The 115,343-nt window shown below is 72.0% G+C and carries 100 protein-coding genes, 3 pseudogenes and 1 riboswitch (2 of these 104 running past the window's edge); of the genes and pseudogenes, 74 read left to right on the top strand and 29 right to left on the bottom strand.

The genetic code is table 11. The features are described from left to right. The 15 genes from rpsD to nusB all read left to right on the top strand — a co-directional run. A protein-coding gene (gene rpsD / locus K2224_RS23310; RefSeq protein WP_221908458.1) for a 30S ribosomal protein S4 crosses the window boundary here: on the top strand, nt 1–451 show its 3' portion. 161 nt of this gene lie to the left of the window's left edge; only the last 451 of its 612 coding nucleotides appear in the window; its start codon lies beyond the left edge, outside the window; it ends in the stop codon at nt 449–451. A 353-nt stretch (nt 452–804) separates the two neighbouring features. Continuing rightward, complete coding sequence (locus K2224_RS23305) at nt 805–1,224, top strand: DUF948 domain-containing protein (RefSeq protein WP_221909889.1); 420 nt, start codon at nt 805–807, stop codon at nt 1,222–1,224. A gap of 8 nt (nt 1,225–1,232) precedes the next feature. Then, a complete protein-coding gene (locus K2224_RS23300; RefSeq protein ID WP_221908457.1) occupies nt 1,233–1,577 on the top strand; it encodes a DUF6167 family protein in 345 nt (114 codons plus the stop codon). Further along, a complete protein-coding gene (alaS, locus tag K2224_RS23295) occupies nt 1,577–4,246 on the top strand; it encodes an alanine--tRNA ligase (RefSeq protein ID WP_221908456.1) in 2,670 nt (889 codons plus the stop codon). The genes K2224_RS23300 and alaS overlap by 1 nt, the downstream gene beginning before the upstream one ends. Nucleotides 4,247–4,260: 14 nt before the next feature. After that, complete coding sequence (gene ruvX / locus K2224_RS23290; RefSeq protein ID WP_221909888.1) at nt 4,261–4,725, top strand: Holliday junction resolvase RuvX; 465 nt, start codon at nt 4,261–4,263, stop codon at nt 4,723–4,725. A gap of 123 nt (nt 4,726–4,848) precedes the next feature. Then, nucleotides 4,849–6,666: an endolytic transglycosylase MltG gene (gene mltG / locus K2224_RS23285; protein ID WP_221908455.1), complete on the top strand. Its 1,818-nt coding sequence runs from the start codon at nt 4,849–4,851 to the stop codon at nt 6,664–6,666. Nucleotides 6,667–6,676: 10 nt separating this feature from the next. Beyond that, entirely contained in the window at nt 6,677–7,513 is an 837-nt protein-coding gene (locus tag K2224_RS23280; RefSeq protein WP_221908454.1) for a shikimate dehydrogenase, read from the top strand. A gap of 114 nt (nt 7,514–7,627) precedes the next feature. Further along, nucleotides 7,628–8,812, top strand: a complete 1,185-nt coding sequence (gene aroC, locus K2224_RS23275) for a chorismate synthase (RefSeq protein ID WP_221908453.1) — start codon at nt 7,628–7,630, stop codon at nt 8,810–8,812. Beyond that, nucleotides 8,809–9,363: a shikimate kinase gene (locus K2224_RS23270; RefSeq protein ID WP_221908452.1), complete on the top strand. Its 555-nt coding sequence runs from the start codon at nt 8,809–8,811 to the stop codon at nt 9,361–9,363. The genes aroC and K2224_RS23270 overlap by 4 nt, the downstream gene beginning before the upstream one ends. Then, nucleotides 9,360–10,451 carry a 3-dehydroquinate synthase gene (gene aroB / locus K2224_RS23265; RefSeq protein ID WP_221908451.1) on the top strand — a complete coding sequence of 364 codons (1,092 nt, stop codon included), beginning with the start codon at nt 9,360–9,362 and terminating at the stop codon, nt 10,449–10,451. Before K2224_RS23270 ends, aroB begins: the two co-directional genes overlap by 4 nt. Then, nucleotides 10,448–10,897 (top strand): type II 3-dehydroquinate dehydratase, encoded by a 450-nt coding sequence (aroQ, locus tag K2224_RS23260; protein ID WP_221908450.1) that lies wholly within the window; start codon nt 10,448–10,450, stop codon nt 10,895–10,897. The genes aroB and aroQ overlap by 4 nt, the downstream gene beginning before the upstream one ends. 229 nt (nt 10,898–11,126) lie before the next feature. After that, complete coding sequence (locus K2224_RS23255) at nt 11,127–11,999, top strand: Pro-rich N-terminal domain-containing protein (protein WP_221908449.1); 873 nt, start codon at nt 11,127–11,129, stop codon at nt 11,997–11,999. A 73-nt stretch (nt 12,000–12,072) separates the two neighbouring features. Continuing rightward, entirely contained in the window at nt 12,073–13,188 is a 1,116-nt protein-coding gene (locus K2224_RS23250) for an aminopeptidase P family protein (protein WP_221908448.1), read from the top strand. A gap of 66 nt (nt 13,189–13,254) precedes the next feature. Next, nucleotides 13,255–13,821 (top strand): elongation factor P, encoded by a 567-nt coding sequence (gene efp, locus K2224_RS23245; RefSeq protein WP_221908447.1) that lies wholly within the window; start codon nt 13,255–13,257, stop codon nt 13,819–13,821. Between the two features lie 2 nt (nt 13,822–13,823). Next, complete coding sequence (nusB, locus tag K2224_RS23240; RefSeq protein ID WP_221908446.1) at nt 13,824–14,261, top strand: transcription antitermination factor NusB; 438 nt, start codon at nt 13,824–13,826, stop codon at nt 14,259–14,261. Between the two features lie 210 nt (nt 14,262–14,471). Here nusB and bldD read toward each other — a convergent pair whose 3' ends face one another. After that, on the bottom strand, nt 14,472–14,972 hold the full coding sequence (gene bldD, locus K2224_RS23235) for a transcriptional regulator BldD (protein ID WP_018539834.1): 501 nt from the start codon (nt 14,970–14,972) through the stop codon (nt 14,472–14,474). A gap of 221 nt (nt 14,973–15,193) precedes the next feature. On the opposite strand from bldD, the gene pyrR reads away from it, so the two are divergent. The 14 genes from pyrR (at nt 15,194) to K2224_RS23165 (ending at nt 32,017) form a co-directional block, all read left to right on the top strand. After that, a complete protein-coding gene (pyrR, locus tag K2224_RS23230; protein ID WP_221908445.1) occupies nt 15,194–15,832 on the top strand; it encodes a bifunctional pyr operon transcriptional regulator/uracil phosphoribosyltransferase PyrR in 639 nt (212 codons plus the stop codon). Nucleotides 15,833–15,926: 94 nt separating this feature from the next. Then, complete coding sequence (locus K2224_RS23225; protein ID WP_221908444.1) at nt 15,927–16,904, top strand: aspartate carbamoyltransferase catalytic subunit; 978 nt, start codon at nt 15,927–15,929, stop codon at nt 16,902–16,904. A gap of 4 nt (nt 16,905–16,908) precedes the next feature. Then, nucleotides 16,909–18,204 (top strand): dihydroorotase, encoded by a 1,296-nt coding sequence (locus K2224_RS23220; RefSeq protein WP_221908443.1) that lies wholly within the window; start codon nt 16,909–16,911, stop codon nt 18,202–18,204. Continuing rightward, nucleotides 18,201–18,776, top strand: coding sequence for a hypothetical protein (locus K2224_RS23215; protein WP_221908442.1), 576 nt, complete (start codon nt 18,201–18,203; stop codon nt 18,774–18,776). The genes K2224_RS23220 and K2224_RS23215 overlap by 4 nt, the downstream gene beginning before the upstream one ends. Further along, entirely contained in the window at nt 18,773–19,948 is a 1,176-nt protein-coding gene (carA, locus tag K2224_RS23210; protein WP_221908441.1) for a glutamine-hydrolyzing carbamoyl-phosphate synthase small subunit, read from the top strand. The genes K2224_RS23215 and carA overlap by 4 nt, the downstream gene beginning before the upstream one ends. Continuing rightward, nucleotides 19,941–23,252 carry a carbamoyl-phosphate synthase large subunit gene (gene carB / locus K2224_RS23205; RefSeq protein ID WP_221908440.1) on the top strand — a complete coding sequence of 1,104 codons (3,312 nt, stop codon included), beginning with the start codon at nt 19,941–19,943 and terminating at the stop codon, nt 23,250–23,252. Before carA ends, carB begins: the two co-directional genes overlap by 8 nt. Nucleotides 23,253–23,342: 90 nt before the next feature. Further along, on the top strand, nt 23,343–24,452 hold the full coding sequence (locus tag K2224_RS23200) for a quinone-dependent dihydroorotate dehydrogenase (RefSeq protein WP_221908439.1): 1,110 nt from the start codon (nt 23,343–23,345) through the stop codon (nt 24,450–24,452). Beyond that, on the top strand, nt 24,449–25,342 hold the full coding sequence (pyrF, locus tag K2224_RS23195) for an orotidine-5'-phosphate decarboxylase (RefSeq protein ID WP_221908438.1): 894 nt from the start codon (nt 24,449–24,451) through the stop codon (nt 25,340–25,342). Before K2224_RS23200 ends, pyrF begins: the two co-directional genes overlap by 4 nt. Nucleotides 25,343–25,547: 205 nt before the next feature. Continuing rightward, nucleotides 25,548–25,871 carry an integration host factor gene (locus K2224_RS23190; protein WP_039638037.1) on the top strand — a complete coding sequence of 108 codons (324 nt, stop codon included), beginning with the start codon at nt 25,548–25,550 and terminating at the stop codon, nt 25,869–25,871. A 38-nt stretch (nt 25,872–25,909) separates the two neighbouring features. Continuing rightward, nucleotides 25,910–26,530 (top strand): guanylate kinase, encoded by a 621-nt coding sequence (gmk, locus tag K2224_RS23185; protein ID WP_221908437.1) that lies wholly within the window; start codon nt 25,910–25,912, stop codon nt 26,528–26,530. A gap of 79 nt (nt 26,531–26,609) precedes the next feature. After that, nucleotides 26,610–26,885: a DNA-directed RNA polymerase subunit omega gene (gene rpoZ / locus K2224_RS23180; protein ID WP_016572365.1), complete on the top strand. Its 276-nt coding sequence runs from the start codon at nt 26,610–26,612 to the stop codon at nt 26,883–26,885. 137 nt (nt 26,886–27,022) lie between these two features. Beyond that, a complete protein-coding gene (gene coaBC / locus K2224_RS23175; RefSeq protein WP_221908436.1) occupies nt 27,023–28,252 on the top strand; it encodes a bifunctional phosphopantothenoylcysteine decarboxylase/phosphopantothenate--cysteine ligase CoaBC in 1,230 nt (409 codons plus the stop codon). A 273-nt stretch (nt 28,253–28,525) separates the two neighbouring features. Next, entirely contained in the window at nt 28,526–29,734 is a 1,209-nt protein-coding gene (gene metK / locus K2224_RS23170) for a methionine adenosyltransferase (protein ID WP_221908435.1), read from the top strand. Between the two features lie 141 nt (nt 29,735–29,875). Beyond that, nucleotides 29,876–32,017 carry a primosomal protein N' gene (locus tag K2224_RS23165; RefSeq protein ID WP_221908434.1) on the top strand — a complete coding sequence of 714 codons (2,142 nt, stop codon included), beginning with the start codon at nt 29,876–29,878 and terminating at the stop codon, nt 32,015–32,017. A 160-nt stretch (nt 32,018–32,177) separates the two neighbouring features. On the opposite strand, the gene K2224_RS23160 is transcribed toward K2224_RS23165, so the two are convergent. Next, nucleotides 32,178–32,723 carry a hypothetical protein gene (locus K2224_RS23160; RefSeq protein ID WP_221908433.1) on the bottom strand — a complete coding sequence of 182 codons (546 nt, stop codon included), beginning with the start codon at nt 32,721–32,723 and terminating at the stop codon, nt 32,178–32,180. A 250-nt stretch (nt 32,724–32,973) separates the two neighbouring features. Here K2224_RS23160 and fmt point away from each other — a divergent pair, with 250 nt between their 5' ends. The 11 genes from fmt (at nt 32,974) to K2224_RS23105 (ending at nt 45,022) form a co-directional block, all read left to right on the top strand. Continuing rightward, on the top strand, nt 32,974–33,912 hold the full coding sequence (gene fmt / locus K2224_RS23155) for a methionyl-tRNA formyltransferase (RefSeq protein WP_221908432.1): 939 nt from the start codon (nt 32,974–32,976) through the stop codon (nt 33,910–33,912). 93 nt (nt 33,913–34,005) lie between these two features. Then, nucleotides 34,006–35,445, top strand: a complete 1,440-nt coding sequence (locus K2224_RS23150) for an RsmB/NOP family class I SAM-dependent RNA methyltransferase (RefSeq protein ID WP_221908431.1) — start codon at nt 34,006–34,008, stop codon at nt 35,443–35,445. Nucleotides 35,446–35,583: 138 nt separating this feature from the next. After that, on the top strand, nt 35,584–35,781 hold the full coding sequence (locus K2224_RS23145) for a hypothetical protein (RefSeq protein ID WP_221908430.1): 198 nt from the start codon (nt 35,584–35,586) through the stop codon (nt 35,779–35,781). Nucleotides 35,782–35,891: 110 nt separating this feature from the next. Beyond that, nucleotides 35,892–38,114 (top strand): NADP-dependent isocitrate dehydrogenase, encoded by a 2,223-nt coding sequence (locus tag K2224_RS23140; RefSeq protein WP_221908429.1) that lies wholly within the window; start codon nt 35,892–35,894, stop codon nt 38,112–38,114. A gap of 145 nt (nt 38,115–38,259) precedes the next feature. After that, nucleotides 38,260–38,940: a ribulose-phosphate 3-epimerase gene (gene rpe, locus K2224_RS23135; RefSeq protein WP_221908428.1), complete on the top strand. Its 681-nt coding sequence runs from the start codon at nt 38,260–38,262 to the stop codon at nt 38,938–38,940. 208 nt (nt 38,941–39,148) lie between these two features. Next, nucleotides 39,149–40,138, top strand: a complete 990-nt coding sequence (locus tag K2224_RS23130) for a sugar-binding transcriptional regulator (RefSeq protein ID WP_067353902.1) — start codon at nt 39,149–39,151, stop codon at nt 40,136–40,138. A gap of 61 nt (nt 40,139–40,199) precedes the next feature. Further along, nucleotides 40,200–40,670: a ribonuclease domain-containing protein gene (locus K2224_RS23125; protein ID WP_221908427.1), complete on the top strand. Its 471-nt coding sequence runs from the start codon at nt 40,200–40,202 to the stop codon at nt 40,668–40,670. Next, nucleotides 40,667–41,110 carry a barstar family protein gene (locus K2224_RS23120; protein ID WP_221908426.1) on the top strand — a complete coding sequence of 148 codons (444 nt, stop codon included), beginning with the start codon at nt 40,667–40,669 and terminating at the stop codon, nt 41,108–41,110. The genes K2224_RS23125 and K2224_RS23120 overlap by 4 nt, the downstream gene beginning before the upstream one ends. A 160-nt stretch (nt 41,111–41,270) precedes the next feature. Further along, nucleotides 41,271–42,734 carry a GuaB1 family IMP dehydrogenase-related protein gene (locus tag K2224_RS23115; protein ID WP_221908425.1) on the top strand — a complete coding sequence of 488 codons (1,464 nt, stop codon included), beginning with the start codon at nt 41,271–41,273 and terminating at the stop codon, nt 42,732–42,734. A 352-nt stretch (nt 42,735–43,086) separates the two neighbouring features. Beyond that, entirely contained in the window at nt 43,087–44,556 is a 1,470-nt protein-coding gene (locus K2224_RS23110; RefSeq protein WP_221908424.1) for an amino acid permease, read from the top strand. A 10-nt stretch (nt 44,557–44,566) separates the two neighbouring features. Beyond that, entirely contained in the window at nt 44,567–45,022 is a 456-nt protein-coding gene (locus K2224_RS23105; protein ID WP_018539858.1) for an Lrp/AsnC family transcriptional regulator, read from the top strand. Between the two features lie 4 nt (nt 45,023–45,026). Here the strand turns inward: K2224_RS23105 and K2224_RS23100 are convergent, their stop codons facing one another. Beyond that, entirely contained in the window at nt 45,027–45,575 is a 549-nt protein-coding gene (locus K2224_RS23100; protein ID WP_221908423.1) for a nuclear transport factor 2 family protein, read from the bottom strand. Nucleotides 45,576–45,873: 298 nt separating this feature from the next. Between K2224_RS23100 and K2224_RS23095 the strand changes: the two genes are divergently transcribed. Further along, the gene (locus K2224_RS23095; RefSeq protein ID WP_221908422.1) at nt 45,874–46,680 is read left to right on the top strand and encodes a carbon-nitrogen hydrolase family protein; all 807 of its coding nucleotides are present in this window, start codon (nt 45,874–45,876) and stop codon (nt 46,678–46,680) included. A 172-nt stretch (nt 46,681–46,852) separates the two neighbouring features. Continuing rightward, complete coding sequence (locus tag K2224_RS23090) at nt 46,853–48,559, top strand: NAD(P)/FAD-dependent oxidoreductase (protein WP_221908421.1); 1,707 nt, start codon at nt 46,853–46,855, stop codon at nt 48,557–48,559. Between the two features lie 17 nt (nt 48,560–48,576). Here K2224_RS23090 and K2224_RS23085 read toward each other — a convergent pair whose 3' ends face one another. The 3 genes from K2224_RS23085 to K2224_RS23075 all read right to left on the bottom strand — a co-directional run bounded on the left by K2224_RS23085 (nt 48,577) and on the right by K2224_RS23075 (nt 52,186). Beyond that, nucleotides 48,577–49,509, bottom strand: a complete 933-nt coding sequence (locus K2224_RS23085; RefSeq protein WP_221908420.1) for a TIGR03619 family F420-dependent LLM class oxidoreductase — start codon at nt 49,507–49,509, stop codon at nt 48,577–48,579. A 103-nt stretch (nt 49,510–49,612) separates the two neighbouring features. Then, nucleotides 49,613–50,266, bottom strand: coding sequence for a DUF5995 family protein (locus K2224_RS23080; RefSeq protein WP_221909887.1), 654 nt, complete (start codon nt 50,264–50,266; stop codon nt 49,613–49,615). Nucleotides 50,267–50,791: 525 nt separating this feature from the next. Beyond that, nucleotides 50,792–52,186: a uracil-xanthine permease family protein gene (locus tag K2224_RS23075; protein ID WP_221908419.1), complete on the bottom strand. Its 1,395-nt coding sequence runs from the start codon at nt 52,184–52,186 to the stop codon at nt 50,792–50,794. 145 nt (nt 52,187–52,331) lie between these two features. On the opposite strand from K2224_RS23075, the gene K2224_RS23070 reads away from it, so the two are divergent. Beyond that, nucleotides 52,332–52,820 carry a thioesterase family protein gene (locus K2224_RS23070; RefSeq protein WP_221908418.1) on the top strand — a complete coding sequence of 163 codons (489 nt, stop codon included), beginning with the start codon at nt 52,332–52,334 and terminating at the stop codon, nt 52,818–52,820. Between the two features lie 10 nt (nt 52,821–52,830). Here the strand turns inward: K2224_RS23070 and K2224_RS23065 are convergent, their stop codons facing one another. Beyond that, nucleotides 52,831–54,090, bottom strand: a complete 1,260-nt coding sequence (locus K2224_RS23065; protein ID WP_221908417.1) for an MFS transporter — start codon at nt 54,088–54,090, stop codon at nt 52,831–52,833. A 79-nt stretch (nt 54,091–54,169) separates the two neighbouring features. Between K2224_RS23065 and K2224_RS23060 the strand changes: the two genes are divergently transcribed. Then, nucleotides 54,170–55,429, top strand: coding sequence for an ROK family transcriptional regulator (locus tag K2224_RS23060; RefSeq protein WP_221908416.1), 1,260 nt, complete (start codon nt 54,170–54,172; stop codon nt 55,427–55,429). Between the two features lie 37 nt (nt 55,430–55,466). On the opposite strand, the gene K2224_RS23055 is transcribed toward K2224_RS23060, so the two are convergent. Then, a complete protein-coding gene (locus K2224_RS23055; RefSeq protein WP_221908415.1) occupies nt 55,467–56,240 on the bottom strand; it encodes an SDR family oxidoreductase in 774 nt (257 codons plus the stop codon). A gap of 166 nt (nt 56,241–56,406) precedes the next feature. Then, a riboswitch (FMN riboswitch) is annotated at nt 56,407–56,537 on the top strand. Nucleotides 56,538–56,729: 192 nt separating this feature from the next. Between K2224_RS23055 and ribD the strand changes: the two genes are divergently transcribed. The 10 genes from ribD to K2224_RS23005 all read left to right on the top strand — a co-directional run bounded on the left by ribD (nt 56,730) and on the right by K2224_RS23005 (nt 65,627). Continuing rightward, a complete protein-coding gene (gene ribD / locus K2224_RS23050) occupies nt 56,730–57,824 on the top strand; it encodes a bifunctional diaminohydroxyphosphoribosylaminopyrimidine deaminase/5-amino-6-(5-phosphoribosylamino)uracil reductase RibD (RefSeq protein WP_221909886.1) in 1,095 nt (364 codons plus the stop codon). Between the two features lies 1 nt (nt 57,825). Then, nucleotides 57,826–58,473: a riboflavin synthase gene (locus K2224_RS23045; protein ID WP_221908414.1), complete on the top strand. Its 648-nt coding sequence runs from the start codon at nt 57,826–57,828 to the stop codon at nt 58,471–58,473. Next, nucleotides 58,470–59,129, top strand: coding sequence for a nicotinamide mononucleotide transporter family protein (locus K2224_RS23040; RefSeq protein WP_221908413.1), 660 nt, complete (start codon nt 58,470–58,472; stop codon nt 59,127–59,129). Before K2224_RS23045 ends, K2224_RS23040 begins: the two co-directional genes overlap by 4 nt. Nucleotides 59,130–59,220: 91 nt before the next feature. Next, complete coding sequence (gene ribA, locus K2224_RS23035; protein ID WP_221908412.1) at nt 59,221–60,609, top strand: GTP cyclohydrolase II; 1,389 nt, start codon at nt 59,221–59,223, stop codon at nt 60,607–60,609. Between the two features lie 56 nt (nt 60,610–60,665). Then, nucleotides 60,666–61,151 (top strand): 6,7-dimethyl-8-ribityllumazine synthase, encoded by a 486-nt coding sequence (gene ribH, locus K2224_RS23030; RefSeq protein WP_221908411.1) that lies wholly within the window; start codon nt 60,666–60,668, stop codon nt 61,149–61,151. A gap of 129 nt (nt 61,152–61,280) precedes the next feature. Further along, the gene (locus K2224_RS23025; protein ID WP_018539873.1) at nt 61,281–61,553 is read left to right on the top strand and encodes a phosphoribosyl-ATP diphosphatase; all 273 of its coding nucleotides are present in this window, start codon (nt 61,281–61,283) and stop codon (nt 61,551–61,553) included. Between the two features lie 48 nt (nt 61,554–61,601). Further along, on the top strand, nt 61,602–62,450 hold the full coding sequence (gene hisG / locus K2224_RS23020; protein ID WP_221908410.1) for an ATP phosphoribosyltransferase: 849 nt from the start codon (nt 61,602–61,604) through the stop codon (nt 62,448–62,450). 45 nt (nt 62,451–62,495) lie between these two features. Beyond that, entirely contained in the window at nt 62,496–62,966 is a 471-nt protein-coding gene (locus K2224_RS23015) for a PH domain-containing protein (protein WP_221908409.1), read from the top strand. A gap of 172 nt (nt 62,967–63,138) precedes the next feature. After that, the gene (locus K2224_RS23010; protein ID WP_221908408.1) at nt 63,139–64,500 is read left to right on the top strand and encodes a hemolysin family protein; all 1,362 of its coding nucleotides are present in this window, start codon (nt 63,139–63,141) and stop codon (nt 64,498–64,500) included. Next, nucleotides 64,497–65,627 (top strand): hemolysin family protein, encoded by a 1,131-nt coding sequence (locus K2224_RS23005; protein WP_221908407.1) that lies wholly within the window; start codon nt 64,497–64,499, stop codon nt 65,625–65,627. The genes K2224_RS23010 and K2224_RS23005 overlap by 4 nt, the downstream gene beginning before the upstream one ends. A gap of 98 nt (nt 65,628–65,725) precedes the next feature. Here K2224_RS23005 and K2224_RS23000 read toward each other — a convergent pair whose 3' ends face one another. Continuing rightward, nucleotides 65,726–67,618 carry an AAA family ATPase gene (locus K2224_RS23000; RefSeq protein ID WP_221908406.1) on the bottom strand — a complete coding sequence of 631 codons (1,893 nt, stop codon included), beginning with the start codon at nt 67,616–67,618 and terminating at the stop codon, nt 65,726–65,728. A 497-nt stretch (nt 67,619–68,115) separates the two neighbouring features. Further along, the gene (locus tag K2224_RS22995) at nt 68,116–68,712 is read right to left on the bottom strand and encodes a uridine kinase (protein ID WP_221908405.1); all 597 of its coding nucleotides are present in this window, start codon (nt 68,710–68,712) and stop codon (nt 68,116–68,118) included. Nucleotides 68,713–68,871: 159 nt separating this feature from the next. Between K2224_RS22995 and K2224_RS22990 the strand changes: the two genes are divergently transcribed. Continuing rightward, complete coding sequence (locus K2224_RS22990) at nt 68,872–70,263, top strand: peptidase C39 family protein (RefSeq protein ID WP_221908404.1); 1,392 nt, start codon at nt 68,872–68,874, stop codon at nt 70,261–70,263. A 54-nt stretch (nt 70,264–70,317) separates the two neighbouring features. Here K2224_RS22990 and K2224_RS22985 read toward each other — a convergent pair whose 3' ends face one another. Next, complete coding sequence (locus K2224_RS22985; protein WP_260692907.1) at nt 70,318–71,307, bottom strand: winged helix-turn-helix domain-containing protein; 990 nt, start codon at nt 71,305–71,307, stop codon at nt 70,318–70,320. Nucleotides 71,308–71,419: 112 nt separating this feature from the next. Here K2224_RS22985 and K2224_RS22980 point away from each other — a divergent pair, with 112 nt between their 5' ends. From K2224_RS22980 to K2224_RS22965, 4 genes are all read left to right on the top strand, one after another. After that, nucleotides 71,420–72,328, top strand: a complete 909-nt coding sequence (locus K2224_RS22980) for an oxidoreductase (protein WP_221908403.1) — start codon at nt 71,420–71,422, stop codon at nt 72,326–72,328. A gap of 280 nt (nt 72,329–72,608) precedes the next feature. Beyond that, a complete protein-coding gene (locus K2224_RS22975; protein WP_221908402.1) occupies nt 72,609–72,752 on the top strand; it encodes a hypothetical protein in 144 nt (47 codons plus the stop codon). A 108-nt stretch (nt 72,753–72,860) separates the two neighbouring features. Next, entirely contained in the window at nt 72,861–76,067 is a 3,207-nt protein-coding gene (locus K2224_RS22970) for a lantibiotic dehydratase (protein ID WP_221908401.1), read from the top strand. Then, the gene (locus K2224_RS22965) at nt 76,064–77,506 is read left to right on the top strand and encodes a lanthionine synthetase C family protein (protein WP_221908400.1); all 1,443 of its coding nucleotides are present in this window, start codon (nt 76,064–76,066) and stop codon (nt 77,504–77,506) included. Before K2224_RS22970 ends, K2224_RS22965 begins: the two co-directional genes overlap by 4 nt. Here K2224_RS22965 and K2224_RS22960 read toward each other — a convergent pair. The 6 genes from K2224_RS22960 to K2224_RS22935 all read right to left on the bottom strand — a co-directional run bounded on the left by K2224_RS22960 (nt 77,471) and on the right by K2224_RS22935 (nt 83,291). After that, entirely contained in the window at nt 77,471–77,950 is a 480-nt protein-coding gene (locus K2224_RS22960; RefSeq protein ID WP_221908399.1) for a nuclear transport factor 2 family protein, read from the bottom strand. The two genes, K2224_RS22965 and K2224_RS22960, sit on opposite strands and share 36 nt — an antisense overlap. Before the next feature lie 237 nt (nt 77,951–78,187). Further along, nucleotides 78,188–78,976 carry an HAD family hydrolase gene (locus tag K2224_RS22955; protein WP_221908398.1) on the bottom strand — a complete coding sequence of 263 codons (789 nt, stop codon included), beginning with the start codon at nt 78,974–78,976 and terminating at the stop codon, nt 78,188–78,190. A 31-nt stretch (nt 78,977–79,007) separates the two neighbouring features. Then, entirely contained in the window at nt 79,008–79,943 is a 936-nt protein-coding gene (locus K2224_RS22950; RefSeq protein WP_221908397.1) for a M56 family metallopeptidase, read from the bottom strand. A gap of 147 nt (nt 79,944–80,090) precedes the next feature. Continuing rightward, nucleotides 80,091–80,732 carry a DUF5134 domain-containing protein gene (locus tag K2224_RS22945; protein WP_221908396.1) on the bottom strand — a complete coding sequence of 214 codons (642 nt, stop codon included), beginning with the start codon at nt 80,730–80,732 and terminating at the stop codon, nt 80,091–80,093. Nucleotides 80,733–80,960: 228 nt separating this feature from the next. Continuing rightward, entirely contained in the window at nt 80,961–82,508 is a 1,548-nt protein-coding gene (locus K2224_RS22940; RefSeq protein ID WP_221908395.1) for an FAD-dependent monooxygenase, read from the bottom strand. A 153-nt stretch (nt 82,509–82,661) separates the two neighbouring features. Continuing rightward, complete coding sequence (locus K2224_RS22935; protein WP_221908394.1) at nt 82,662–83,291, bottom strand: class I SAM-dependent methyltransferase; 630 nt, start codon at nt 83,289–83,291, stop codon at nt 82,662–82,664. Nucleotides 83,292–83,872: 581 nt separating this feature from the next. On the opposite strand from K2224_RS22935, the gene K2224_RS22930 reads away from it, so the two are divergent. The 8 genes and pseudogenes from K2224_RS22930 (at nt 83,873) to K2224_RS22895 (ending at nt 95,028) form a co-directional block, all read left to right on the top strand. Further along, nucleotides 83,873–84,016: a hypothetical protein gene (locus K2224_RS22930; RefSeq protein WP_221908393.1), complete on the top strand. Its 144-nt coding sequence runs from the start codon at nt 83,873–83,875 to the stop codon at nt 84,014–84,016. Nucleotides 84,017–84,209: 193 nt separating this feature from the next. Further along, nucleotides 84,210–84,519: pseudogene (locus K2224_RS22925) on the top strand (IS5/IS1182 family transposase); the annotation flags it as partial. 940 nt (nt 84,520–85,459) lie between these two features. After that, nucleotides 85,460–86,884: an AbfB domain-containing protein gene (locus K2224_RS22920; protein WP_260692905.1), complete on the top strand. Its 1,425-nt coding sequence runs from the start codon at nt 85,460–85,462 to the stop codon at nt 86,882–86,884. Nucleotides 86,885–86,937: 53 nt separating this feature from the next. Continuing rightward, the gene (locus tag K2224_RS22915) at nt 86,938–87,492 is read left to right on the top strand and encodes an RICIN domain-containing protein (protein WP_221908391.1); all 555 of its coding nucleotides are present in this window, start codon (nt 86,938–86,940) and stop codon (nt 87,490–87,492) included. An 8-nt stretch (nt 87,493–87,500) separates the two neighbouring features. Then, entirely contained in the window at nt 87,501–88,220 is a 720-nt protein-coding gene (locus tag K2224_RS22910; RefSeq protein ID WP_221908390.1) for an RICIN domain-containing protein, read from the top strand. A gap of 410 nt (nt 88,221–88,630) precedes the next feature. Beyond that, nucleotides 88,631–89,821: a hypothetical protein gene (locus tag K2224_RS22905; protein ID WP_260692904.1), complete on the top strand. Its 1,191-nt coding sequence runs from the start codon at nt 88,631–88,633 to the stop codon at nt 89,819–89,821. A 432-nt stretch (nt 89,822–90,253) separates the two neighbouring features. After that, nucleotides 90,254–94,537 (top strand): Hint domain-containing protein, encoded by a 4,284-nt coding sequence (locus K2224_RS22900; protein ID WP_221908389.1) that lies wholly within the window; start codon nt 90,254–90,256, stop codon nt 94,535–94,537. A 26-nt stretch (nt 94,538–94,563) separates the two neighbouring features. Beyond that, entirely contained in the window at nt 94,564–95,028 is a 465-nt protein-coding gene (locus K2224_RS22895) for a hypothetical protein (protein WP_221908388.1), read from the top strand. Here K2224_RS22895 and K2224_RS41725 read toward each other — a convergent pair. From K2224_RS41725 to K2224_RS22855, 9 genes and pseudogenes are all read right to left on the bottom strand, one after another. Beyond that, complete coding sequence (locus K2224_RS41725; protein ID WP_221908387.1) at nt 94,934–96,160, bottom strand: helix-turn-helix domain-containing protein; 1,227 nt, start codon at nt 96,158–96,160, stop codon at nt 94,934–94,936. The genes K2224_RS22895 and K2224_RS41725 overlap by 95 nt on opposite strands. 368 nt (nt 96,161–96,528) lie before the next feature. After that, nucleotides 96,529–97,488, bottom strand: coding sequence for an extensin (locus K2224_RS22885; RefSeq protein WP_221908386.1), 960 nt, complete (start codon nt 97,486–97,488; stop codon nt 96,529–96,531). Then, the gene (locus tag K2224_RS22880) at nt 97,485–98,426 is read right to left on the bottom strand and encodes a bifunctional lytic transglycosylase/C40 family peptidase (protein WP_221904773.1); all 942 of its coding nucleotides are present in this window, start codon (nt 98,424–98,426) and stop codon (nt 97,485–97,487) included. Before K2224_RS22880 ends, K2224_RS22885 begins: the two co-directional genes overlap by 4 nt. Beyond that, complete coding sequence (locus K2224_RS22875) at nt 98,423–99,412, bottom strand: replication-relaxation family protein (protein ID WP_221904772.1); 990 nt, start codon at nt 99,410–99,412, stop codon at nt 98,423–98,425. The genes K2224_RS22880 and K2224_RS22875 overlap by 4 nt, the downstream gene beginning before the upstream one ends. Nucleotides 99,413–99,458: 46 nt before the next feature. Next, entirely contained in the window at nt 99,459–99,818 is a 360-nt protein-coding gene (locus K2224_RS40775) for a type IV secretory system conjugative DNA transfer family protein (protein WP_260692278.1), read from the bottom strand. 677 nt (nt 99,819–100,495) lie between these two features. After that, a pseudogene (locus K2224_RS40770) lies at nt 100,496–100,609 on the bottom strand (helicase HerA domain-containing protein); the annotation flags it as partial. Between the two features lie 1,151 nt (nt 100,610–101,760). Further along, nucleotides 101,761–102,372: a hypothetical protein gene (locus tag K2224_RS22865; RefSeq protein ID WP_260692903.1), complete on the bottom strand. Its 612-nt coding sequence runs from the start codon at nt 102,370–102,372 to the stop codon at nt 101,761–101,763. A gap of 15 nt (nt 102,373–102,387) precedes the next feature. Continuing rightward, nucleotides 102,388–103,467 (bottom strand): WXG100 family type VII secretion target, encoded by a 1,080-nt coding sequence (locus tag K2224_RS22860; protein WP_221908384.1) that lies wholly within the window; start codon nt 103,465–103,467, stop codon nt 102,388–102,390. A gap of 1 nt (nt 103,468) precedes the next feature. Next, nucleotides 103,469–103,783: a WXG100 family type VII secretion target gene (locus K2224_RS22855; protein ID WP_221908383.1), complete on the bottom strand. Its 315-nt coding sequence runs from the start codon at nt 103,781–103,783 to the stop codon at nt 103,469–103,471. 899 nt (nt 103,784–104,682) lie between these two features. On the opposite strand from K2224_RS22855, the gene K2224_RS40765 reads away from it, so the two are divergent. Together K2224_RS40765 and K2224_RS22845 are read left to right on the top strand one after the other, a co-directional pair. After that, nucleotides 104,683–105,060 (top strand): hypothetical protein, encoded by a 378-nt coding sequence (locus tag K2224_RS40765; RefSeq protein ID WP_260692902.1) that lies wholly within the window; start codon nt 104,683–104,685, stop codon nt 105,058–105,060. 18 nt (nt 105,061–105,078) lie between these two features. After that, a pseudogene (locus tag K2224_RS22845) lies at nt 105,079–105,919 on the top strand (TRM11 family SAM-dependent methyltransferase); the annotation flags it as partial. Nucleotides 105,920–107,548: 1,629 nt separating this feature from the next. On the opposite strand, the gene K2224_RS22840 reads toward K2224_RS22845, so the two are convergent. Then, nucleotides 107,549–107,935, bottom strand: a complete 387-nt coding sequence (locus K2224_RS22840) for a VOC family protein (RefSeq protein WP_221908382.1) — start codon at nt 107,933–107,935, stop codon at nt 107,549–107,551. A gap of 147 nt (nt 107,936–108,082) precedes the next feature. Between K2224_RS22840 and K2224_RS22835 the strand changes: the two genes are divergently transcribed. Continuing rightward, the gene (locus K2224_RS22835) at nt 108,083–108,616 is read left to right on the top strand and encodes a GNAT family N-acetyltransferase (RefSeq protein ID WP_221908381.1); all 534 of its coding nucleotides are present in this window, start codon (nt 108,083–108,085) and stop codon (nt 108,614–108,616) included. A gap of 98 nt (nt 108,617–108,714) precedes the next feature. On the opposite strand, the gene K2224_RS22830 is transcribed toward K2224_RS22835, so the two are convergent. Continuing rightward, a complete protein-coding gene (locus tag K2224_RS22830) occupies nt 108,715–109,398 on the bottom strand; it encodes a glycerophosphodiester phosphodiesterase family protein (RefSeq protein WP_221908380.1) in 684 nt (227 codons plus the stop codon). Between the two features lie 602 nt (nt 109,399–110,000). Between K2224_RS22830 and K2224_RS22825 the strand changes: the two genes are divergently transcribed. The 4 genes from K2224_RS22825 to K2224_RS22810 all read left to right on the top strand — a co-directional run bounded on the left by K2224_RS22825 (nt 110,001) and on the right by K2224_RS22810 (nt 114,686). Then, on the top strand, nt 110,001–111,398 hold the full coding sequence (locus tag K2224_RS22825; protein WP_221908379.1) for a DUF6421 family protein: 1,398 nt from the start codon (nt 110,001–110,003) through the stop codon (nt 111,396–111,398). Nucleotides 111,399–111,499: 101 nt separating this feature from the next. Continuing rightward, on the top strand, nt 111,500–112,261 hold the full coding sequence (locus tag K2224_RS22820; protein WP_221909883.1) for an SDR family NAD(P)-dependent oxidoreductase: 762 nt from the start codon (nt 111,500–111,502) through the stop codon (nt 112,259–112,261). Next, on the top strand, nt 112,258–113,328 hold the full coding sequence (locus tag K2224_RS22815) for a low specificity L-threonine aldolase (RefSeq protein WP_352297496.1): 1,071 nt from the start codon (nt 112,258–112,260) through the stop codon (nt 113,326–113,328). The genes K2224_RS22820 and K2224_RS22815 overlap by 4 nt, the downstream gene beginning before the upstream one ends. A 653-nt stretch (nt 113,329–113,981) precedes the next feature. Further along, nucleotides 113,982–114,686, top strand: coding sequence for a B3/4 domain-containing protein (locus K2224_RS22810; RefSeq protein ID WP_221908377.1), 705 nt, complete (start codon nt 113,982–113,984; stop codon nt 114,684–114,686). Nucleotides 114,687–114,696: 10 nt separating this feature from the next. Here K2224_RS22810 and K2224_RS22805 read toward each other — a convergent pair whose 3' ends face one another. Further along, nucleotides 114,697–115,343, bottom strand: the 3' portion of a protein-coding gene (locus K2224_RS22805) for a 1-acyl-sn-glycerol-3-phosphate acyltransferase (RefSeq protein WP_221908376.1). Its footprint extends 67 nt past the window's final position; 647 of the gene's 714 nt are visible here — the last part of the coding sequence; the start codon falls outside the window, past its right edge; the stop codon is at nt 114,697–114,699.

Genomic DNA, 115,343 nt, shown 5'->3' with positions numbered 1-115,343 from the left:
GCGTCTGCGCGCTCAGTACGACATCAGCGAGCGCCAGATGGTCCGTGCCTACGACCGCGCTCGGAAGGTCGAAGGCAAGACGGGCGAGGCCCTGATCGTCGAGCTGGAGCGCCGTCTGGACGCGCTCGTCCTGCGTTCGGGTCTGGCCCGGACGATCTACCAGGCCCGCCAGATGGTCGTCCACGGCCACATCTCGGTCAACGACCGCAAGGTCGACAAGCCGTCCTTCCGCGTCCGCCCCGGCGACGTCGTGATGGTCCGCGAGCGCAGCCGCGAGAAGCACCCCTTCCAGGTGGCCCGCGAGGGTGGCTACGCCCCCGACGGCGAGACCCCGCGCTACCTGGAGGTCAACCTCCAGGCGCTGGCGTTCCGCCTGGACCGGGACCCCAACCGCAAGGAGATCCCGGTGATCTGCGACGAGCAGCTCGTCGTCGAGTACTACGCCCGCTGATCCAAGCGGCCGGCGCACCGCTCAGCCCGCCGACTCCCCTCCGCACGCGGACGGGGAGGCGGCGGGCCGGTGTGTTTCCGGGGGGAATCCCCGGCCCCGGCCGGCCGCCGGGCCGGTGGTCAACTGCCGCATGACGGCGTCGAGTTCCCGGCTCGATGCCCCCACTCGCCCCACGGAGCGCATGCGCACCGACACGGGCCGTACAATCGGCCCTCCGGTGCCGCGGGCCGGAACGGCGACGCGGTACGGACGCACAGTCACGGCGCGATAAGGTCAAGGTTGCCGTTCGAGCAGGACGAGACCAGACCAGAGCAGACCAGTCGGAGAGTGGTGCCAGCGTGTCCGGTGGAGAGGTGGCCGGGATCCTCGTGGCCGTCTTCTGGGCGATCCTCGTGTCGTTCCTCGCCCTCGTACTGGTGAGGCTCGCACAGACCCTCAAGGCGACCACCAAGATGGTGACCGAGGTGTCCGAGCAGGCCGTGCCGCTCCTCGCCGACGCCTCCGAGACCGTCCGCTCCGCGCACAGCCAACTCGCTCGCGTCGACGCCATCGCCGCCGACGTCCAAGAGGTCACCGCCAACGCCTCCGCGCTCTCCTCGACCGTCTCGTCCGCCTTCGGCGGGCCGCTGGTCAAGGTCGCCGCGTTCGGCTACGGCGTGCGCCGCGCGATCGGCAAGAAGGGCCTGCCCGAGCCGGACCGCACCGTCATCGTCGGCCGCACCCTGCCCGGCGCACGCCGCGGCGGGCGCCGCTCCCGTCGCTCCAAGGACTGATCACCGCGATGTTCCGCCGCGCATTCTGGTTCACCACCGGCGCCGCCGCCGGGGTGTGGGCCACCAACAAGGTCCACCGCAAGCTGCGCAAGCTGCAGCCCGACAGCCTCGCCGCGCAGGCCGCGGACAAGGCCGTCGAGACCGGACACCGGCTGCGCCAATTTGCATTGGACGTACGGGCCGGAATGGCGGACCGTGAAGAGCAACTGCACGACGCGCTCGGGCTCGCGGAGCCCGGCGAGGTGCGTGAGCTGCCCGCGCCGCGCCGTGCGGTGCAGCAGGTGCAGCAGACGTCCTACCGAACCACGAGAACCCCCGGACTGACCGGACCGACCGGAAATGAGGACCACTGATGGAGTCGGCTGAAATCCGCCGCCGCTGGCTGCGCTTCTTCGAAGAGCGCGGGCACACCGTCGTGCCGTCGGCGTCGCTCATCGCGGACGACCCGACGCTGCTCCTGGTCCCGGCGGGCATGGTCCCCTTCAAGCCGTACTTCCTCGGCGAGGTCAAGCCCCCCTTCAAGACCGCCACCAGCGTCCAGAAGTGCGTCCGCACGCCGGACATCGAAGAGGTCGGCAAGACCACCCGGCACGGCACGTTCTTCCAGATGTGCGGCAACTTCTCCTTCGGCGACTACTTCAAGGAAGGCGCCATCAAGTACGCCTGGGAGCTGCTGACGTCTCCCGTGGCGGAGGGCGGCTACGGCCTGGAGCCCGAGAAGCTCTGGATCACCGTCTACCTCGACGACGACGAGGCCGAGCGCATCTGGCACGAGGTCGTCGGCGTGCCCAAGGAGCGCATCCAGCGCCTGGGCAAGAAGGAGAACTACTGGTCCATGGGCGTCCCGGGCCCCTGCGGCCCGTGCTCGGAGATCAACTACGACCGCGGCCCCGAGTTCGGCGTGGAGGGCGGCCCGGCCGTCAACGACGAGCGCTACGTGGAGATCTGGAACCTGGTCTTCATGCAGTACGAGCGCGGCGCGGGCCTCGGCAAGGAGGACTTCGAGATCCTCGGCGAGCTGCCGTCGAAGAACATCGACACCGGCCTCGGCCTGGAACGCCTCGCGATGATCCTCCAGGGCGTCCGCAACATGTACGAGACCGACACCCTGCGCGTCGTGATCGACAAGGCCGGCGAGCTCACCGGCGTCCGCTACGGCACCGCCGACGACTCCGACGTCTCGCTGCGCGTGGTCGCCGACCACATGCGCACCTCCACCATGCTCATCGGCGACGGCGTCACCCCCGGCAACGAGGGCCGCGGCTACGTCCTGCGCCGCATCATGCGCCGCGCCATCCGCAACATGCGGCTGCTGGGCGCCACCGGCCCGGTCGTCGGCGAGCTGCTCGACGTGGTCATCCGCACGATGGGCCAGCAGTACCCGGAGCTGCTGGAGGACCGCAAGCGCATCGAGACGGTCGCCCTCGCCGAGGAGGCTGCCTTCCTCAAGACCCTCAAGGCCGGCACCAACATCCTCGACACCGCCGTCACCGAGACCAAGGCCGGCGGCAGCACGGTGCTCTCCGGCGACAAGGCGTTCCTGCTCCACGACACCTGGGGCTTCCCGATCGACCTCACCCTCGAAATGGCCGCCGAGCAGGGCCTCTCGGTGGACGAGGACGGCTTCCGCCGCCTGATGAAGGAGCAGCGGGAGCGCGCCAAGGCCGACGCCCAGGCCAAGAAGCACGGCCACGCCGACATGTCGGCCTACCGCGAGATCGCCGACACCGCCGGCGCCTCGGTCTTCACCGGCTACACCGACACCGAGGGCGAGTCCACCGTCGTCGGACTGGTGGTCAACGGCGCCTCGGCCCCGGCCGCCCACGAGGGCGACGAGGTCGAGGTCGTGCTGGACCGCACGCCGTTCTACGCCGAGGGCGGCGGCCAGCTCGCCGACACCGGCCGCATCAAGCTGGACAACGGCGCCGTCGTCGAGGTGCGCGACGTCCAGCAGCCGGTCCCCGGCGTCCTCGTCCACAAGGGCGCGGTGCAGGTCGGCGAGGTGGTGCTCGGCGCCGCCGGGTACGCCGTCATCGACGTCCAGCGCCGCCGGGCCATCGCCCGCGCGCACAGCGCCACCCACCTCACCCACCAGGCGCTGCGCGACGCCCTGGGCCCGACCGCCGCCCAGGCCGGTTCGGAGAACTCCCCGGGCCGCTTCCGCTTCGACTTCGGTTCGCCGACCGCCGTGCCCGGCTCGGTCCTCACCGACGTCGAGCAGAAGATCAACGACGTCCTGTCCCGCGAACTCGACGTGCACGCCGAGGTCATGAGCATGGACGAGGCCAAGAAGCAGGGCGCGATCGCCGAGTTCGGCGAGAAGTACGGCGAGCGGGTCCGCGTGGTCACCATCGGCGACTTCTCCAAGGAGCTGTGCGGCGGCACGCACGTCCACAACACCGCCCAGCTGGGCCTGGTGAAGCTGCTCGGCGAGTCCTCCATCGGCTCCGGCGTGCGCCGGGTCGAGGCCCTGGTCGGCGTGGACGCCTACCGGTTCCTGGCCCGCGAGCACACCGTCGTCTCGCAGCTCACCGAGCTGGTCAAGGGCCGCCCGGAGGAGCTGCCGGAGAAGATCTCCGGTGTCCTGGCCAAGCTGAAGGACGCCGAGAAGGAGATCGAGAAGTTCCGCGCCGAGAAGGTGCTGCAGGCCGCGGCCGGGCTGGCCGCGGATGCCCAGGACGTCCGCGGGGTGGCCCTGGTCGCCGCCCCGGTCCAGGACGGCACCTCCGCCGACGACCTGCGCAAGCTGGTCCTCGACGTGCGCGGCCGGATCCCGGGCGACCGCGCCGTGGTGGTGGCCCTGTTCACCGTGGCGGGCGGCCGTCCGCTGACCGTCATCGCCACCAACGAGGCCGCCCGCGAGCGCGGCATCAAGGCCGGCGACCTGGTCCGCACCGCGGCCAAGACGCTCGGCGGCGGTGGTGGCGGCAAGCCGGACGTGGCCCAGGGCGGCGGCCAGAACGCCGCCGCGGTGCCCGAGGCCGTCGAGGCCGTCCGGCGCCTGGTGTCCGAGGCGGCCTGACGCACGTGAGCGAGATGCGACGCGGCCGCCGCATCGCCGTGGATGTCGGGGACGCCCGGATCGGGGTCGCCTCGTGCGACCCCGACGGGGTCCTCGCCACCCCCGTCGAGACCGTGCCGGGGCGGGACGTCCCGGCGGCGCACCGGCGGTTGAAGGCGATCGTCGAGGAGTACGAGCCGCTGGAGGTCGTGGTCGGCCTGCCCCGTTCCCTCAGTGGGGGAGAGGGGCCGGCCGCGGCCAAGGTCCGGGCCTTCGCCCGTGAACTGGCCCGGAACATCGCCCCCGTGGGGGTGCGGCTGGTCGACGAGCGGATGTCGACGGTCACCGCGACCCACGGGCTGCGGGCCTCCGGCGTCCGCAGCAAGAAGGGCCGCTCGGTGGTCGACCAGGCCGCCGCGGTGGTCATCCTCCAGAGCGCGCTGGAGACCGAACGGAAGTCCGGGCAGCCGCCCGGGGAGCCCGTCGAAGTGGTCATCTGATCGCGGTACGGTAACGTTCCGCGCGTTGTGGCGGTTCGAACAGCCGCGCGTGCAAGTAGAGGTGGATCGGTACGTCAGGCGCTGCCCGGATGGAGCGCCCCGCCTCTCGGCTCTAGGGGATCGATGACCGAGTATGGCCGGGGCTACGGCTCCGAACCGTGGCATCCCGACGACCCGCTCTACGGAGACCGTGGTTCGTACGGAGGCCAGGCGCAGCAGCCGCAGTGGGCGGGGCAGCAGCCCACCGGGTATCCCCAGCAGCAGTACCCCCAGGAGCAGTTTCCCCAGCAGCCGCATCCGCACCAGCAGTACCCGGCGGGCCACGGCGGCTGGGACGGCACGCAGCAGCCGGGCGGCCGGCCGGCGTACGACCCGTACGACCCCTACGGGCAGCAGCCGCCGCCCGGCCCGTACCACCAGCCGGGCCAGGACTACCCGGCCCCGCATCCCGCCGGCCAGGACTACCCCGGACACGAGTACTACGGCGGCCAGGACGGCTACGGATTCCAGGAGACCCAGCAGCTGCCCGCCCAGCCGCCGCCCCCGCAGCACGGGATCCCGGAGCAGGCGGACCCGCACGCCCGGCAGTACGGGCAGCCGCCGCACCCGCAGGGCCCCGGCCCGCAGCAGCACCCGCAGGCCGGCCCGTCCTACGACGACCCGGCCGCCGCGGGCGACGACTGGCGGGCGGCGCAGGACGCCGACGAGCCGGAACCGCGCGCACCGGAACGGGAACACCCGTTCTTCGCCGACGCCCCGGACGCCGAGGACGCCGACCACGACGACGAGGACGACCGGTCCTCCGGCCGTGACCGCCGCGGTCGCAACAAGAAGAACAAGAAGAACAAGCGGCGCAGTGGCTCCGCCTGCCTGATCGCGACCCTGGCCCTGGTCGGCGTCGTCGGTGGCGTCGGCTACTTCGGCTACGACTACATCAAGGCCCGCTTCGGATCAGCGCCCGACTACGAGGGCGAGGGCTCCGGCGACGTGCAGGTGGAGATCCCGGACGGGGTGCCGATCTCCCAGATGGGCACGATCCTCGCCCGCGACGGCGTGATCAAGAGCGCCGGCGCGTTCACCGAGGCCGCGGCCGCGGACGACAAGAAGTCGCGCAGCCTCCAGCCCGGGACGTACACGCTGCGCAAGCAGATGTCGGCGGCGGCCGCCCTCGACCTCATGCTGGATCCCAAGAGCCGCAACGGCCTGACGGTCCGGGAGGGGCTGCGGGCCGACGGGGTCTACGAGCTGATCGACAAGAAGCTCAAGCTCAAGGCGGGCACCACCAAGGACGTCGCCAAGAGCCAGGCCAAGAACCTCGGTCTGCCCTCCTGGGCCGGCGACTCCCCGAAGATCAAGGACCCGCTGGAGGGCTTCCTCTACCCCTCGACATACAGCGTCGGCGACCACGCCAAGCCCGCGGACGTGCTCCGGCAGATGGTCGCGCGGGCCACGAAGGAATACCAGCAGTACGATCTCGCGGCGAACGCGGCGAAATTCCACCTGGATTCCCCGCTCCAACTCCTCACCGTCGCCAGCCTCACCCAGGCCGAGGGCCGGACGCACGACGACTTCCGCAAGATGGCCGCGGTCGTCTACAACCGACTGGCTCCGACCAACACGGACACGAACCAGAAGCTGGAATTCGACTCGACGTACAACTACCTCAAAAAGCAGAGCAAGATCGACATTCCCATCAAGGAGATCCGGACCTACAACGACCCCTACAACACCTACTTCTACAAGGGGTTGCCGCCCGGCCCGATCGGTAATCCCGGTGCGGAGGCGTTGAAGGCGACGATCAATCCGGACGACTCCGACAAGTGGCTCTACTTCATCTCGTTGGACGGCAAGAAGACCGACTTCGCCACCAGTCTCACCGAGTTCAACAAGCTCTACCAGCAATTCCAGCAGCAACAGGCGCAGAAGAAGAACGGAAGCTGAAGGCCAGCCCGTGTCCCACAGTCCCGACATCAAGAAGGCGGCGGTCCTCGGGTCGCCCATCGCGCACTCCCTCTCGCCGGTGCTGCACCGCGCCGCCTACGACGAACTCGGGCTGGCCGGCTGGGAGTACGGCCGGCACGAGGTCGACGAGGCCGCGCTCCCCGGCTTCATGGCGGAGCTCGGACCGGAGTGGGCCGGGCTGTCGCTGACCATGCCGCTCAAGCGCGCGGTGATCCCGCTGCTGGACGAGATCAGCCCCACCGCGGCCTCGGTGGAGGCGGTCAACACCGTCGTGTTCACCCCCGACGGGCGCCGGCGCGGCGACAACACCGACGTCCCCGGCATGCTCGCCGCGCTGCGCGAACGCGGCGTCGAGCGGGTCGAGCGGGCCGCCGTCCTCGGCGCCGGCGCCACCGCCTCCTCCGCGCTCGCCGCGCTCGCCCGGATCTGCACCGGCGAGGTCACCGCGTACGTCCGCAGCGCGGCCCGCGCCGAGGAGATGCGCGGCTGGGGCGAACGGCTCGACGTCGCGGTGCGCACCGCCCCCTGGGACGACGCGGCCGCGGCCTTCGAGGCGCCGCTGGTCGTCGCCACCACCCCCGCGGGCAGCACCGACCCGCTCGCCGCCGCCGTGCCCGACCGCCCCGGCACCCTCTTCGACGTGCTCTACGAGCCCTGGCCGACCGCCCTGGCCGCCGCCTGGGCCGCCCGCGGCGGTGCCGTCGTCGGCGGCCTGGACCTCCTGGTCCACCAGGCCGTCCTCCAGGTCGAGCAGATGACCGGCCGGGCGCCCGCGCCGCTGGCCGCGATGCGCCGGGCCGGCGAGGCGGCGCTCGCGGCCCGCTGACCGGTCGCTTCGGTCCGCACCCTGGACGGCGCGCCACACGGCCGGCCCGACGTGGGAGGATCGGAGGAGACCGTACGCGGATGAGCAGCACATGAGCAGTACTGAGGAGCACCGTTGAGCAGGTTGCGCTGGCTGACGGCGGGGGAGTCGCACGGCCCCGCACTCGTGGCGACGCTGGAGGGCCTTCCCGCCGGCGTGCCGATCACCACGGAGATGGTGGCGGACGCCCTGGCCCGCCGCCGGCTCGGCTATGGCCGCGGTGCCCGGATGAAGTTCGAGCGGGACGAGGTCACCTTCCTCGGCGGTGTCCGGCACGGGCGGTCGCTGGGCTCCCCCGTCGCGATCATGGTCGGCAACACCGAGTGGCCCAAGTGGGAGCAGGTCATGGCCGCCGACCCGGTCGACGAGGCCGAGCTGGCCGAGCTGGCCCGCAACGCCCCGCTGACCCGTCCCCGCCCAGGCCACGCCGACCTCGCCGGCATGCAGAAGTACGGCTTCGACGAGGCCCGCCCGATCCTGGAGCGCGCCTCCGCCCGCGAGACCGCGGCCCGGGTCGCTCTGGGCACCGTCGCCCGCTCCTTCCTCAAGGAGACGGCCGGCATCGAGATCGTCTCGCACGTCGTCGAGCTGGCCGCGGCCAAGGCCCCCTACGGCGTCTACCCCGAGCCCTCCGACGTCGAGAAGCTGGACGCCGACCCGGTGCGCTGCCTGGACGCCGACGCCTCGAAGGCGATGGTCGCCGAGATCGACCAGGCCCACAAGGACGGCGACACGCTCGGCGGCGTCGTCGAGGTGCTGGCCTACGGCGTGCCCGTCGGCCTCGGCTCGCACGTCCATTGGGACCGCCGTCTGGACGCCCGGCTGGCCGCCGCCCTGATGGGCATCCAGGCCATCAAGGGCGTCGAGGTCGGCGACGGCTTCGACCTGGCGCGGGTGCCCGGCTCCAAGGCGCACGACGAGATCGTGGCCACCGAAGATGGCATCAGGCGCACCTCGGGCCGCTCCGGCGGCACCGAGGGCGGCCTGACCACCGGTGAACTCCTGCGCGTGCGGGCCGCGATGAAGCCGATCGCGACCGTGCCGCGGGCGCTGGCGACGATCGACGTCGCCACCGGCGAGGCCGCCAAGGCCCACCACCAGCGCTCCGACGTCTGCGCGGTCCCGGCCGCCGGCATCGTCGCCGAGGCGATGGTGGCGCTGGTGCTGGCCGACGCGGTGGTGGAGAAGTTCGGCGGCGACAGCGTGCCGGAGACCCGCCGCAACGTCCAGGGCTACCTCGACAACCTGGCGATCAAGTGACCGCGCCCGTCGTCGTACTGGTCGGCCCGCCCGGGGCCGGCAAGTCCACCGTGGGCGCGCTGCTGGCCGCCCGGCTCGGCGTCGGCTACCGCGACACCGACGCCGACATCGTCGTCACCGCCGACAAGCCGATCGCCGAGATCTTCATCGAGGACGGCGAGGGGCACTTCCGCGAGCTGGAGCGGGCGGCGGTCCGCACCGCCCTCGACGGCCACCGGGGAGTGCTCTCCCTCGGCGGCGGCGCGGTCATGGACGACGGCACCCGGAAGCTGCTGACCGGCCTGCCGGTGGTCTTCCTGGACGTCGAACTCGCCGACGCAGTCAAGCGGGTGGGCCTGGACGCGCCCCGCCCGCTGCTCGCGGTCAACCCGCGCAAGCAGTGGCGCGAGCTGATGGAGCGGCGCCGCCCGCTCTACACCGAGGTCGCACGGGCGGTGATCGCCACCGGGGGCCGCACCCCCGAGGACATCGCCGACGCGATCGTGGACGCTTTGGAGCTACGGCCGGCCGCGGACCCCGCGCACCCCGCCGGCAGGGAGGAACAGGCATGACGGAGCACGCCACCCGCATCCAGGTCGGCGGCACCGCCGGCACCGACCCGTACGAGGTACTCGTCGGTCGGCAGCTGCTGGGTGAACTCCCCGGCCTGATCGGCACCGGGGCCAGGCGCGTCGCCGTGCTGCACCCCGAGGCGCTGTCCGCCACCGGCGAGGCGCTGCGCGCGGACCTCGCCGACCAGGGCTACGAGGCGATCGCCGTCCAGCTGCCCAACGCCGAGGAGGCCAAGACCGCCGAGGTCGCCGCCTACTGCTGGAAGGCGCTCGGCCAGACCGGCTTCACCCGCACCGACGTGATCGTCGGCGTGGGCGGCGGCGCCACCACCGACCTGGCCGGCTTCGTCGCCGCGACCTGGCTGCGCGGGGTGCGCTGGATCGCCGTCCCGACCACCGTCCTGGGCATGGTGGACGCCGCGGTCGGCGGCAAGACCGGCATCAACACCGCCGAGGGCAAGAACCTCGTCGGCGCCTTCCACCCGCCGGCCGGGGTGCTCTGCGACCTCGCGGCGCTGGACTCCCTCCCGGTCCACGACTACGTCTCCGGGCTGGCCGAGGTCATCAAGGCCGGCTTCATCGCCGACCCGGTGATCCTCGACCTGATCGAGTCCGACCCCGAGGGCGCCAAGCGGCCCGACGGCCCGCACACCGCCGAGCTGATCGTGCGGGCGATCCGGGTCAAGGCCGAGGTGGTCTCCGCGGACCTCAAGGAGTCCGGTCTGCGGGAGATCCTCAACTACGGCCACACCCTGGCCCACGCCATCGAGAAGAACGAGCGCTACAACTGGCGGCACGGCGCCGCGGTCTCGGTCGGCATGGTCTTCGCCGCCGAACTCGGTCGGATCGCCGGCCGGTTGGACGACGCCACCGCCGACCGGCACCGGGCCGTCCTGTCCGCCGTCGGACTGCCGCTGACCTACCGCGGCGACCAGTGGCCCAAGCTGCTGGAGACCATGAAGGTCGACAAGAAGTCCCGCGGCGACCGGCTGCGCTTCATCGTCCTGGACGGCCTGGCCAAACCGGTCGTCCTGGAGAGCCCCGATCCGGCGATGCTGCTCGCCGCGCACGCGGAGATCGCCGCATGACCGCGGCAGCGCGCCGGGTGCTGGTACTCAACGGCCCCAACCTCGGCCGGCTGGGCTCCCGCGAGCCCGACGTCTACGGCGCCACCTCCTACGCCGGACTGGTCGCCGAGTGCGCCCGGCTCGGCGAGGAGCTGGGCCTGGACGCCGAGGTGCGGGAGACCAACGACGAGGGCGAGATGGTCCGCTGGCTGCACGAGGCCGCCGACGGCGCCATCCCGGTCGTCATCAACCCCGGTGCGTTCACGCACTACTCCTACGCGATGCGGGACGCGGCCGCCCAGCGCACCGCCCCGCTGGTCGAGGTGCACATCTCCAACCCGTACGCCCGCGAGGAGTTCCGCCACACCTCGGTCATCGCGGCCGTCGCCAGTGGCACCGTCGCCGGCTTCGGCATCGGCTCCTACCGCCTCGCGCTACGCGCCCTGGCCGAGGAACTGAACGACTGACCCGCGCGTCGTCCACACGCCCGTACCCTCGGCCGTTCATTCGACGGACGGCCGGGGTAGGGAAACCTCCCGGCAGCCGCCGGGGGAGTACGGTTCACCGCAGCACCACCCGGCGGCGGGGCGCCAACCTTCCGTGCCCGCCCCGCAGTTGCCGCCCCGGCGCACCGGGTCACCCCGTCCGCTGCGCCGCCCCGCACCACGTCGACCGCACGAGACGGAGAGCCACCGGATGCAGTACGCAGTGGGGGCTCCGCTGCCACCGCCCCGCGGCCCGCTTCCCACCCAGGGCGCCGGCATGACCATGAACTGGGCGCCGCACCCCGGCCAGCCTCATCCGCCCGGCATGCCGCACACCCCCGCGGCCCCGCCGCCGCCCCCCGCCCCGCCCGCGCCGGCCCCTCCGGGCTGGCCCGCCGCACCGCCCGCGGCCCCGCCCGCAGGGCAGCACCCGCCCGCCCAGCACAGCGGCGACATCACCGGGCACATCCAGCTGCCGCCCGGCGCCCCCGTCCCGCTGCCCAGCAACGCCACCCCGGACCCCGCGCACGCCGCCGTCGCGGTGCTGCTGATCGGCCCGGCCGGCGCCGGGAAGACCAGCGTCGCCCGCCACTGGGCCGACACCCGGCGGGTGCCGACCGCGCACATCAGCCTGGACGACGTCCGGGAGTGGGTCCGGGCCGGATTCGCCGACCCGCAGTCCGGCTGGAACGACAACTCCGAGGCCCAGTACCGCCTCGCCCGCCGCACCTGCGGCTTCGCCGCCCGCAACTTCCTCGCCAACGGCATCTCCTGCATCCTTGACGACGCGGTCTTCCCGGACCGCCCGGTCGTCGGCCTCGGCGGCTGGAAGCGCCACGTGGGCCCCGGCCTGCTGCCGATCGTGCTGCTCCCGGGCCTGGAGGTCGTCCTGGAGCGCAACGCCCGGCGCACCGGCAACCGCCGCCTCTCCGACGAGGAGGTGGCGCGGATCCACGGCCGGATGGCCGGCTGGTACGGCTCGGGTCTGCCGATCATCGACAACTCCCAGCACGACGTGGCCACCACCGTGCGGGCGCTCGACGAGGTCGTCGCCCGCAGCATCGCCAGCCCGCCCAGCTGGTAGGGCCTGAGCCGGCCCGTCCCCCGGGCGGCCGTCTCGAACGGCCGCGCGGGGAGAGCGGTCGTACGCTGGCGATATGTCCGAGTTGTACGCGGCCCGACGCGCGCAGCTGCGCGACCGCTGCGCCGCAACCGGAAGTACCGCCGCCCTGATCTCGCGCCCGGCCAACGTCCGTTATCTCACCGGCTGCACCCCACCCGGCGCGACCCTGCTGCTGGGCGCCGGCAGCCCCGGGGACGACATCCTGGTCTGCGGCTGCCCGCCGACCGGTGACCCCACCGAGGGGCGGCCCTCCGACGACGTGCGGATCTCGGTGCTGCCCGCCCGCGGTGGCGACGCCGCGGTGGCCGCCGCCGGGCTGGCCGCCAGGTCGGGCGCGGAGGTCCTGGCGGTGGAGGAGCACCACCTCACGGTCAGCCGGCACCGGGCGCTCTCCCAGGCGGCCCCCGGAATGCGGCTCGCCGACCTGGCCTGCGCCGTCGAGACGCAGCGGCTGGTGAAGGACGACGACGAGATCGCCTGCCTGCGGATCGCCGCCGAGATCAGCGACCAGGCGCTGGGCGAACTCCTGGAGTCGATCCTGGTCGGCCGCACCGAACGGCATCTCGCGCTCGAACTGGAGCGCCGCCTGGTCGACCACGGCGCGGACGGCCCGGCCTTCCCCACCTCCGTCGCCACCGGCCCGAACTCCGGACGCGCCGGGCACCTGCCCACCGACCGCCGGGTCGAGGAGGGCGACTTCCTGACCGTCGGGCTGGGCGCGAACTACCGCGGCTACCGCTGCGAGATCGGCCGCACCTTCGTCATCGGCACCACTCCGGCGGACTGGCAGATCGAGCTGTACGACCTGGTCTTCGCAGCCCAGAAGGCCGGCCGGGAGGCGCTGGCACCGGGCGTGGAGTGCCACGAGGTGGACCGGGTGACCCGCCAGATCCTGGAGACGGCGGGGCACGGAGACGGCCTCGGGCCGTGGACCGGGCACGGTGTCGGACTGGAAATCGACGAGGACCCTCAGTTGTCACCCGGCGCCATGGGTAAACTGGACGCTTGCGTGCCGGTCACCGTCGAGCCAGGGGTCCACATCCCGGGCCGAGGGGGTGTCCGGATCGACGACACCCTCGTCGTCCGCCCCGAGGCGGACGGCGGACCCGAGCTACTCACGATCACGACCAAGGAGCTGCTCGCCCTGTGAGCCACCGGGCTCGCTGCGGGCGGTTTCGAGGTACCCACCACCTGCAGTCCAGGAGATTCCGCAACCGTGGCTTCCACGAACGACCTCAAGAACGGCATGGTGCTCAAGCTCGAAGGCGGCCAGCTCTGGTCCGTCGTCGAGTTCCAGCACGTCAAGCCCGGTAAGGGCCCGGCCTTCGTCCGTACCAAGCTCAAGCACGTGCTCTCCGGCAAGGTGGTGGACAAGACCTTCAACGCCGGCACCAAGGTCGAGACGGCGACCGTCGACAAGCGGGGCATGCAGTTCTCGTACATGGACGGCGACTACTTCGTCTTCATGGACATGGACACCTACGACCAGCTGCACGTCGACCGCAAGACCGTCGGCGACGCCGCCAACTTCCTGCTCGAGGGCTTCGAGGCCGTCGTCGCGCAGAACGAGGGCCAGGTCCTCTACGTCGAGCTGCCGGCCGCCGTCGAGCTGGTCATCTCGGAGACCGAGCCGGGCGTCCAGGGCGACCGCTCCACCGGCGGCACCAAGCCGGCCACGCTGGAGACCGGCTACGAGATCCAGGTCCCGCTCTTCATCACCACCGGTGAGAAGATCAAGGTCGACACCCGCACCGGCGACTACCTCGGCCGGGTGAACAGCTAACCGTGGCTGCCCGCACCAAGGCCCGTAAGCGCGCCTTCCAGATCCTCTTCGAGGCCGACCAGCGCGGTGCCGACGTGCAGTCCGTGCTGGCGGACTGGATGCGCCACGCCCGGACCGACACCCGTCAACCGCCGGTCCACGAGTACACCCTGGAACTGGTCGAGGGGTACGCGGAGCACATCGCCCGCATCGACGAGCTGATCTCCACCTACTCCGTCGACTGGGACCTGGACCGGATGCCGGCGGCCGACCGCTCCATCCTGCGGCTCGGGGCCTACGAGCTGCTGTGGGTCGACGGGACGCCGGACGCGGTGGCGATCGACGAGGCCGTGCAGCTGGCCAAGGAGTTCTCCACGGACGACTCGCCGTCGTTCGTCAACGGCCTGCTGGCCCGGCTCAAGGAGCTCAAGCCGGGACTGCGCCGGGAGGAGACGCGCTGATCCGGCCACGCGGCCGCCGACGGCCGTGAACCGAGGCACCGGACGGGCCCGGAGCGACACCGCGTCGCTCCGGGCCCGTCGGTCTTCCCGTGCCCGTCTCCGCGGCGCGGCGGGTCGCCTGGGCGTCCGTCGCCGGATACGCCGACCGCCGCTCCGGGCAGCCCGGAGCGGCGGTACGTTTCTGCGTGTGAAGCGGGGGGTGGAGGCCGGTCAGATCTCCTCGTGCTGCACGGCCCGGCGGGCGTCCGCGTCCAGCACGCCCCAGCTGATCAGCTGCTCGGTGAGCACCGAGGGCGACTGGTCGTAGATCACCGCGAGGGTGCGCAGGTCGTCCTGGCGGATCGAGAGGACCTTGCCGTTGTAGTCCCCGCGCTGGCTCTGGATGGTGGCGGCGTAGCGCTGGAGCGGGCCGGCCTTCTCCTGCGGGACGTGGGCCAGACGCTCCAGGTCCAGCACCAGCTTCGGCGGCGGCTCGGCGGCGCCGCCCGGCGTGGTGCCCGGCAGCAGCTCCTGCACCGGCACGCCGTAGAAGTCGGCCAGCTCGGCGAGGCGCTGGACGGTCACGGCACGGTCACCGCGCTCGTAGGACCCCACCACCACGGCCTTCCAGCGGCCCTGGGACTTCTCCTCGACGCCATGGAGAGAGAGGCCCTGCTGGGTACGGATGGCGCGGAGCTTGGCCCCGAGCTGTTTGGCGTATTCGCTGGACATAAAGCTCCCCAGACGGCTGTATCGACATGCGGCTCGGCCGCGGGCTGGTAACTCACTGTGAGGTTACGCAGCGTAATCTGACTTCGTCAAGCCGAATGGGCCAGACCCTCACCCGTCAGGGGGGCGCGCGGCTCTCCGGGGGCCTCCTGATAGCCTGAGTCTCGTAATTCCGACGTCCTTTAAGGTCCGTCCCGTGAGGCGGAGAAGGAGGTCCGTTTCGTATGGACGCGACGCATTCCGACCCGAGAACGCACGCTTCCGCCCGGCCGGTGCTCGAAGGCCCGGACATCGCGCGGATGCTGACCCGTATCGCCCACGAAATCGTCGAGCGCGCCAAGGGCGCGGACGACGTGGTGCTCCTGGGAATCCCCACCCGCGGCGTCTTTCTCGCCCGGCGGCTGGCCGCCAAGCTCGAGGAGATCACCGGCCGCGCCATTCCGGTCGGCTCGCTCGACATCACGATGTACCGCGACGATCTGCGGCTGGGCCCGGCCCGCACGCTGGGCCGCACGGAGATCCCCACCGACGGCATCGAGGGCCGCCTCGTCCTCCTCGTCGACGACGTGCTCTTCTCCGGACGGACGATCCGTGCCGCCCTGGACGCGCTGGGCGACATCGGGCGCCCGCGCGCCGTGCAGCTGGCCGTCCTGGTCGACCGGGGTCACCGCGAGCTGCCGATCCGCGCCGACTACGTGGGCAAGAACCTCCCCACCTCGCTGCGGGAGGCGGTCAAGGTCCAGCTCACCGAGGAGGACGGCCGCGACGCCGTGCTGCTCGGCCTGCGCCCGGCCCCGTCCCGACCCGGTCCCGACGCCGACGTCCCGGCGGTCGAGCGGACCGCCCCGGCCGACGGGCGCTAGCGCACGCGCGGACGGACCCGGTGACCCCGGGCCCGTACCCATGCCCGCTCGACGGACATTCCCGTACACCTCCCTCACTCCCGGAGAACACCGGATGAAGCGTCACCTCATCTCGGCCGCCGATCTCACGCGGGACGACGCCGTGCTGATCCTCGACACCGCCGAGGAAATGGCCCGGGTCGCCGACCGGCCGATCAAGAAACTGCCCGCCCTGCGCGGCCGTACCGTCTGCAACCTCTTCTTCGAGGACTCCACCCGCACCCGGATCTCCTTCGAGGCGGCCGAGAAGCGGCTCTCCGCCGACGTCATCAACTTCGCCGCCAAGGGCTCCAGCGTCTCCAAGGGCGAGTCCCTGAAGGACACCGCCCAGACCCTGGAGGCGATGGGCGTCGACGCCGTCGTCATCCGGCACGGCGCCTCCGGCGCCCCCTACCGCCTCGCCACGTCCGGCTGGATCGACGCCCCCGTCATCAACGCCGGCGACGGCACCCACCAGCACCCCACCCAGGCGCTGCTCGACGCCTTCACCATGCGGCGCCGGCTGATCGGCCCGGACGCAGGGCTCGGCAAGGACCTCACCGGGAGGCGCATCACGCTCGTCGGGGACGTCCTGCACAGCCGCGTCGCCCGCTCCAACGTCGATCTGCTGCACACCCTCGGCGCCGAGGTCACCCTCGTCGCGCCGCCCACCCTCGTACCGGTCGGCGTCGAGACCTGGCCGTGCGAGGTCTCCTACGACCTCGACCGGGTGCTGCCCAAGTCCGACGCCGTGATGATGCTGCGGGTCCAGCGCGAGCGGATGAACGCCGCGTTCTTCCCCACCGAGCGCGAGTACTCGCGCCGCTACGGCCTGGACGCCGACCGGATGGCGCGGATGCCCGACCACGCCCTCGTCATGCACCCCGGCCCGATGGTCCGCGGCATGGAGATCACCGCCGAGGTCGCCGACTCCGACCGCTGCACGGTCGTCGAACAGGTCGCCAACGGCGTCTCCGTCCGCATGGCCGTCCTCTACCTGCTGCTCGGCGGCAACGAGCCCGCCGTCACCCACCCCCGTACCGAGGAGAAGTAACACCATGAGCAAGATCCTTATCCGCGGTGCGAAGGTGCTCGGCGGCGCGCCGCAGGACGTGCTGATCACGGACGGGACGATCACCGCCGTCGGCACCGACCTCACCGTGTCCAGTGCCGAGGGCGCCGAGGTCGTCGAGGCCGCCGGGAAGATCCTGCTGCCGGGCCTGGTCGACCTGCACACCCATCTGCGCGAGCCCGGGCGGGAGGACTCCGAGACCGTCCTGACCGGCACCCGGGCCGCGGCCGCCGGCGGCTACACCGCGGTGTTCGCCATGGCCAACACCTTCCCGGTCGCCGACACCGCCGGCGTCGTCGAGCAGGTCTACCGGCTGGGCCGGGAGCACGGCTACTGCGACGTGCAGCCCATCGGCGCCGTCACCGTCGGCCTGGAGGGCAGGAAGCTCGCCGAGCTCGGCGCGATGCACGAGTCCGCGGCCGGCGTCACGGTCTTCTCCGACGACGGCAAGTGCGTCGACGACGCGGTGATCATGCGGCGGGCCCTGGAGTACGTGAAGGCGTTCGGCGGGGTCGTCGCCCAGCACGCCCAGGAGCCGCGGCTGACCGAGGGCGCCCAGATGAACGAGGGCGTCGTCTCGGCCGAACTGGGGTTGGGCGGCTGGCCGGCCGTCGCCGAGGAGTCGATCATCGCCCGGGACGTGCTGCTCGCCGAGCACGTGGGCTCCCGGGTCCACATCTGCCACCTGTCGACCGCCGGCAGCGTCGAGATCGTCCGCTGGGCCAAGTCCCGCGGCATCGACGTCACCGCCGAGGTCACCCCGCACCACCTGCTCCTCACCGACGAGCTGGTGCGCAGCTACAACCCGGTCTACAAGGTCAACCCGCCGCTGCGCACCGAGCGGGACGTGATGGCGCTGCGCGAGGCGCTCGCCGACGGCACGATCGACATCGTCGCCACCGACCACGCCCCGCACCCGCACGAGGACAAGGACTGCGAGTGGGCCGCGGCCGCCATGGGCATGGTGGGCCTGGAGACCGCCCTGTCGGTCGTCCAGCAGACCATGGTCGAGACCGGACTGCTGGACTGGGCCGGCGTCGCCGACCGGATGTCCGCCGCGCCGGCGCGGATCGGTCGGCTGGCGGGCCAGGGACGCCCCGTCTCGGTCGGCGAGCCCGCCAACCTCACCCTGGTCGATTCCGCTTACCGTGGAGAGGTGGACCCCGCGGGCTTCGCCTCCCGCAGCCGCAACACCCCCTACGAGGGCCGTGAGCTGCCGGGACGCGTCACCCACACCTTCCTGCGGGGCCGCGCAACGGTCGTCGACGGGAAGCTCGCGTGACTCCTCAACTGATCCCCCTGGCCGCGGCGCAGCACTCCGCCCCGGTCACCGACTGGTCCGGGCGCATCGCCTGGGTGGTCGGCCTCCTGGTCTTCGTCGTCTTCGTGTACTGGCTGATGCGCCAGGGCTGGAAGTGGCGCGGCACCCTCCAGGGCGATCTGCCCGAGCTGCCGTCCGCACCGGACGACGCGGGGGAGGCCCGGCTGTCCCTCAGCGGGCGCTACCACGGCTCGACCACCGCCGGGCAGTGGCTCGACCGGATCGTCGCCCGCGGTCTGGGCACCCGCAGCCGGGCCGAACTGACCCTCACCGACCAGGGCCTGGCCGTCGAACGGCCCGGCGCCACGGACTTCTTCGTACCGGTCGCCGCCCTGCGCGGCGCACGCCTGGAGGCCGGCATCGCCGGCAAGGTCCTCCCCGAGGGCGGCCTGCTGGTCGTCACCTGGGAACACGGCGGCAGACGGATCGACTCCGGCTTCCGCTCCGACCGGGCCGGGGAGCACCCCGCCTGGGTCGAGGCCATCAACCAGCTCAGCAGCACCGAGCACACCGAAACGGAAGGCGCACGATGACGACCTCCACCAAGGGGACGGGCAAGATCCCCGCCGTACTCGTCCTGGAGGACGGCCGCACCTTCCGCGGCCGCGCCTACGGGGCCGTGGGGGAGACCTTCGGCGAGGCGGTGTTCTCCACCGGCATGACCGGCTACCAGGAGACACTGACCGACCCGTCGTACCACCGCCAGGTCGTCGTCATGACCGCCCCGCACGTCGGCAACACCGGCGTGAACGACGAGGACCCCGAGTCCGCGCGGATCTGGGTGGCCGGCTACGTCGTCCGCGACCCCGCCCGGATCCCGTCCAACTGGCGCTCCCGCCGCTCCCTCGACGAGGAGCTGCGCCACCAGGGCGTCGTCGGCATCAGCGGCGTCGACACCCGCGCGCTCACCCGCCATCTGCGCGAGCGCGGCGCGATGCGGGTCGGCATCTTCTCCGGCAACGCACTGCCCGACGCGGGCACCATGCTCGCCGAGGTGCGCCAGCAGCCCGAGATGAAGGGCGCCGACCTCTCCGCGGAGGTCGCCACCAAGGAGGCGTACGTCGTCCCGGCGATCGGTGCGAAGAAGTTCACCGTGGCCGCGATCGACCTCGGCATCAAGGGCATGACCCCGCACCGGATGGCCGAGCGCGGCATCGAGGTGCACGTCCTGCCGGCCACCGCCACCGCCGAGGACGTCTACGCGGTCAACCCCGACGGCGTGTTCTTCTCCAACGGCCCCGGCGACCCGGCCACCGCCGACCACCCGGTCGCGGTGATGCGCGAGGTGCTCTCCCGCAAGACCCCGCTGTTCGGCATCTGCTTCGGCAACCAGATCCTGGGCCGGGCGCTGGGCTTCGGCACGTACAAGCTCAAGTACGGGCACCGCGGCATCAACCAGCCGGTGCAGGACCGCACGACCGGCAAGGTCGAGATCACCGCGCACAACCACGGTTTCGCGGTGGACGCCCCGCTCGACAAGGTATCCGACACCCCCTACGGCCGCGCCGAGGTCTCCCACGTCTGCCTCAACGACGACGTGGTGGAGGGGCTCCAGCTCCTGGACCAGCCGGCCTTCAGCGTTCAGTACCACCCCGAGGCGGCCGCCGGCCCGCACGACGCCGCGTACCTCTTCGACCGGTTCGTCGAGCTCATGCGAGACAACAATCAGCACAGCGTTTCCCTGATGGAGGGCCAGCGTGCCTAAGCGCACCGATATCCAGTCCGTCCTGGTCATCGGCTCCGGCCCGATCGTCATCGGTCAGGCCGCCGAGTTCGACTACTCCGGCACCCAGGCATGCCGGGTCCTCAAGTCCGAGGGCCTGCGCGTCATCCTGGTCAACTCCAACCCGGCCACGATCATGACCGACCCGGAGATCGCCGACGCCACCTACGTCGAGCCGATCACCCCGGAGTTCGTCGAGAAGATCATCGCCAAGGAGCGCCCGGACGCCCTGCTGCCGACCCTCGGCGGCCAGACCGCGCTCAACACCGCCATCTCGCTCCACGAGGCGGGCACCCTCCAGAAGTACGGCGTCGAGCTGATCGGCGCCAACGTCGAGGCGATCAACAAGGGCGAGGACCGCGACCTGTTCAAGGAGGTCGTCGAGGCCGTCCGCCGCAAGATCGGCCACGGTGAGTCCGCGCGCTCCTACATCTGCCACTCCATGGACGACGTCCTCAAGGGCGTCGAGGAGCTCGGCGGCTACCCGGTCGTCGTCCGCCCGTCCTTCACCATGGGCGGTGCCGGCTCCGGTTTCGCCCACGACGAGGAGGAGCTGCGCCGGATCGCCGGCCAGGGCCTCACGCTCTCCCCGACCACCGAGGTGCTCCTGGAGGAGTCCATCCTCGGCTGGAAGGAGTACGAGCTGGAGCTGATGCGCGACAAGCACGACAACGTCGTGGTCGTCTGCTCCATCGAGAACTTCGACCCGATGGGCGTGCACACCGGCGACTCGATCACCGTCGCGCCCGCGATGACGCTGACCGACCGCGAGTACCAGATCCTGCGCGACATCGGCATCGCGGTGATCCGCGAGGTCGGCGTCGACACCGGCGGCTGCAACATCCAGTTCGCGGTCAACCCCGAGGACGGTCGGGTGATCGTCATCGAGATGAACCCGCGGGTCTCGCGCTCGTCCGCCCTCGCCTCCAAGGCCACTGGCTTCCCGATCGCGAAGATCGCCGCCCGGCTCGCCGTCGGCTACACCCTCGACGAGGTCCCCAACGACATCACCGAGCAGACCCCGGCGTCGTTCGAGCCCACCCTCGACTACGTCGTGGTCAAGGTGCCGCGGTTCGCCTTCGAGAAGTTCCCGGCCGCCGACGCCACCCTCACCACCACCATGAAGTCGGTCGGCGAGGCGATGGCCATCGGCCGCAACTTCACCGAGGCGCTCAACAAGGCACTCCGCTCGATGGAGAAGAAGGGCAGCCAGTTCGCCTTCACCGGCGAGCCCGGCGACAAGGCGGAGCTGCTGGAGCGGGCCAAGGTCCCCACCGACGGCCGGATCAACACCGTCATGGCCGCCATCCGGGCCGGCGCCACCCCGCAGGAGGTCTTCGACGCCACGAAGATCGACCCGTGGTTCGTCGACCAGCTCTTCCTGGTCAAGGAGGTCGCCGACGAGATCGCGGCCGCCGACAAGCTGGACCCGGAGACCCTTGCGGAAGCAAAGCGCCACGGCTTCTCGGACGCCCAGATCGCGGCCATCCGCGGCCTGCGCGAGGACGTCGTCCGCGAGGTGCGGCACGCGCTGGGCATCCGCCCGGTCTACAAGACGGTCGACACCTGCGCCGCCGAGTTCGCCGCGCGGACGCCGTACTTCTACTCCTCCTACGACGAGGAGAGCGAGGTCGCGCCCCGCGAGAAGCCCGCGGTGATCATCCTCGGCTCCGGCCCCAACCGCATCGGCCAGGGCATCGAGTTCGACTACTCCTGCGTTCACGCCTCGTTCGCGCTCAGCGAAGCCGGCTACGAGACCGTCATGGTCAACTGCAACCCGGAGACCGTCTCCACCGACTACGACACCTCCGACCGGCTCTACTTCGAGCCGCTCACCCTGGAGGACGTCCTGGAGATCGTGCACGCCGAGCAGCAGGCCGGCCCGGTCGCGGGCGTCATCGTCCAGCTCGGCGGGCAGACCCCGCTGGGCCTGGCGCAGGCCCTCAAGGACAACGGCGTGCCGATCGTCGGCACCTCGCCCGAGGCCATCGACCTCGCCGAGGAGCGCGGCGCGTTCGGCCGGGTGCTGACCGAGGCCGGGCTGCCGGCTCCCAAGTACGGCACCGCCTTCTCCTTCGAGGAGGCCAAGGCCATCGCCACCGAGATCGGCTACCCGGTCATGGTCCGCCCCTCCTACGTCCTCGGCGGCCGCGGCATGGAGATCGTCTACGACGAGCCCTCGCTGGCCGGGTACCTGGAGCGGCACGCCGGTCTGATCGACCAGCACCCGGTCCTGATCGACCGCTTCCTCGACGACGCCATCGAGATCGACGTGGACGCGCTCTACGACGGCCACGAGCTCTACCTCGGCGGCGTCATGGAGCACATCGAGGAGGCCGGCATCCACTCCGGCGACTCGGCCTGCGCGCTGCCCCCGATCACCCTCGGCGGCTTCGACATCAAGCGGCTGCGGGCCTCGACGGAGGCCATCGCCAAGGGCGTTGGCGTCCGCGGGCTGATCAACATCCAGTTCGCGATGGCCGGGGACATCCTCTACGTCCTGGAGGCCAACCCGCGCGCCTCGCGGACCGTGCCCTTCACCTCGAAGGCCACCGCGGTCCCGCTGGCCAAGGCAGCCGCCCGGATCTCGCTGGGCGCCACCATCGCCGAACTGCGCGCCGAGGGCATGCTGCCCAAGACCGGCGACGGCGGCACCCTGCCGCTGGACGCGCCGATCTCCGTCAAGGAGGCGGTCATGCCCTGGTCGCGGTTCCGGGACGCCTCCGGCCGCGGTGTGGACACCGTCCTCGGCCCGGAGATGCGCTCCACCGGCGAGGTCATGGGCATCGACTCGGTCTTCGGCACCGCGTACGCCAAGTCGCAGGCCGGCGCCTACGGCGCGCTGCCCACCAAGGGCCGGGCCTTCGTCTCCGTCGCCAACCGCGACAAGCGCTCGATGATCTTCCCGGCCCGTGAGCTGGTCGCCCACGGCTTCGAGCTGCTGGCCACCTCCGGCACCGCCGAGGTGCTGCGCCGCAACGGCATCAAGGCCACCGTGGTGCGCAAGCAGTCCGAGGGCGAGGGCCCGAACGGCGAGAAGACCATCGTCCAGCTGATCCACGACGGCGAGGTCGACCTGATCGTCAACACCCCCTACGGGACCGGCGGCCGGCTCGACGGCTACGACATCCGCACCGCCTCCGTGGCCCGCGGCATCCCCTGCCTGACGACGGTCCAGGCACTGGCCGCCGCCGTCCAGGGCATCGAGGCGACCTCCCGCGGCGACGTCGGGGTGCGTTCCCTCCAGGAACACGCCCGGCAACTGACCGCGGCCCGCGAGGAGTAGGCCCGCGAGGGGGACACCGAAGGCGGTGTCCCCCTCTTCGTGAGCCCACCCCACCCGACCCCCCCTCCGCGAGAAGGCCCGCCCACCACCATGTACCGCCTGTTCTTCCAGCTGTTCTTCCAGCGCATGGACCCCGAGAAGGCCCACCACCTGGCCTTCCGATGGATCCGCCTGGCCGCGCGCGTCCCGGTGCTCCGCACCTTCGCCGCGGCCGCCCTGGCCCCCCGCTACAAGGAGCTGCGCACCGAGGCCCTGGGCCGCCGGATGCACGGCCCGTTCGGCCTGGCCGCCGGCTTCGACAAGAACGCCGTGGCCGTCGACGGCCTGGCCATGCTCGGCTTCGACCACGTCGAGATCGGCACCGTCACCGCCCAGCCGCAGCCCGGCAACCCCAAGAAGCGGCTGTTCCGGCTGGTCCCGGACCGCGCGCTGATCAACCGCATGGGCTTCAACAACGACGGCTCGGCCGCCGTCGCGGCCCGCCTGGCCGCCCGCAACCCGGTCTTCCGGACCACCCTCGGCGTCAACATCGGCAAGACCAAGATCGTCCCGGAGTCCGAGGCGGTCGCCGACTACGTCACCTCCACCGAGCGCCTGGCCCGGCACGCCGACTACCTCGTCGTCAACGTCTCCTCGCCGAACACGCCGGGGCTGCGCAACCTCCAGGCCACCGACCACCTGCGGCCGCTGCTCACCGCGGTCCGCGAGGCCGCCGACCGCACCGTCCCCGACCGCCGGGTCCCGCTGCTGGTCAAGATCGCCCCGGACCTCGCGGACGAGGACGTGGACGCGGTCGCCGACCTCGCCCTGGAGCTGGCCCTGGACGGCATCATCGCCACCAACACCACCATCGCCCGCGAGGGCCTGGGCCTGACCTCCGACCCGAAGCTGACCGCCGAGACCGGCGGCCTCTCCGGCGCCCCCCTCAAGGAGCGCTCCCTGGAGGTCCTGCGCCGCCTGTACGCCCGGGTCGGCGACCGGATCACCCTGGTCGGCGTCGGCGGCATCGAGACCGCCGAGGACGCCTGGCAGCGCATCCTCGCCGGCGCCACCCTCGTCCAGGGCTACAGCGCCTTCATCTACCAGGGCCCCTTCTGGTGCCGGGCGATCCACAAGGGCCTCGCCGCGCGCCTGCGCACCAGCCCGTACGCCACCCTCGCCGACGCGGTCGGCGCCGACCACAAGAAGGTGACCGGATGAGCCCCCGCCCGTCGCCCGACCTCCGCCCCTCAACGACGCCCTCCGGGCGCCCGCTCTCTCTTCAACCCTTCGGCGCGCGCCTGCGCCGCGCCATGGACGAGCGCGGCCCGCTCTGCATCGGCATCGACCCGCACGCCTCGCTGCTGGCCGACTGGGGCCTGAACGACGACGTCGCGGGCCTGGCGCGGTTCACCAGGACCGTCGTCGAGGCGCTCGGCGAGCAGGTCGCGGTCTTCAAGCCGCAGTCGGCCTTCTTCGAGCGGTTCGGCTCGCGCGGCGTCGCCGTGCTGGAGACCGCCGTCGAGGAGGCGCGGGAACGCGGTGCGCTGATCCTCATGGACGCCAAGCGCGGCGACATCGGTTCCACCATGAGCGCCTACGCCGAGGCGTTCCTGCGCCCGGACTCGCCGCTGTTCTCGGACGCGTTGACGGTCTCCCCGTACCTCGGCTACGGCTCGCTGGAGCCGGCCGTGGAGCTGGCGCGGCAGAGTGGCGCCGGGCTCTTCGTGCTGGGCCTGACCTCCAACCCGGAGGGCGCGGAGGTGCAGCGCGCGGTCCGCGAGGACGGCCGCACCGTCGCCGCCACCATGCTCGGCCACCTCGCCGCCGAGAACGCCGGGGCGGCGCCGCTGGGCTCCTTCGGCGCGGTCGTCGGCGCCACCCTCGGCGATCTCTCCGCCTTCGACCTGGCGATCAACGGCCCGCTGCTGGCCCCCGGCATCGGAGCCCAGGGCGCCACCCCCGCCGACCTGCCCACCGTCTTCGGCGCGGCGGTCCGCAACGTCGTCCCGAGCGTCAGCCGGGGAGTGCTGAAGCACGGTCCGGACGCCGGTGCACTGCGCACGGCGGCGGCCCGCTGTGCCGACGAAGTGCGCGCGGCCGTCGCATAACGCGGTTATTTGGTCCCGAAATGTCCTGGTCAGCTGAGTCTGACCAGGACTTTTCGTCTGTTCTCGCTGACTCCGGCGCGATCGGCCGCTAGTCTCCGTCGAGAGCACTGCACGTAAGCGCGTTGCTCGTTGCTCCGCTGTTGCGGGGCGACTAGGTTCCACACCGGTCCGTATCCGACAGTTCGACATCCGAGGTGACGTAGGCGTGGCTCTTCCGCCCCTTACCCCTGAACAGCGCGCTGCCGCGCTCGAAAAGGCCGCCGCGGCTCGCCGGGAGCGCGCCGAGGTCAAGAATCGGCTCAAGCACTCCGGGGCCTCCCTGCACGAGGTCATCCAGCAGGGCCAGAAGAACGATGTCATCGGCAAGATGAAGGTCTCGGCCCTCCTGGAGTCCCTGCCCGGCGTGGGCAAGGTCCGTGCGAAGCAGATCATGGAGCGCCTCGGCATCTCCGAGAGCCGCCGGGTGCGCGGTCTGGGCTCCAACCAGATCGCATCGCTGGAGCGCGAGTTCGGCGGCAGCGGCGCCTGAGTTTTCCGGCACCGCCGGGAAGCTGGAATAATCGCTGCATGAGTTCAGCAGTCTCCCGGGGGTCCGCCCCCGTACCCCCGGCCAGACAACCGCGCCTGACCGTGCTCTCCGGCCCTTCGGGGGTCGGCAAGAGCACGGTCGTCGCGCATCTGCGCAAGGTCCATCCCGAGATCTGGCTCTCGGTCTCGGCCACCACCCGCAAGCCGCGCCCGGGGGAGCGCCACGGCGTCCAGTACTTCTTCGTCGAGGACGAGGAGTTCGACAAGCTGATCGCCAACGGTGAACTGCTGGAGTGGGCCGAGTTCGCCGGCAACCGCTACGGCACCCCGCGCAAGGCGGTGCTGGACCGGCTGGCGGCCGGCGAGCCGGTCCTCCTGGAGATCGACCTGCAGGGCGCCCGCCAGGTGCGCGAGTCCATGTCGGACGCCGACCTGGTCTTCCTGGCCCCGCCGAGCTGGGAGGAGCTGGTCCGCCGGCTCACCGGCCGCGGCACGGAGGCCCCGGAGGTCATCGAGCGGCGCCTGGAGGCGGCCCGGGTCGAGCTCGCGGCGGAGAAGGAGTTCGACGTGACGCTCGTCAACACCTCCGTCGAGGACGTCAGCCGTGAGCTGCTAGCCTTGATGCTGCGCCGCTCTGAGGACCGGACCACCGGCGACTGACCCCGGTCCGACCGAGGCGCCACGGATTTCGGCGCCGCATGCGCCACCACCTGCTTCATCCCCTTTCGGAAGGTAGAGAGTGTCCTCTTCCATCACCGCACCCGAGGGCATCATCAACCCGCCCATTGATGAGCTTCTCGAGGCCACCGACTCGAAGTACAGCCTCGTGATCTACGCCGCCAAGCGGGCGCGCCAGATCAACGCCTACTACTCCCAGCTCGGCGAGGGCCTGCTGGAGTACGTCGGCCCGCTGGTCGACACCCACGTGCACGAGAAGCCGCTGTCGATCGCGCTCCGCGAGATCAACGCGGGTCTGCTGACCTCCGAGGCCATCGAGGGCCCGGTCGGCCAGTAAGCGGCACCGCACACCTCACCAAGGGCCCGGCAGGGCCCCCGGCGACGAGCTGGGGAACCTGCCGGGCCCTTGGTGTGCCGCGAGGGCATAGGTTGAGGGGCACACGTTCGGACTCGAGGCTCGGGGAGCGGGAAACGATGGACAAGCGCGAGCGGCCCAGGGTCGTCCTGGGGGTCAGCGGCGGTGTCGCCGCGTACAAGGCGTGCGAGCTGCTGCGCAGGTTCACGGAGTCCGGCCACGACGTCCGGGTGGTGCCGACCGCCTCGGCGCTGCACTTCGTCGGCGAGGCCACCTGGTCGGCGCTGTCCGGCAACCCCGCCACCACCGAGGTCTGGGAGTCCGTGCACGAGGTCCCGCACGTCCGCATCGGCCAGGCCGCCGACCTCGTCGTGGTCGCCCCGGCCACCGCCGACATGCTGGCCAAGGCCGCCCACGGCCTCGCCGACGACCTGCTGACCAACACCCTGCTCACGGCCCGCTGCCCGGTGGTCTTCGCGCCCGCGATGCACACCGAGATGTGGGAGAACCCCGCCACCCAGGAGAACGTCGCCACCCTGCGGCGCCGCGGCGCGCTGGTCGTCGAGCCCGCGGTGGGCCGGCTCACCGGCGTCGACACCGGCAAGGGCCGCTTCCCCGACCCGGTGGAGATCTTCGACCTGTGCCGCCAGGTGCTGGCCCGCGGTGCCCAGGGCCTGCCGCAGGACCTCGCCGGCCGCCATGTCGTGGTCAGCGCGGGTGGCACCCGCGAGCCGCTGGACCCGGTGCGCTACCTCGGCAACCGCTCCTCCGGCCGGCAGGGCTACGCCCTCGCCCGCACCGCCGCGGCCCGCGGCGCCCGGGTCACGCTCGTCGCCGGCAACACCGAGCTGCCCGACCCGGCCGGTGTGGACGTGGTCCGCATCGGCACCGCGCGCCAGCTGCGCGAGGCGGTGCTGAAGGCCGCCGCGGACGCCGACGCGGTGGTGATGGCCGCCGCGGTCGCCGATTTCCGGCCCGCCGTCTACGCCCCCGGCAAGATCAAGAAGCGGGAGGGTCAGGAGCCGGAACCGATCGCGCTGGTACGGAATCCGGACATCCTTGCGGAGCTCTCCGCCGAGCGGGCCCGCCCCGGCCAGCTGGTCGTCGGCTTCGCCGCCGAGACCGACGACGTGCTCGCCAACGGCCGCGCCAAGCTCGCCCGCAAGGGCTGCGACCTCCTGGTCGTCAACGAGGTCGGCGAGCACCGGACCTTCGGTTCGACCGAGAACGAGGCCGTGATCCTGGCCACGGACGGCACCGAGACGCCCGTCCCGTACGGGCCGAAGGAGGCCCTCGCCGACACCGTCTGGGACCTGGTCGTCCCCCGACTGGCCGAGCCGCGCCCCTGACGTCCGGCGCGGCCGGAAAGCGTCGCACCGGGCCGTCGGGCACCCCTGATCGAACCCCGAAAATCGGCGTGCCCTCTTGACCCGACTGGATCTCGAGGTGATCGTCACTACCGTGAGGCAGTGGTGTCCCAGGTCACGGGGGGTCCATAAATCGAGACTGCGTGCCCGAGCGCCACATTAGACCGATAAACTGGCAGTGGATTCGGCCGAGCGCAGCTCTCGGCCGTTCCGCAAAATGATCAGCCAGCAGCCGCTGCAACCCCAGGGAGCGATGTGTCCCGCCGCCTGTTCACCTCGGAGTCTGTCACCGAGGGCCACCCCGACAAGATCGCTGACCAGATCAGCGACACCATTCTCGACGCACTCCTGAAGGAGGACCCGACGTCCCGGGTCGCCGTGGAGACGTTGATCACCACCGGCCTGGTGCACGTGGCCGGTGAGGTGACGACCAAGGCGTACGCCGACATCCCCAACCTCGTCCGGAACAAGATCCTGGAGATCGGGTACGACTCGTCCAAGAAGGGCTTCGACGGCGCCTCCTGCGGCGTCTCGGTGTCCATCGGCGCGCAGTCCCCGGACATCGCCCAGGGTGTCGACACCGCGTACGAGAACCGCGTCGAGGGCGACGACGACGAGCTGGACCGGCAGGGCGCGGGCGACCAGGGCCTGATGTTCGGGTACGCCTGCGACGAGACCCCCGAGCTGATGCCGCTGCCGATCTACCTCGCGCACCGCCTCTCGCGCCGGCTGTCGGAGGTCCGCAAGAACGGGACCATCCCCTACCTCCGCCCCGACGGCAAGACCCAGGTCACCATCGAGTACGACGGCAACAAGGCCGTCCGCCTCGACACCGTGGTGGTCTCCTCGCAGCACGCCAGCGACATCGACCTGGACTCGCTGCTGGCGCCCGACATCCGCGAGTTCGTCGTCGAGCACGTCCTCAACCAGCTCGTCGAGGACGGCATCAAGCTGGACACCGACGGCTACCGCCTGCTGGTCAACCCGACCGGGCGCTTCGAGATCGGCGGCCCGATGGGCGACGCCGGCCTCACCGGCCGCAAGATCATCATCGACACCTACGGCGGCATGGCCCGCCACGGCGGCGGTGCCTTCTCCGGCAAGGACCCGTCCAAGGTCGACCGCTCGGCCGCCTACGCCATGCGCTGGGTCGCCAAGAACGTGGTCGCCGCCGGCCTCGCCTCGCGCTGCGAGGTCCAGGTCGCGTACGCGATCGGCAAGGCCGAGCCGGTCGGCCTCTTCGTCGAGACCTTCGGCACCAACGCCGTCGAGACCGACAAGATCGAGCAGGCCATCGGCGAGGTCTTCGACCTCCGCCCGGCCGCGATCATCCGCGACCTCGACCTGCTCCGCCCGATCTACTCCCAGACCGCCGCCTACGGCCACTTCGGCCGCGAGCTGGAGGACTTCACCTGGGAGCGCACCGACCGGGTGGAGGCCCTCCGCAAGGCCGCGGGCCTGTAGGGCACGCACCACCAGGGCACTCCTCCGGGGCCCCGGACCGCTACGGCGGCCCGGGGCCCCGGACCGCTACGGCGGCCCGGGGCCCCGGGCCGTTGTGCACCCGGCCGCCGTTGTCGGTGCCGTCTGCTAAGACTGGTTGCTGTGAGCAGGGAGAACGAACCGGATGCGGGGGAGCGGGGCGAGCAGCTGGCCCTGATCCGGGAGGCCGTGCGGGAGACGAAGGCGGAGCGGGCCAAGCCGCGCACCTGGCGGGGCGCCGCGCTGGCGCCGCACCTGCCGGTGGCCCGGGTGCTGGTGGACAAGGGCCCCGTCCACCTGGACAAGCTCTGGGACTACGCCGTGCCCGCCGCCATGGACGCCGAGGCGCAGCCCGGGGTGCGGGTGCGGGTGCGCTTCGGGGCGGGCACCGGCAGGGTGCGCGAGGGCCGCCGCGAGGGCGGGAGCCTGCTGGACGGCTATCTCGTCGAGCGGGTCGCCGAGTCCGACTACCGCGGGCCGCTGGCGGCGCTCGCCCAGGTCGTCTCGCCGGAGCCGGTGCTCAGCGGCCCGCTGCTGGCGCTGTGCCGGGCGGTCGCCGACCGCTACGCCGGCTCGCTCGCCGACGTCCTCCAGCTCGCCCTGCCCCCGCGGAACGCCAAGGCCGAGGCCGAGCGCTTCGCACCGCCTCCGGCGCCGCCCGCCCCGCCCGCGCCGGCGAGCTGGAGTCGCTATCCGGCCGGCCCGGCGTTCCTGGAGGCGCTGGCCCGCGGCGACGCCCCGCGAGCGGTGTGGACCGCCCTGCCGGGGCCGCACTGGCCGGCCGAACTCGCCGCCGCGGTGGCCGCCACCCTGGCGTCCGGGCGCGGCGCCCTGGTGGTGATGCCCGACGGCCGGTCCGCCGCCCGGGTCGAGGCGGCGCTGACCGAGCTGATCGGGCCGGACCGGCACACCCTGCTGGTCGCCGACTCCGGCCCCGAGGAGCGCTATCGCTGCTGGTTGGCGATACGCCGTGGCGCGGTGCGGGCCGTGGTCGGCACCCGCGCCGCCATGTACGCACCGGTCGCCGACCTCGGCCTCGTCGCCGTCTGGGACGACGGCAACACCAACCACAGCGAGATCCACGCACCCCATCCGCACGCCCGGGACGTGCTCCTGCTCCGCGCCGTCCACGAGAAGGCCGCATGCCTGATCGGCGACGTGGGGCGCACGGTCGAGGCCACCCAGCTGGTGGAGAACGGCTGGGCGCGCCAGCTGGCCGCCGAGCGCGAAGTGCTGCGCGGCGCGGCGCCGTTGGTCCGCACCGTCGACGAGACCGAGCAGGCGCGGGACGAGGCGGCGCGGGCCGCCCGGCTGCCGTCGCTGGCCTGGCAGACGGCGCGCAAGGCGCTGGCGCACGGGCCGGTCCTGGTGCAGGTCCCGCGGCGGGGGTATGTGCCGCGACTGGCGTGCGGGCGCTGCCGGACGCCGGCCCGGTGCCGCCACTGCGCGGGGCCGCTGGAGGCACCGAGCCAGGGCGGCGCGCTGTGCTGCGGCTGGTGCGGGCAGGCGGTCCCGGAGTGGTGCTGCGCGGAGTGCGGCGGCACCCGGCTGCGGGCGCAGGTCGTCGGCGCGCGGCGGACGGCCGAGGAGCTCGGCCGGGCGTTCCCCGGCGTACCGGTCCGGACGTCGGGCCGGGATCACATCCTGGAGTCGGTCCCCGATCTGCCCGCGCTGGTGGTGAGCACACCCGGCGCCGAGCCGGTCGCCGAGGGCGCGGGCTATGCCGCGGCGCTGCTGCTGGACGGCTGGGCGCTGCTGGGCCGGCCGGATCTGCGGGCCGGCGAGGAGGCGCTGCGCCGCTGGCTGGGCGCTGCGGCGCTGGTCCGCGGCCAGGCGGCGGGCGGCACGGTCGCGGTGATCGCGGAGCCGACGCTGCGGCCGGTGCAGGCGCTGGTGCGCTGGGATCCCGTCGGCCACGCGGCCCGGGAGCTGGCGGAGCGGGCGGAGCTGGGCTTCCCGCCGGTGTCGCGGATGGCCTCGGTGGCGGGCCGCGCCGAGGACGTGGCCGGTCTGCTGGCGGCGGCCGAACTCCCCGCCGGGGCAGAGGTCTTGGGCCCGGTGCCGCTGCCGGTGCCGGATCCCGGGCGGCCGCGCAGGCCGGGCGATCCACCGCCGGGCGAGGTGTGGGAGCGGGTGCTCGTACGGGTCCGCCCCGGGCAGGGCGGGGCGCTGGCGGCGGCACTGAAGGCGGCCCAGGCGGCCCGTCTGGTCAAGCGGGAGGGGCAGCCGGTGCGGGTGCGGGTCGATCCGCTGGATCTGGGCTGAGCGCGCCGGGCCGGCCGGTGGGTGCCCCGCCCGTTCCCGCGCCGGAGAGCCGTCGCCGGGCCCGTCTCATGGCACGGCACCCGGGACCGATGTCGGCGGGCGGTCCGGGTGCCGGTGCGTGCTGCCCGCGGGATGCGGCCTGCGGGGGCGGGGGAGGAGTTCAGCCGTTGCGGGGGCCGGGGAAGGCGCCCGGCCGGGCCTCGTCGCGGGTGGCGGCGGAGGGCTGGGTGGGCATCGAGCGGGCGGCGGGGACGGACGGGGCCCCGGCGAGGCCGCCGGCGATGCTGACCGCGCGGGCCGCGGTGGTGTCGGACGAGCGCACCGCGGCCTCACCGCCGTCGCCGGACGACTGGGTGGCGGCCCGCCGGGCGCCGTAACGGCGGTGCACCGCCTGCTTGGTGACGCCGAGCGCCGAGCCCACCGCGTCCCAGGAGAAGCCCAGCGAGCGGTCGAAGTCGACGGCCGCGGTGACGAGGGTCTCGACGCTGTCGCGCAGCTCCTGGGCGAGGCGCACGGTGGGGGCCGGCGCCCGGCCGTAGACGACGAAGCCCGTGGAGGGGCCCGTGCGGCGTGGGCGGTAGACGTTGCCGAGCTGTGCGGTGAGCGTGCGCAGGGCGTCCACCTGCCGGCGGACCCGCTCGATGTCCCGCACCAGGAGATGCAGGCTGGCGCGCGCCTGGGCGTCGTGGGTTGCGTGGTCGGCCATGAGCAAGCCTCTCGAACCGGCGTGGAAAGGAAGGGTGAAAGCGATCGGGCCGCCAAAGCGGCCCGGAATTCGGTCAATGCTGCTTGACCAACGCGTCAGGAGCGGCTCTGGTCACGGTGCAGGGGCGTACGAGCGTGTGCGTGGGGCGCGACCGGGTTCGCACGCCCCCTCGCGTTCGGCCCCATGACCTGCGTCAGGACGCCTAGACTGGTGCGCCGTTCCGCAGCGTGTGAGAGGTAGTCCGTCACCCATGAGGCTTGTCTTCGCCGGTACCCCCGAGGTCGCCGTACCCGCTCTCGATGCCCTGATCGCCTCGGACCGGCACGAGGTGGTGGCCGTGGTGACCCGGCCCGACGCGCCGGCCGGCCGGGGCCGCCGGCTGGTGGCCAGCCCGGTCGCGGAGCGCGCGGCGGAGGCCGGCATCGAGGTGCTCAAGCCCGTCAAGCCGCGGGACGAGGACTTCCTGGCCCGGCTGCGGGAGATCGCGCCGGACTGCTGCCCGGTGGTCGCCTACGGGGCGCTGCTTCCCAAGGCCGCGCTGGACATCCCGGCCCACGGCTGGGTCAACCTGCACTTCTCGCTGCTGCCCGCGTGGCGGGGCGCGGCGCCGGTGCAGCACGCGGTGCTCGCCGGCGACGAGATCACCGGCGCCACGACGTTCCAGATCGAGCAGGGGCTGGACTCGGGCCCGGTGTACGGGGTGCTCACCGAGGAGGTCCGGCCGACGGACACCAGCGGCGATCTGCTGACCCGGCTGGCGTTCGCCGGCTCCGGTCTGCTCGCCGCCACGATGGACGGCATCGAGGACGGCACCCTCGAAGCGGTGCCGCAGCCGGAGGAGGGGATCACCCTCGCCCCGAAGATCGAGGTGGAGGACGCCCGGATCGACTGGACCGCGCCCGCGCTGCGGGTGGACCGGGTGGTCCGGGGGTGCGCCCCGGCGCCCGGCGCCTGGACGGTCTTCCGCGGGGAGCGGCTGAAGGTGATGGCGGCCGGCCCGGCCGCCGGGTACGACGGACCGGCCCTGGCGCCGGGCGAACTGGCCGCCACCAAGAAGACGGTGCACGCGGGCACCGGCAGCCACCCGGTGGAGCTGCTCTGGGTCCAGCCGCAGGGCAAGAAGCCGATGCGGGCCGCGGACTGGGCCCGCGGCGTACGGATCGCGACCGGGGAGCGGCTGGAGGGCTGAGGCCCGCCCCCGGGACCGTCCGGCCGCGCCGGGGGTTCGTGGCCCGCGTAGGCTGGTGCGGACACCGTCCCGTAATACCGGAGCACCTTTTCTGTGAGTCAGCAGCCGCCGCGTCGCCACGGCACCCGCAAGCCCTACCGCCGCCCCAGGAAGGACCCGGTCCGGATCCTCGCGTTCGAGGCGCTGCGGGCCGTGGACGAGCGGGACGCGTACGCGAATCTGGTCCTGCCGCCGCTGCTGCGCAAGGCGCGGGCGGCCGGCGACTTCGACGCCCGGGACGCGGCGCTGGCCACCGAGCTGGTCTACGGTTCGCTGCGCCGCCAGGGCACCTACGACGCGATCCTGGCCGACTGCGTGGACCGGCCGCTGCGCGAGGTGGACCCGCCGGTGCTGGACGTGCTGACGCTCGGCGCGCACCAGCTGCTCGGCACCCGGATCCCGCCGCACGCCGCGGTCGGCGCCACCGTCGAACTGGCCCGGGTGGTGCTCGGCGACGGCCGCGCGAAGTTCGTCAACGCGGTGCTGCGCAAGGTCACCGCGCACGATCTGGACGGCTGGCTGGAGCGGGTGGCGCCGGCCTACGACGAGGATCCCGAGGAGCACCTGGGGATCGTCCACGCGCATCCCCGGTGGGTCGTCTCGGCCCTCTGGGACGCCCTCGGCGGCGGCCGCGCGGGCATCGAGGAGCTGCTGGCCGCGGACAACGAGCGTCCCGAGGTGACGCTGGTGGCGCGGCCCGGCCGGTCCACCGCCGAGGAGTTGCTGGCGGCCGTGGGCGACACCGGCGCGGTGCCGGGCCGTTGGTCGCCGTACGCGGTCCGGCTCGCCGAGGGCGGGGAGCCGGGCGCGCTGGACGCGGTGCGCGAGGGGCGCGCCGGCGTACAGGACGAGGGCAGCCAGCTGGTCGCGCTGGCGCTGGCGAACGCGCCGCTGGACGGCCCGGACCGCGTGTGGCTGGACGGCTGCGCGGGGCCGGGCGGCAAGGCGGCGCTGCTGGGCGCGCTGGCGGCGCGGCGCGGCGCGGCGCTGCTGGCGTCGGAGAAGCAGCCGCACCGCGCGCGGCTGGTGGCCCGGGCCCTGGACGGCAACCCCGGACCGTACGCGGTGATCGCGGCCGACGGCACCCGTCCGGCGTGGCGGCCCGGGGCCTTCGACCGGGTGCTGGTGGACGTGCCGTGCACCGGCCTGGGCGCGCTGCGCCGCCGGCCCGAGGCCCGCTGGCGGCGTCGCCCCGAGGACCTGGACGGGTTCGCGCCGCTCCAGCGGGAGCTGCTGCGGCAGGCGCTGGCGGCGGTGCGGATCGGCGGTGTGGTCGGCTATGCGACCTGTTCGCCGCATCCGGCGGAGACCCGGGCGGTGGTGGAGGACGTCCTCAAGGGCCGCGGCGGCCCGGCGGCCGCGGCCGAGTGGGTCGACGCCCGGCCGCTGATGCCGGGGGTCCCCGAGCTCGGCGACGGGCCGGACGTCCAGTTGTGGCCGCACCGGCACGGCACGGACGCGATGTATCTGGCGCTGCTGCGGCGGACCGGCTGACGGTCGGCCACTGCGCCGCCGGTAATTCCTGGAGACCTACGGCGAGTTCACCGTGACCTGGTCCCACCGCTTCGGCGGGACGTTCCTGACGGCCTCGGTGTCGAGGACGAGGGACCGGCGCACTCGCTGCCGCGGAGCGTGCGCGTCTTCGGCGACCGCATCGGTTCTCCGGTCCTGCTCGTCGGAACGGCCACGGACACCCGGGAGGCCGTGCTGCCGGCCGACGACGGCGATGTCCACCTGGCCGGCGACGCCGGGATCCAGCGGGTCGCAGACGGATTCGACAACGCGGTGCGGGCGCTCGTCGCGGGCGGGTGGGACAAGACGTTCCGCTGAGCCGGCGCCCGCCGGCCGGCCCGGTCGGCGCACGAGATATCTTGATGTCGAGGAATCTTGATATCTTGACGTCGAGCAATATTTGAGACGTGGATGGAGCGGAGTACCCGGTGACTGACTCGACCATCATTTACACCCACACTGACGAGGCCCCGGCCCTGGCGACGTACTCGTTCCTGCCGGTCGTGGGGGCCTACGCCGCGACCGCCGGGGTGACGTTGGAGACCCGCGACATCTCGCTGTCCGGCCGCATCATCGCCGGCTTCCCGGAGTACCTGACCGAGGAGCAGCGGATCGGCGACGCCCTCGCCGAGCTCGGCGAGCTGGCCAAGACGCCGGGCGCCAACATCATCAAGCTGCCGAACATCTCGGCCTCCATCCCGCAGCTGAAGGCGGCCGTCGCCGAGCTCCAGGAGCAGGGCTACGCGCTGCCGGACTACCCGGACGACCCGAAGACCGACGAGGAGCGCGAGATCCGCGCCCGCTACGACAAGGTCAAGGGCAGCGCCGTCAACCCCGTGCTGCGCGAGGGCAATTCGGACCGCCGGGCCGCCCCGGCCGTCAAGAACTACGCCAAGGCCCACCCGCACCGCATGGGTGCCTGGAGCGCCGACTCCAAGACCAACGTCGCGACGATGGGCGCCGACGACTTCCGCTCGACCGAGAAGTCCGCCGTGATCCCCGCGGACGACAGCCTGCGCATCGAGCTGGTCGCCGACAACGGCACCACCACCGTGCTGCGCGAGTCCGTGCCGGTCCTCGCCGGCGAGGTCGTCGACGCCTCCGTGATGCGGGTCGCCCCCCTGCGCGAGTTCCTGACCGCCCAGGTCGCCCGCGCCAAGGAAGAGGGTGTGCTGTTCTCCGCGCACCTGAAGGCCACCATGATGAAGGTCTCCGACCCGATCGTCTTCGGTCACGTCGTGCGCGCCTTCTTCCCGGAGACCTTCGCCCGCCACGGCGAGGCCCTCGCCGCCGCCGGCCTGACCCCGAACGACGGTCTGGGCGGCATCTACAAGGGCCTTGCGTCCCTGGACAACGGCGCCGAGATCAAGGCGTCCTTCGAGGCCGAGCTGGCCGCGGGCCCGGACCTGGCCATGGTCGACTCCGACCGCGGCATCACCAACCTGCACGTGCCGTCCGACGTCATCATCGACGCCTCCATGCCGGCCATGATCCGCACCTCGGGCCACATGTGGGACAAGGACGGCAACGAGGCCGACACCCTCGCCGTCATCCCGGACTCCTCCTACGCGGGCGTCTACCAGGCCGTCATCGAGGACTGCCGCGCCCACGGCGCCTACGACCCGTCGACGATGGGCTCCGTCCCGAACGTCGGCCTGATGGCGCAGAAGGCCGAGGAGTACGGCTCCCACGACAAGACCTTCGAGATCCCGTCCACCGGCACCGTCCGCCTGGTCAACCGCGCCGGCGACGTCGTCCTGGAGCAGACCGTCTCCGAGGGCGACATCTTCCGCGCCTGCCAGACCAAGGACGCGCCGATCAAGGACTGGGTCAAGCTGGCCGTCACGCGCGCCCGCGCCACCGGCGACCCGGCCGTGTTCTGGCTGGACGCCGAGCGGGCCCACGACGCCCAGCTGATCAAGAAGGTCGAGCAGTACCTGCCGGAGTTCGACACCGAGGGCCTGGACATCCGCGTCCTCTCCCCGGTCGAGGCCACCAAGCTCTCCGTCGAGCGCATCCGCCGCGGCGAGAACACCATCTCGGTCACCGGCAACGTCCTGCGCGACTACCTGACCGACCTGTTCCCGATCCTGGAGCTGGGCACCAGCGCCAAGATGCTCTCGGTCGTCCCGCTGATGAACGGCGGCGGCCTGTTCGAGACCGGCGCCGGCGGTTCCGCCCCCAAGCACGTCCAGCAGCTGGTCAAGGAGAACTACCTGCGCTGGGACAGCCTGGGCGAGTTCCTCGCGCTCGCGGTCAGCTTCGAGCACCTGGCGAACACCACGGGCAACGCCCGCGCCAAGGTCCTCGCCGACACCCTGGACCGCGCGACCGGCTCGTTCCTCAACGAGAACAAGTCGCCGAGCCGCCGCCTGGGCGGCATCGACAACCGCGGCAGCCACTTCTACCTCGCCCTCTACTGGGCCCAGGAGCTGGCCAAGCAGACCGACGACGCGCAGCTCGCCGAGGCGTTCGGGCCGCTGGCCAAGACGCTGACCGAGCAGGAGCAGACCATCGTCGACGAGCTGATCGCGGTGCAGGGCTCCCCGGCCGACATCGGTGGCTACTACCGCCCCGACGCGGCCAAGGCGTCCGCGGTGATGCGTCCGTCGAAGACGCTGAACCAGGCGCTGGCGACCCTGCGGGGCTGACCGCCGCACCACCTCGGCACCACCTCGTCCGCCCCGGCCGGGCCGCGCGTCCGGCCGGTGCGGCCCGGTGTGTGCCGGACCCGGGGTGACGGGGGTCTCGCGGCCCGCCGCGGCCCGGCCGGGGGCGGACCGCCATACTGGGGGCATGGCCTTGATCAACCCCAGCATCCTGTCCGCCGACTTCGCCCGCCTCGCCGAGGAGGCGAAGTCCGTCGAGGGCGCCGACTGGCTCCATGTCGACGTGATGGACAACCACTTCGTCCCCAACCTCACCCTCGGCGTGCCGATCGTCGAGTCGCTGAGCAGGGCGACGGAGACCCCCCTCGACCTGCACCTGATGATCGAGGACCCGGACCGCTGGGCGCCGCAGTACGTGGAGGCCGGGGCCGGTTCGGTCACCTTCCACGCGGAGGCGGCCGGGGCGCCGGTCCGGCTGGCGCGGGAGATCCGGGCCAAGGGCGCGCGGGCGTCGATGGCACTGAAGCCGGCCACGCCGATCGAGCCGTACGAGGACCTGCTGCCCGAGCTGGACATGCTGCTGATCATGACCGTCGAGCCCGGCTTCGGCGGTCAGGCGTTCCTGGACATCATGCTGCCGAAGATCCGCCGCACCCGGGAGCTGATCTCGCGGCACGGCCTGCAGATGTGGCTCCAGGTGGACGGCGGGGTCTCCGCGGAGACCATCGAGCGGTGTGCGGAGGCCGGCGCCGACGTGTTCGTGGCCGGCTCCGCGGTGTACGGGGCGGACGACCCGGCCAAGGCCGTCCGCGACCTGCGGGAGAAGGCCGAGGCGGCGACGGCCGCGAGCTGGGGCTGCGCCCACTGATCGAGTCGGCCCGGCCCGTACGGGGCTTCGGGGCCGGCCCGTCGGGTATGTCACGTGCCATCGGTTGACCTGGTGGCTACCGAGCGTTCATGCCCGTCGTGCCGGTCTTGGTCCCCGTACACCTCGGGTTTCTGAAAGGATGAGCAAAGACTCGATCAGATGCGCAAAAGGGGAGAAATTCGTGGTAGCCAGCCGCCCGCAGTCCGGAATGGGCCCCGCCGAGCTGGTGCAGGCCGCGGCCATGGCCCGCCGCTTCTATCTCGAGGGCAAGTCCAAGATCCAGATCGCGGAGGAGTTCGGCGTCAGCCGCTTCAAGGTCGCCCGCGTCCTGGAGACGGCCCTGGAGCGTGATCTCGTACGGATCGAGATCCGGGTGCCCTCCGAACTCGACGCGGAGCGCTCCGACGCCCTGCGTGCCCGCTACGGCCTGCGGCACGCGGTCGTCGTCGAATCGCCCGCGGACGCTTCGGAGGACGCCGCCGACCCGGAGAACCTCGGCGAGGTGGCGGCCGACCTCCTCGGGGAGCTCGTCGCCGAGGGCGATGTGCTGGGCCTCGCCTGGGGCCGCTCGACGATCCACATGGCGGCCGCGCTGCACCGGCTGCCGCCGTGCACCGTCGTCCAGTTGACCGGGGTCTACGACGCCGGCACCGCCGACCGCGGCTCGGTCGAGGCGGTCCGCCGCGCGGCCGACGTCTCCGGAGGCGAGGCGCACCCGATCTACGCGCCGATGCTGCTGCCCGACTCGGCGACCGCCGCCGCGCTGCGCGGCCAGACCGGCATCGCCCGCGCCTTCGAGTACTTCGACAAGGTCACCGTCGCCTGCGTCTCCATCGGCTCGTGGGAGCCCGGCGTCTCGACCGTCTACGACATGCTGTCGGAGGAGGAGCGCGAGCACTACGCCTCGCTGGGCGCGGCCGCCGAGATGTCCGCGCACCTCTTCGACGCCGAGGGGCGGCGCATCGGCCGCGATCTGGGCGAGCGCTGCATCACCGTCGAGGCGGACCGGCTGCGCCGCATTCCCGAGGTGGTGGCGATCGCCGGTGGCCGGCGCAAGGCCGCGGCGATCGGCGCGGTGCTCCGCTCCGGCCTGGTGACGAGCCTGGTGACGGACACCGCGGCCGCCGACCACCTGCTGCTGGAGACCGGCCCCGGCCCGCGGCCGGCGCTCGACCGGGCGGACCCCGACGGGAAGTGAGCGCGCGGTACGGTGCGTCTGCCGGCGAGCAGCCGGCGCGCGGCTGTGACAGCATCGGCGCATGCTGATCCACACCGCGCCGCGCCGGGCCGCCGCCGTCCTCGGCGCGCTGCTCGCCGCGCTGCTCCTCGTCCTGACCGGATGTTCCACCGGCGGTGACGGCAAGGGGAGTTCGGCTTCCTCGCACCGGCCGTCCGCGACCGCCACGGCCGGCGGCCGGTCCTCCGGCGGCGCCGCACCGGGCTGGGCGAAGGGCCTGCCGACCGTCCCGGCCGACCGGCTGCCCGCCGAGGCCCGCCGCACCCTGAAGCTCATCGACGCCGGCGGGCCGTTCCCGTACCCCAAGGACGGCACCGTCTTCGGCAACTACGAGAAGCGGCTGCCCGCCGAGCCGCGCGGCTACTACCACGAGTACACGGTCGACACCCCCGGTGCGAAGAACCGCGGCGCCCGCCGCCTGATCACCGGCGGCCACCACGAGATCTTCTACACCGGCGACCACTACAAGAGCTTCCAGGCGGTGCTCCGGTGAGCCCCGAGGTGCCCCCGGCACTGGCCGCGGTGCTCGACGGGCGGACGCCGGCGGGGGTGCTGCCCTGGCCGGCCGACCGCCCGGTGGCGGACGCCCTGGCCGCCGCCCGGGCCGCGGGCTGGCACGCCGCGGCCCTGGACCTCGCCGGGGCCGCCGACAAGGCCGCGTTCCTGGACCGCTGCGCGGACGCCCTGGACTTCCCCGGGTACTTCGGCCACAACTGGGACGCCCTGGCCGACTGCCTGACCGACCTGTCATGGCTGCCGCCGGCCCGCGGCCGGCTGCTGGTCGTCACCGGCTGGCAGGAGTACGCGACCGCCGTCCCGGAGGACTGGTCCGTGGTCGAGGGCGTGCTGGCGGACACCGTCGGCTACTGGCGGGACACCGACACCGGGCTCGCGGTCGTCATGGCCGGCGGGCGCGGCCGGCAGGGGGCGTAGCCCCGGCCCCGCCCGCGGGGCGCCGTTCCGCGACGCCGCGGACGCGGCCGGTGAGCCGGCGTCCCGGTGGGCGGACGGCGCCTTGGCGGATCGCACACACCGCGCCGGGTGGCCGTAGGACCATCACATGAGTCCTGGTCAGGGCCCGTATCCTGGTGGTATGCGATTCCTCAATCCGAAGAACGGCGCCCTCGAAGAGAGTTCTTCGGTGCCCTACGACCTGACCTACGACGATGTCTTCATGGTGCCCGGCCGCTCGTCGGTGGGCTCCCGCCAGGCCGTGGACCTCGCCTCGCGCGACGGCTCCGGCACGACCATCCCGCTCGTGGTCGCCAACATGACGGCGATCGCCGGCCGCCGTATGGCCGAGACCATGGCCCGCCGCGGTGGTCTGGTCGTGATCCCGCAGGACATCCCGATCGACGTCGTCACCGACGTCATCACCTGGGTCAAGCAGCGCCACCTGGTGCTGGACACCCCGATCGTGCTCTCCCCGGTCTCCACCGTGGCGGACGCGCTGTCGCTGCTGCCCAAGCGGGCGCACGGTGCGGGCATCGTGGTCGAGGGCGGCCGGCCGGTCGGCGTCGTCACCGAGCACGACCTGGCCGGCGTGGACCGCTTCACGCAGGTGGCCGAGGTCATGTCCAAGGACCTGCTGGTCCTGGACGCGGACATCGACCCCCGCGAGGCGTTCAACCGCCTCGACGCCGCCAACCGCAAGCTGGCCCCCGCGGTCGACGCGGACGGCATGCTGGTCGGCATCCTGACCCGCAAGGGCGCGCTGCGCGCCACCCTGTACACCCCCGCCACCGACGCCGACGGCAAGCTGCGGATCGCCGCCGCCGTGGGCATCAACGGCGACGTGGCCGGCAAGGCCAAGGCGCTGCTGGACGCCGGTGTGGACACCCTCGTCGTGGACACCGCGCACGGCCACCAGGAGTCGATGATCAGCGCGATCAAGGCGGTCCGGGCGCTGGACCCGCAGGTCCCGATCGTCGCGGGCAACATCGTCGCCGCCTCCGGTGTGCGCGACCTCATCGAGGCCGGCGCGGACATCATCAAGGTCGGTGTCGGCCCGGGCGCGATGTGCACCACCCGCATGATGACCGGCGTGGGCCGTCCGCAGTTCTCCGCGGTGCTGGAGTGCGCCGCCGAGGCCCGCAAGTACGGCAAGCACGTCTGGGCCGACGGCGGTGTCCGGCACCCCCGCGACGTGGCCATGGCGCTGGCCGCGGGCGCGTCCAACGTCATGATCGGCTCGTGGTTCGCCGGCACCCTGGAGTCGCCCGGCGACCTCCAGCACACCGCCGAGGGCCGGCCGTACAAGGAGAGCTTCGGGATGGCCTCGGCGCGTGCGGTGCGCAACCGCACCAGCGAGGAGTCGGCCTACGACCGCGCCCGCAAGGCGCTGTTCGAGGAGGGCATCTCCACCTCCCGGATGTTCATCGACCAGGCCCGGCCCGGCGTCGAGGACCTCGTGGACTCGATCATCGCGGGCGTCCGCAGCTCCTGCACCTACGCCGGCGCGGCCTCCCTGGAGGAGTTCGCGGAGAAGGCCGTGGTCGGCGTCCAGAGCGCCGCCGGCTACGCCGAGGGCAAGCCGCTGCACAACAGCTGGAGCTGACCCGGGGAGCCCGCCGAAGGCTCCGTACCCGCCGCTCACCGGCCCCGCACCGACCTGGTGCGGGGCCGGTCGCGTTCTTCGGGCAGGGTCGTGATTCACTGGGTGGAGCGCAACGTTCCGCCGCTCTTCTCGGCTGTGCGCAACGTTCCACCGCTGTTGCGCAAGGAAGCTGCATTACGGCGGGTGAACGAGGGGCCGTAAGGTCATGCGCTGTACGTGGAGTGGCGGAGACCGTCTGCTCGGCGGTCTCCTGCTGCAGGGTGGTTCGTCCTGCCTGCCCGGCCGCCGTGGTCCCGTCACCGGAATGTGCCGGAACGTGTCAGCCCGACCGGCAGCGACGAAGGAGCCCCCTGTGTTGGAGAACGGCGCCGCCCCGCCCCCCGGGGACAGCTATTCCCCGCCGCCCGCCGGCGGAGTCGCCACCCGGCTGCTGCGCCGCAAACCGGTCGAACGGCTGGTCGCCGAGGGCGGTCAGGGCGAGGGGGGCACGCTCCGCCGCTCGATGGGCGTCTGGCAGCTGACCATGATCAGCATCGGTGCCACGCTCGGCACCGGCATCTTCGTGGTCCTCGGCGAGGCCGTCCCGGACGCCGGCCCGGCGGTCGTGCTGTCCTTCGTCCTCGCCGGCATCACCGCGCTGTTCTCCGCGCTCTCCTACGCCGAGCTGGCCGGCACCATCCCGGTCTCCGGCTCGTCCTACTCCTACGCCTACGCCACCCTCGGCGAGCTGGTCGCCTGGGTCTGCGGCTGGTGCCTGATCCTGGAGTACGGCGTCTCGGTCGCCGCCGTCGCGGTCGGCTGGGGCCAGTACCTCAACGAGTTCCTCGCCGGGACGCTGGGCTTCACCATCCCCGACGCGCTCTCCGCGCCGCCGGGCCAGGGCGGCTACTTCAACCTGCCGGCGCTCCTGGTGGTGCTGCTGGCGATGGCGTTCCTGCTGGGCGGCGCCAAGGAGAGCGCCCGGGCCAACACCATCATGGTGGTCGTCAAGATCGTCACGCTGCTGCTCTTCTGCGGCGTCGCGATCCAGGGCGTGAAGTCCGGCAACTACGCCAACTTCATGCCGATGGGCATGGCGGGGGTCAGCGCCGCCGGCGCCACCCTGTTCTTCTCCTACATCGGCTTCGACGCCGCCTCCACGGCGGGCGAGGAGGCCAAGAACCCGCAGCGCGACCTGCCCCGCGCGATCATGCTCTCGCTGTTGATCGTCACCACCCTGTACTGCCTGGTCGCGGCCATCGCCGTGGGCGCCCTGCCGTGGCAGAAGTTCAAGGGCTCGGAGGCGGCGCTGGCCGGCATCCTCAAGTCCGTCACCGGTCAGGGCTACTGGTCCGTCCTGCTGGCCTTCGGCGCCGTCGTCGCCATCGCCAGCGTCGTGCTGACCGTGCTCTACGGCCAGACCCGGATCCTCTTCGCGATGTCCCGCGACCGCCTGGTGCCCAAGGCGTTCTCCAAGGTGCACCCGAAGACCGGCGTGCCCCGGGTGAACACCGTGATCGTCTGCCTCTTCTGCGGCGTGCTCGCCGCCGCAGTGCCGCTCGGCGAGCTGGCCGACGCCACCAGCATCGGCACGCTCTTCGCGTTCGCGCTGGTCAACGTGGCCGTGATCGTGCTGCGCAAGACCCGGCCGGACATGCCGCGGGCGTTCCGCACCCCGTTCTCCCCGGTCTTCCCGGTGATCGGCTTCCTGCTCTGTGCCTTCATGATGACCCAACTCGGCCCGGTGACCTGGGTGGTCTTCGGTGTCTGGATGGTGGTCGGCCTTGTGATCTACTTCGGTTACGGCATGCGCCGCTCCCGATTGGCCACCGCAGAGAAGTGATCCACCCGCAGTGCGACTGAACGATCTCGACGAACGCATCGTCCATGCCCTGGCCGAGGACGCCCGCCGCAGCTACGCGGACATCGGCCAGGAGGTCGGACTGTCCGCACCGGCGGTCAAGCGCCGGGTGGACCGGCTGCGGGCGGACGGCGCGATCACCGGTTTCACGGTGCGCGTCGACCCGGCCGCCCTCGGCTGGGAGACCGAGGGGTTCATCGAGATCTTCTGCCGCCGCAACACCTCGCCCGAGGCGATCCACCGCGGCCTGTCGCGCTATCCCGAAGTGGCGTCCGCCTCCACCGTCACCGGTGAGGCGGACGCCCTGGTGCAGGTCTTCGCCTCCGACATGCGCCACTTCGAACGGGTCCTGGAGCGGATCGCCGGCGAACCCTTCGTAGAGCGCACCAAGTCCGTCCTGGTCCTCTCCCCGCTGCTGCGCCGCTACGGTTCCGGGGCACCCCGCTAGGGCGCTACGCGTCGGCCTTCGGCCCCATGCCCGCCGGCAGGCGCGGCGGAGTGCCCCGGGTCCATACGACGCGGAGCGCGGAGGCGGCGATCCGCCAGCCGTCCGGGGTCCGGACCAGCTCGGTCTCCGCGTGGCCGCCCGAGACGAAGAGGGCCTCGGACCCGTCCGCCAGGACATGGGTGCTCAGCTGGCCGCCGCGGACGGTGGCCCGGTCGCCGTCGATCTCGACGACGGGGTTGCCGCCCAGGTGCACGGTCCGGTCGAAGAGCGCCATCCCCTCCCGGATGCGCGCCACGATCGCCTCCCGGCCGCGGACCGTGCCGAGGGGCATCTCGGCCGTGGCGTCCTCGGCGTAGAAGGCGCGGCCCCACGCCTCGTCGAAGACCCCCTCGTCCAGGGAGCGCAGATAGCGGTCCAGCAGGTCGGTGATGTCGGCGCGGTCGGTGAGGCGCCGGAGCTGTTGTTCCATGGCGGGCCGGGCGGCCTCGGCGGCGGGAGCGGTGGGCACGGCGGGGGTGGCCGGGGCGGTGGTCGCGGTGTCGTGTGCGTTCATGCCGCGATCTTGCTACCTCAAGTGGACTTCAGGTCAAGGGTGGGATGCGGAGGGACTTGCCCCGGGGCGTGTGCGGTGCCGCTGTGGCGCGTGGGGCGGTGGTCGCCGCGGGTGGTCCGCGTCACCCCGTCGATGCGGTGCCGGCCGGCGGCGATGTGCCGCGCAACGAATCGCCGCGGCGCCCCTTGAACGCGCAACGAATCGTCCGTCGCCGTGCAACGCCGGCACCTTGTCCGGGATCGGCGGCGGCCCGTACCGTCATTGCGTCCCGCCTGAACCGTCACCGCCGAGGGGTCCCATGTCGCCGCTGCACACCGCCCTGCTCCAGAGTTCGGGACGGCCCGGCGACGTGGCGCACAACCTCAAGATCCTCGACGAGGCGGCCCGCGAGGCGGCCGCGACCGGCGCCCGGCTGCTGGCCTGCCCCGAGCTGTTCCTCACCGGCTATGCGATCGGCGGAGACCTGCACCGCCTCGCCGAGCCGGCCGACGGCGCCAGTGCCCGGGCCGTCGCGGAGACCGCCGCCGCCCACCGGATCGCGATCCTCTACGGCTACCCGGAACGCGCCCCCGAGGCGCACGGCGTCGTCCACAACTCCGCCCGGCTGATCGGCCCGGACGGCACCCCGCTCGCCAACTACCGCAAGACGCACCTCTTCGGCTGCTTCGAGCGCGAGTGGTTCACCCCGGGCGAGCAGCAGGTCGTCCAGGCGGAGCTGGACGGGATCCGGATCGGCCTGCTGATCTGCTACGACGTGGAGTTCCCGGAGAACGTCCGGGCGCACGCGCTGGCCGGGACCGACCTGCTGCTGGTGCCCACCGCGCAGATGCACCCCTTCCAGATCGTGCCGGAGCAGATGATCCCGGTGCGCGCCTTCGAGAACCAGATGTACGTGGCGTACGTCAACCGCGTCGGTGCGGAGGGCGAGTTCGAGTTCGTCGGACTCAGCTGCCTGGCCGGACCGGACGGTGTCGTCCGTGCCCGCGCCGGACGCTCCGAGCAGCTGGTGCAGGCCGCCGTCGACCCGGCCTTCCTCAAGGAGGCGCGGGCGGACAACCCCTATCTGCAGGACCGGAGGCCGGAGCTCTACACCGACCTCGCCTGACCGCCCGGCGCCGCCCCGCGCCCCGTACCCCGGCCGCCCGGTGGCGCATCCCCACCGGCTCCGATCACACCCCGGCCCCGCCCCGCCCCTCGCGTACCCGTGCGCCCCGGCCTGACCACCCGCGCCCGATACGCCCCGTTACGCCCGCCCCGCCCGCAAGGAGTCCGCCCCCATGACGTCCACGGTGCCCCCCGCCGTCCCGCACACCACCGCGCAGCCGCCGATCACCATGTTCGGCCCGGACTTCCCCTACGCGTACGACGACTTCCTCGCGCACCCCGCGGGCCTCGGGCAGATCCCGGCGACCGAGCACGGCACCGAGGTGGCCATCGTCGGCGGCGGCCTCTCCGGCATCGTCACCGCGTACGAGCTGATGAAGATGGGCCTCAAGCCCGTCGTCTACGAGGCGGACCAGATAGGCGGCCGGCTGCGCACCGTCGGCTTCGACGGCTGCTCGGCCGCGGCCGGCGAGGAGGAGCTGAACTGCGAGCTGGGCGCGATGCGCTTCCCGCCGTCCTCCACCGCGCTCCAGCACTACATCGACCTGGTGGGCCTGACGACCACGCCGTTCCCCAACCCGCTGGCCGAGTCCACCCCCTCGACCGTCGTCGACCTCAAGGGCGAGTCGCACTACGCCGAGACCCTGGACGACCTGCCCCCGGTCTACCGCCAGGTCGCCGAGGCGTGGAACGCCTGCCTGGAGGAGGGTGCCGACTTCTCCGACATGAACCAGGCCATGCGCGAGCGCGACGTCCCGCGCATCCGCGAGATCTGGGCGAAGCTCGTCGAGAAGCTCGACAACCAGACCTTCTACGGCTTCCTCTGCGACTCCTCGGCCTTCACCTCCTTCCGGCACCGCGAGATCTTCGGCCAGGTCGGCTTCGGCACCGGCGGCTGGGACACCGACTTCCCCAACTCCATCCTGGAGATCCTGCGGGTCGTCTACACCGAGGCCGACGACCACCACCGCGGCATCGTCGGCGGCTCCCAGCAGCTGCCGCTGCGCCTGTGGGAGCGTGAGCCGCAGAAGATCGTGCACTGGGCGCCGGGCACCTCGCTGTCCTCGCTGCACGACGGCACGCCCCGGCCGGCCGTGACCCGGCTGCACCGCACCGCCGGCAACCGCATCACCGTCACCGACGCCTCCGGCGACATCCGCTCCTACAAGGCGGTGGTCTTCACCGCGCAGAGCTGGATGCTGCTGTCGAAGATCGAGTGCGACGACGACCTGTTCCCGATCGACCACTGGACGGCGATCGAGCGCACCCACTACATGGAGTCCAGCAAGCTCTTCGTCCCGGTGGACCGGCCGTTCTGGCTGGACAAGGACGAGCACACCGGCCGCGACGTGATGTCGATGACGCTCACCGACCGGATGACGCGCGGGACGTATCTCCTCGACAACGGCCCGGACCGGCCGGCCGTCATCTGCCTGTCCTACACCTGGTGCGACGACAGCCTGAAGTGGCTGCCGCTGTCGGCGAACGAGCGCATGGAGGTCATGCTCAAGTCGCTCGGCGAGATCTACCCCAAGGTCGACATCCGGAAGCACATCATCGGCAACCCGGTGACCGTCTCCTGGGAGAACGAGCCCTACTTCATGGGCGCGTTCAAGGCCAACCTGCCGGGGCACTACCGCTACCAGCGGCGCCTGTTCACCCACTTCATGCAGGAGCTGCTCCCCGAGGACAAGCGCGGCATCTTCCTCGCCGGCGACGACATCTCCTGGACGGCGGGCTGGGCCGAGGGCGCGATCCAGACCGCGCTGAACGCGGTGTGGGGCGTGATGCACCACCTCGGCGGCGGCACCGACGCGGCCAACCCGGGCCCCGGCGACGTCTACGACGAGATCGCGCCGGTGGAGCTCCCGGAGGACTGAACGTCTCCGCGGGCGGCCTACAGTCCGGCCGCCCGCACCCGTCCGTGCAGCTCGGCGGCCCGGTCGGCCAGCTCCGCGCCGTCCCGGCAGTGCGTCTGGAGGTCCAGCAGGACCTCCCGCGCGCCGGCCTCCGCGGCGCCGGCCAGATCCGCCAGCACCTGCTCGGGGCTACCGGTGTACGGGCGGCGCCCGGCCTCCGGCAGCGGCGCGCCGGTCAGTTCGACCCCGACCCGCAGGACCACGTCCAGCTTCCCGGCGTCGCGGCCGTGCCGGGCGGCCGCCTCCTTCAACTTCACCAGGCACAGGGCGAGTTGAGGACCTGTCACATGTCCGGGGAGCCAGCCGTCGGCGCGCCGGGCCACCCGCTCCAGGGCCCGGCCGCCGCTCCCGGCCAGATAGACCGGGATCGGCCGGGCCGGCTTGGGCCCGACCGACGCCGGCGCGATCTGTGTCCAGCGGCCCCGGTACGCCACCGGGTCGGGCCCCCAGACCGCCGCACAGACGTCCAGCAGCTCGTCCATCTGGGCCCCGCGGTCGGGGTACGCGGTGACCCCGGCGGCCCGGTACTCGTCCTGCGACCAGCCGGTCCCGAAGCCCGCCAGCACCCGCCCGCCGCCGGCCGCGTCCAGCGTCGCCAGTGTCCGGGCGAGCGGGAACGGCGCGTGCAGCCCGGAGACCAGCACGCTGGTGCCCAGCCGGACCCGGTCGGTGACGGCGGCGGCCAGGGCCAGGGTGACCAGCGGGTCGGTGCAGTGGCGGTAGAAGTCGGGCCAGGGCAGGCCCGGGGTGCCGTAGAGCCCGTCCAGCGGCTCGTCCGGGACCAGCGCCCGCTCGAAGGTCCAGACACTGTCGAAGCCGGTCTCCTCCGCGGCGCGGGCCACGTCCCGCACATCGCGCCGCGGGTCGTACTGCGGCATCTGGGGCAACCCCAGTCCCAGTCTCAACGTCATGCGCCGCACCCTACGGCGGGTGCCCGGCGGCGGTACGAACCCGGCACGGGCGGCGGGGCGGCGGGGTGCCGGGCCGGGGCCCGGCGGTCCCGGGCGGCCGCCGCTATCCCAGCGGTGTCAGCAGGCAGCGTCCGATCAGGCCCACGCTCGCGTCCAGGCGGTCGGCGAACTCCTCGGCGATCTCCGGGTGCCGGCGGACGCCCCACATCATCCGGGCCGCGGCCCAGGCGCCGTCGCGGGCCTTCGTAAGGCTCCAGGAGCCGATGAGATGGGTGAGCGGATCGGCGATGTCCAGCAGGTCGGGGCCGGGCATCAGGGTCTCCCGGATGCCCTCCTCCAGGGCGGTGAGGAGGGTGCCGATGCGGTCGAAGTCGCCTTCCAGGGCGGGTGGTTCGCACTCCAGGGCCCGGCAGGTGTCCACGACGGCCAGGGCCAGGTCGTGGCCGATGTGCGCGTTGATACCGGCCAGCGCGAACTGGAGCGGGCGGACCCGGGGGTGCCGCCGCAGCTGGAACAGCGGCCGCCAGCAGGCCGGCGGGCGCAGCCCGGTGGCGTCGGCGTCCACCGCGGTGAAGTAGCGGCGGGCGAAGTGGACGTCCAGTTCGCCGGCGGCCTCCGGGTCCTCGAAGGCGCCGCCGCCCACCTGCTGCGCGACGGCCTCGGTGACGGTGAGGTAGACGCGGTTGAACACCGCCACGCCGTCGGTGGCGGGCAGCGCCCGGTCCAGTGTCCGCATCCGTGCCAGGACGTGCGCCACGCCCGCCGTCGTCGCGGGTCCGACGGTGCCGGGGGGCCGGGCGGCGGGCCGCGGGCCCGTTTTGCCGTTCTGCTGAAGGGTCGTCATCCGCTCAGCGTGACATCGAAATACCCATGAATATGCCGCCGACCATGGAGAGTCGACCGGATCGGGGTAATAATCGGCTCGCAGTCCTGAGGCTTTCCCTTGAGAACACCCCTTTCCATTCGGCATCCCACGAATCGCCGCCCGGAAGCGGCGCGGAATTCCGGAGGCCGACCGGTGGCCGGAAGACTCGGCGCCTTTTCGAACTCTCCTGTGACCGGCGTGACTTCGGCTACCGCGACCATGAGAATGCGGGCGCTTTCTCCGCCGACGAGCCGCGTTCGGACAATGCCCGGTATGCGGATCCGAAGCGGGTCCGCGCCCGCTGTTCCGGTGCGAAGAAGACCTCCGGCAACGGGCCCGCCCGGACCCGTTGCGAGGGAGTGCAGAAGCTCGGCGGGCGAGCCGGACGACGCCCCGGCCGCCACGGCGCGGCAGCGGCTACGACCGGTCCTCGGGGCCGTCCGTCCGGTCGTAGGCCGAGGTGCCCTCGTCCAGCAGCGGCTGCTGTTCCTTGAGGTGGGCGGGGGCCAGGGCGCGCAGCCCGTGGTAGCCGATGAGCACCACGATGGTGCCCAGCGCGATCCCGCTCAGCTGGAAGGTGTCGGTCAGGCGCAGGCTGACCCCGCCGATGCCGATGATGACGCCGGCGGCGACCGGCACGAGGTTGAGCGGATTGCGCAGGTCGACCTTGTTGTGGACCCAGATCTGGGCGCCCAGCAGGCCGATCATGCCGTAGAGGATGACCGTGATGCCGCCCAGCACGCCGCCGGGGATCGCGGCCACCACCGCACCGAACTTCGGGCACAGGCCGAAGAGGAGCGCGAAGCCGGCGGCCGCCCAGTAGGCGGCGGTGGAGTAGACCCGGGTCGCCGCCATCACGCCGATGTTCTCGGAGTAGGTGGTGTTCGGCGGGCCGCCCAGCGAGGTGGAGAGCACCGAGGCCACGCCGTCCGCGGAGATCGCGGTGCCGAGCTTGTCGTCCAGCGGGTCGCCGGTCATCTCGCCGACCGCCTTGACGTGCCCGGCGTTCTCCGCCACCAGCGCGATCACGACCGGCAGCGCCACCAGGACCGCCGACCACTGGAAGCTCGGGCCGTGGATCGACGGCAGGCCGATCCAGTCGGCCTTGCCCACCGCGGAGAGGTCCAGCCGCCAGTGGTCGGTCACCTTGCCCGCGCCGTCGACGGAGTGGATCATCCCGAAGGCCCGGTCGAAGACCCAGGAGACGGCGTAGCCGAAGACCAGGCCGAGGAAGATCGCGATCCGGGACCAGAACCCGCGCAGGCAGACCACGGCGAAGCCGGTCACCAGCATGGTCAGCAGCGCCACCCACTGGTCCTGCGGCCAGTACGTGCCGGCCGTCACCGGCGCCAGGTTGAAGCCGATCAGCATGACCACGGCACCGGTCACCACCGGCGGCATAGCGGCGTGGATGATCCGCGCCCCGAACCGCTGGACGGCCAGCCCGACCAGGAACAGCGCCACCCCGACCACGAGGACCGCGCCGGTCACCGTGGCGCTGGTGCCGCCCTGCGCCCGGATGACCGCCGCGACCCCGACGAAGGACAGTGAGCAGCCGAGGTACGAGGGCACCCGGCCGCGGGTGGCCAGCAGGAAGATGACGGTGGCGACGCCCGACATCATGATCGCGAGGTTGGGGTCGAGGCCCATGAGGACCGGGGCGACGAAGCTCGCCCCGAACATCGCGACGACGTGCTGTGCGCCGAGGCCCACCGTACGCGGCCACGAGAGCCGTTCGTCCGGTCTGACCACGGCGCCGGGGGCCGGGTTGCGCCCGTCGCCATGCACGGTCCAGCGCACGCCGAGGCCCATGACTGCTCCAGTTGTTCAGGTGTTCTTCACAGGGGGACGCAAAGCATTCTAAGCAGCCGCTTACGATGGCTCGGGCTTGTCGCGCCGGCCCCCTCGGCGACGCGGGCACCGATCTCATCCACCCGAGAATCCAGGAGCACCACCAGTGAGCGTCGAACCCCTCCAGGCCGCCGGCCCCGTCGCCTACGGGCAACTGGTACCCGTCACCGTCCACTTCGACGACCTCGACGCGCTCGGCATGCTCCACAACTCCCGCTACCCGCTGCTGGTCGAGCGGGCCTGGGCCGAGTACTGGCACGGGTTCGGCTTCGGCTTCGACGGCGACTGGGCCGCCGCCGGCGACATGTGCAACGTCATCAAGGAGATGAAGGTCTCCTACGAGCGCCCGGTCACCCGCGCCGGAGCCTACGCCGCCCACCTGTGGGTCGAACGCCTCGGCCGCACCGGCCTCACCTACGGCTTCCGGCTCTGCTCCGCCGACGGCGCCGAGACCCACGCCCGCGGCCACCGCGTCCTGGTCCGCGTCGACCCGCAGACGCTCCGCCCCACGCCGTGGTCGGACCGGGCCCGGGGCATCGCCGCGGACCTGCTGCGACCGGAGCAGGAGCCGGCCGCCGGCGCCGAAGCGGCCTGAGCCGCCGCGGTCACGGGCGCTCCGGGCCGCCGCCGTGGCCGGCGGCGGCCGGTGCACCCGCCGTGGCCGCCGTGGCCGCGCGGGCCGGCACCCGTAGCGCCCGCGCCCCCGCCACCAGACCGCAGGCCAGCACCGTCACCAGCAGGAACGAGCCGGTCAGCGAGGTCGCCTGGGCGATGCCGCCGATCGCCGACGGGGCGATCAGGCCCGAGGTGTAGGTGATCGTCGCCACCCCGGCTATGGCCTGGCCGGGGGCCGGGCCGCTGCGCCCGGCCGCCGCGAACGCCAGCGGGACCACCACCGCGATCCCCAGGCCGACCAGCCCGAAGCCGGCCATCGCCTGGGCCGGACGGCCGGCGGTGACGATCAACAGCCCGCCGGCGGTGGCCAGCACCCCGCCCGCCCGGACCGTGCGCACCGGGCCGCACCGCGCCACGACCCGGTCCCCGGCCAGCCGGGCGGCCGCCATCGTGCAGGAGAACGCGGTGGTGCAGGCGGCCGCCGGCCCCGCGCCGGTACCCAGCAGGTCGCGGAGGTAGACCGCCGACCAGTCCAGCGACGCCCCCTCGGCGAACACCGCGCAGAACCCCACGGCGCCGATCACCAGCGCCGACCGGGGCGGCGGCGCGAAGCGCGGCGGCGGCTGCTCCTCGGGGGCGCCGCGCAGGTCCAGAACCCCCTGGCAGGCCACCGCCCCGAGCAGGGTCGACACCGCGGCGGCGCCCGCGAGATGGAGCCGGGCGTCGGTGCCGGTGTGCGCGGCGACGGTGCCGGTCGCCGACCCCAGCAGCGCGCCCACGCTCCACATGCCGTGCAGCCCCGACATGATCGGCCGGCCCAGCCGCTCCTCGGTCTCCACCCCCAGCGCGTTCATCGCCACGTCCGCCATGCCCGAGGCGCCGCCGTAGAGCAGCAGCGCGCCGCAGAGCACGAACACGTCGGGGGAGAGGGCGGGCAGCGCCAGCGACAGCGTCCACAGCGCGAGCAGTCCGCGCAGCGCCGCGCGGGTGCCGAAGCGGTGGGCGATCCGGCCGGCCAGCGGCATGGCCAGCGATGCGCCGATCGCCGGGAAGGCCAGGGCCAGGCCGAGCTCGCCCGGCGGGAGCTGGGCGTGGTCCTGGATCCAGGGGATGCGGGTGGCGAAGTTTCCGGTGACCGAGCCATGGACGAGGAACACCGCCGCGACGGCCCAGCGGGCACGGCGCAGCCGGAGGCCGGGGCGGGGGAGCGGGGCACGGGGAGAGCTGCCGGGGACGCCGTTGCCAGCCATGGCCGGCAAATTATCAGGAACCCTGCCTGATAATAAGAGTGACGGCTCGTGAGGTCCCCGCGAAGGGGAGAATCCCGCCATGCACGCACCGTTCGCGGCGGCCGCCGGCCGTACCGCCTCCCCGGCCACCGCCCGCCGGATCAACGACCGGCTCGCCCTCCAACTCCTCCAGTCCGAAGGTGAATTGACGGCAGGTCAGCTTGCGCGGCTGACCGGTCTGTCCCGGCCCACCGTCGCGGACCTGGTCGACCGCCTCCAGGGCGCCGGGCTGATCGCCGTCGTCGGCGAGAGCGGCGCCCGGCGGCGCGGCCCCAACGCCCGCCTCTACGGGATCGTCGCCGACCGGGCCCATCTGCTCGGCCTCGACCTGCGCACCCGCAGCCTCACCGTCGCGGTCGCCGACCTCCTCGGCCGGGTGCGGGCCGAACGCACCGTCCCGTTCGGCCCGTTCGGCACACCCGGTGCCGACGACGCGTCCGCCGCGCCCGGCCCGCCCGACACCGCGACGGCCCTCGCCACCGCGCTCGCCGCCGTCGACGGGACCCTCGCCGAGGCCGGCGCGACCGGCCCGCACACCCTCGCCATCGGCGCCCCCGGCCTCGTCGACCCGGCCACCGGACGGCTCGGCGGCACCGCCCCCGCCTGGCACGACGCCCTGATCGGTGCGCTGCGCGACCGCAGGGCCGGCACCGTCCTGCTGGAGAACGAAGTCAACCTCGCCGCCCTCGCCGAGCAGCGGGACGGTGCCGCCCGCGACCGCGACACCTTCGTCCTGCTCTGGCTCGGCCACGGCACCGGCGCCGCGGTGGTCCTGGACGGGGCGCTGCGCCGCGGGGCCTCCGGCGGCGCCGGCGAGATCGGCTTCCTGCCGGTCCCCGGCACCGGCCGGCTGCCGTCCGCCACCGGCTGCGACGGCGGCTTCCACGCCCTCGCCGGCGCCGCCGCGATCGCCCGGCTCGCCGCCGAACACGGCCGGAGGCCCCGCCCCGGCGCCCTCCCCGAGCACACCGACGCGCCGCCCGCCGAGGCCCTGGTCCGGGACGCGGTGGCCGCCGGCGGTGCCGCGGCCCCGTTCCTCGACGCGCTGGCCGCCCGGATCGCGCTCGGCGCGGCGGGCGTGTGCGCGGTGCTCGACCCCGGGTGCGTCGTCCTCGGCGGCGAGATCGGCCGGGCCGGCGGCGACCCGCTGGCCGCACGCGTCGCCGGCCACCTCGCCCGGCTCTCCCCGCTGCGCACGGACGTCCGCGCCGGCACCGTCGGCGGCCGGGCGGTGCTGCGCGGCGCGGTGCTCGCCGCCCGGGACGCCGCGCAGAACGAGCTGTTCGGCGGCGCCGGTTGAGCCCCGCCGGTCACCGCGGCGCCGTCCGCTCGACCGCTCACCTCGTCCGCTCCGCCAGGAACTCCGCGTAGGTGCGCCGGCCGACCGCGTGCTCGGGGGCGAGGTTCTCGCCGCGCCGCAGCGCCGCCGCGCTCGCACCGGGCAGCCACACCGGCAGTGGCAGCCGGCGCCGTCCGCCCGCCGCCAGCGTCATCCGGACCACCTCGTCCGCCGTCAGTACCTCCGGCCCGCCCATGTCGGCGACCCGCCCGGCCGGTTCGCCCAGCGCCAACTCGACCAGCCGGCCCGCCACTTCACCGGCGTCGACGGGCTGGAATCGGACCCCGGCCGGCACCGGCACGACGGGTGACCGCGCGCCCGTCCTGACGAGCCGGAGCAGCAGTTGGTGGAACTGCGTCGCCCGCAGCACCGTCCAGCCGACCCCGGACCCCGCCAGCAGCCGCTCCACGGCCAGCTTGGCGCGGTAGTAGCGCAGCGGGATCCGGTCCACGCCGACGATCGAGATGTACACCAGGTGCCGTACCCCGGCCCGGCGCACCGCCTCGATCAGCCGCCCGGCCGCCTCCGTGTCACCGCCGGCGGGTGTGGAGGCGCAGTGCACCACCGCGTCCACCCCCGCCACCGCCTCCGCCAGCCCGGTGCCGTCCCGCAGGTCCACCGCGTACGAGTGCGGGCGGGGCCGCGCGATACCGGTGTGCGGATGCCGGCTCAGCGAGCGGACGCGGTGCCCGCCGTCCAGCAGCCGGCCGACCACGGCGTGCCCGAGGACGCCGGTGCCGCCGGTGACGAGGATGTCCGTGGTGTCTGTCATCGCGGTTCCGTCCTTGTGCAGGGGGAGAGGGATACCGCCCCATGACGGAACACCGGACGCGGGTGTGACAGGCGGCGCGCCCGCACCCTGTGAGACAGGCCACAGGGCTTCGCTCGCATGGGCGACGAGCGGCCGTGGCAGACTGGGGCTGTACAGACACAAGCAGCAGCGCACTCCGGGGTCGGTGTAATTCCGAACCGGCGGTAATAGTCCGCGACCCGTCCGCAGCCAGCGGCCGGTTGAGCAGGTGGAATTCCTGCACCGACGGTGAAAGTCCGGATGGGAGGCAGTGCGCGGCGGGCGAGCTCGAAGTACACCGCCGTCGGCAGCGCGTCCGGACGTCAACGTCCCGGGCGGGCCGTGCATTTCCGGCCCCGGTGTCCTGCGAGTCCACAGCGTCCGCTCCTGTCGTCCAGACAGCCCCGGAGTCCGTGCCCGAAGAGGCAGGAGGACCCGGTGGCCACCTCAGCCCCCGTGGAGACCGCGGCGATGCGCCGGGCCATCGAGCTCGCCGCCCGCGGCCTCGGTCGCACCAGCCCGAACCCGATCGTCGGCTGTGTCGTCCTGGATTCCGCGGGCCGCACCGCGGGCGAGGGCTGGCACCAGCGGGCCGGTGGACCGCACGCCGAGATCCACGCCCTGCGCGCCGCGGGCGACCGCGCCCGGGGCGGCACCGCGGTGGTCACCCTCGAACCCTGCAACCACACCGGCCGCACCGGCCCCTGTGCCCGGGCACTGATCGACGCCGGGGTCGCCCGGGTCGTCTACGCCGTGGCCGACCCCGACCCCACCGCCACCGGCGGCGCCCTGACCCTGGCCGAGGCCGGCGTCGACGTCGAGGGCGGACTGCTCGCCGACGAGGCCGCGGCCGGCAACGAAGCCTGGCTGACCTCGGTGCTGCGCGGCCGCCCGTTCGTGCTCTGGAAGTACGCCGCCACCCTCGACGGCCGGATCGCCGCCGCCGACGGCACCAGCCGCTGGATCTCCTCGCCCGAGTCCCGCGCCGACGTGCACCGACTGCGCGCCGCCGCGGACGCCGTGATCGTCGGCTCCGGCACCGCCCGCGCCGACGACCCGCAGCTCGGCGCGCGGATCGCCGGCCTCGACGACGACGAGGTCAGCCAGCCGCTGCGGGTCGTGGTCGACTCCGGCGCCACCGCCGTCAAGGCCGGCGCCCGGGTCCTGGACGGCACCGCCCCGACCCTGATCGCGGTCGCCGAGGACACGGACGCCGACCACCTCGAAGGACTCGCCCCGCTGGTCCGGCTGCCGCGCGCCCCGCGCGGGCGCGGGCTGTCCCTCCCCGCCCTGCTCCAGGCCCTGCACGCCCGCGACGTGCGGTCCGTGCTGCTCGAAGGCGGGCCCACGCTCGCCGGCGCGTTCCTCGCCGCCGGGCTCGTCGACAAGGTCGTCGGCTATCTCGCGCCGGTGCTGCTCGGCGCCGGCCCGGCCGCCGTCGGCGACGCCGGAATCACCACGATCGCCCAGGCGTTGCGGCTCGACGTGACCGACACCGCCCGCCTGGGCCCCGACCTCCGCATCACCGCGACCCCCATTCGCCACGCCCGTCCCGAGGAGAACTGACGTGTTCACCGGAATCGTCGAAGAACTGGGTGAGGTCGTCGCCGTCGAGGACCTCGGCGACGCCGCCCGCTTCCGCCTGCGCGGCCCCGTCGTCACCGAGGGCGCCGCGCACGGCGACTCGATCGCCGTCAACGGCGTCTGCCTGACGGTCGTGGACACCGAAGGCGGCGAGTTCACCGCCGACGTGATGGCCGAGACCCTGCACCGCTCCAGCCTCGGCGCGCTGACCACCGGCTCCCGGGTCAACCTGGAGCGTCCGATGGCCCTCGGTGGGCGGCTCGGCGGCCACCTCGTCCAGGGCCACGTCGACGGCACCGGCACCATCGTCGAGCGCACCCCCGGCGAACACTGGGAGCTGGTGAAGGTCGCGCTGCCCGCCCGACTCGCCCGCTACGTCGTCGAGAAGGGCTCCATCACCGTCGACGGCGTCAGCCTCACCGTCGTCGACGCCGCCGACGACCACTTCACCATCAGCCTCATCCCCACCACCCTCGCCCTGACCACCCTCGGCATCAAGCAGCCCGGCGACCCGGTCAACCTGGAGGTGGACGTCCTCGCCAAGTACGTCGAGCGGCTGCTCGGCCGGGGCGACAAGGACGCCGACGACCTCGAAGAGATCGAGGCGACGATCGAGGAGACGGCCCGGTGAGCGTCCTGGACTGGCTCAACGGCCCCGCCTTCACGGCCTTCGGACAGCGCGTCATCTGGTCCGACATGATCGGCAACACCGTCGGCCTGGCCGCCCTGGCGCTCGGCTGGCGGCGCTCGATATGGACCTGGCCCGCCCAGTTCCTCTCCGGCGTCATCCTCGTCGCCGCCTACGCCTCCGCCCACCTCAGCGGCGGTGTCGGCAAGCAGCTGCTGGTCATCGGGGTGGCGCTGTGGGGCTGGCGGCAGTGGCAGCGCGGCCGCCGGCAGGCCCAGGACGGCTCGATCGCCGTCCGGTTCGGCACCTGGCGCGAGCGCGGGCTGCTGATCGGCGGCACCGCGCTGGGCACCCTGGCCGTCGGCGGGTTGTTCACCCTGGTCCCGCAGCTGTCCTGGAACCCCTGGCCGGACGCCTACATCTTCGTCGGCACGCTCGCCGCGATGGTCGCCCAGGCCCGCGGACTGGTCGAGTTCTGGTTCGCCTGGCTGCTGGTCGACGTGGTCGGCGTCCCGCTCGCCTTCAGCAGCGGCCTGGCCTTCTCCGGCCTGGTCTACGTCGTCTACCTCGCCCTCGTCGCCTGGGGCATGCGCGACTGGTGGCGCCGCTCGCGGACCGCCGCCGCGGAGAGCCCCGCACTGGAAGGAGTCCTGCTGTGAGCGACGCGGGTGCGGCCGCCGGGTCGCAGTCGACAACGAAAGGCGCACCTCTGCGCCGCACGGGCGGAGAAGCGAGCGAGGGAGCTGGAGCATGACCGCACTGCAGAGCTGGTACGCCGAGGCCGAGACCGGCGACCTCACACTGGACCCGGTCGAGCGGGCCGTCGCCGACATCGCCGCCGGCCGCCCGGTCGTCGTGGTGGACGACGAGAACCGCGAGAACGAGGGCGACCTGATCGTCGCGGCCGAGAAGGCCACCCCGGAGATCGTCGCGTTCATGATGAGCGAGTGCCGCGGCCTGATCTGCGCCCCCATGGAGGGCGCCGACCTGGACCGCCTGGAACTCCCGCAGATGGTCGAGCGGAACACCGAGTCGATGGGCACCGCCTTCACCGTCTCGGTCGACGCCACCGCCGCGCACGGCGTCAGCACCGGCATCTCCGCCGCCGACCGCGCCGCCACCCTGCGGCTGCTGGCCGCCGGCGGCTCGGTCCCCGGCGACTTCGTCCGCCCCGGCCACATCTTCCCGCTGCGCGCCAAGCCCGGCGGCGTCCTGGCCCGCAACGGCCACACCGAGGCGGGCGTGGACCTCGCCCGGCTCGCCGGACTCCGCCCGGCCGCCGCCATCGTGGAGATCGCCGGCGAGGACGGCACCATGCTGCGGCTGCCCGAGCTGGTCCCGTTCGCCCGCCGCCACGGCCTGGCGATCATCTCCATCGAGGACCTGATCGCCCACCGCCGCTCCGCCGAGTTCTCGGCTCCTCCTCCACTCTCGACTTCGGTCGAGCCGGGGGACCCCCATGCACAGGGGGGACCCCCGTCCGAGCCCACCGTCCGCCGTGAGGCCAGCACCCGGTTGCCCACCGCCTTCGGCGAGTTCACCGCCCACGGCTACCGCTCCACCGTCGACGGCGTCGAGCACGTCGCACTCGTCGCAGGGGAGCTGGGCGACGGTGAGGACGTCCTGGTCCGGGTCCACTCCGAGTGCCTGACCGGTGACGTCTTCCACTCGCTGCGCTGCGACTGCGGCCCGCAGTTGACGGAGTCGCTGCGCCGGATCAGCGAGGCCGGCCGCGGTGTGGTCGTCTACCTCCGCGGCCACGAGGGCCGCGGCATCGGACTGCTGCCCAAGCTGCGCGCCTACGAACTCCAGGAGCGTGGCCGGGACACCCTCGACGCCAACCTCGAACTGGGCCTGCCGGCCGACTCCCGGGACTACGGCGCCGGCGCCCAGATGCTCCGCGACCTCGGCGTCCGCTCACTGCGCCTGATGACCAACAACCCCGAGAAGACCGCCGCCCTGGAGCAGCACGGCCTCACCGTCACCGGCCGCGAGTCCATGCCCGTCCAGGCCGGCGAGCACAACCTGCGCTACCTGCGCACCAAGCGCGACCGGATGGGGCACGACCTGCCCTGGCTGGACGGCGGCCACGGCGGCGCCGATGCCGCCGGCGCGGCCGCCACCTGCGGCAACCAGTAACCACCGGCCACCCCCGGCAGCCGGGCACCGACACCATCACTCGTACGAGGAGAACCATGAGCGGCAAGGGCGCACCCGAACTGACCGTGAAGAACTGTGGCGACCTGCGGGTGGCCGTGATCGCCGCGCAGTGGCACCAGAAGGTCATGGACGGCCTGGTGGACGGCGCACTGCGGGCCCTGCACGAGCTGGGCATCGACGAGCCCACCCTGCTGCGGGTGCCCGGCACCTTCGAGCTGCCGGTGGTCGCCAAGGTCCTGGCCGGCCGCGGCTACGACGCGGTGGTCGCGCTCGGCGTCGTCGTCCGCGGCGGCACCCCGCACTTCGACTACGTCTGCCAGGGCGTCACCCAGGGCCTGACCCAGGTCGCGGTGGACACCGGCGTCCCGGTCGGCTTCGGCGTGCTGACCTGCGACACCGAGGAGCAGGCCCTGGACCGCGCCGGCCTGCCCGGATCCGCCGAGGACAAGGGCCACGAGGCGGTCACCGCCGCGGTCGCCACGGCCGCCACCCTCCGCACGGTCTCCGAGCCCTGGCGCTGAGCGGCCCGCCCGTCTCCCACCACCACCCTTCAGCCGAGGCGCTGCGCGCCGCCCACCCGTCTCCCACCACCACCCTCAGCCGAGGCGCTGCGCGCCGCAGTGACGTCACCGCGTAGGGTAGGCCGCATCATGTCCAAGAAGACGTTCGAGGAGCTCTTCGCCGAGCTCCAGCAGAAGGCCGCCACCGGCGACCCCGCCACCTCCCGCACCGCCGAGCTGGTGCAGGCCGGTGTGCACACGATCGGCAAGAAGATCGTCGAAGAGGCCGCCGAGGTCTGGATGGCCGCGGAGCACGAGTCGCATGACGCCGCCGCCGAGGAGATCTCCCAGCTCCTCTACCACCTCCAGGTGCTGATGGTCGCCCAGGGCATCTCCCTCGACGACGTCTACGCCCACCTCTGATCCGCCCCGCAATCGCCAACTTCCCCCGCTGCAAAGGAAATCGCTGTCATGCTGCGCATCGCTGTCCCCAACAAGGGTTCACTGTCCGAGCCTGCGTCGGCGATGCTCCATGAGGCCGGCTACCGCCAGCGCAAGGATCGCCGCGAACTGGTCCTGGTCGACGCGGAGAACGAGGTCGAGTTCTTCTTCCTGCGCCCCCGGGACATCGCCGTCTACGTCGGCTCCGGCAAGCTCGACATCGGCATCACCGGCCGTGACCTGCTGCTGGACTCCGGCTCGCCGGCCGAGGAGATCCTCCAGCTCGGCTTCGCCGGCTCCACCTTCCGCTACGCCACCCGTCCCGGCACCGCCAAGGACGTCGCCGACTTCGGCGGCATGACCATCGCCACCTCGTTCTCCGGCCTGGTCACCAAGCACCTCACCGACCACGGCGTGGACGCCTCCGTCGTACACCTCGACGGCGCGGTGGAGACCGCCATCCAGCTCGGCGTCGCCCAGATCATCGCGGACGTCGTGGAGACCGGCACCACCCTTCGCAACGCCGGCCTGGAGATCATCGGCGAGCCGATCCTGACCTCCGAGGCCGTGGTCATCCGCGGGACGGGCGCTCCGGACGACGACCCCAAGGTCCGCCAGTTCCTCCGCCGCATGCAGGGCGTCCTGGTGGCCCGCCGGTACGTGATGATGGACTACGACATCCGGGTCGAGCAGGTCGAGAAGGCCGTGGCGCTCACCCCGGGCCTGGAGTCCCCGACCGTCTCCCCGCTGCACCACGAGGGCTGGGTCGCGGTCCGCTCCATGGTCCCGGCCAAGGACGCCCAGCGCATCATGGACGAGCTCTACGAACTCGGCGCCCGCGCGATCCTGACCACCGGCATCCACGCCTGCCGGCTCTGACGCCCCACCGCCCGCACCCGCACGCCCTCCCACGGAAGACGACACGTGTCCGCGCCCGCGTCCCCCGCCGCCTCCCGGCCCGCCCTCCCGGTGACCTTCCGGCCGTCCCGCACCCGGGCCGTCCTCTACGTCGCCGGCATCGCCCAGCTCGCCGCCCTCACCGCGGTCGCGATGCTGCTGCCGGAGCTGAGCGGCGGGGAGCGGATGGGTTTCGTGGGCACCGGGGTGCTGGTGGCCGCCGTCCTCCTGCTGCTCGCCCGCCCCAAGGTGGTCGCGCGGCAGGAGGGCGTGACCGTCGTCAACCTCACCACCCGGCGCGAGCTGGCCTGGGCCCAGGTACTGCGCGTCAACCTCCGGGCCGGTGACCCATGGGTCCATCTGGACCTCGCCGACGGCACCAGTCTGCCCGCCATGGGCATCCAGCCCGGCATCGCCCGCGAACAGGCCGTTCGCGACGCCCGCGCCCTGCGTGATCTCGTCGAGATCCACGGTGCCGTCGACCACACGGCCCGCTGACCCTGCCCCGACGCGGGCCCCGCTGTTTACTCTGTTCTCCGGGGTGTACCCGCACCCCGCCCCTCAGTGGGACCCAACGACCCGAGGAGTGACTCCCTCCGGCAATGGACGGATCGTCCTGTAGTACCTGCGCCGCCCCTTCCGAACCCCCGCATACGACGGAGGCGGCGGCATGACCGGCCCCCTGCTGCTCCTCCTTGCGGCACTCGCACTCATCCTCGCCAACGGCTTCTTCGTGGCCGCCGAGTTCGGGCTCGTCACCGTCGAGAAGGCGGACGCCGAACGGGCCGCGGCCGACGGCGACCCCCGGGCCGACACCGTCGTCTCCGCTCTGCGGGAACTCTCCTTCCAGCTCTCCGGCACCCAACTCGGCATCACCATCACCTCCTTGGTGGTCGGCATGCTCGCCGAGCCGGCGCTGGCCGAGCTGCTGTCCGGGCCGCTGCTCGCCCTCGGCCTGCCGCACGGCGCCGTCCCGGGCATCGCGGTCGTCATCGGCATGCTGGTGGCCTCCGCCGTCCAGATGGTCGTCGGCGAACTGGTGCCCAAGAACTGGGCGGTCTCCAAGCCGCTCCAGGTCGCCCGCTTCGTCGCCGGCCCGCAGGACGCCTTCTCCCGCTTCTTCCGGCCGGTGATCACCCTGCTGAACACCGTCGCCAACCGCCTGGTCCGCGCCCTGGGCGTGGAACCGACCGACGAACTGGCCTCCGCCCGCACCCCGGGCGAACTGGTCTCGCTGGCCCGGCACTCCGCCCGGGCCGGGGCGATCGAGCAGGACACCGCGGACCTCTTCGTCCGCACCCTCTCGCTCGGCGACCTCACCGCGGAGAACGTCATGACGCCCCGCGTCCGGGTCAGCGCCCTCCAGGCGACCGCGACCGCCGAGGACGTCGTCAACCTCACCCGCGCCACCGGCCTCTCCCGTTTCCCCGTCTACCGCACCCGGCTCGACGAGATCGTCGGCATGGTGCACCTCAAGGACGCGCTCGCCGTCCCGGCCGAGGAGCGGCTGCGCACCCCGGCGCTCCGGATAGCGGTGCCGCCGCTGCTGGTGCCCGCCACGCTGCCGGTGCAGCCGCTGCTGGAGCGGCTGCGCAGCGAGCAGCCGATCGCGGTGGTCGTCGACGAGTACGGCGGCACCGCCGGCGTGGTGACGCTGGAGGACATCATCGAGGAACTCGTCGGCGAGGTCCGCGACGAGCACGACCGGGTGGACCTGCCCGAGCTCGGCCAGGCCCCGCCCGAGGACGGCCGCCCGGCGTGGGACGCCGACGGCGGCTGCCGGGTCGACACCCTGCGCCGGATCGGCCTGGAGGCCCCCGAGGGCCCCTACGAGACCGTCGCGGGGCTGGTCGCCCACATACTCGGCCGGATTCCGGCACCCGGCGACACCGCCGAGCTGGAGGGCTGGCGGCTCCGGGTGCGGCTGGTCGCCCACCACCGCGCCGAGCGGATACGGCTGGTCCGGCTGGCCCCCGCCGTTCCCGAGGCGGCCCGCGAGCGGGTCCCGGCCGGTGCGGAGGTGGCCCGATGACCGTGGCCCAGCTTCTCTTCGCGGTGCTCCTGGTGCTCGCCAACGGCTTCTTCGTCGGCGCCGAGTTCGCCCTGGTCTCGGTCCGCCGCAGCCAGGTCGAACCGCTCGCCACGATGGGCTCCAAGCGGGCCCGCCGGGTCCTGCACGGTCTGGAGAACCTCCCGCAGATGATGGCCGCCGCCCAGTTCGGCATCACCATCTGCTCCCTGACGCTCGGCGCGGTCGCCGAGCCGACCGTCGCCCGCCTGCTGGAACCGGTCTTCGCGGCCGTCCGGTTGCCCGGGGCCCTGGTCCACCCGCTCGGCTACGCCATCGCCCTGGCCCTGGTGGTCTTCCTCCACCTGGTGATCGGCGAGATGGTCCCCAAGAACCTCGCGATGGCCGCGCCCGAGAAGACCGCCCTGTGGCTCAGCCCCGGGCTGGTCGCCTTCGCCCGGCTGTGCCGCCCGGTCACCGCGCTGCTCGGCGCGCTGGCCCGCGGTGTGCTGCGGCTCTTCCGGGTCGAGCCCAAGGACGAGGTGGAGGCGGTCTTCACCAGCGAGCAGCTCACCCACCTCGTCGAGGACTCCGGCCAGGCGGGCCTGCTGGACCCCGGCGAGCAGGAACGGCTCTCCGACGCCCTGGAGCTCGGCAGCCGCCCGGTCACCGACGTCCTCCTCGACCCCGCCGGACTGATCACCGTCGAGCCGACGGTGTCGCCCCGCCAGGTGGAGGAGCTGACCGTGCGCACCGGCTACTCCCGCTTCCCGGTCTGCGCGCCGGGCGGTGCCTACATGGGCTATCTGCACGTCAAGGACGTCCTGGACCTGGAGGAACGGGACCGGGCGGTGCCGCAGCGGATCTGGCACCCGATGGCCACGCTCCGCGCCGAACTCCCGCTGGACGACGCCCTGACCGCGATGCGCCGGGCCGCCTCCCACCTGGCCGCGGTCGCCGACGGCACCGGCCGGGTGCTCGGCCTGGTCGCCCTGGAGGACGTCCTGGAGATGCTGGTCGGCGAGGTCCGCGACCCGGCGCACCGCACGGAGCCGACGGCCGGCCCGGCGTCCCGGGAGGAGGCCGGACGGGTCGGCGATCCGCGCGAGGGGACTCCGCTGACCGCCGAGAACCCCGCACTGGCCGGCTGACCGCCGCATCGGACCGAGGGGCGCACCGGACCACCGGCGCGCCCCTCGCGCTTCTCCGGCCGCCACGAGTCCGGTAGCCACGAGCACGAGTCCGGCCGCTACAGATCCAGCCCCTTCGGCGGTGCCTGCGGGTCCGGCCCGCGGCCCGAGAGCACCTCGCCGTACGCCTGCATCAGGTCCGCCAGCCGCAGGGTGGCGAGATCGTCCCTGGCCGGGGTACCCGGCCAGGTGGACAGCCGCAGATCGCGGTAGGCGCAGCTCTTCTCGTACAGGGTGCGCAGAAAGCGGCCGTTGCCCAGCTCGTCGATCCAGCCCTGCTCGACGACATGGCCGTTGATGCTGCACAGCTCCTCGCGGGACTCCTCGTCCCAGCGGTCGCCGTTCTCCGCGGCCAGCACCTCGCCGATCCTGGTGAGTTCCAGCGGCCGGTAGCTGGGGAAGTCCACCCGGCTGGTGAAGCGGGAGGAGAGGCCGGGGTTGGCGGCCAGCAGCCGGTCCATGCCCTCGGGGTAGCCGGCCAGGATCACCACCAGCCGGTCGCGGTTGTCCTCGGCCCGCTTCAGCAGTACCTGAAGGGCCTCGTCGCCGTACGCGTCGCCCTTGCTGTAGCCGGAGTTGGACAGGCTGTACGCCTCGTCGACGAAGAGCACCCCGCCCAGCGCCGAGTCGATCAGCTCGTTCGCCTTGACGGCGGTCTGTCCGAGGAACTCGCCGACGAGGTCGGCGCGTTGGGCCTCCACGAGATGGTCGCCGCCGAGCAGCCCCAGCGCGTAGAAGACCCGGCCGAGTATCCGGGCCACCGTGGTCTTGCCGGTGCCCGACGGGCCGGAGAAGACGAAGTGCCGTTTCGGGGGCGCCACCGGAAGGCCCTGGCTCGCCCGCAGCCGGGCCATCCGCAGCTGCGCGGAGAGCGCCCGCACATGCCGCTTGACCGGCTCCATGCCGACCATCCGCTCCAGCTCCGCCAGCGCCTTCTCCAGCAGCACCGGGTCGGCCGGCCCGGCGGGCAGCACCTCGCCGTCCCGCCGGCCCGGCGCCGTCGTCTTGATCCGGGCCGCACCGCCGCTCCCGACGGCCGGCTCCGCCTGCGGGCCGGTCGGCTCGCCGGCCACCAGCAGCTCCCGGCCGTCGATCGGGTCCAGCGGCGCCAGCGGGTCGAGGTCGCCGCCGGCCCCCTGTGCCGGGCCCTGCGCGGAGACCGTCGCCAGGCCGGCGACCTCGTCCAGCCCGTCCGCCTCGGCGATGGCGGCCAGCCGTGCCGCGGTGTCCATGAACGCCGGGTCGACCCGGTGCACCGCGCGGTAGAGGGGGAGGGCGGCGGCGCTGCGGCCGGTGCCCTCGTAGGCACGGGCGAGCCAGTAGCGCAGCTCCTTGCGCTGCGGCTGCTCGCTGCGACATCGCATCAGCGCCGCGGCCAGCAGCGGCTCGGCCTGCCCGTACATCTCCAGCCGCACCCGCGCCATCCCGCCGAACAGCCCCGCCTCGATGCCCAGCGCGGGATCGCCGAGCAGCGGCTCGGTGTGCCGGACGAGCTGGTCCCAGTCCTTGACGAGATAGGCGCGGCAGGCGTGCAGAAAGCGCACCTGCGGGTCGGTGTCCACCGGCGGGCAGCCGGCCAGCGCCTGGTCCAGCTCGGCGACATGGCGGCCGTCGAGCCAGTGGGAGGCGTGCGCCAGCAGCAGATCCCGGCCGGTCTCCAGCACCGGCTGGACCCACCAGCCCAGCCAGTACCAGGAGTTGAGGGAGCGTCGGTGCCGGGTGCGCTGCTCACCGAAGCGGTCGCGGTGCTGGTGCATCCGCAGCAGCGCCATGGAGGTGTCCGCGCGCAGCGCGTGGAGCCCGAGCCAGGCGTCGGCCATCGACGGATCGAGTCGTACCGCGGCCCGGAACTCCTCCTCGGCCTGGGGGTAGGCACCCATGGTGTAGGCGTCTACCGCGCGCAGCCAGGCGAGTTCGGCCGGGGCGGGCGAACCCTGAGCGCCGACATCCATCCCGTCCCCCCACAAAACGTCCCCCCGTGGTGTACCACCGGACGTGTGCCGCGCCGGGGTCCCGGGGTCTGTCCGGCCCTGACCGAACCGGCGCGCGGCGGGCGGGAGTTGCCCTGCCGTGCGCCCGGGCCCGGGTCCCGCGGTGGCACAGACTCGCATCGTACCTGCGCTGTCCGCGCAGGCCGAAGAGGGCCGCACGAGGTGGAAGCGGGGGCGCGGAAGGGGGCGCGTCGGCGCGAAGGATGCGGTGACCCTGGGTGAGGGAAGTCCCGTGCGGCGAGCGCCGCGACATCTGCTTTTACACAGAACGAAGCCCCCGATCACGGGGGAACAACCGGGGGCTTCGCGTCTGCGGGCGGTCCGTTGAACCGCACATTGAGAACGTAAGTCCTGTACGCCCCCCAGGTCAAGCCGAGTTGGGGCACTCGGCGGGTCCCGGTCAACAACTGTCGGCGTGTCAGCCATAGTCGGCTACGCAGGGTGAAATCCGGGCCCGGTCACGCCCGACCGGACGGTCCCACACGCACCTCATAACCCATCGGCCCCTGGTGCACCAGGAGATCGGCGTACGGCCGGGACGGATCCGCCGCGAAGTGCGCGCGCTCCGCCGGAATCCAGCCATCCCAGAAGGCGGAGAGCCCCGGCCCGTCCCGGAGTTGACCTCTTTCCCATGAATGCTCGCGCGCCAGTTCCATCCACAACAGGCAGGCGGCGTACGGCCGCAGCGCGCGCCGCCCGGTGCCCACGCCCTCGACCAGCACCACCGGCGCCGGCGCCAGCTCCACCGCCGCGCCGAACTCCCGGCGCGCCCAGTCGTAGACCTCGTAGCGCGCCGTCCCGCCCCGGGACAGCGGGTCCAGCACCTGCTCCCGGAACCGGTCGCTCCAGGCGAACAGCTCCTCATGGGTCGCGAGGTCGTCGGTGTGCACCACGGGCGCGCCGTCGAGCGCCTCGGCCAGCCGCCCGGCGAAGGTGCTCTTCCCGGAGCCCGCGTGCCCGTCCACCGCGATCAGCCGCACCGGACCGCACGAGGGCGGCAGGGTGCGCAGCCGGGCGGCCAGCGACGTCAGCGCGGGGTCGAGGGCGGGGGTCATCCCACCAGCGTACGCCAGTGGTCCACACCAATATTCGTGACGCGACGCGCGTCGAACCACCTTCCTAAGCCCGCCCGGAGCGGAGATAGTTGAGCCCAGCCGCCCCACCCGCACCCGCGCGCCCGGCGCCGCCGGCCGTCCGCACCGACAGGGGGACCCATGACCAGCTCCGCGCCCCGGCGCACCGTCCTGGCCGCCGCACTCGCCGTCGCGGCCGGCGCCGCCGTCACCCCCCTGGCCGCCGCCGCGGGCGGGCCCGGCCGCCCGTCGGCCCCGCCGCGGCCCGAGGCCACCACCCCGCACCGAACGAAGAGCCCCGTGGACTACCACGCCTGGACCACCCCCGCCGACTGGCACCAGGGCACCGGCCACGGCACCCGCGTGGTGCCCGGCCGCCGCCCCGGCATCGCCCTCGCCCGCCCCGCCGGCACCACCGTCTACCACGACCCGCACACCGGCCGGACCGCCACCTGGGAGTACGCCACCTGGACCAGCCCGGTGCACCGTCTCCCGGTCCCCGCCACCGAGGCCGTCGCCTCCTGGAACGCCCACACCCCCGCCGGCACCTGGATCGCCGTCGAACTCCGCGCCACCTACTCCGACGGCGGCCGCACACCCTGGTACGTCATGGGCCGATGGACCGCCGGCGACGGCGACACCGACATCCGGCGCACCTCCGTCGACGACCAGAAGGACGGCCGCAGCGCCGTCTCCACCGACACCCTCGCCCTCGACGACCCCTCGACCGGCCTGCGCCTGACCTCCTACGAACTCCGCCTCACCCTCCACCGCCGGCCCGGCACCACCGCCACCCCCACCGTCTGGCGGCTGGGCGCGATGGCCTCCGACCTCCCCGACCGCTTCGAGGTGCCGGCCTCCACCCCCTGCCTCGTCGGCCGCGAACTGCACGTGCCGCGCTACTCGCAGGAGATCCACAAGGGCCAGTACCCGCAGTACGACAACGGGGGAGAGGCGTGGTGCAGCCCCACCTCCTCCCAGATGATCATCGAGTACTGGGGTCGCCGCCCCACCCGTCAGCAGCTCGCCTGGGTCGACCCCTCCTACGCCGACCCCCAGGTCTGCCAGGCCGCCCGCCAGACCTTCGACTACCAGTACGACGGCTGCGGCAACTGGCCCTTCAACGCCGCCTACGCCGCCACCTACCACGACCTCCAGGGCATCGTCACCCGCCTGCCCTCCCTCAACGACGCCGAACGCCTCGTCCACGCCGGCATCCCCGTCATAACCTCCCAGTCCTTCCTCAAGACCGAACTCGACGGCGCGGGCTACGGCACCGCCGGCCACCTGATGACCGTCATCGGCTTCACCCCGACCGGCGACGTCATCGCCAACGACCCCGCCTCCCCCGACGACCCCGCCGTCCGCCGCGTCTACAAACGCCGAGAGTTCGAGAACATCTGGTTGCGAACGAAGCGCCACGACGAAAAAGGCCAGGTCAAGAGCGGTTCCGGGGGAGTCTGCTACCTGTACTTCCCGGTGCGGCCGACGTCCGCGCAGCGGCGGGTGCTGACGGAGCTGCGGATCAGGTAGCGGCCGGCCCACGGCAGGGCCCGTCGCGCGGCCGCCGCCGGACCGCTCCCCGGGTTACCGGCCGGCGGCGAGGACGGACTCCGCGACGGAGGTGCGGGCGTACAGCACGGAGCGGCCGGCCCGGTGGGCGGTGACGAAGCCGGCGTCGCGCAGTGCCGTGAGGTTCTGGGAGACGCCGGCCATGGAGATGCCGGTGCGCCGGGCGAGTTCTGTCGTGGTGGCCGGAGTCTCCAGTTCGGTCAGGAGCAGGGTGCGCGAGCGGCCGAGCACGGCGACGAGCGCCGCGGTACCGGTGACGGCGCGGCGTTCCCACAGCGTGCCGGAGCCGCGGGCCCGGTAGGCGAGTTGCGGCGGGTCCGGTGGGGCGATCCGTGTGGACAGGCCCGGCCCTTTGAAGGCCGACGGAACCAGGAGCAGTCCGGTGCCCGCCGTCTCGCGGGACAGGGTTCGTCTGCGGACCAGCCGCAGCGTGTGGTCGTTCCAACTGACCTGCGGATGCAGTTCGTTGAAGAGGTGGCCGGCGCCGTGCTGGGACACCTGCCGGGCCCGGTGGAAGACGTCGGCGTCCAGCACCGTGCGGATACGGGCCCAGTAGGGGGCCAGCGCCAGCTCCCAGTAGGTCTCGATCTCCTCGGCGACCCGAGCGAGGCGGGTGTGCGGATCGGCATGCAGGGACCGCAGCCGGGGGCCGATGCCGCTCTGATGGTGTCCGAGGTGGTCGAGGTCCTTGCGGACGCGCTCGGCAGGGGTGGCCGTGAGCGCGGCCAACTCCTCGGCCAGCGTGGGGGCCGGCCCGGTGGGCGCCGGGTTGAGGAAGTCCGGGGCGTAGCCCGACGGCGGGAACAGCTCGGCGAGCCATGCCTCGTCCAGCCCTGCGGCCGCGACCCGTGGCCGCACCTGCTCCAGCCAGCGCCGGTGCACCGGATCCGCGGCACCGGAGGCCAGCAGCCGGAAGCTGGCCCCGACCTGCCACATCGGCGAGACGGCGAACCGCACCTGCGCCACGTCGCCCGCCGAGAACGCCAGCTCCGCCAGGAGCGCCACCCCGCCACCACCTCGCTACGCACCGGCCCCAGCGCCCGCCCCGCCCCGCCCCGAGGATTCACCCATATCTGAATCAATGGCGGTCACCCTACAGCGCGGAGACCATCCCGCCATGACCACAGAGACGATCAACGCCGCCGCATCGGGAACCTGGAAGCTGGGAGATCTGACGGTCAACCGGCTCGGCTTCGGAGCGATGCGCCTGCCGCAAACCGGGACGGCGCTCGTGCCCGACGCCGTCCCGCGCGACCGCGACCAGGCGATCGACGTGCTGCGCAGCGCGGTCGAGCTGGGCGTGAACCACATCGACACCGCCGCGTTCTACTTCTCCGCGCTGCGCTCGGCCAACGAACTGATCAACCGGGCCCTGGCGCCCTACCCGGACGACCTCGTCATCACCACCAAGGTCGGCCAGCCGCGCGACCCGTCGGGAGCATGGCTGCCGCACGCCGGGCCGGAGCAGTTGCGCGGACTGGTCGAGGAGAACCTGCGCCAGCTCGGCCGCGACCACCTGGACGTGGTGAACCTCCGCGTCGTCGGCACCGATTCGATCGCCGAACGTTTCGGTGCACTGGCCGAACTGCGCGCGGCCGGACTCATCCGCCACCTCGGCCTCTCCAACGTCCACCCCCACCACCTCGCCGAGGCCCGGGCCATCGCGCCCGTGGTCTGCGTGCAGAACATGTACGGCCTCGGAGTGCGGCCCGACCAGGACGCGTTCGTGCGCACCTGCGGCGAGCAGGGCATCGCCTTCGTCCCGTTCTACGCGATCGCCGCCACCGGTCGCCAAGCCGGGGCGAGCGGCAGCGACCACCCGGAGATCCTGGCCGTCGCCCGGGCACACGGAGCCGACCCCGCCCAAATCCGGATCGCCTGGACCCTGCACCGCGGCCCGCACATGCTGGCCATCCCCGGCACCGGCAACCCGACCCACCTGACCTCCAACGTCGCCGCAGCCGCCCTCCACCTCTCCGACGAGGAACTCGCCACCCTCGAAGCCCTGCACCAACGCCGTCCCTGAGCACCTCACGGGCTCCGACGAAGGGCACACGGGCGCAGAGGGGCCGAGGGGCCGAGGGGTCAGGTCAGGAGTAATTGCGGGCCCACCCCGACAACGACGTCCATTGAGGGGCGATGCCCGCCGGGGGGAGTCCGTTCGTGAGGAGTTGGTGGTGAATGGTGCATGTGACAAAGGCACTTGACGTGTTCTGTGGCCCTCGGATGGAATACCCGGCGGTTGCGGAAGATCTCCGCACCGCAGGAAATGCTCCAGAATTGAACGTCTTTTCTTTGGAGGGATCGTGGAAAACGTCACCACCAGCATGGACGAATTCGACCTCGACCTGGACGTGGACATCATGGAGCCGGCCACGGTCGCCGTGGAGAACCAGAGCGCGAAGCTGATGACGCAGGTGTGTCCGCCCACGTCCTGGAGCTGCGGCTGAGTCACGGGTGCGGGGTGGTGCCGGGACGTCTTCCCTGCCGCCCCGCACCGTTGCCGGGCAGACCAGGCGGGCCGGGTGAAGCGGTGTGTGGAGGGGGGCGGGGCGGCCGTGGCTGGTACGGGTGATGTGGATTTCGAGTGCGGGGAACTGGCTCTGGTACGGGCCGCGGCTCTCCCGCTGCCTTCGCATGACGCCCCGCACGACGGCACCCCGCCCGAAGACGCCCGGGACGAAGAAGCCTGGTTGCGCCGGCGGATAGTCGAACTCGCCGCCGAGCCACGGCTCATGGAGGCGGTGGACCTGGCCGGCGAGAGCCTGGCGGCGGAGGTCGGCCGCGCCGTGGCCGGGGAGCGGCTCAGGCTCAAGTCGCTGCGCCGTATCGCGCTCTCGATGGTCAAGTACCACTCGCGGATGTCCCACCGACCCACGCCCTTCGGGCTCTTCGCGGGGGTCGGGCTCGCCGGATTCGGATCCGCGCCCGCGCGAGGCCCGGTCGGCGTCGGGCGCAGCGTGACCCGACCGGACGCGGCCTGGCTGGACGGCGTTCTGGAGGCACTGCTCGACGTCCCCGCCGTACTGGAACGTTCGCGGCTCACGGCCAACAACCTGCACGCAGTGCGGGACGGCCGGCTGGTGTTGATCGATCATCATGAACGTGATGGAGTGCGGCAGTTGGCGGCTTCCGTGCGTCATACGGGGGTGGTGCGGGAGCTCATGGCGGCCGCGGCTCGTCCCACGTCGTTTCCTCGGCTGGTGGAGGCGGGGCGGCGGGAGTTCCCCCATGCGCCCGACGGCGCGATCGAAGGCGGCATCCGGCAACTTGTCCGTGGCGGATTCCTGCTCAGTGACCTGTTGCCGCCGCCCGACTGCACCGATCCGCTGGGGTATGTGTGCGGACGGTTGGGGAGTGTTGAGCACCCTGTCGTCCATCAACTGAACGAGATCCAGAGGGATTTGCGGTCGTCGGATGGTGGTGCGTCGGGTGGCGGAGGCCGGCATGCCCGGCTGGCCGCCGTTCGCGAGCGGATGCGGGCGGTGCGGCCCGCCGAGGACGTCCTGCAGACGGACCTGGCGTTGGAAGTGCGGCTGACCCTGCCGTGGGAAGTGGCCCGGGAAGCGGAACGGGCCGCGACGGTGCTGTGGCGGACCTCCCCCGTTCACCGGGGCAACCCGCACCTGCGCGACTGTCATCTGGCCTTCCTGGAGAGGTACGGCACCGACCGGCAGGTTCCGGTGCTGGAACTGCTCGACGAGGTCCATGGGTTGGGACTGCCCCGCGACTACCGGCGGCCCGGCGCGCCCCCGCCCGCCCCCGTGGACGGGACGCGCGACCGGGTGCTCGGCGAGCTGCTGATGGCCGCGGCCCGCGACGGCGGCCGGGAAGTGGTGCTCGACGAGGAGACCGTACGCGCCCTGGAGCCGGCGGAGCGCGGGCCGGCGCCGCAGAGCATGGAGGTGGGGGCGGAACTGCTGGCCACGGGCTGGGACGCCCTGTGCGGCGGGGACTTCCAGCTGGTGCTGGCGCCCCAGGCGGTGTCGCCGCTGGCCGGCGCGACGTTCAGCCGGTTCGCGCCGGTGCTCGGCCGGGCGGCCGCGCGGGTTCGGGAGCTGGCGCTGCGCACCGAGCGGAGCGCACCGGACGACGAGATCCCCGCCTGTGTCGCCTTCCGTCCCAGGGTGCTGCGGTCGGCCAATGTCTCCGCCGTTCCGCAGTGGCTGTCCCACCGCATCCCGCTGGGCGTCGGACCCGCTGCCGCGGCGGAGGCGGTGCACGATCTGCGCCTGGAGAACCTGGCGGTGTACGCGGATGCGGACGCCCTCCGGCTGGTCGACCGGGCGACCGGCCGACGGGTGCGGCCGCTGTCGTACTCGATGCTCAACCCGAGCAGCCGTCATCTCCCGTACGTGGCACGGTTCCTGCTGGAGGTGGGGCAGGAGGGACGGGACTTCTGCGTGCCGTGGAGCTGGGGCGGCTGGGCCTCGGCTCCCGCGCTGCCACGGGTGCGCCACGGCCGGACCGTGCTGTCCCCGGCGCGCTGGCTGCCGGACCGGGCGCTGTGCGCCGCGGCCGACCGCGCGGACGACAGGGAGTGGAGCGGACAGGTCGGGCGGTGGCGGCGGCGCTGGGACGTGCCCGGGCAGGTGCTGCTGGCCAAGGCCGATCACCGCGTCGCGGTCGACCTCGACGATCCGCTGCACCTCCTGGTGTTCCGCGACGAGGTGCGGCGGGCGCCCGGTCTGAGGGTCGTCGAACACGTCGGCGGCCGGGCGGGCAGGCAGTGGTTCCGGGGACCCGAGGGCGCCCATGCCGCGGAGTTCTTCTTTCCGGTCTTCGGCAGGTCCGTTGGTCGTTCGCGCGCCACCGGTCGTTCGCGCGCCGCTCAGGGCATCGCGCGGACCGCCGCCCCCGCAGCACCGCCCCCGTCCCCGCCCCCGACGACTGGCGCCGACGGCGGCGGGGCACGTCCCCGTCCGCCCGGAGCGCGTGCGCACCTGCCCGGAGGCGAGTGGCTCTACGCGAAGATCCATGTGCCGCCGGACCGCCAGCCGGAGGTGCTGGCCCGCCATCTCGGCACGCCGACCGATCCCGACCTGCTGCGCAGAGCCGGCGTCGACCGCTGGTTCTTCCTCCGTTACGAGGATCCGACACCGCACATCCGGCTGCGCTTCCACGGCGATCCGCGGTCCCTGTGGCCGGTGCTGCTGCCCGAACTCCATGCCTGGGCACGGGCCCGCGCGGAGGCAGGGGTCCTCGGGAGGGTGGCCCTGGACACCTACGAGCCCGAGACCGAGCGCTACGGAGGACCGGACGCCATCGATCACGCCGAGCGCCTCTTCCACGCCGACAGCCAGGCCGTCGTCTCCCTGTTGGCGACGGCTGCCGGCCGGCCGGACGATCCGACGGTGCCGGCCGCACTGGGCATCCTCGACATCGTGACCGGTCTCGGCTCCCCGGACGAGGCGCTCGGCTGGCTCAGCGGCCCGCCGGTGCTGGCGCGCCGGGGCGGGATACCGCGGGACCGGAAGCAGGCGGTGGCCGCTCTGCTGGACGCCCGTGCCAGGCCCCGGCCGCCGGCCGCTGCGGACGGCCGGGACGCGGGGTGGCGCACCCGCGGCCCGGCACTGGCCGATCTGCGCGAGGCGCTGTCCGCCGGAGCGACGGACCCCGACCGGCGGGGACGGATCGCCCTGAGCCTGACCCATATGCACTGCAACCGGCTGCTCGGCCCCCGCCCCGAACAGGAACTCACGGCCCATGCGACGGCCCGTGAGGCCCTGGCACTGTGGCGCGGTCGGAAGCGGAACACCGGATGACCGTGTCCTCGACACCTTCCACGCCATCCGGATCTCCCGCAGCCCCCGCGCTGTGCGACACGGCCTCGGGCATCGCCCACCGCGTCGCCGGGCTGCTGACGTCGCCGGAGCAGGTGGCCGGCACCGCCCGTACGGCGTTCGCCGCGCTGCCCCCCGAGCTGCGACAGCCCGCCTGGCAGCCGGCGTCACTGCTGCTGGGACACCCCGGCATCGCGCTGCTGCACACCCGCTGTGCCCGGGACGAGGCGCGGTACGCGGCGGTCGCACACGCCCATCTCGCGGCAGCCGTGGCGGCGGCGTCCACCGCCGGCCCCGCCACGGTCGGCGATCTGCTGCTTCCCGCACGGCTCCATGCGGACGCGCACGGTGGTTACACCCGGCTGCTGGCGCGCTGCACCGAGGTGCACGCCGCCTACGTCCGGGCGCATGTCGCCCGACTGGTGACGCGACGTCAGCAGTACGGCCCGGGGCTCGCGTACAGCGACTACGACGTGATCTCGGGTCTGGCAGGTCAGGCCCGCGGACTCCTGGCGGCAGCCGACGGCGGCGACGAGCCGTGCGCGCAGGCGCTCCACGAAGTCCTGGGCCACCTGGTCGAGATGACGCGTCCCGTCCGGCCCGCGGAAGGCGACGGGAGTCCGGTGCCGGGGTGGTGGTGCGCCCCGGACCGGTACCTCGTCCCGCGTGATCGCGCCGAGTTCCCGCGCGGCGACCTCAACGTCGGTGTCGCGCACGGCATTTGCGGACCGCTCGCGCTGATGTCGTTGGCACACCGTGCCGGGCACCGGGTGCCGGGGATGCCGGATGCCATCCGCCGCATCGCCGACTGGGTGGTGGGCGTGGGGCGCACCGACGACCGGGGGATCCAGTGGCCCGGGCGCGTCGCCGCCTTCCCGGAGGCGCCCGGAAATCCCTCCCCGCCGTCCCGGCAGCGCCGGCCGTCCCGGGACGCGGGCGCGAGCAGCGGCCCGGGATGGTGCTACGGGACGGCCGGGATCGCCTGGAGCCTGCATCTGGCCGGGCACGCGCTCGGCGACCACCGGATGACCGCCCTGGCCGAGGACGCGATCCACGGCCTGGTGCAGCGCCCGCGCGATCCGGCCGGGCCGGTCGACCCCGGCTTCTGCCACGGACGCGCGGGTGTCCTGCACATCGTCGGCCGGATGGCCGCCGCCGGCGGGTCCACGGCGCTGTGGGCCGCGGCGGACGACCTCGCCCGGGAGCTGGTGGCGGAGTTCGACGCCCGAACTCCCTTCGGGTATCGGCAGGTTCTGCCGCCCTTCTCCGTATCGAAGCCGGTGCCGCACCGGGTCGACCACCCCGGCCTGTTGGACGGCGCCGCCGGGGTCGCCCTCGTGCTGGCCGACTACGCCGATGCCCGCCGGGGAGCGATGCCGGAGGGCTCAGGCGGCTGGGACGCGGCGTTCCTCATGAGCTGACGGGCCGGTCCTCGGGGTGAACGCCTGGGCCACGGCGAGGCTGTCCTCGTAGACGTGATGGCGGGTGACCAGGCCGTTCTCGAAGGTGAGATGGAGGGCGAAGCGGGCGCGGTAGGCGCGTCCGGTGGGCCGGGCGGTCTGGCGGATCTCGCCGAGGACGACGGCGTCCGGGCCGTCCACGAGGATCCGCTCGATCCGGGTGTCCGCGGCCCCGGGGACGTGGTGCGCGGCGAGTTCGCGGTAGTGGGCGGCGGCGTCGGCACGCGAGGCGCGGTGCCGGATCCAGGGCGTGGCGGCGCGGCCGTGCTCGTCCGCCGGCCAGTCCAGCCGCCAGTCGGCGCCGTCGGCGTACCGCTCGGCGATGCGCTCGGCGTCGCCCTCGCCGATCCGGCGCAGCAGTTCCTCCACCAGGGCGCGGGTGGTCGTCGGCGTGGTCGTGGTCATGGCGGGGTGTCCCTTCGGGGGCGGGGAGGGGGAGTGGTGCCCCGATTGGGGCGTTGCGGCGTCGAGAGCGGCCGTGACGGGTCGGCGGCCGGTCGGGCCGCCGTCCCCTCAGCCATCGCTCGAACGGATCCCCATCCTGTCGGGGGGACGGCGATCTCGCGATTACCTCCCGGGTAAGGCGCCCCGCGGCGCACACACGCCCTGACGAGCCCCGCCCCGCCCCGACGCCCCGCTCCGTCAGCCCCCCACCACGTCCAGCACCGGCCGCAGTCCGCCCGGCCGGCGGTGTACGGGGAGCGGCTCGACCGGGAAGTAGGCGCAGCCGACGGCGGTGGCGCCCCCGTCCGCGGTGCGGTCGTCGCCGACCATCAGCACGCGCGGCGGGGCCACCCCCAACTCCCGGCAGGCGAGCGTGAAGAGCCGCGGGTCCGGTTTCTGGAGGGCGTGTTCGTAGGAGAGGACGCAGGCGGTCAGATGGCGGTGGAGGCCGTGCGCGCGCAGGACCGGACGGAGGTCCCAGCCGATGTTGCTGAGCAGGCCGGTGCGGATGCCGCGGTGGTGCAACGTGGTCAGCACCTCGGCGGCGTCGGGGTAGGGCAGCCAGGCGTCCGGGGTCCGGTGGCGCTCGTAGAGGGCGTCGTAGAGGGAACGGGCGTCGCCGGGCGGGTCGTACAACTCCGGGTGGGGAAGGCGGACTTGGCGGGCCAGACCGGTGTACAGGGCGCGGTGGTCCCGGGTGTCGCGGTCCCGGACGGCCCACAGTGCGGCCAGCTCGTCGGGGACGCGTACGGGCATGGCGCCGCCGGGCAGGGCGCCGGCCCGCTCCAGGTCGGCCGCCAGCCGGGCGGTCTCGTCGCCGGTGAGGGGGCACGGTGGGGTGCCGGGCGCGGCGTGGAAGGCGGCCAGGGACGCCCGGAGCCAGGAGAGGGCCGGCTCGATGTGCAGCAGCGTCCCGGAGAAGTCGAAGAGCACGCCGTCGATCCCGCCGCCGGCCGTACCGCCGCGTGTGCCGTTGGTGGTCGTCATGGTGCCATGGTGGCGGTTGCCCGGCGGTCCGTCAGGTCAGCGCGCTCAGGCCGGGGCCGAACGTCACCAGGAGCGGGACGGCGGGCAGCAGCAGGGCGTACGCGGTCAACCGCAGACGGCGGCCCGGGGTGAGGCGGGCGGCCGGGGCCAGCAACCGGTCCACCCGCTGCGGGACCTGTGCGAGCTGCGGCGGGCAGGGCCCGAACACCCCGCTGTCCTCGTTGAGTTCGACCAGCGCCAGGGCGATGGTCAGCCGGCCGAAGCGGCGCGAGGCGACATCGTCGGCGGCCATCTCGACCAGCCGGTGCACCTGGTCGCGGAAGGCCGCGAACACCGGGATCTGCGGGAAGCCGGCGGCCAGCGCCGACGCGCAGTGCAGCAGCACGTCGTGCCGGGCCCGGAGGTGCCCCTGCTCATGGGCGATCAGCGCATCGAGCTGACGGCCCTTCAGGCGCTGCAACGCCGAGGTGGTGATGACGAACTGGGGCGCCGGGTCGCGCAGCCACCAGGCCCCCGGCCGGTCGCCCTCCAGGACCACCAGGCGGCCGCCGCGCGGGTCCTCGCCGGGCAGCAGCGGTGAACGGCGCCGGAGTTCGGCCCGGCGCCGCCGCCGGCGGGCCCGCGCCGCCCGCACCTCACGGGTCAGCGCCACCACCGTCCACGCGCCGCCGCCCGCCAGCAGCAGCGCCAGCACACCGGCCCACGGCCCGTAGGTGTTCAGCGCGTACGCCTCGACGACGACCCGCGGGGCGAAACCGAAGACGGGGCTGCGGACCGCTTCCCAGGCGGCGGCCGCGCTCAGCGCCATGGCCAGTCCGCAGCACAGCAGGACACCCGCCACCACGCACTGCCACACCCACAGGGCCAGCACCGGCTCGCGGTCGGGCCAGTCCCAACGGGTCATCAGACGCGGCGCCGTTGCCGCGGCCAGCACGCCGAGGATCATCAGCGTGAGGGGGACCATCATGACGTCAGCCTATGAGCGGGCTGCTACCGGGTGGTACGGTCCCGCGACGGAAGTGACGCACACCACGCACCGGGGCGGCGCGCGGCCGGGGACGGAGGCCGACGGCCGCCGCCCCGACGCGCCGCACGGTGCCGGCGACACGGCGAGTCACAGCGCCAGCAACATGGCCAGCATGCCCAGCCCCATGGCCACCTGGCACGCGTGCAGGACCACGGGTGGGCCCGCGCTCTCGCCGGGGGCGCCGCCGGCGGCCGGGCCGGCCGCGGCCGCCGTGCCCGACGGGGCCAGCCGGACCCCGGCGGTGAGCACGTAGACCGCGTAGTACGCCAGCAGCAGCCCGGTGAGCAGCGGCACACCGGCCGGCGCGGCATGTGCCGCCCCCGATGCCCCCGGCATCCCGGTCATGCCCGCCATGCCGCTCGTCCCGGCCGCCGACGCGCCGTGCGCGGAGGACGTCCCCGGGGCGTCGTGCATGCCGCCCATGCCCACCATCGCCAGCGCCATGTAGACCATCGCCAGGGCACCCACCGCGTGGTGCAGATGGCGCCGCACCAGCGCCCACAGGGCCACCGCGCCGAACACCGCGGTGTACAGCCAGGGCGACCACGCGGGCGGCGCCACCGCGGACGCCGGCAGCGCCATGGCCGCCATGCCCAGCGCCATCAGGCCCTCGCCGCGGGCTGTCACCCGCTGGGCCGGCGGGCCGGTGCGCATACGGGACAGGCAGTAGCCGGCGGTGGCGGCGCAGAGCACCACCAGCAACCAGCCGACCAGCGGCGGAGTGTGCACGGAACACCTCCCGGGCGCGGGGACGGTGAGCACCCGCAGACTGCCCGGCCAGGGCACCGCACACGGGAGCGCATGGGCGCACTTGGGGAGCACAGAGCGCGGGCGGCGCTCCACGTGGTCCCGCGGCGCCGGCCGGTACCGTCGAGGCGGTCCGCACCGCCGCCCGCCCCGGCGAGATCTGCACCATCGGCGGCGGCACCGAACGGCCCCCGCCGGCGCGGTGCACCCTCAGCGCACGGCCGGCCCCTCCGGCCCGCACCACGCGGTCAGCGCCGCCCGCAGCGCCCCCTCCGCCACCGGTCCGTCGCCCGCCCAGGCGACATAGCCGTCCGGCCGTACCAGCAGCGCCGCCGCGGGCGGGGCCGGCGCCTCTCCCGCGACGATCTCGACCCGGTCGGCCCACCCCGCCGCGGCCTTCAGCGCGCCGCCCGCGCCCGAGCCGTCCAGCCCCAGCAGCAACGGCCGCCCCGGGCGCAGCAGTTCGGCCAGCCGGGTCGTGCCGTCCGCCGTCGTCACCGGCAGATCGCGGGCGTACCCGCCGGCCAGCGGATGCCCGTCCGGCCCGGTGGCATAGCGGATGCCGGTGCCGTAGATGATGTCGCTGAGGTACTTGTTGACCTCGTCCATCCCCATCAGATCGGTGAACAGTTCGCGCAGCGCGTCCACTTGCGGACCGGGCCGCATCAGCGCCACCTGGGCCCGGGTGTTCGCCAGCACCTGCGCGGCGACGGGGTGCCGCTCGGTCTCGTAGCTGTCCAGCAGGCCCTCCGGTGCCCGGCCCAGGCACTCCGCGGCCAGCTTCCAGCCCAGGTTGAAGGCGTCCTGCAGACCGAGGTTGACGCCCTGCCCGCCGGCCGGGAAGTGGATGTGCGCCGCGTCCCCGGCCAGCAGCACCCGGCCCGCGCGGTACCGGGCCGCCTGGCGGGCGCTGTCGGTGAAGCGGGTGACGAGGTCCACGCCGGTCAGGGTGACCCGCCGCCCGGTCACCCGCTCGATGCCGCGGGCCAGTTCGTCGGTGGTCGCCGGGCTCTCCAGGTCCTCCGGCACGTCCCACTCGGTGACGGCTATCCGCCCGTCGGGCATCCGCATGAACCAGCCCCCGTCGGTCCGTTGCCAGCCGGCCGGCAGCTCCCCGCCCCCGTGGACCTCGACCCGGCCGCGCCCCATACGGGACACCAGCGACGGGCCGGTGCCCGGGAAGTCGATCCCGGCGGCCTTGCGGACCACGCTGCGCCCGCCGTCGCACCCGACGAGGAAGTCCCCGCGCACCGCGCCGTCGCCGTCCGCGGTCCGCACGTGGACGGTGACGCCGTCCCCGTCCTGCACCAGGCCCGTCACCTCCTGGTCGTAGCGGACCACCGCACCCAGCTCGTCGGCCCGCCGGGCGAGCAGCTCCTTGAGGACCTCGTGGGGGAGGAGCAGTCCGTGCGGCTGCTCGGCGGGCTCCGCGGAGTGCCGGCCGAGCCGGAACAGCCCGGCGAAGTGCCCCCGGGCACCGCCGTCCGCCAGCTGCCGCCGGAAGTCCGCCAACCCCGGCAGGGTCTCCTGCGCCCGGGTGAACTCCTCCAGCACGCCCCGCCGGTCCAGGGTCTCCAGGGTCCGGGAGTGCAGTGCCAGCGCGCGCGGTTCGCCCTGCCCGCGCCGCCCCCGCTCCAGGACGAGCGTCGCGACGCCGTGCAGCCGCAGCTCCGCGGCCAGCAACAGGCCCACCGGCCCACCGCCCGCGACGACGACGTCGAAGTGCTCCCCGCCAAGGGGGTGTTCGGTAGTGGTCATGGCCGTGACGCTAGCGATCGCGGACACCGCCCACCAGTCGTCACCGCGCGGCCGGACGTCGCACGGAAGCACACGACGCGCCGGCCGGGGCCGGTTGCGCGACGACCGGTCCGCAGGCACCCGCAGCCGTTGAAGATCTCCGGTTGAGGATCTCTAGGGGCGGCGGGCCAGCAAGTGGGCGTCGAGGAAGCCCCGCTCGGAGGCCGGGTCGTGGACCAGCCGGGCGAACGGGACGAGCCCGGCCCCGGTCAGCAACTCGGCGAACCGATCCACCGGCCAGCTGTAGGCGGGCGCCACCTTGTGGTCGAAGCGGACCGGCTCCGGCCCGTCGGTCCCGAAGAACGAGGTCAGCAGCAGGCCGCCCGGTGCCAGCACACGTACCTGCTCGGCGAGCAGCGCGGGCAGTTCCTCGGGTGGGGTGTGGATCATCGAGTAGTGGGCCAGCACGCCACCGAGCGCGCCGTCCCCGACCGGCAGGGCCTCCATCCGCGCCTCGTCGAAGCGCAGCTCCGGATTGGCCCGCCGGGCGTGGTCCACCATGCCGGGGGAGAGATCGAGCCCGAAGGCGTCCAGCCCCAGGTCGTGCAGCATGGCCGTCAGATGCCCGGGCCCGCACCCGACGTCGGCGGCCCGCGGGTTCCCCGCCCCGCGCACCAGCTCGGCGAACGTGCCGATCATGGCCCGCGCGAACGGCTGCCCCTCCAGCCGATCGGCGAACAGCGACGCATAGCGCTCGACGACCCCGTCGTAGGCCGCCCTGGTCTCATCCTGGTGCTCCACCACGAGGAGAGAAGCTAACACCCACGCACATACGCAACGTCCCCGGCCCCGTGCCGACCCCGACCTCCACCACCGTCCCACCGCGTCAACAGCACCTCGGTGCCCAATGGTTCAAGAGATCAGGGGCGCACCGGAGGTGGTCCGCCTCGGAGGGGAGAGCCCGTGCTGATCGCCTTCGTTTTCGTTCCCGACGGGAGTCTGTACCCGTTCGAGTCGCGCTGGTTCGACTCGTCGGTCGGCCGGGCCCACGGTGACAGCGGCGGGCGGATCCCCGAACGAAACTTCCTCGTCGAACGCGTCCTGCTCGCAGAGCTGGGCCGCAGGCTCACCGCGGCCGAGGCCGACCGCTACCGCGCGGTGCAGCCCACCGCGGAAGCCCGTCGCGGACTCGCCGCGATGCCCGGGCAGATCCATGCCGCAGGCCCGCTGCCGGCTCGATGGCCCGACTCCGGATGCGGCTCATACAGTCCGTTCCCGCGGTACGCGGAAGAGCCCTCCAAGCACAGTTGGATGCCTAACTGGAGATCGCCCGACACCTGCAAGCAGCGTTCCCCGACGAACTGGACGCGGTACAGGCGGCCGCCATGGTCGGCGCCTTCATCGGCGCGGTCACCGGCGCACTGCACGTACTGCTCGCCGAGCCCGACGCCCTGGCCGATCCCCGGCGACTCCAGCGGCGAGTGCAGGACGCCACCAACAAGGCGCTGCGGCCGTTCCTGGAAGAATGAGACGGCGGCGACAGATCGTAGCTGAGCAGCACCGACACATCCCACCGGCTGCATCAGCACCGCGGCGACATCACCCCGATCACCTGCGGCCCGTACTCACCACATGGTTCTTGGCACACCAAGAACTACTTCTCAATCGCCCCCAGCTCGTTCTTGACTGCGTGCAGCCACCAGTTCCGCGCGGCGTCTGGGACGAGGCCGGCCGCGCCCAAAAGTCGGTCCGAGTCCGGTTGACCGAGGACGGCCGGGCTCCAAGCATCACGTGCTGACCGATGGCGGCGACATTCCGTTGTGGGTGTCGCTGACCGGCGGCCATCACAACGACGTAGCACAGCTGTTGCCTCTGATCGACGCCGTGCGGTCCGTCCGGGGCCGCCCATCTCCACGGACCACGCCGACTGCGAGTTCGCTGGGAAGCACGCGACGACACGCACGACGCCCTCCTCCAACTCGCTCACTGCATGACCCTCGCGCGCAGGCTCTGGAGGCGGCGGCGCCGGTGAAAGCGTATGTCGCGGATCTGTGAATGTGGCGTTGGAGGAGCTTGTCCGGGCGGGGCTGGAGCTACCGGGCCTTTCCACGCTGGACCGGATGGCGGCCACGGTGAGGGCGCGGGTGGAGGGGGAGATCTGTGCCGGGATCGTGTCCCGGATGAGCGAGGTGGCCCGCGTCCGCCTTGTCGTGAGTGCCTCTTCAAGCACGGTGGGTGACCCGCAGGGTAAGCAGCAACGACGTCGGTAGCGTCATCCTCTGAACCATCAGTGGCAACTCCTCGTACGGAGACGGTTGTTCAACACCGCTGACGGTTCTTCAGTAGGTCTCCGGCACCCGCATGTCAGTAGAAGATCACCTGCCCGAAACCCCCTCACCACCTCGTTCAAGACCACGATTCGCTACAAAGTCGAGTCGCCGCGCCTGCAGCGGAAGAGGCGATGCGCGCAAGGCTGCCGCCTTGGGGTGCAGCCCGGCCCTCGTGTCTGACGGGTGAGTTGGTCGGAGGGTTGTACCTCCGGGCGGATTTGCCGCGCGTGATCGTTCTCACGGTGAGTGTCGAAGGCGGGGCGGCATGGGCTTACGCCGTGGCGTGGCCGGGTAATCGGGGCCTTCATGTCCATTTCAGCTAACTTGACGCCTTTTCATAAAATCTTAAGACTTTCGCCTGTCCGTCCTGTACCCATCAACTTGCCCCAAACCCCCAGGGGGCGGTGCAGGACGGCACCAGTCTGCGCCGTACACGTCAGGTCACCCCTGCGGGGGTGGAAGGGTTGTTGAAGCACGATGCACACCAGTCACACCACTTCCGCACGTGTGCGGAGAGCCTTCACGCGTGGGGTCGTTGCCGTTAGTGCGCTGGCCGCCGTCACCGGTGTAGTCGCGCCGGCCACTGCTGCCGCTGCACCATCGGCGGCGGCGAGCCAGGGTGCTGATATCGGGACCGGTGAGATGGAGCGGATCAAGGCGGCGGCCGTGGTGGGCCTCGACCCGACCCCGGACGTGATGCTGCTCAGCGACCGGGACTTCATCTTCGCGCTGTGGGAGAAGGTCAAGGACGCTGGAGAGAGCAAGATGGCGGTGCGTCTGGCCGCTGAGGAGGCTCTGGCCAGCACGGTGGCCGAGGACCATGTGCGATTCATTAGCACCGGCATCCACCAGGCGTACGAGGTCGACCAGAAGCATGAGCAGGACCGGGCGGATGCCGAGCGGGAGGCCCGGCAGGCGAAGGCTCAGGCTCTGATCGCGGTGGGTATTCCGGTCACTCCGGAGCTGCTGGGGCTCAGCGACGACAATTTCATCCGCAGGGTCATGAAGCACCCCGATGCCGGGGCGGAAGTGAAGGCCGCGGCGGCGCGTGCTCTGGCCGGCGATCCGGCGCAGTGGCGGGAGTTCATCACCGACGGTGCCCGCCAGGCCAACGCCCGGGATGTGGAAAACGAAATCAAGGAGTTGGAGAAGAAGAACCGCGACGAGGCACAGCGTCGCAAGGAGCTGGCTGCCCGCACGAACACCGCGGCACTGTTCGGCATCGCACCTTCCGAGGCGATGCTCGCCCTGGGGGATGACAACTTCATCCGTGAACTGCTGCGCCGTGCTCCCGCTCACCTGGAGGGCTCCGAGCTCGTCGCCGCGGCTCAGCATGCGGTGCTCAGCTCCGATCCGGCGGACTGGAAGCAGTTCTTGCACACCGGAGCCGAGCAGGCCTACCAGCGAGACGCCGAGGCCCGTCGGAAGAAGACCGCTGATGCCAACCGCAAAATGGTCCTGAAGTACCAGGCTGCGGCTGAGAAGACGGGGATGTACCCCAACCTGGTCGAGGCGGCGAAGAAGGCACTGGCCGGCAGTGACGAGGATGTCGCCGAATTCCTCAAGCCGGACAACCTGCTCCGGGCGGCGCGGCAGTCGTTTATGTCGGTCGACCCCAAGCTGCTCAACGACCCCGGAGGCAGGGATCGTTGGTACATCCGGCAGTCCACCGCAGACGGAGGTGCAGTCTTCGTCTCCCCAGTCGATGCGGCCAGTAAGCAGTCCGATCGCGAGGACGCCACCTGGGTCGTGGTGAACGCGGGGACCGGCCAGCAGGGCTGCTACTCCTTTATGTCGGTGCGCAAGCGCCACCACTACCTGACCGTCCAAGACAACCTCCGCGTACGGATAGCGCCAGACGACGGCAGTGCGACCTTCCGTAAGAACGCCGCCTGGTGTGCCCGCAAGGGCGTGAGTGGCTACGGGACGTCGTTTGAGTCGGCCGGCAAGCCGGGGCACTGGCTGCGCGCGCACCAAGGGGCCCTTTCGGTGAGCCGCGCGAACGCCAAGGACACGGCCTTCAAGCAGGAGGCCACCTGGGCGATCTTCCCCCCGCTTGCACGCTGACCTGCCGCCGACCGCATACCCCCCCTTTTTTTGAGCAGAACGGAAAATCCTCCATGTCTTGGACCCTGCGGACCGCACTCGCCGCCGGTGCCAGTGCCGCCGCACTGGTCGCCAGCGCCAGTGGCGCCCACGCTGCCCAGCCCACGCCCCGCGCCGCTACTGCCGCGCCGTCGGTGGTGCAGTTTCAGGTGGAGCACAGCGGTAAGTGCCTGACCATCGCGGGCGGAAGCCTGGCCAACGGTGCCAACGCAGTCCAGGCGACCTGCGCCGACGGGGCGGACAATCAGGCCTTCGAGCTGGTCCCCGCCGGGAATGCGACGTTCATGGTGCGGGCCATGCACAGCGGAGCATGCCTCGAAGTGGAGAACAGCGGCACAGGGGCCGGTGCGAACGTCCAGCAGTGGTGGTGCGTGGATGCCCCCAACCAGCGCTGGCGGCTGGTCATGGCCGATGTCTCCAAGGGCCTTTACGAGCTGCGTCCCGCGCACGTCGACAACCGCTGCCTGGACATCGCAAGGTCCAGCCTCAATGACGGTGCGAACGCCGGGCAGTGGTACTGCAACGGCGACGCCAACCAGCACTGGCGGCTCAAGCCGGTCAAGGCCTGACCTCGCCCGTGTCCGCCGAGCCGGTCGCCCCTGGTGACCTGCTCGGCGCCGCCAGGCACCGCACGGTGCCCAACCCCGTCGGGCTTCCCGCCCATCGAGAAGAAACGGACGTGAAGATGTCTCGGCCTATCCGAGCGGCCCTGGCCATCGCCTGCAGCGTAGCCGCACTGACCGCCGGCGCAACCACCGCCTACGCGAGCGGGCACGACGCCGTAAGCGCGATGAAGGCGGCCAAGGCCGCGGTCGGCGACGCCGCCCAACCCACGCCCCGCGCCGCTACTACCGCGCCGTCGGTCGTGCAGTTTCAAAATGAGCACAGCGGTAAGTGCCTGACCATCGCGGGCGGAAGCCTGGCCAACGGTGCCAACGCAGTCCAGGCGACCTGCGCCGACGGGGCGGACAATCAGGCCTTCGAGCTGGTCCCCGCCGGGAATGCGACGTTCATGGTGCGGGCCATGCACAGCGGAGCATGCCTCGAAGTGGAGAACAGTGGCAAAGGGGCCGGTGCGAACGTCCAGCAGTGGTGGTGCGTAAACGGCCCGCAGCAGCGCTGGCGGCTGGTCGTGGCCGATGTCTCCAAGGGTCTTTACGAACTGCGTCCCGCGCACGTCGACAACCGCTGTGCGGGCATCGCCATGTCCAGCAAGGACGACGGTGCGAACGTGCTGCAGTGGACCTGCAACCAGACCACGCCCGAGCACTGGCGGCTTGTGCCGGTTGGGGCCTGACATCCGGCAAGGACGCCCGGCCTGTCACCACACCGTTTCCTGGACATCGACCACGCTCAGTAGGACAACGGTGCGAAGGCCCAGCAGTGGCACTGCAACCAGAGTGCTGCGCAGCTGCCGCGGATCCAGCCGGTCAAGCGACTTACTGGTCCGCGCAGCGCGAGCGGGGCGGGTGAGTATCCGAATGCTGGGGAGGGACCCAGCCGTGGAAACGATGCCGTCCCTTGCGCAGGAGCGGTGAAACCGTCTGGGTGCGTTTCTTCTGGAGGGGCAAGAAATCCCTGGTCAGCGCCTCGCACCTGCAGCAAGCACGGCACGGCAGGTCACGCCGGCTTTCGAGAGCCGACCGCGTCCGTACTGGCTGGCAGTGAGGTCCCGCTCCAGAAGAAACGCATCCAAACCGTCTTCAGGTGGAACCGGCCTGGCGCATCGTCTTCTTCTTTTCCTTCCTGCTGTGCGTGACCTGTCGGACGTTTCGTTTCCTTGAGGAGTTTTCAGTGAGTCGTAAATGGTGGGTCGCGCAGGCATTGACGGTCGGTGTGCTGGCCGGCGCGGGTGGTGTCGCGTCCGTCGCTCCGGCGTGGGCACAGGCCCCGGCTCCTGCCGCTGTGGCCGGCCAGTCGTCCGACCAGTTCTCTGATGAGCCCTCGGGTATCGAGGCTGCGCAGGCGCGTGAGCGTGTGCGGGCGATAGCGATGTCGTACCTGCCGGCGGAGATACGGGTGTCGGCGTGGAACGCCTTGCGCAATGTGCGGGGCGATGCCGCGATCGCGGAATGGCTGGCCCCTGGAGGCGGCTTTGACCTGGCCAAGCAGCGGGCCAGCAGTACCCGGGCGCGGAACAAGGCCTTTTGCGAACGGGTGGTGCGCACCCATACCAGGGAGTTCTCCCCTGCGGTGCGTGATGCGGCGGAGCGTGCGTTGAAGGGCTCGGCCGCCGATCAGGCGGCGTTTGTGAAGAGCGGGTACGCCCAGGCCAAGGAGGAGGACCGGGTGGCGCGGGAGGCTGATGCCGCCCACCGGCAGCAGGTCGCCGACACCGACCGGAACTTCGTACGGGGCCGTGCGCAGGGGGACCCGGGAGAGCAGGTGCGGGTCGCAGCGCAATGGGCGCTACGGGAGGGCGCCGGTGAGGAGGATGTCGCGGAGTTCTTCGGTTACGGCTGGATGAGCGGTGCGGCGTTGGACCTGGCCGGCTACCGGATGCGGGTAACGGACGCCGGCGTCGGGCAACACCGCATCCTGTCGCGTCTGATCAAGGAGGCCGAGGCGGCCGAGGCAGCGGTGCAGGGTTCGGCCGATGCCGCCAAGGCCCGGGCCGAGGCCGGACGTGCCTGGAGGGCGGTGGCCGGGCATGCCGACGCCGCGTACACGGCATGGCTGGCTGAGCAGGATGCCGCTCGGGCGCAGGCGGAGAACTGGAAGAAGATCGCCCAGGACGCCCGTCAGGCCACCGACGGGCTGTGGAAGAACATCGCCGGCCCTGCGCAGAAGAACCAGGATGCCTGGGCCAAGGAACAACAACAAGCGGACGGGGAAGCGGCGTTGTGGAAGGACATGTCCGACCGGGCCCAGGACGCCGCAAGCCACGTCGAGGGCTGATCTCGTCACGGTCCCTCCATGTGGAACCTGAGCAGCGCTTCGCGGCTTCTTACCACTTCTGTTGTGGTGTCACTCGTCCCTGGGGGCGCATCCCATGAAGTGGTGTAGCCGACCAAGCTGACAAAGACACAGCTCACAACCTGAGCTTCGGATCCCTGGAGCCGCCGTCGAATTGACGGCACGTCAGCCTGTCGCCGTGGCGCAAGCCCGTCAGTCGACCTGATCGCAGCCGAGTGCTGGTAGAGATCGCCAGCAAGATCGGCTGCATCACACGGCCGAACATCATCGTCCCTTGCCCTGCACGCACATGCAGGGCAAGGGAGCTGTTTGCATTTTTTCGTTTACTAAAGGGGGTTATTTCCCTTGATAGGGAGATTCCGTTCGGATCCCGGCCGGTCACGTGGGCGTGTAGCCCAGGTGGCGGCGAAGGCTGTGTCCACGGCGGTGGTCGCGGCGATGCTGGGTGGTCTTTCGACCCAGGCCGCTGCCGCCGCGCCGGCTGCTGGACCGCCTGCCCGCCAGGGCTCGTTCACCCAGGCTCTGTCCGCGCTGGACCGTGCAGCCGCGTCGCTGCCGAAAACGGACTCCACACCAGCCGCTGCTCCGCCGTCCAAGTTGGAGCGGATGAGCCGGGACTGGGACCGGGAGATGGTGGAGACCTACGCGGAGTTCGACGAGTTCGAAGAAGTCCGCGAGGCCGCCAAGAAGGCCCTGGAAAGCAGCGATCCGAACGCGATCCGGGAGTTCCTGGAACACGGCATGGCCGAAGCCCGCAAGCGGGCCCAGGAGAAGAAGGACGACACCGACGCCGGCAACCGCAAGAAGATCGAGGCGATGCGCGGCACGGGGGGCCCGCACTTCAACGCCGAGGTCGAACGCGTTCTGGGGCCCAAGGCCACGGCCAGGGACCGTGCCGACTTCCTTGCCTTCGGCGCCAAGATCGCCCGAGAGCGGGATGAGAAGGACCAACAAACCGCCAAGGACCGCGCGGCCGAGCTCCGCAAGCGCGTTCAGATGCTGGCCGGCGTCGGCGGGCCAGAAGTGCAAAAGGCCGCCCAGGCCGCGCTGGACGCCGGCAGTGACAAGGCGATCGAGGAGTTCCTGGAAAAGGGCTACCAGATCGCCGCGCAGAAGGACGCCGAGGACCGGGCCGCGCACGAGAAGGCGCTGAAGGAGGCCCAGGAGGCCGCGGAGAAGCTGCGGGATCTGGCGCAGCGGACCGCCCGGGCGGCCGAGGCGCGTACCAAGCTGATCGCCGTCCACGGGGATGCCGTCAGGGAGCTCAAAACAGCTTCCAACGCGATGACGCAGGCGGCCGCGGCCGCCCGTGAGGCTGACCGGATGCTGTCGGCCGACCGGGCCGGCAAGCGCCTGTCGGACTACGGCAATGTGAAGGCCGAGGTCGCCCGGCAGGTCAAGGACGCCATCGAGGCGGCAAGGGCCGCCAAGGTCGCAGCTCTCCAGGCCAAGGTGCAGGCCGACATCCTGGTGGAGACCGGACTGACGCACGGCACCCAGTGGGCCGAGGTCGCCTACGGCATCGAAGCCGCGGCCGACGCGGCGGCCAAGGCCGCCGAGACCGCCCAGCACGCCGTGGACGCCACCGCAGCCGACGCAGCGGCGCTCAACTCGAAGAACGCGGCTCAGGCGCACGAGCAGCAGGCCAGGAAGTGGCGGGCCAACGCCGAAGAGCAGGCCAAGGCAGCTGCGCAGATGGCCGCTGCCGCCGAGAAGCAGGCCAAGATCGCCGCCGATGCAGCCGCCCGGAGCAAGCAGGCCCGCATCGACGCCGAGAAGGCCGAGCAGGAAGCCTGGGAGCACGCCAAGAAGACCCATCAGGCCCGCCTCGAAGCCCAGCGGCAGGCCAAGATAGCGGCCGAACAGCGCGCGATCGCCGAACGCGAGCGCAACCTGGCCGCCCAGGCCCGCGCCCGGGCCGAACGCGAACGGGACAAGGCGGCCGCGGCACGGGCACGTGCGGAGGCCGAGGCCCGTACGGCGGCCGCGGCCCGCGCCGAGGCCCAGTCGGCCGCGGCCACGGCGGCCTCGGCGCGTGCCGGCGCCGCCGAGAAGGAAGGCATCGCCGCCAGGGCGGACGAGAAGGCCCGCGGCGAGGAGACCAACGCGCGCAACGCCCGCAACGCGGCGTTCAAGGCGGAACAGAACCACCAGGCCAAGGAGGCCCGGGCCAAGGCCATCGAGGCGGCGGCCGCCTCAGGCCGCGGCACCGCTGCCGCCGGCGAGGCCAATACCGCTGCACAGGCAGCACGGGCGGACGCCAACGCCGCCGGTGCGGCGGCCGGTCAGGCCCGCAGCGCCGCCGACACGGCCAGCGGTGCCGCGGTACGCGCCCGTTCCGCGGCCACCGAGGCCGCGGGCGCGGCTGCCCGTGCTCGGGCCGCGGCAGCCGAGGCCGGCGCGCACGCTGCGCGCGCCAACGCCGCCGCCAACAAGGCCGAAGCTGCCGCCGCGCGTGCCAACGCCGCCGCGAACAAGGCCGAAGCCGAGTACCAGGCAACCCACGCCGCGGCGCTGAAGGCCAACACCAAGGCAGCCGAGGCCACCGCCCAGGAAGCCCGTGCCGGCATCGCCGCCCATGAGGCATCCCGCCTCGCCGGATTGGCCGCTCAGCACGCCAACAACGCCCTGCAAGCGGCCAGCCGCACCAAGGAAGAAGCCGAGGGCGCGACCCGCGAAGCGGCCATGGCCAGGCTCCAGTCCACCATCGCCGTCCAGGCGTCCGGAGCCGCCCGCAACACCGCCGCCGGGATCGCCGATCCGGCCAACACCGCCATCGAGCTGACGGCCCCCTTCGCCGGCAAGGACGTCGACGCCGACTTCGCCGCCGAGGTCGCCAAGGCCGCACAGGAGACCGGAGAGGAGCAGGTCGCCTCGGCCGAGGCGAAGGCCGCCGAAGCGGTCAAGGCCGCCGAGGCCGCCGAGGCCGCCGCCAAGCGGGCAGGCGACCAGGTCGCCCCGGCCTTCAAGGCCGCCGCCGACGCCGCCAGGTCCTCGGCCAACGCCGCACGTTCCGCGGCCGCGGCCATGAAGTCCGCAGCCGAAGCAGCCGCCGACGGCGCCAAGGCACGGGCCGCCGCGGCATCCGCCAATAAAGCCGACGCACAGGCCAAGGGCGACGCGGCCCTCGCCCGTCAGGCCGCCAACCAGGCCGCCGCGGACGCGGCAGCCGCGCGCAAGGCGGCCAACGAGGCCGAAGCCGAAGCCGCCCGGGCCCGCAAGGCCGCCGCCGAGGCGGACCAGCACGCCGCCGCGGCCAACAGCGCCGCCAACCAGGCCGAGCACGAGGCCAGCGTCGCCCAGGGCGCGGCAGCCCAGGCGGAGAAGGACGCGGCCGACGCGGGCAAACTGGCCGACTCCGCCGAATCCCACGCCAAGTCCGCAGAGACCGCCGCCAAGAACGCCAACCAGTACGCCAAGGAAGCGGACGAGGCGGCAAAGAAGGCCGAGGAGTACGAGCGGGAACAGGAGCGCAAGCGGCGGGCGGAAGCCGTTGAGCAGGCCGGCAAGGGCGGCGGTTCCGAACTGTCCTGGCAGGACGAGGTTGGGCTTGAGGACGCCGGAATTTCCCCTGAGGAATATGAGAAACTCCAAAAGGATGCCGAAAAGTCGATCGGCGACTTCCTGAGCGAAAATGGCGGCGAGATCCTCAAGGGTCTGCTCGGCCTCGACGACATTGAGAAATGCTTCACCGAAGGCAACGTCGAAAGTTGTATTTGGACGCTTGTCGGCGCTCTTCCTTGGGGCAAGGCTGCCCAGATCATCAAGAAGTTCCCGGAAGTCTCCAAGGCTGTCTATCGCGTCGTCACTGGCTTCAGTAAGTTCATCGAGGAGACCGATAAGGCAAAGAAGCTGATCGGCAAGAGCAAGGAAGCCCTCGAAAAGTTCCGGCAGGCACTCTCGGCATGTACGCGGAAGAATAGCTTCACTCCGGAGACCCCGGTGTTGATGGCCGATGGAACGCGCAAGCCGATCAAGGACATTCAGATCGGGCAGCGGGTTCTGGCTACCGATCCAGATACCGGTACGACCGGGGCATGGGCAGTAACCGACACGATCGTCGGCGAGGGGCAGAAGCACCTGGTCGAGATCACCATCGACTCCGATGGCAAAGCCGGGGATAGTACGGGCACTGTCAATGCCACTGAGGGGCACCCGTTCTGGGTGGACAACCAAGGACGTTGGCTGGATGCAAAGGACCTCAAGGCAGGTGACCGACTCCGCACCTCACGCGGTGACCTGAGGGAGGTCGTCAACACCCGTGCGTGGACTGCGGTCAGCAAGGTCTACAACCTCACTGTCGAAGGTCCCCACACATACTATGTGTGGGCGGGCGCAGCGGCTGTCCTGGTTCACAACTCCAACAACGTGTGCGGGGTCAAGGCGCTTGAGGATGGCGACTGGCAGCACATTGTGGATCGGCATCGGCCCGGAGGCGTGAACGTAGACCCTAAGGCAGGGCTTCTCATCGGAAAGGAAAAGATAGTTCGTAAGCGAATAGCGGAGGCTATTAACCGAGGGAGGGCGAGGCCGAACACTCCGGACCCTGAAACTGGTAGACCGCGCCCCGGCCAGATGTACGAGTGGGATTTCGGTGTTCCTGTCGGGAAGGCGGGCCCAGCGAATGGAAGTGGAGAGCTGACGAGTATTCGTGTCATTGTAAACGACGGTAAAGTCGTGACGGCATTTCCGGTTTAAGGAAGAAATGGCGAGCTGAGGAATTCGTGATTAAGTTCTCTTTTGAGGTCCCGGATGTCGGGTCGCCCTGGCGTGATACCTGGGACAGGGTATACCAGCTCAATCCGGTAACCATCAGCGAGATGGACCTCTGCTACAAGTTCTTCGGGGCTAGTGTCGAACTCGTGGTGGACGATGTCGAGATCATCTCCAATGAGGGGCATGTAACCCTCGTCGACCTCGCTCTGTCTCTTTGTCATGCGCTGAGCCGCCTCTCGTCCGGCGAAGATGCGGGGATCGGCTTCACGGAAAATGCCGAAGTCATCCGCTTGCGGCGCGAGGCTGATCTCGTCATAATTACGTCGTCGAAGGATCAATGGCAGGTCTCCGTGAAGCAGGAAGAGCTTACGGGTGCTTTCACCGACTTCCTTCGGAGGATCCATGCTTTCCTGACCGTGAATTTTCCTGGACTGGCCGATAACCCGACAATCCAGCGGTTCTCTCCGGAATAGCGGGGAACTCCGTTTGCTTCGGGAACGGATCATGAGGGGCAGAGGCCACGCTGGATATCCAGCGTGGCCTCTGCGCTCCTGCGGCCCGCGGTTGCGCCGTCGTTGCCGGAGCGATGACAGGCCGGGCGCTTCCCGCATCGTGGAGGCGCCCGGTCTGGTTGTGGTGGGTGGTTACGGTGTGGGGTCCGATTGGTTGGGCTGGGTGAGCCGGAAGGTGCGGGGCCGTCGGTGACTTGCTCGGCGATTCCGGCGGCGGCGAGTTTGATGAGGGCGTTGGCGATGCCTGAGGACTTCTCGATAGCCCGACTGATGCGGGTGGCGGTGAACGCCTCGTCGGGGTGTGCCTGGAGGTGGTCGATGACCATCTGCCGCAGCGCTCCTGGCGCGAGCCGCCCACCGGCGACCGGTGCCGGCACAGCCGGTACCGCCTGCAGTGTGCTGACGTCCTGCGGTACGGGGACGTTGGTGCTGTCCCCGTCATGCGGGCTGGTCTCGTTGCCGGAGTCGCCGTCGCCGCCACTGTTCTGGGGGGCTTGCGGTGTATCGGAGGGACGAGTGCCGGTTTCCGGCCCAGCGGTGGGAGCTGTGCCCTCAGGTTCGGGTGCCTCCGTGGGGGTGATGCGGCGTCGACCGCCGTATCACTGTGCGAGGTGTTGGGCTCGGGCTCGATGGCGCAGGGTGTGCTGTCCGTTTCGGGTGTGGTGACGGTGTCGGAGAGGTTCTCTCCGATAGAGGTGCCCGCGTCTTCGGCGGCGCTGACGGTGGGTTCGGTGGGCTTGTCGGGGCTGGATTCCGGCTGGTTCTGTGCAGAGGTGGCGTCCGGCTCTGCCCCGTCCTTGGTCTCGGGGGCGGATGCGGGGATGGTGGGGTGCCAGAGGTCGGGCATGCGGCGGGGGTCGTCGTGGCCGCCGGGGGTGCGGGCGGCGAGGCCACGCTTCTCCAGTGTGGACACAGCCCGTCCGGCAGTGGAGTGGCCGATGCCTGCGGCGTGGGCGAGTTCGGCGAATGTGGCCGGTTCGGTCATACCCATCAGCTGGGTGTAGACGGTGGCAGTTGCGCCGGTCAGGCCCGTCAGCGGTTCCGGTGGCGTGTCGCTGCGCGTGGTTGTGGCGTCAAGGTTGGTGTCGGACATATGGGGTCCCTCATTTCCGTGGTGATGCGGATGGTTGAGGTCCCCGGCCGGGGTGCGGGCCGCGGTGTTCGCCGGGCGCGTGCGCATCGCGGTTGTCCGGGCGAACGTGGCCGTAGCGAGGCGGGTTCGGGTTTCCCAACCGCGGTACGCCGTCGTCGGCCACGACCATGGACGCTCGCCCCGGGCGGGAAGTCAAGCGGCTCATTCCATGGGGTTGTTCCTGGTCACTGTGGGGTCGTGGCTTCCGGGCGGATACGGGGGTTGCGTCGTGGGCCGGTCCGGGCCGGTGCACGGGTGGTGGGGTTGGGGTGAGGTTGGTCGGGTGGTCGGTGTGGTCGGTCGGAGGAGGTGGAGCGGGTGGAGCGGGTTCATTCGATCGGGGGTGGTCGGTCGCTGTTGTGGTTGTGGAGTTGGTGATGGATGCGGCGGGCGCGTTTGGGACCGAGGTGCAGCTCGTTTCGGAGTCGCCAGATGCTTGCGGGCCGGCCGGTAGCAGCCCGGACGCACTGGTCGAGGTCGAGGGCGAGGGCAAGGGCGTGCGGCCATAGGTCGGCCTCTGCCGATCGGATCCCGGGTGCCGGGCGGTCGGGTTCGGGGCGTGGGATGCGGGGTGCGTCGTCGGCCGTGTTGGGCCTGGTGGGGGCCGGGTCGGTCGCGCCGGGGCGATCGGTCTGGCCACGGGTCGGGGTGGGGCCGGATGCGTTCTGTGGTGGGGAGCAGGCGGGCAGCGTGGCACCGGTGGTCGGTTCCCGGTCGGCTCGCTCGGTGGCCGATCGGGAGGCGGGGGCTGTGGGGAGGTGTGCTGGGGTGGTCGGTTCGGTGCGATCGGTCGCCTCGGTCGGTTCGGTCGGGCTCGTCTGGTTGGTGGGGTCGGTGGGGGTGGTCTGGTCGAGGAGGTGGGTGATGGTGCGGCGGTAGGCGGCGATGGTTTCGGTGAGGGTGATGAGGAGGAGGGCGGGGGTGAGGTGGAGGAGGACGGCTGCGGGGTCGGCGTGGTGGGGCCAGCCGATGTGTCCGTCGGGCCAGAGGCTTTGCCAGGTGTTCATGAGGGCGGCGGTGGAGCCGGCACTCCAGCGGAGGGTGGTGGACCAGGCGGGTGGGGTGATGCCCCAGGCGGCCAGACGTGCGTCGACGTAGAGGACGCCGGCGAGCGCGGTGCCGATCATGGGGTCGAGGAGGACGGCGATGGGGAGGGGAACGTCGCGGCTGGTGGCGAAGCGGGTGACGTTGACCGTGGTGAAGACCAGCGCCAGGCACCCGACGATGCACAGCACTCGGGTCATGGCGCGAAGGAGTTGGACTGCTTCGCGGGCGGCGATCTGTTTCACCAGGCCCCGCCTCTGGGCCGGGCGCCAGGTCTGGTTGCTCCTTGGAAGGCGGGAGTGGTGGTGCGTGCGGGGCCTTGGCGGACGACGGCGCCGGGGTGAGGTGCGTCGATCGCCTGCCCGTTGCCGGTGTAGACCGCGACGTGGGTGATGCGGTGGGGGCCGGTTCCGTAGAACAACAAGTCGCCTGAGAGCAGTTGAGTGGGCTTGGGGAGGTGGGGGTCGGCGTCGTACTGAGCCTGTGCCACGCGTGGGAGGTGGATGCCTGCGGCGCGGTAAGCGGCTTGGGTGAGGCCGGAGCAGTCGAAGCCGCCGTCGGAGGGGCCGTTTCCTCCCCAGACGTAGGGGGTGCCGAGCTGGGCGCGGGCGAAGGCAATCGCCTTGGCAGCAGGGTTGGTTGTGGCCGGTGCGGCGGTGGCGTATGTACGGGCGGTGGTGAGCACTTGGGCCACGTAGGTATGAGAGTGGTTGTAGGCGAAGACTGCTGACCGAAGGTTGCTGCCGTTCTTTGCGCCGTTGGCGCACAGCAGGCGGGCCGCGGCGTACACCGCGTCGACCGGGTCCCAGGGTGTTGGTGGCTGCTGGCCTCCAGGGGGCACGGGGTGCGCGTAGGCCTGGAAGGTGGACGGCAAGAACTGCATCGGTCCGACGGCGCCTGCGGTGGAGACCATGGTGGGGTGGCGGGCGTGGTCGGTCTCGGTCTTGCCGATGGCGGCGAGGACGGTCCAGGACAGGCCGGGGCAGGCGAGGGCGGCGCGTTGGTAGAGGGCGAGCATGCGGGATGGGATGTCGTTGAGGGCGTGTGTGCTCGGGGAGGTCGGTGCGCTGGTGTTTGGGGAGAGTCCGCCGAGTGCTGCGGCGATGGTGAGGGCGGCGAGGAGTGGCAGGGTCAGGATTGTGCAGCCGATGCCGGTGATCGCCTTTGTGAGCAGGGAGCTCACGATCCGGCCTTGGGGGCGGCGGGCGGTTGTGGGGGTACGGGAAGGGTGAGGGGCGTGTCGGCGTCGGTCGGTTCCAGGCCGGAGGCGGGGCTGAGGGCAGGCCAGTGGTCGGTGAGGGCGGCGAGGGTGGTGCGGCGGGCGCCGGGTTGGAGTGGTGCCCACCAGGGGCCCCAGGGTTCGCTGGTTGTGAAGTCTCCGGATGAGGTCGCCACGTTCAGCCCCAACTCTCTTGCCGTGTTGGCGAGGCGGTGCCGCAGGGCTTGGTCACGGGACTGGGTACGGGTGTGGATGAGCAGGGCCGGGCGGGCGCCGGTGGCGGTGGTGAAGGCGGCGTAGCCGGCGAGTTTGGCTTCGACGCGGGCGAGGGGTTGGCTGCCGGTGTCGTATTCGAGGAAGAAGGGCAGCAGGCGGTCGCCGCCGTGGTAGTGGGCGTAGGCGTCGGGGCGGATGATGTCGCCCCAGCGGCGGGCTGCGGAGTGTTCGGAGAGCCCGAGGGAGAGGCTGGCGGTGGGGGTGGTGTGGGTGTGGGCGGCGAGGTGGGTGAGGAGGTCGTTGACGCCGAGGTCGTGGCCGAGGGAGGGGGAGTAGGCGATGCGGCCGGTGTGGGTGGGGCGCCAGCCGACGGCTTCGGGGTCGAGACCGGCCTGGGCGGCGAGGAGGGCGGCTCCGGCGGGGCCGAGGGTGTAGTGCTCGGGGGCGGAGCCGGTCTGGGTCAGGGGGCGGAAGGAGTCCACGACGGCGTGGTGGTGGAGGGTGCGTAGGCGGCGTTGGGCGGAGCGGAGTGAGGTGTAGGCGAGGCGGGTGATCTGGTGGGTGGTCAGGACGCGGTGCTCGTGGAGCATGCGGGTCAGCCAGAGGTCGCGGGTGGTGAGGCGGCGGGCGAGGGCGGCGATGTCGGTGTGTTGGGTGGGGCGGGGGCGGCTGGTGGCGGCGCGGGCGGTGTAGCGGGAGCCGGGGCCGGAGGCGGGGCGGGGGAGTGCGGGCATGGCGGATCACCGTGGGGTAGGGCGAAGGGACTGGTGGGGTGGTTGGTCAGGGGCGGGTGGCTTGTCGTGGGCCGGTGCGGGAGGCAGCAGCGGTTCGCAGGTCTTTGGCACGGCCGGGAATGGCGGGTGACAGGGGGTAGGTGGTGAGGGTGAAGGCGGTGGATTCCGCGCCGTTGGTCAGGAGGTGGGCGGCGGCTTGGTAGGGGCCGAGGTGGGCGAGGCCGTGGGCGGCGAGGGTGGGCAGGGTGTGGCGTTCCAGTGCGTTGGAGTCCTCGGGGGAGGCGTTGAAGAAGACTTTGTTGCGGGCGTTGGCGGAGATGCCTTCGCGCAGGTCGCGGGGGAGCTGTGCGAGGTGTTGGTGGGCCAGGAGCATGGACAGGCGGTAGCCGCGGGCCTCGGCGAGCATGTCCTCCAACGGGTAGGGCAAGACGAGGAAGTTGTGCGCCTCGTCGATGCTGAGCGTGGCGTCGATGCGTTGGTGTTCGGGGTGCGGGCGCGGGCTGCGGCGGCTTGCCAGGTGCCGGCGACGATGAAGGAGCCAAGGAGACGGGCGGTCTCTTCGCCGAGGGCGCCTTTGGGGAGACGGGCCAGGAGGATGCCGCCGTTGAGGACGCCGGTGAGGTTGAAAGTGGAGGGGCCGGCGGCGATCGCGCGGCGGGCGAAGTCGCGCAGCAGGAACGCACGCAGCTTGTTCATGACCGGTCCGACCACCGCGGCGCGTGAGGGATCGGACATCGACTCGTACCAGGCCCAGAACCCTCGCAGGACAGGGTCTTGGAGGGCCGGAACGATACGCAGCCGGTAGGCGGACTCGCCCAGCAGACGGGGAACATCGGCGAGAGTGACCAACTGGCCGGTGCGGTTGCGGTATTTGAGGAGGGTCAGGCAGGCGGCGCGCATGATGTCGTCGGTGCGCGGTCCCCAGAAGGCGGTGAAGATCCGGCGGAAGATGCCGGTGATGTTGTCCACGACGACATCGATGTCGGTGCCGTCGAGCACGTTCAGGCACGGGGGCGTGTGGGGGTCGTCGGGGTCGATGAGGACGAGGCGGTCGGCGCAGGTGTCGGGCAGGCGGTCCAGCAGGTCGTTGATCAGGTCGCCTTTGGGGTCGATGACGATGACGCCGCGGTGATTGCGGACGTCGTCGAGGACGAGGTTGGCGATGAGGGTGGACTTGCCGGAGCCGGTTGCACCCATGACGTGCAGGTGGTGGCGGGCGTCGGCGACGGCGAGACCTACGCCGCGGCGGGCGCCGGTATCGGAGTGGCCCAGGGGTTTGATGCTATTGCCGGGGGTGGGCTTGGAGATCTGTGGGGGTGGGAGGACGGAGCGGGCGCCGGCTCGGCGCAGGCCGGGGGCGTCGGGGTCGTAGGGGAGGTGGGCGAGGGCGGCGAGTTCCGGTACCGAGAGCAGCGCCGGGCGGGAGGCGGGGAACTGTCGGCCGGTGAGGCGTGGTTCGGGGTGACGGAGGCGGGTGCGGGTGAGGTAGTTGCGGTCGGCGTACAGGCCGAAGGCGGAGGAGATGGCGTGGGCCCGGCCGCGGGCCACATCCTGTGCGCGGTCGGTCTTTTGTGAGCAGGTGGCGGCGTAGGTGAGGGTGCACTGCCACTGGGCGCCGGATTGTTTGGCCACCATCTGGCGTACGGCGGTGCCGTGGTCGGGGTCCTGCTTGCCGGTGGTGGCGGGTTGGGCACGGTGGAGGAGAAGCGCGGTCAGGGTGGAAAGACGGGCTGGGGCGTGCCCGGCTTTGAGTCGCCTTGCCTGGTGGCGGGCGCGGCGCAGGGCGCGGCCGGTGGCGGGGCGGGCCAGGATCTGCACGCAGGCCGATTCATGGTCGGCCATGCCGGTGGCGGCCTGGAGCAGGGCGCGTAGGGGGTCGGTGGGGTGGTCGGTGCGGAGGGGGAGAACGTCGGGGCGGGCCGGCCGCAGGCGTCCGGCCGTGCGGGAGACGGCGTCGTCTGCGTTCGGGAGGAGGGGAGCAGGTGCGGTGACGCGGGTGTGGGCGCCGGGCCAGGCGGCTTCGACGGCGCGGCACACCAGGCCCACGGGGACGGTGCCCGGGACCCACATACGGATGCGTAGGCCGCTGTGCGACCAGGTGTATTCGAAGGCGACATGGGCCCGGCCACTGCGCTTCAACGCCCGGAGGTGGAACATGCTCACCTCCCGACCCAGGAGGCTGCCCTGCAGCAGGTGGCGAAGAGACAGGCTATCCGGGCCGAGACTGAAGGGGTAGCCGTCATGGTTGAAGGTGTCGAGGTAGGCGCGGTCGCTCTTGCGGTAGGTCCAGGTCGGGGCGTCCCGGAAGCGTTTGATGCTTTTGCGCACCTCGAACACGGTGGGCAGCCTCACATCATCTTCGGCCAGTTCCATACCTGTTCGGGAAAGCCGTCGATGATGGTGGTGAGGGTGTCGACCATGGTCAGGAGGTCCTCGTAGGTCTTGCGTCCGGACGTCCAGCCGATCATGCGGTTTCCCTCGATGCGCCAGCCCAGCCGAGCGTCGTGCATGAGCCGTTCCATGGCGTGCGTGTTGATGAGGGCTGCGAAATCGTGCTCCTTCGAGTAGTGCCGGACCAGGTGGGAGCCGAGGTTCGGCAAGTACGTGTAGCTGTTTGAAGAGTGTGGAAGGGCCCCACGCTTCCAATCATGGGTATCCCATGACAGCAGGCAGCTGGTGACCCCAGTGGTCGGGAGTGTGCGGGGCAGGGGGAGCACAGCTACCGAGTACGTCCGCGAGGCCGCTGCCCCACTTCCTGTGAGGCGCGGCCATGCGAGGAGATGGAACACGCTCACCTCTCGGCCGTTCACGTCGCCCTGCAGAAGATCTCGAATGGCGAGGCCACCCGGTCCCAGGCTGAACGGGTAGCCGCCACGCTCGAACGTGGCGAGGTAGTCCGGCGCTGTCTTGCGATAGGTCCAGGCCGGATCATCGCGGAAGCGTTGGATGCTCTTGCGCACCTCGAACACGGTGGGTCATTCCAGTTCGGAGTTGGCGGCGTTGCCGGCGCCGTAGATGATGCCGTCGACGGGGACCTCTTGCCAGGCAGGGAACGAATCGCGGTGCGTGGCACGGTGCTTGCCGGTGCCGATGTTGATCTTCTCTCCCAGATGGTTCGCACCACCGGCAACGAGTCCGGCGCCGCCGCTGAACGCCGCGTCCCACAGGACGTCCTTGTGCTGCCCCTCGGCGATGTCCACGCCGTCCGCTGCGGCCTGCCCGCCCGCACTGCCCAGTCCGCCCATGGCGATCTTGCCGGGCAACTGGTCGCTGTCCAGCGCCGCGGCGAGTTTCTTCCCCGGCGCCCACGCTTGCCCGTCCTCGCCGGCGGTTTGAGCCCAGCGGCTTACCTTCGGTGCCAGTTCCCCACCGGCTGTTGAGATGCCCGTGCCCACGACTGCGGACACGGCGGCGTCCTGGAGGTCCTGGCCCCAGGTGACCTTCTGCCCGGAGATCTTCTGCCCGGCGACATTGCCGATGAAGTTGGCGTCCATACTCTTGCCGAACTCGAAGCCGAACTTGAGCAGCTTGCTGCTGCTCATCGCCGTCCTGATCTTCTCCATCACTTCGGCGACGCGGATCAGCAGTTGCCCCAGCCGGGTTACTTCGCCCGCTGCCTCGGCGACTTCCGCGCCGGCCGCGCCGGCCGCGATGGCGTCGGAGAAACCGCCGGTCAGCACCGTCAGGCCGATGCCGATCGCCACCGTCGCGGCGATCTCCTCGGCCACCCGGTGGACCTCGTCGTTGGCCTTCTTGATGGCATCCGCGGTGTGGTCCAGCTGCTGGGCGACGGTTTCGAAATGCGGCAGCGCCTTCTCCACCTGGCCCTTGGTGTGGTTCCAGTGGGCATGGAAGGCGTCGGCGGCGGCACCGGTCCAGTTGTCGCCGAGCCGGGCGACCTCCTGGTCCTGCGCCTCGATCGTGCTCTTCAGATCGTGGGCCATGCCCCGCCACGCCTCGGCGCACGCCCGCAGCACCGACGGGTCCCCACCGGGATTGAACAGGTCGAAGCTCTTCTCGATCTGCGGCTGCTGCTCCTGCTGCTGACCGGCCACGTCACTTCCCCCCGAACTGCTGCGCCTGCGCGGTATCCGACGCCTGGTACGTGGCGACGGTGCGCTGCAGGCCCTCGGCGTAGTGCTGCAGCCCGGTGCGTAACTGCCGCAGGGCGGTCACGGTGTGGCGGGTCATCTCCACGTACTGGGACAGGGTCTCGGTGGACTCGGACATCACGCCGAAGGCATCGTCCACGTTCTCCGCGCGTGAGGCGAAAGAGCTGATGCGGTTGTCGAGATGGTCGGCGGAGGCAGTGAAATCCTTGCCGAGAGCCGTGACCGGCTCGGGATGGATCGAAAAATGCTCATGCGCCAACGCAGTCCCCCATGGTCACGTCGTGTGTGATCGCTTCACCCAGGAGCGTAGGCAGACAGGCGTCACCGATTGGATGCGCAGGGCATGGATCTTCACGGGCCTCTAACGCGATCCGAGATCCCCGGGCAAGCTCATGGGGCGGCCCAAGGCCGACGCAACCAGAGCGAGCACAACCAGTCTCGTCAACAACCGTGGCCTGGTTGCCACTACCGTGCCCTGACTCGGGCACGAACCGGGCGGTCACCAACCTTCAGTGAAGGTGATCCAACTTCGACGGCACGGAGCGCCGCAAGCGATCAGCGTCACCCCTGCGACCCATCGCCCAGGAATCGAACAAAAAGAATTTTTGGGCCACGTCTACCGAGACTACCGATGCCCTCAGGGCTGGCTCGGCGGTGGCTCGCAGGTGGCTCGGTACTGGCTCGCTTGGCCACTGAGCCGGGCAAAGTCGGCGCGCCGCTCAGCGCGAGCCTCAGCTGCCACATCGGGCCACTGGCCGCCCGGCGAGTTCGAACGCCTCCAACGGCGATGACAATTCGACGCCGTCGTTTCCCTATTCCTCATGTCAGCACAGACGGCTTGGAGCCCCTGCCCCGGGCGCCACCCGCCGATGTCCACCAACCACCGTCACGCCCCCGAAAGCGCTTCCCGCCGCCACACCCCCCGCCCGCTGCCGACCATCCTCTGGCTCCCCGCCCCCGACCAGCCCGATGCGGTCCCGTCCTCCGGCACGGTACTGCGGCCATGGGCGATCGAGAAGATCCGCACCGAGTTCACCCACCGCCCCGGCCAGGCCCCCGCGCCGCTGCTGAAGCTCTCCGTCCCGGACACCGAGCCGGGCATGGACGCCCGCACCCCCGTCATCACCTACACCGACGGCACCCCCCAGCAGGCTCTCGATGCTGCTCGCCGAACTCCACCCCAACGCCCTGCCCGCCTCCACCGACAGCCTCCCCGGGACCGTCGGCGAGATGCCCGGGGCCATGGACGAGGGCTGGGCCGGCTTCTTCCACCGCGCCCACCGCCTCCTGCCCGCCGACGGACTGCTGCTGCTCGCCATCCGCCAACGCCGAGACGACGACGCCGGCCTCACCGACCCGCTCGGCTCGCTGATCGCCTGCGCCCGCACCGCCGGCTTCCGCTACCTCCAGCACATCATCGTCGCTCACGTCCACCCTGCTGCCGACCGTCTCATTCCCGCCCGGCCCGCCGATGCCAGCCCCGGCGTCGCCCATAGCGATCTCGTCGCTCTCTCGGCTATCCACCACACCCGCTGAGCTGGAAGGAGTCCGATCATGACGCGTCCGATCTCGGTGTGGAACACCGTCCCCACCTCCGCCCCGGCCCAGCGCAAGGACCGCTATGTGCCCGGCTCGGCGGCCCACCCGGCCAAGATGCATCCCGGCATCGCCGCCCACGCCATCGCCACCTACACCCGCCCCGGCGACCTCGTCCTCGACCCCATGTGCGGCATCGGCACCACCCTCGTCGAAGCCCTCCACCTCGGCCGCAATGCCCTCGGCATTGAATACGAACCCATTTGGGCCACCCTCGCCTCACTCAACGCCCGCTCCGCCGCGCAAACAAGCGGCACTGGTACCGGAATCGTCCGCTGCGGCGACGCCCGACGGCTCACCGACCTCGCCCCCGCCTCCGCCCGTGGGGAGGTGGCGCTCGTGGTCACCTCACCTCCCTACGGACCCAGCGTCCACGGGCAGGTCCGCTCCTCCCTGGAGACCGGCGAACCCGGCGTCGTCAAGAAGGACTTCCGGTACGGCCACGACCGCGTCAACCTCGCCCATGTCTCCACCGGCCGGCTCCTGGAAGCCTTCACCGAGATCCTCGCTCAGTGCCGCACGATGCTCCGCCCCGGCGGCACCGCCGTCATCACCACCCGCCCTTGGCGCAAACGAGGCGAACTGATCGACCTGCCCTCCGCCGTCCTCGCCGCCGGCAAAGCCGCAGGACTCCTCCCCACCGAACGCTGCGTCGCCATGCTCGCCGGCATCCGCAACAGCCGTCTGGTCACCCGCCCCTCGTTCTTCCAGATGAAGAACGTCCGAGACGCCCGCCGACCCGGCATCCCTCTCTCCGTCGTCCAGTACGAGGACGTCTTGATCTTCACCAGACCCGGGTTTGCCAGGAGTTCGTGCGAACCCAAAGGTGGTTGGGGAGAACCCGAGGGCCCAATCCACCCATTTCCGAGTTTCGGTGCCGGGGTTCGTCGGAGGCCCGGAGGGGGGCATGTCGATGGGCCGTGTGAGGAGCTGGCGAGCGGAGTGCGCGTAGCGGATCGCGGTGCTCGTTCGATGTCGAAGACTGCGGCCAGGTGTAGGGGGGACCGCGCTATGAACGAGGCCTTGTTCGAACTTTCGGTCGATCCGCAGCTGCTCGATCGTCGCGCCAGGCAGATGACCTCTCGGCCGTGGGTGCAGCAAGAGGCGGCAGAGGAAGAAGCTGACCTCCCGCGCATGCCTCATGCGGCTGGGCCCGGCTGTCTGGAAGCTGGGGAACCGACGCGCAAGGAGATTCAGCCATCGGCAGTGTCTGTGGGGCGATTCAGGGCTGGAACTGTGTGTGCCGGGCGTCCGGTTGCGCTGACACTTGGAGAGTAACGACAAGTGGCATGAACGTCGCCCGCTGTATTGCCGCACGTTTCGGTGGCAAGTCAAAATGGTGCGGTCAAGAGGGCGACGACATGGTTGAGGTCACGACTGACGCTGCTTCTGTAGATGTGGTCGCAGATCGGTTGGCCACGGTTGAAGCTCGTATGAGGATTTACGGCTCGGATAGCTTCGCCCTCGCTACTTCGACACAGAACGAACGATGATTCCGGCTAGCAAGGGAGAGTGCGAGAGAAGGGGCAGTACTGTCACGGCGCACTCTTTCGACCTGGGTGGGGCAAGGGCTGCGACCAAGTATCTTGCTCGAGTTCCAGTTGGCCGAGCTTCCTTATGCGGGGAAGTTTCCATTGGTGTCGGCAGCGTGGTCCCTTGTGGAGGGCTTGTATGTGCCGATCGAGCAGCTTCGTGCAGAGGGGCGCCCTGTTCGCGCGCGATTGGCCTTGGAGAGCGCTATGACTTCTGGCAAGGACAGCCACTTCAGCTACCCCGTGATGCGGTTCCTGGGGCCTGGTTAGGACTGGTTGTGCTGTGGGATAAATTTTCGATTCCGTGCCCAATGTCTCGGAGCCTGTCCCGGTCGTCTCCCCAGGTCATGGTCGATGTGAAGGTGGCCGGTGGGTATGTGTTTGCGGTGCAGGACCGTGGGTGGTTGGGATACGTCCAGCACACGTGAGAGCTGCTCGCGGAGTCGTTCAGGTGGTCCCAGGTGATCGGGCGACGGCAAGCAAGTGGTGCGGCTACACCATAATCCATGGCGGAGGCGGGAGTTGAGTTCCTTAAGAGCCGTGGAGGTGTAACACGAGTACGTCACGATAGGCGACGTCGCTTGGTGAAAGGGGGAGGGGTCCGGGGACGCGCTGTGTGGCGATCGCTGCGGGCGGTGCCGGTTGTCAGTCCTCTCCCTGAGAGGGAATTCCTCATCGGCGAGATCGGACCTGCCACTCGCCCTGCACACAGACGGCGAGTAGGTGCTGGCGCGGGTTCCGCGTACGTCTTTCCGAGGCGAGGCGACGGAATCTCGATGAAAGAAGCTCTGTTCGCACACGATTGGCTTTGATGGGCGCGCAGTACCCCCGGCAAGGGTGGCAGCTTCGACGAGCCTATGGATTGGGGCCCGAGGTCCCGTTAGGCCGCGTTCCCGTCAGGGCCGGTATCGGAGCGGATGGTCCGCCGGGACTTCCACGACGACGACCTTGTGGCCGTCCGGGTCGGCGATCCACATCTCGATCAGCCCCCACGGCTCGCGCACCGGCGGCCGCAGCACCTCCACCCCGCGGGCCACCAGCTCCTCGTGCGCCCGCGCCGCGTCCGCCACCTGCAGCCACAGCTGAAGGGTCGGCGTCGGTGCGTCCGTGGCCCGCCCGGAGACCTCCAGGAAGCCGCCGCCGAGGAAGTACACCGTGCCGCGCTCGGGGCCGGTGCCGAACTCGCGGTAGACCGCCAGCCCCAGCGCCTCGCCGTAGAACGTCCGCGACCGCTCAGGATCGGCCGGCCGCAACAGCACCCTGCTGCTCAGTACCTGCACCATGGCAGGACCCTACGCCGCCGGCCGCGCCCCCGGCACCCGGACACGGCCCCCGGCCGACCGCCGGGCCGTCCGGCCCTCCCGCCACCCGGCGCCTCTTGTTAGCCTCGGCTGCCAGCCCGCCCTACGGCCGAGAGGAACCCGCCCGCCATGCTCACCACCCCGCTGACCTTCCGCGACGCCACCGAGGCCGACGTCCCCGCGCTCGTCGCGCTGGTGGAGTCGGCCTACCGCGGGGACGCCAGCCGGGCCGGGTGGACGACCGAGGCGGATCTGCTGGACGGCCGACGGACCGACCCGGACGGCGTCGCCGAGGTCGTGCGCAACGACCACGGCCGGCTGCTGGTCGCCGAGCGGGACGGCGAACTGGTCGCCTGCTGCCAGCTGGAGCACCGCGGGGACCACGTCTACTTCGGGATGTTCGCCGTCCGCCCCCAGCTGCAGGGCGCCGGCCTGGGCAAGGTGATCATCGCCGAGGCCGAGCGCACGGCGCTGGCCACCTGGGGCGCCCCGGAGATGCGGATGACCGTCATCCGCCAGCGCGAGGAACTCATCGCCTGGTACGAGCGCCGCGGCTACCACCGCACCGGCCGGCTCAGCGCGTTCCCCTACGGCGACGAGCGGTTCGGCATTCCGCAGCGCCCCGACCTGGAGTTCGAGCTGCTGGTCAAGCCGCTGGGCTGAGCCGCACCGGCCGCAGGCCCCGCCCGGCCCTGCGGCCGGCCTTCCCGCCGGGCGGCCCCGTACGCGGCGTCCCGCCGCCCGCCCGCGGGAGACCCCGGCTACGCCGTGAAGCGCACCGCCCGCCGGATCTCCGGCTGGTCGGTCACCACCCCGTCCAGCCCCAGCCCGCGCGCCAGCCGCAGCTGGTCGTGGGTGTTCACCGTCCAGCCCAGCACCCGCAGCCCCGCGGCGTGCGCCCGCTCGACCACTTCGAGGGTGAGCCGCCGGATGTCGAGCGACACCAGAGCCGCGCCCACCGCCGTCGCGCGGTCCACGATGCCGGCGTCGTACCACTCGCCGACCAGCCCGGTGCGCACCTCCGGCAGCAGCGTGCGGATCTCCGCCAGGGCCTCGTCGTGGAACGAGATGACCTCCACCCGGCAGGTCAGATCACGCGAGCGCACCACCTCGGCCAGCGCCTGCGCCGCCGCGACGTCCTTGATCTCCGCCTGCAGCGGAAGCCGCACCGCCTCCGCCACGTCCTCGAACACCGGGATCCGCTCCCCCTGCCCGGCGTCCAGCTCGCGCAGCTCGGCGAGGGTGCGCTCGGCGACCGGGCCGGTGCCGTCGGTGGTCCGGTCGACGTCCGGATCGTGCATCACCACCAGCGCGCCGTCCTTGCTCAGGTGCAGGTCCAGTTCGACGGCGTCGACGCCCTCACGTTCGGCGCGTACGAAGGAGCGCAGGGTGTTCTCCGGCTCCACACCCATCAATCCGCGGTGCCCGATGGTGAGAAAGGACAAGGCTGCCTCGCTTTCAGTCGGCTCGGTTGCGGTCGGCTCCGTGCACCTGTCGCCGCCGGCGCCCTGCCGCCCGAAATGGCGCACAGCCTAATCCGCCGACGAGCGGCAGCGCCGTAGGGACAAGTCCCCTCTAGCCCGTACGAGTGCCCGCCGGCCGCCTCCGCTACGCACCGCCGACCGGCCCGGTCCCGGCCGGTCCTGCCGAACACCCGCCCTGCCGCGGCGAGTTGGACGGCATCCCGCCACTCCGCGGCGCCCGCGGCGCCCGCGCCGGCCGCACCGCCGTCCCTCGGTCGCCGTCGTCGCCGAGCCGGTCGCGCCGGCTCCGGCCCCCGCCCCGGGCCGGCCCGCCCCCGCCCGTCCCGTGCCTCCTCACCCGCCCAGCCGCCCCGTGATCTCTACGGCCTACCCCACTCCGTTCCGGAGAAAACGCGGAATCACCCACCGCTCATGGCAGGAAGTGAGGTCGAATCCGTACCTCACAGGAAAAACGTCCGTGACCACGGGCCCGAGCAGAATATTTTTCACCTGGCCCACTTGAATGGCGGATCCTTGGCTGGTTACGGTGGTCTCACAGGACGATCTACCGCCGGAGGGCAGTCATGACGGAAATTCTTTCGCCCGTGGGTGTCCGGAGCGGCACCCTGTCGGACGAGTCGGTGGTCGCACACCCCGCCTGGCCCGCGCTGAAGGACGCCATCGAGTCCATCCGCCCGTGGCAGTCCAAGGACGGCTCCGTCGACCTCGCCGCGGACGGCGCACCCACCGCCGCAGCGGTCCGCCAGGAAGTCGAGCAGGCCATCACGGCCATCCGCGAACTCGCCCCGCTCCTCCCGCACGACGCCGCCTACCACCAGGCCCTCGTCGCCGATCTGCGCCGCTGGGCCGAGGAGGGCTTCGGCGTCCCCGACTTCCTCGACTCGCTGCTCGCCTTCCAGCCCGCCCGGCAGCGCGCCGACGGCCTCCAGCACCTCGTCGTCTTCCCCATGTACACCCAGAACGGCAACCCCGACCGCAACTTCGAGGCCGTCGTGCTGCGCATGGTCTGGCCGGACTGGCTCGCCGAGCTGGAGCGCACCCGCTACGACAACCCCCTCTTCTGCGGGATCACCTTCGAGGACTTCACCGCCGGCTACGACACCAACTCCGCCGTCCTCTTCCCCGAGACGATCGCGGTCCGCCAGGCCCCCGAGCGGTTCAGCTGGGGCGGCATCTTCTGCGACCGCGAGGCCGCCCGCTTCCGCCGGGTCAGCGAGGCCGCCGTGGACATCCTCGGCGTCGACCTCCCCGCGGACATCCGCGCGCTCCTCGGCGACCAGCAGCGCTGCCAGCAGGCGTTCGTCCTCTGGGACATGGTCCACGACCGCACCCACAGCCACGGCGACCTGCCGTTCGACCCCTTCATGATCAAGCAGCGCCAGCCGTTCTGGATGTACGGCCTGGAGGAGCTGCGCTGCGACCTCACCGCCTTCAAGGAGGCCGTGAAGCTGGAGGCCGAGGGCTACCCGCAGGCCCGGGACGTGCAGTTCGCGGTGATCTTCGACCGGATGTTCCGCTTCCCGGTCACCGGCGAGCGGGTGCGCAACTACGACGGCCTCGGGGGCCAGCTGCTCTTCGCCTACCTCCACAAGCACGACGTCGTACGCTGGACGGACAACACACTGCACATCGACTGGGAGCGGGCGCCCAGGGTCACCAACCAGCTCTGCGGCGAGATCGAACAGCTCTACCGCGACGGCATCGACCGGCCCAAGCTGGTCCACTGGTTCGCCGCCTACGACCTGGTCTCGACCTACCTCGCCCCGCACCCGGGCTCGGTCTGGGCCAAGGGTCCGGACGCCCTCGACCTGGACCGTCCGCCGCGCAAACTCGTCGACGACGTGCTGCCCGACGAGTTCCCGCTGAGCATGTTCTACGAGGCGCTCGCCAAGAAGCTGCGCTCCGTGATCGCCTCGACCAAGGGCATCACCGCCCACAGCGAAACGCCGGTGGCGGCGTGAAGAGCGTGCGGACCGAGCAGGAAGACAACGTGCAGAGCGTGCGGACCGGCCGGGACACCCGGCCGGCGGCCGTCCAGGGGCAGGACGAGGAGGCGACGGAGATGGGTACTTCGACGGGCGGCCAGGGGCCGCTGGAGGGCGCGGTCATCGCGGTGGCCGGAGCGGCCGGACCGGCGGGCCGGGCCGCCCTGCTGCGGCTGGCCGAGGCCGGCGCGGTGGTGGTCGGCTCGGACTCCAACCCCGAGCGACTGGCGGAGGCCGTCGACGCGGCCCGCTACGCCCACGGCGGCGCCACGGTCATCGGCGAGACGGTCGACCTCCTCGACCTCGACCAGACCCGCGAATGGGCGGCCCGTACGGAGAAGGAATTCGGCCGGGTCGACGGCGTGGTCCACCTCGTCGGCGGCTGGCGCGGCTGCTCGACGTTCGCCGAGACCGACCTGTCGGACTGGGAGACCCTGCACAAGCTGCTGATCCGCACCGTCCAGCACACCTCCCTCGCCTTCAACGACGCACTGGAACGCAGCGGCAACGGCCGCTACGTGCTGATCAGCGCGGCCGGTGCCAGCAAGCCCACGGGAGGCAACGCCGCCTACGCCGCGTCCAAGGCGGCCGCCGAGGCGTGGACCCTCGCCATGGCCGACGGCTTCCGCAAGTCGGGGGGCGAGGGCGGCCCGCGCGCCGCGGCTGCCATCCTGATCGTGAAGGCGCTCGTCAACGACCAGATGCGCGCCGAGCGACCGAACGCCAAGTTCGCGGGCTTCACCGACGTCACGGAGCTGGCCGAGGCCATCGCCGGTGTCTGGGACCGGCCCGCCCAGGAAGTGAATGGACAGCGTCTGTGGCTGACCCCCAAGCCGTGAACCGGGCGAAGACCGACGCCCGGCAGCACCACGACCCGCAGATCCGCGGCTTCGCCAGCGACAACTACGCCGGTGCGCACCCCGAGGTGCTCGCCGCGCTCGCCCTCGCCAACGGCGGCCACCAGGTCGCCTACGGCGAGGACGACTACACCGAGCACCTCCAGCGCGTCTTCCGCAGCCACTTCGGACAGCGCGCCCAGGTGTTCCCGGTGTTCAACGGCACCGGCGCCAACGTCGTCGCACTCCAGGCCGTCACCGACCGCTGGGGCGCGGTGATCGCCGCCGAGTCGGCGCACATCAACGTCGACGAGTGCGGGGCCCCGGAGCGGATCGGCGGCCTCAAGCTGCTCACCGTCCCCACCCCGGACGGCAAGCTCACCCCCGAGCTGATCGACCGCCAGGCATGGGGCTGGGACGACGAGCACCGCGCCATGCCGCAGGTCGTCTCGATCACCCAGAGCACGGAGCTCGGCACGGTCTACACACCCGACGAGATCCGCGCCATCTGCGACCACGCCCACGAGCGCGACATGCTCGTCCACCTCGACGGCTCCCGGATAGCCAACGCCGCCGCCACCCTCGACGTCCCCATGCGCGCCTTCACCAACGCCGTGGGCGTCGACATCCTCTCCTATGGCGGCACCAAGAACGGCGCGGTCTTCGGCGAGGCCGTGGTCGTCCTCAACCCCGACGCGGTCCGCGCCATGAAGCATCTGCGCAAGCTCTCCATGCAGCTGGCGTCCAAGATGCGCTTCGTCTCCGTGCAGTTGGAGGCGCTCCTCGCCAAGGACCTGTGGCTGCGCAACGCCCGCCACGCCAACACCATGGCCCAGCGCCTGGCCACCGGCGTCCGCGAGATCCCCGGCGTCGAGATCCTCTACCCCGTCCAGTCCAACGGCGTCTTCGCCCGCCTCCCGCACGAGGTCAGCGAACGCCTCCAGAAGCGGTTCCGCTTCTACTTCTGGGACGAGGCGGCCGGGGTGGTGCGGTGGATGTGCGCCTTCGACACGACGGAGGGGGATGTCGACGCGTTTCTGTCGGCTGTTCGCGAGGAGATGGGCCGCTAGCGGGGCCGCTGCGCGGGGGCTGTTCCGGCCCGCTGCGCGGGCGTTGTTGGTCCGCTGCGCGGGGCCGGTCCGCTGCGCGGGGCTGTTGGGTGCGGTGACGGGCCTCCGGGGCAGGGGTGTGCCGGACTGCTGCGCTTTACGTCCGGCACACCCCTGCCCCTCCGACCCGTCCCCTCCCGTTGGAGGGTGAATTCCAACCCAGTTGGGGCTGCACGCCCGGTGGGCGAGTGCCCCCCAGTGGACTGATGGGCGACCGTCCCTCAACGAGTGACCGTCAGCCCTCAACAAGCGACCGTCAGGGGACCAGCCTGCTCAGCCCCACCCACCGTCTTTATGACCACTCACGGGAGGGGACGGGCCGGAGGGGGTGGTGTGTCGGACGTAAAGCGCAGCAGTCCGACACACCACCCCCGCAGGCCCGGCACCGCACCCGACAGCCCCGCGCAGCGGACCCGCAACGCCCGCGAAGCGGGCCGGAACAGCCCCGCGCAGCGGACCCGCGCACTACCGGCCGTAGTCGAATGTGCTGCACCAGTAGGTGCAATTTGATGGACTGGGCGTCGCCGTGCTCCAATGCCTCGTGGGGCCGAGGCCGCCGACCGGCCGTGCCCTCCGTAGGCGCTGTCGTCGAGAGATCTCAGAGGTTCGGGCGCATGATCACCACTTTGCACGTCGCGGACGACGTCCGCTCCCTCGCGCCCGGTTTCGGGTATCTCGTCGTGGAGGCGCGCGGGCTGCGCAACGGGCCCAGCGACGAGGCGAGTTCGGCGCTGCTGGAGGACGCCGCCCGGCGGCTCGCCGGGCGGCTGGACGGGCGGGCGCCGCAGGACGACCCGCACATCGCCGCCTGGCGCGCCGCGTACACCGCGTTCGGGTGCAAGCCGTCCCGCACCCGCAACTCCGCCGAGGCGCTCGCCAGGCGGGCGCTCGCCGACGGCGGGCTGCCGCGCATCAACCGCCTGGTCGACGTCTACAACGCGATCAGCGTCGCCCATCTCGTCCCGGTGGGCGGGGAGGACCTGGACCGCATCCAAGGGGGCATGCGGCTGGTCCGGGCCAAGGGGGACGAGCCGTTCGCCACCGCCGCCGGTGGGGCGGAGGTCGTGGAGCACCCCGAGACCGGCGAGGTGGTCTGGTGCGACGACGCGGGCGTGACCTGCCGGCGTTGGAACTGGCGGCAGGGCGTCCGCACCCGGCTCACCGAGGAGTCGGTGAACGCGCTCTTCCTGCTGGAGCGGATGGCGCCGATGACGTTCGATGCGCTGCGGGCCGCCGGCACCGAACTCGCCGAGGTGCTGGAGAAGCTCTGCCCGGGCGCACGGGTGGAGATCGGCGAGGTCCGGGGCGGGGAGTCCTGAGCCCGGAGGGCTACGCGCGGCCGCCGGGGGCCGGGGCCGTGCCGCCGAGGTGGGCCGGGATCCACCAGGTGTCCTCGGCGTCCCGGGGGCGTACGGGGTAGGCGCGCTGGGCGGCTTCCAGGAGATCCTGGACGCGGGCCCGCAGGCGGTCGGTGATCTTCTCGGCGTGGTCGGCCGGATCGGCCTCCACGGGCTCGCCCACCCGGATCGTTATCGGGAAGTGGTGGCGGCCCAGCTGGCGCTTGTGACCCTTGGTCCACAGCCGCTGGGTGCCCCACAGTGCCATCGGGAGAAGCGGGACGCCGGCCTCCTGGGCCAGCCGTGCCGCGCCCGACTTGAAGTTCTTCAGGGTGAACGACTCGGAGATCGTCGCCTCGGGGAAGACCCCGATGATCTCGCCGGAGCGCAGCGCGGAGAGCGCGTGCTTGTAGGCGTGCATGCCCTGCGTCCGGTCCACCGGGATGTGCTTCATGGCCCGCATCAGCGGCCCGGAGACCTTGTGGCGGAAGACCGATTCCTTCGCCATGAAGCGCACCAGGCGCTTGGCCGGGCGCGCCGCCAGCCCGCAGAAGACGAAGTCCAGATAGCCGATGTGATTGCTCACCAGTACCGCTCCGCCGCGCTGCGGGATGTGCTCGGTGCCGGCGATGTCGAACT

This window comes from Streptomyces sp. BHT-5-2, from assembly GCF_019774615.1.
Taxonomy (GTDB): Bacteria; Actinomycetota; Actinomycetes; order Streptomycetales; family Streptomycetaceae; genus Streptomyces.
The sequence above is the reverse complement of the archived record's forward strand: the minus strand, read 5'-3'. Positions and strand labels throughout refer to the sequence as shown.

What these genes read in the sequence shown, in the direction of transcription:
- K2224_RS23300 (WP_221908457.1), top strand. Translation starts at nt 1,233, where the DNA reads ATGTTCCGCCGCGCATTCTGGTTCACCACCGGCGCCGCCGCCGGGGTG.
- alaS (WP_221908456.1), top strand. Translation starts at nt 1,577, where the DNA reads ATGGAGTCGGCTGAAATCCGCCGCCGCTGGCTGCGCTTCTTCGAAGAG.
- ruvX (WP_221909888.1), top strand. Translation starts at nt 4,261, where the DNA reads ATGCGACGCGGCCGCCGCATCGCCGTGGATGTCGGGGACGCCCGGATC.
- mltG (WP_221908455.1), top strand. Translation starts at nt 4,849, where the DNA reads ATGACCGAGTATGGCCGGGGCTACGGCTCCGAACCGTGGCATCCCGAC.
- aroB (WP_221908451.1), top strand. Translation starts at nt 9,360, where the DNA reads ATGACGGAGCACGCCACCCGCATCCAGGTCGGCGGCACCGCCGGCACC.
- aroQ (WP_221908450.1), top strand. Translation starts at nt 10,448, where the DNA reads ATGACCGCGGCAGCGCGCCGGGTGCTGGTACTCAACGGCCCCAACCTC.
- K2224_RS23255 (WP_221908449.1), top strand. Translation starts at nt 11,127, where the DNA reads ATGCAGTACGCAGTGGGGGCTCCGCTGCCACCGCCCCGCGGCCCGCTT.
- K2224_RS23250 (WP_221908448.1), top strand. Translation starts at nt 12,073, where the DNA reads ATGTCCGAGTTGTACGCGGCCCGACGCGCGCAGCTGCGCGACCGCTGC.
- bldD (WP_018539834.1), bottom strand. Translation starts at nt 14,972, where the DNA reads ATGTCCAGCGAATACGCCAAACAGCTCGGGGCCAAGCTCCGCGCCATC.
- pyrR (WP_221908445.1), top strand. Translation starts at nt 15,194, where the DNA reads ATGGACGCGACGCATTCCGACCCGAGAACGCACGCTTCCGCCCGGCCG.
- K2224_RS23225 (WP_221908444.1), top strand. Translation starts at nt 15,927, where the DNA reads ATGAAGCGTCACCTCATCTCGGCCGCCGATCTCACGCGGGACGACGCC.
- K2224_RS23220 (WP_221908443.1), top strand. Translation starts at nt 16,909, where the DNA reads ATGAGCAAGATCCTTATCCGCGGTGCGAAGGTGCTCGGCGGCGCGCCG.
- carA (WP_221908441.1), top strand. Translation starts at nt 18,773, where the DNA reads ATGACGACCTCCACCAAGGGGACGGGCAAGATCCCCGCCGTACTCGTC.
- K2224_RS23200 (WP_221908439.1), top strand. Translation starts at nt 23,343, where the DNA reads ATGTACCGCCTGTTCTTCCAGCTGTTCTTCCAGCGCATGGACCCCGAG.
- pyrF (WP_221908438.1), top strand. Translation starts at nt 24,449, where the DNA reads ATGAGCCCCCGCCCGTCGCCCGACCTCCGCCCCTCAACGACGCCCTCC.
- gmk (WP_221908437.1), top strand. Translation starts at nt 25,910, where the DNA reads ATGAGTTCAGCAGTCTCCCGGGGGTCCGCCCCCGTACCCCCGGCCAGA.
- coaBC (WP_221908436.1), top strand. Translation starts at nt 27,023, where the DNA reads ATGGACAAGCGCGAGCGGCCCAGGGTCGTCCTGGGGGTCAGCGGCGGT.
- K2224_RS23160 (WP_221908433.1), bottom strand. Translation starts at nt 32,723, where the DNA reads ATGGCCGACCACGCAACCCACGACGCCCAGGCGCGCGCCAGCCTGCAT.
- fmt (WP_221908432.1), top strand. Translation starts at nt 32,974, where the DNA reads ATGAGGCTTGTCTTCGCCGGTACCCCCGAGGTCGCCGTACCCGCTCTC.
- rpe (WP_221908428.1), top strand. Translation starts at nt 38,260, where the DNA reads ATGGCCTTGATCAACCCCAGCATCCTGTCCGCCGACTTCGCCCGCCTC.
- K2224_RS23130 (WP_067353902.1), top strand. Translation starts at nt 39,149, where the DNA reads ATGGGCCCCGCCGAGCTGGTGCAGGCCGCGGCCATGGCCCGCCGCTTC.
- K2224_RS23125 (WP_221908427.1), top strand. Translation starts at nt 40,200, where the DNA reads ATGCTGATCCACACCGCGCCGCGCCGGGCCGCCGCCGTCCTCGGCGCG.
- K2224_RS23115 (WP_221908425.1), top strand. Translation starts at nt 41,271, where the DNA reads ATGCGATTCCTCAATCCGAAGAACGGCGCCCTCGAAGAGAGTTCTTCG.
- K2224_RS23100 (WP_221908423.1), bottom strand. Translation starts at nt 45,575, where the DNA reads ATGAACGCACACGACACCGCGACCACCGCCCCGGCCACCCCCGCCGTG.
- K2224_RS23095 (WP_221908422.1), top strand. Translation starts at nt 45,874, where the DNA reads ATGTCGCCGCTGCACACCGCCCTGCTCCAGAGTTCGGGACGGCCCGGC.
- K2224_RS23090 (WP_221908421.1), top strand. Translation starts at nt 46,853, where the DNA reads ATGACGTCCACGGTGCCCCCCGCCGTCCCGCACACCACCGCGCAGCCG.
- K2224_RS23085 (WP_221908420.1), bottom strand. Translation starts at nt 49,509, where the DNA reads ATGACGTTGAGACTGGGACTGGGGTTGCCCCAGATGCCGCAGTACGAC.
- K2224_RS23075 (WP_221908419.1), bottom strand. Translation starts at nt 52,186, where the DNA reads ATGGGCCTCGGCGTGCGCTGGACCGTGCATGGCGACGGGCGCAACCCG.
- K2224_RS23065 (WP_221908417.1), bottom strand. Translation starts at nt 54,090, where the DNA reads ATGGCTGGCAACGGCGTCCCCGGCAGCTCTCCCCGTGCCCCGCTCCCC.
- K2224_RS23060 (WP_221908416.1), top strand. Translation starts at nt 54,170, where the DNA reads ATGCACGCACCGTTCGCGGCGGCCGCCGGCCGTACCGCCTCCCCGGCC.
- K2224_RS23055 (WP_221908415.1), bottom strand. Translation starts at nt 56,240, where the DNA reads ATGACAGACACCACGGACATCCTCGTCACCGGCGGCACCGGCGTCCTC.
- ribD (WP_221909886.1), top strand. Translation starts at nt 56,730, where the DNA reads ATGCGCCGGGCCATCGAGCTCGCCGCCCGCGGCCTCGGTCGCACCAGC.
- ribA (WP_221908412.1), top strand. Translation starts at nt 59,221, where the DNA reads ATGACCGCACTGCAGAGCTGGTACGCCGAGGCCGAGACCGGCGACCTC.
- ribH (WP_221908411.1), top strand. Translation starts at nt 60,666, where the DNA reads ATGAGCGGCAAGGGCGCACCCGAACTGACCGTGAAGAACTGTGGCGAC.
- K2224_RS23025 (WP_018539873.1), top strand. Translation starts at nt 61,281, where the DNA reads ATGTCCAAGAAGACGTTCGAGGAGCTCTTCGCCGAGCTCCAGCAGAAG.
- hisG (WP_221908410.1), top strand. Translation starts at nt 61,602, where the DNA reads ATGCTGCGCATCGCTGTCCCCAACAAGGGTTCACTGTCCGAGCCTGCG.
- K2224_RS23010 (WP_221908408.1), top strand. Translation starts at nt 63,139, where the DNA reads ATGACCGGCCCCCTGCTGCTCCTCCTTGCGGCACTCGCACTCATCCTC.
- K2224_RS23005 (WP_221908407.1), top strand. Translation starts at nt 64,497, where the DNA reads ATGACCGTGGCCCAGCTTCTCTTCGCGGTGCTCCTGGTGCTCGCCAAC.
- K2224_RS23000 (WP_221908406.1), bottom strand. Translation starts at nt 67,618, where the DNA reads ATGGATGTCGGCGCTCAGGGTTCGCCCGCCCCGGCCGAACTCGCCTGG.
- K2224_RS22995 (WP_221908405.1), bottom strand. Translation starts at nt 68,712, where the DNA reads ATGACCCCCGCCCTCGACCCCGCGCTGACGTCGCTGGCCGCCCGGCTG.
- K2224_RS22990 (WP_221908404.1), top strand. Translation starts at nt 68,872, where the DNA reads ATGACCAGCTCCGCGCCCCGGCGCACCGTCCTGGCCGCCGCACTCGCC.
- K2224_RS22980 (WP_221908403.1), top strand. Translation starts at nt 71,420, where the DNA reads ATGACCACAGAGACGATCAACGCCGCCGCATCGGGAACCTGGAAGCTG.
- K2224_RS22965 (WP_221908400.1), top strand. Translation starts at nt 76,064, where the DNA reads ATGACCGTGTCCTCGACACCTTCCACGCCATCCGGATCTCCCGCAGCC.
- K2224_RS22960 (WP_221908399.1), bottom strand. Translation starts at nt 77,950, where the DNA reads ATGACCACGACCACGCCGACGACCACCCGCGCCCTGGTGGAGGAACTG.
- K2224_RS22955 (WP_221908398.1), bottom strand. Translation starts at nt 78,976, where the DNA reads ATGACGACCACCAACGGCACACGCGGCGGTACGGCCGGCGGCGGGATC.
- K2224_RS22950 (WP_221908397.1), bottom strand. Translation starts at nt 79,943, where the DNA reads ATGATGGTCCCCCTCACGCTGATGATCCTCGGCGTGCTGGCCGCGGCA.
- K2224_RS22940 (WP_221908395.1), bottom strand. Translation starts at nt 82,508, where the DNA reads ATGACCACTACCGAACACCCCCTTGGCGGGGAGCACTTCGACGTCGTC.
- K2224_RS22930 (WP_221908393.1), top strand. Translation starts at nt 83,873, where the DNA reads ATGGTCGGCGCCTTCATCGGCGCGGTCACCGGCGCACTGCACGTACTG.
- K2224_RS22920 (WP_260692905.1), top strand. Translation starts at nt 85,460, where the DNA reads ATGGAGCGGATCAAGGCGGCGGCCGTGGTGGGCCTCGACCCGACCCCG.
- K2224_RS22915 (WP_221908391.1), top strand. Translation starts at nt 86,938, where the DNA reads ATGTCTTGGACCCTGCGGACCGCACTCGCCGCCGGTGCCAGTGCCGCC.
- K2224_RS41725 (WP_221908387.1), bottom strand. Translation starts at nt 96,160, where the DNA reads ATGTCCGACACCAACCTTGACGCCACAACCACGCGCAGCGACACGCCA.
- K2224_RS22875 (WP_221904772.1), bottom strand. Translation starts at nt 99,412, where the DNA reads ATGCCCGCACTCCCCCGCCCCGCCTCCGGCCCCGGCTCCCGCTACACC.
- K2224_RS40775 (WP_260692278.1), bottom strand. Translation starts at nt 99,818, where the DNA reads ATGCTCGCCGAGGCCCGCGGCTACCGCCTGTCCATGCTCCTGGCCCAC.
- K2224_RS40765 (WP_260692902.1), top strand. Translation starts at nt 104,683, where the DNA reads ATGCTGCTCGCCGAACTCCACCCCAACGCCCTGCCCGCCTCCACCGAC.
- K2224_RS22840 (WP_221908382.1), bottom strand. Translation starts at nt 107,935, where the DNA reads ATGGTGCAGGTACTGAGCAGCAGGGTGCTGTTGCGGCCGGCCGATCCT.
- K2224_RS22835 (WP_221908381.1), top strand. Translation starts at nt 108,083, where the DNA reads ATGCTCACCACCCCGCTGACCTTCCGCGACGCCACCGAGGCCGACGTC.
- K2224_RS22825 (WP_221908379.1), top strand. Translation starts at nt 110,001, where the DNA reads ATGACGGAAATTCTTTCGCCCGTGGGTGTCCGGAGCGGCACCCTGTCG.
- K2224_RS22820 (WP_221909883.1), top strand. Translation starts at nt 111,500, where the DNA reads ATGGGTACTTCGACGGGCGGCCAGGGGCCGCTGGAGGGCGCGGTCATC.
- K2224_RS22810 (WP_221908377.1), top strand. Translation starts at nt 113,982, where the DNA reads ATGATCACCACTTTGCACGTCGCGGACGACGTCCGCTCCCTCGCGCCC.